General features: G+C 68.4%; 102 protein-coding genes and 1 pseudogene (2 of these 103 running past the window's edge). 59 read left to right on the top strand and 44 right to left on the bottom strand.

What is annotated here, in order from left to right:
* Positions 1-453, bottom strand: the 5' portion of a protein-coding gene (locus ACYVLV_RS02150) for a malate dehydrogenase (RefSeq protein ID WP_460807325.1). Its footprint begins 534 nt before the window's first position; 453 of the gene's 987 nt are visible here — the first part of the coding sequence; the start codon lies at positions 451-453; the stop codon falls past the left edge of the window.
* A gap of 75 nt (positions 454-528) precedes the next feature.
* Here ACYVLV_RS02150 and ACYVLV_RS02145 point away from each other — a divergent pair, with 75 nt between their 5' ends.
* Positions 529-1,227: a hypothetical protein gene (locus tag ACYVLV_RS02145; protein ID WP_460807323.1), complete on the top strand. Its 699-nt coding sequence runs from the start codon at positions 529-531 to the stop codon at positions 1,225-1,227.
* Between the two features lie 4 nt (positions 1,228-1,231).
* On the opposite strand, the gene ACYVLV_RS02140 is transcribed toward ACYVLV_RS02145, so the two are convergent.
* Entirely contained in the window at positions 1,232-2,212 is a 981-nt protein-coding gene (locus ACYVLV_RS02140; protein ID WP_460807321.1) for an aquaporin, read from the bottom strand.
* 227 nt (positions 2,213-2,439) lie between these two features.
* Between ACYVLV_RS02140 and ACYVLV_RS02135 the strand changes: the two genes are divergently transcribed.
* Positions 2,440-4,659: an NADP-dependent isocitrate dehydrogenase gene (locus ACYVLV_RS02135; protein WP_460807320.1), complete on the top strand. Its 2,220-nt coding sequence runs from the start codon at positions 2,440-2,442 to the stop codon at positions 4,657-4,659.
* Positions 4,660-4,764: 105 nt separating this feature from the next.
* Here ACYVLV_RS02135 and ACYVLV_RS02130 read toward each other — a convergent pair whose 3' ends face one another.
* A complete protein-coding gene (locus ACYVLV_RS02130) occupies positions 4,765-5,184 on the bottom strand; it encodes a hypothetical protein (protein ID WP_460807318.1) in 420 nt (139 codons plus the stop codon).
* A gap of 123 nt (positions 5,185-5,307) precedes the next feature.
* On the opposite strand from ACYVLV_RS02130, the gene ACYVLV_RS02125 reads away from it, so the two are divergent.
* The 3 genes from ACYVLV_RS02125 (at position 5,308) to ACYVLV_RS02115 (ending at position 10,504) form a co-directional block, all read left to right on the top strand.
* Positions 5,308-5,769, top strand: coding sequence for an SRPBCC family protein (locus ACYVLV_RS02125; RefSeq protein WP_460807316.1), 462 nt, complete (start codon positions 5,308-5,310; stop codon positions 5,767-5,769).
* 129 nt (positions 5,770-5,898) lie between these two features.
* Entirely contained in the window at positions 5,899-7,155 is a 1,257-nt protein-coding gene (locus tag ACYVLV_RS02120) for an MFS transporter (RefSeq protein WP_460807314.1), read from the top strand.
* 61 nt (positions 7,156-7,216) lie between these two features.
* Positions 7,217-10,504, top strand: coding sequence for a M14 family zinc carboxypeptidase (locus ACYVLV_RS02115; protein ID WP_460807312.1), 3,288 nt, complete (start codon positions 7,217-7,219; stop codon positions 10,502-10,504).
* Here ACYVLV_RS02115 and ACYVLV_RS02110 read toward each other — a convergent pair.
* The gene (locus ACYVLV_RS02110) at positions 10,464-11,075 is read right to left on the bottom strand and encodes a GNAT family N-acetyltransferase (protein WP_460807311.1); all 612 of its coding nucleotides are present in this window, start codon (positions 11,073-11,075) and stop codon (positions 10,464-10,466) included. The genes ACYVLV_RS02115 and ACYVLV_RS02110 overlap by 41 nt on opposite strands.
* Before the next feature lie 96 nt (positions 11,076-11,171).
* Here ACYVLV_RS02110 and trpS point away from each other — a divergent pair, with 96 nt between their 5' ends.
* From trpS to ACYVLV_RS02085, 5 genes are read left to right on the top strand one after another with little or no spacing between them, the layout of a single operon-like run.
* Positions 11,172-12,230, top strand: a complete 1,059-nt coding sequence (gene trpS, locus ACYVLV_RS02105) for a tryptophan--tRNA ligase (protein ID WP_460807310.1) — start codon at positions 11,172-11,174, stop codon at positions 12,228-12,230.
* Between the two features lie 30 nt (positions 12,231-12,260).
* On the top strand, positions 12,261-12,794 hold the full coding sequence (locus tag ACYVLV_RS02100; protein ID WP_460807308.1) for a 2'-5' RNA ligase family protein: 534 nt from the start codon (positions 12,261-12,263) through the stop codon (positions 12,792-12,794).
* Between the two features lies 1 nt (position 12,795).
* On the top strand, positions 12,796-13,851 hold the full coding sequence (locus tag ACYVLV_RS02095) for a YihY/virulence factor BrkB family protein (RefSeq protein ID WP_460807305.1): 1,056 nt from the start codon (positions 12,796-12,798) through the stop codon (positions 13,849-13,851).
* A complete protein-coding gene (locus ACYVLV_RS02090; RefSeq protein ID WP_460807304.1) occupies positions 13,848-14,099 on the top strand; it encodes an SCO4848 family membrane protein in 252 nt (83 codons plus the stop codon). The genes ACYVLV_RS02095 and ACYVLV_RS02090 overlap by 4 nt, the downstream gene beginning before the upstream one ends.
* Positions 14,096-14,668: a DUF998 domain-containing protein gene (locus ACYVLV_RS02085; RefSeq protein WP_460807302.1), complete on the top strand. Its 573-nt coding sequence runs from the start codon at positions 14,096-14,098 to the stop codon at positions 14,666-14,668. The genes ACYVLV_RS02090 and ACYVLV_RS02085 overlap by 4 nt, the downstream gene beginning before the upstream one ends.
* A 73-nt stretch (positions 14,669-14,741) precedes the next feature.
* Here the strand turns inward: ACYVLV_RS02085 and ACYVLV_RS02080 are convergent, their stop codons facing one another.
* The 4 genes from ACYVLV_RS02080 to ACYVLV_RS02065 all read right to left on the bottom strand — a co-directional run bounded on the left by ACYVLV_RS02080 (position 14,742) and on the right by ACYVLV_RS02065 (position 19,394).
* Positions 14,742-15,485 (bottom strand): succinate dehydrogenase/fumarate reductase iron-sulfur subunit, encoded by a 744-nt coding sequence (locus ACYVLV_RS02080; RefSeq protein ID WP_460807300.1) that lies wholly within the window; start codon positions 15,483-15,485, stop codon positions 14,742-14,744.
* A complete protein-coding gene (locus tag ACYVLV_RS02075) occupies positions 15,482-17,479 on the bottom strand; it encodes a fumarate reductase/succinate dehydrogenase flavoprotein subunit (RefSeq protein WP_460807299.1) in 1,998 nt (665 codons plus the stop codon). The genes ACYVLV_RS02080 and ACYVLV_RS02075 overlap by 4 nt, the downstream gene beginning before the upstream one ends.
* A 26-nt stretch (positions 17,480-17,505) precedes the next feature.
* Complete coding sequence (locus tag ACYVLV_RS02070; protein ID WP_460807298.1) at positions 17,506-18,228, bottom strand: succinate dehydrogenase cytochrome b subunit; 723 nt, start codon at positions 18,226-18,228, stop codon at positions 17,506-17,508.
* Positions 18,229-18,329: 101 nt separating this feature from the next.
* On the bottom strand, positions 18,330-19,394 hold the full coding sequence (locus ACYVLV_RS02065) for a glycosyltransferase (protein ID WP_460807297.1): 1,065 nt from the start codon (positions 19,392-19,394) through the stop codon (positions 18,330-18,332).
* A gap of 735 nt (positions 19,395-20,129) precedes the next feature.
* On the opposite strand from ACYVLV_RS02065, the gene ACYVLV_RS02060 reads away from it, so the two are divergent.
* The 4 genes from ACYVLV_RS02060 (at position 20,130) to ACYVLV_RS02045 (ending at position 26,349) form a co-directional block, all read left to right on the top strand.
* Positions 20,130-21,890: a methylmalonyl-CoA mutase family protein gene (locus ACYVLV_RS02060; protein ID WP_460807296.1), complete on the top strand. Its 1,761-nt coding sequence runs from the start codon at positions 20,130-20,132 to the stop codon at positions 21,888-21,890.
* Positions 21,887-24,076 carry a methylmalonyl-CoA mutase gene (gene scpA / locus ACYVLV_RS02055; protein WP_460807295.1) on the top strand — a complete coding sequence of 730 codons (2,190 nt, stop codon included), beginning with the start codon at positions 21,887-21,889 and terminating at the stop codon, positions 24,074-24,076. Before ACYVLV_RS02060 ends, scpA begins: the two co-directional genes overlap by 4 nt.
* Positions 24,077-25,051 carry a methylmalonyl Co-A mutase-associated GTPase MeaB gene (meaB, locus tag ACYVLV_RS02050; protein WP_460807294.1) on the top strand — a complete coding sequence of 325 codons (975 nt, stop codon included), beginning with the start codon at positions 24,077-24,079 and terminating at the stop codon, positions 25,049-25,051.
* Positions 25,052-25,149: 98 nt separating this feature from the next.
* Positions 25,150-26,349: an amidohydrolase gene (locus ACYVLV_RS02045; RefSeq protein WP_460807293.1), complete on the top strand. Its 1,200-nt coding sequence runs from the start codon at positions 25,150-25,152 to the stop codon at positions 26,347-26,349.
* Positions 26,350-26,371: 22 nt separating this feature from the next.
* On the opposite strand, the gene ACYVLV_RS02040 is transcribed toward ACYVLV_RS02045, so the two are convergent.
* The 4 genes from ACYVLV_RS02040 to ACYVLV_RS02025 all read right to left on the bottom strand — a co-directional run bounded on the left by ACYVLV_RS02040 (position 26,372) and on the right by ACYVLV_RS02025 (position 31,646).
* Complete coding sequence (locus tag ACYVLV_RS02040) at positions 26,372-27,673, bottom strand: ABC transporter permease (RefSeq protein WP_460807292.1); 1,302 nt, start codon at positions 27,671-27,673, stop codon at positions 26,372-26,374.
* Positions 27,670-28,902: an ABC transporter permease gene (locus tag ACYVLV_RS02035; protein WP_460807291.1), complete on the bottom strand. Its 1,233-nt coding sequence runs from the start codon at positions 28,900-28,902 to the stop codon at positions 27,670-27,672. Before ACYVLV_RS02035 ends, ACYVLV_RS02040 begins: the two co-directional genes overlap by 4 nt.
* Positions 28,899-30,413 (bottom strand): ABC transporter ATP-binding protein, encoded by a 1,515-nt coding sequence (locus ACYVLV_RS02030; protein ID WP_460807289.1) that lies wholly within the window; start codon positions 30,411-30,413, stop codon positions 28,899-28,901. The genes ACYVLV_RS02035 and ACYVLV_RS02030 overlap by 4 nt, the downstream gene beginning before the upstream one ends.
* A gap of 126 nt (positions 30,414-30,539) precedes the next feature.
* Positions 30,540-31,646: a BMP family lipoprotein gene (locus ACYVLV_RS02025; protein WP_460807288.1), complete on the bottom strand. Its 1,107-nt coding sequence runs from the start codon at positions 31,644-31,646 to the stop codon at positions 30,540-30,542.
* 248 nt (positions 31,647-31,894) lie between these two features.
* Between ACYVLV_RS02025 and ACYVLV_RS02020 the strand changes: the two genes are divergently transcribed.
* The 15 genes from ACYVLV_RS02020 (at position 31,895) to ACYVLV_RS01950 (ending at position 51,580) form a co-directional block, all read left to right on the top strand.
* Entirely contained in the window at positions 31,895-32,290 is a 396-nt protein-coding gene (locus ACYVLV_RS02020) for a cytidine deaminase (RefSeq protein ID WP_460807287.1), read from the top strand.
* A gap of 70 nt (positions 32,291-32,360) precedes the next feature.
* Positions 32,361-33,644, top strand: coding sequence for a thymidine phosphorylase (locus tag ACYVLV_RS02015; protein WP_460807286.1), 1,284 nt, complete (start codon positions 32,361-32,363; stop codon positions 33,642-33,644).
* 44 nt (positions 33,645-33,688) lie between these two features.
* Positions 33,689-34,555: an ATP-grasp domain-containing protein gene (locus ACYVLV_RS02010; protein WP_460807284.1), complete on the top strand. Its 867-nt coding sequence runs from the start codon at positions 33,689-33,691 to the stop codon at positions 34,553-34,555.
* A gap of 106 nt (positions 34,556-34,661) precedes the next feature.
* On the top strand, positions 34,662-35,510 hold the full coding sequence (locus ACYVLV_RS02005) for a nitrilase-related carbon-nitrogen hydrolase (RefSeq protein ID WP_460807283.1): 849 nt from the start codon (positions 34,662-34,664) through the stop codon (positions 35,508-35,510).
* A gap of 9 nt (positions 35,511-35,519) precedes the next feature.
* Positions 35,520-36,971, top strand: coding sequence for a dihydropyrimidinase (hydA, locus tag ACYVLV_RS02000; RefSeq protein WP_460807281.1), 1,452 nt, complete (start codon positions 35,520-35,522; stop codon positions 36,969-36,971).
* Between the two features lie 85 nt (positions 36,972-37,056).
* Entirely contained in the window at positions 37,057-38,094 is a 1,038-nt protein-coding gene (locus tag ACYVLV_RS01995; protein ID WP_460807280.1) for a TIGR03842 family LLM class F420-dependent oxidoreductase, read from the top strand.
* Positions 38,091-39,410, top strand: a complete 1,320-nt coding sequence (locus ACYVLV_RS01990; RefSeq protein ID WP_460807279.1) for an aminotransferase class III-fold pyridoxal phosphate-dependent enzyme — start codon at positions 38,091-38,093, stop codon at positions 39,408-39,410. Before ACYVLV_RS01995 ends, ACYVLV_RS01990 begins: the two co-directional genes overlap by 4 nt.
* 1 nt (position 39,411) lies before the next feature.
* Entirely contained in the window at positions 39,412-40,932 is a 1,521-nt protein-coding gene (locus ACYVLV_RS01985; RefSeq protein ID WP_460807278.1) for a CoA-acylating methylmalonate-semialdehyde dehydrogenase, read from the top strand.
* 45 nt (positions 40,933-40,977) lie between these two features.
* Positions 40,978-42,102: a cellulase family glycosylhydrolase gene (locus tag ACYVLV_RS01980; protein ID WP_460807277.1), complete on the top strand. Its 1,125-nt coding sequence runs from the start codon at positions 40,978-40,980 to the stop codon at positions 42,100-42,102.
* A gap of 31 nt (positions 42,103-42,133) precedes the next feature.
* On the top strand, positions 42,134-43,273 hold the full coding sequence (locus tag ACYVLV_RS01975; protein ID WP_460807275.1) for a glycosyltransferase family 4 protein: 1,140 nt from the start codon (positions 42,134-42,136) through the stop codon (positions 43,271-43,273).
* A gap of 83 nt (positions 43,274-43,356) precedes the next feature.
* Positions 43,357-45,402 (top strand): polysaccharide deacetylase family protein, encoded by a 2,046-nt coding sequence (locus ACYVLV_RS01970; RefSeq protein ID WP_460807274.1) that lies wholly within the window; start codon positions 43,357-43,359, stop codon positions 45,400-45,402.
* A complete protein-coding gene (locus ACYVLV_RS01965) occupies positions 45,399-46,832 on the top strand; it encodes an O-antigen ligase family protein (protein WP_460807273.1) in 1,434 nt (477 codons plus the stop codon). Before ACYVLV_RS01970 ends, ACYVLV_RS01965 begins: the two co-directional genes overlap by 4 nt.
* Positions 46,829-48,967, top strand: a complete 2,139-nt coding sequence (locus ACYVLV_RS01960; RefSeq protein WP_460807271.1) for a glycosyltransferase — start codon at positions 46,829-46,831, stop codon at positions 48,965-48,967. The genes ACYVLV_RS01965 and ACYVLV_RS01960 overlap by 4 nt, the downstream gene beginning before the upstream one ends.
* Positions 48,942-50,420, top strand: coding sequence for an oligosaccharide flippase family protein (locus ACYVLV_RS01955; RefSeq protein WP_460807269.1), 1,479 nt, complete (start codon positions 48,942-48,944; stop codon positions 50,418-50,420). The genes ACYVLV_RS01960 and ACYVLV_RS01955 overlap by 26 nt, the downstream gene beginning before the upstream one ends.
* Complete coding sequence (locus ACYVLV_RS01950) at positions 50,417-51,580, top strand: phosphotransferase (RefSeq protein WP_460807268.1); 1,164 nt, start codon at positions 50,417-50,419, stop codon at positions 51,578-51,580. Before ACYVLV_RS01955 ends, ACYVLV_RS01950 begins: the two co-directional genes overlap by 4 nt.
* Here the strand turns inward: ACYVLV_RS01950 and ACYVLV_RS01945 are convergent.
* The 5 genes from ACYVLV_RS01945 to ACYVLV_RS01925 form a co-directional block, all read right to left on the bottom strand.
* Positions 51,558-52,853: a hypothetical protein gene (locus ACYVLV_RS01945; protein WP_460807267.1), complete on the bottom strand. Its 1,296-nt coding sequence runs from the start codon at positions 52,851-52,853 to the stop codon at positions 51,558-51,560. The two genes, ACYVLV_RS01950 and ACYVLV_RS01945, sit on opposite strands and share 23 nt — an antisense overlap.
* The gene (locus ACYVLV_RS01940; protein ID WP_460807266.1) at positions 52,850-53,953 is read right to left on the bottom strand and encodes a GNAT family N-acetyltransferase; all 1,104 of its coding nucleotides are present in this window, start codon (positions 53,951-53,953) and stop codon (positions 52,850-52,852) included. Before ACYVLV_RS01940 ends, ACYVLV_RS01945 begins: the two co-directional genes overlap by 4 nt.
* 9 nt (positions 53,954-53,962) lie before the next feature.
* Positions 53,963-55,174 carry a carboxylate--amine ligase gene (locus tag ACYVLV_RS01935; RefSeq protein WP_460807264.1) on the bottom strand — a complete coding sequence of 404 codons (1,212 nt, stop codon included), beginning with the start codon at positions 55,172-55,174 and terminating at the stop codon, positions 53,963-53,965.
* Positions 55,175-55,179: 5 nt separating this feature from the next.
* On the bottom strand, positions 55,180-56,316 hold the full coding sequence (locus ACYVLV_RS01930) for a GNAT family N-acetyltransferase (RefSeq protein ID WP_460807263.1): 1,137 nt from the start codon (positions 56,314-56,316) through the stop codon (positions 55,180-55,182).
* A gap of 75 nt (positions 56,317-56,391) precedes the next feature.
* A complete protein-coding gene (locus ACYVLV_RS01925; RefSeq protein WP_460807261.1) occupies positions 56,392-56,844 on the bottom strand; it encodes a MaoC family dehydratase in 453 nt (150 codons plus the stop codon).
* Positions 56,845-56,956: 112 nt separating this feature from the next.
* On the opposite strand from ACYVLV_RS01925, the gene ACYVLV_RS01920 reads away from it, so the two are divergent.
* A complete protein-coding gene (locus ACYVLV_RS01920) occupies positions 56,957-58,015 on the top strand; it encodes an adenosine deaminase (RefSeq protein WP_460807259.1) in 1,059 nt (352 codons plus the stop codon).
* A gap of 23 nt (positions 58,016-58,038) precedes the next feature.
* Entirely contained in the window at positions 58,039-58,608 is a 570-nt protein-coding gene (locus ACYVLV_RS01915) for a hypothetical protein (RefSeq protein ID WP_460807257.1), read from the top strand.
* On the opposite strand, the gene ACYVLV_RS01910 is transcribed toward ACYVLV_RS01915, so the two are convergent.
* Genes ACYVLV_RS01910 through deoC form a run of 4 tightly spaced genes read right to left on the bottom strand, consistent with a single transcriptional unit; the run spans position 58,571 to position 62,427 of the window.
* On the bottom strand, positions 58,571-59,128 hold the full coding sequence (locus ACYVLV_RS01910) for a hypothetical protein (protein WP_460807256.1): 558 nt from the start codon (positions 59,126-59,128) through the stop codon (positions 58,571-58,573). The two genes, ACYVLV_RS01915 and ACYVLV_RS01910, sit on opposite strands and share 38 nt — an antisense overlap.
* A gap of 10 nt (positions 59,129-59,138) precedes the next feature.
* Positions 59,139-60,011: an aldehyde dehydrogenase family protein gene (locus tag ACYVLV_RS01905; RefSeq protein ID WP_460807255.1), complete on the bottom strand. Its 873-nt coding sequence runs from the start codon at positions 60,009-60,011 to the stop codon at positions 59,139-59,141.
* 1 nt (position 60,012) lies between these two features.
* A complete protein-coding gene (locus ACYVLV_RS01900; RefSeq protein WP_460807254.1) occupies positions 60,013-61,461 on the bottom strand; it encodes an aldehyde dehydrogenase family protein in 1,449 nt (482 codons plus the stop codon).
* A 6-nt stretch (positions 61,462-61,467) separates the two neighbouring features.
* Entirely contained in the window at positions 61,468-62,427 is a 960-nt protein-coding gene (gene deoC, locus ACYVLV_RS01895; RefSeq protein WP_460807252.1) for a deoxyribose-phosphate aldolase, read from the bottom strand.
* Positions 62,428-62,522: 95 nt separating this feature from the next.
* Here deoC and ACYVLV_RS01890 point away from each other — a divergent pair, with 95 nt between their 5' ends.
* Entirely contained in the window at positions 62,523-63,116 is a 594-nt protein-coding gene (locus ACYVLV_RS01890) for a hypothetical protein (protein WP_460807250.1), read from the top strand.
* A gap of 226 nt (positions 63,117-63,342) precedes the next feature.
* Here ACYVLV_RS01890 and trhA read toward each other — a convergent pair whose 3' ends face one another.
* Positions 63,343-64,056: a PAQR family membrane homeostasis protein TrhA gene (gene trhA / locus ACYVLV_RS01885; RefSeq protein ID WP_460807248.1), complete on the bottom strand. Its 714-nt coding sequence runs from the start codon at positions 64,054-64,056 to the stop codon at positions 63,343-63,345.
* 386 nt (positions 64,057-64,442) lie between these two features.
* Here trhA and ACYVLV_RS01880 point away from each other — a divergent pair, with 386 nt between their 5' ends.
* Both ACYVLV_RS01880 and ACYVLV_RS01875 read left to right on the top strand, forming a co-directional pair.
* On the top strand, positions 64,443-65,453 hold the full coding sequence (locus tag ACYVLV_RS01880; protein ID WP_460807246.1) for a S66 family peptidase: 1,011 nt from the start codon (positions 64,443-64,445) through the stop codon (positions 65,451-65,453).
* 255 nt (positions 65,454-65,708) lie between these two features.
* On the top strand, positions 65,709-67,085 hold the full coding sequence (locus ACYVLV_RS01875; RefSeq protein WP_460807244.1) for an HNH endonuclease signature motif containing protein: 1,377 nt from the start codon (positions 65,709-65,711) through the stop codon (positions 67,083-67,085).
* A 65-nt stretch (positions 67,086-67,150) separates the two neighbouring features.
* On the opposite strand, the gene ACYVLV_RS01870 is transcribed toward ACYVLV_RS01875, so the two are convergent.
* The 6 genes from ACYVLV_RS01870 to ACYVLV_RS01845 all read right to left on the bottom strand — a co-directional run bounded on the left by ACYVLV_RS01870 (position 67,151) and on the right by ACYVLV_RS01845 (position 72,198).
* Positions 67,151-68,803 (bottom strand): phospho-sugar mutase, encoded by a 1,653-nt coding sequence (locus ACYVLV_RS01870; protein WP_460807243.1) that lies wholly within the window; start codon positions 68,801-68,803, stop codon positions 67,151-67,153.
* Positions 68,804-68,863: 60 nt separating this feature from the next.
* Positions 68,864-69,295 carry a hypothetical protein gene (locus ACYVLV_RS01865; protein ID WP_460807242.1) on the bottom strand — a complete coding sequence of 144 codons (432 nt, stop codon included), beginning with the start codon at positions 69,293-69,295 and terminating at the stop codon, positions 68,864-68,866.
* 74 nt (positions 69,296-69,369) lie between these two features.
* The gene (locus tag ACYVLV_RS01860; RefSeq protein ID WP_460807240.1) at positions 69,370-70,179 is read right to left on the bottom strand and encodes an NAD-dependent epimerase/dehydratase family protein; all 810 of its coding nucleotides are present in this window, start codon (positions 70,177-70,179) and stop codon (positions 69,370-69,372) included.
* Positions 70,180-70,188: 9 nt separating this feature from the next.
* Entirely contained in the window at positions 70,189-70,878 is a 690-nt protein-coding gene (locus ACYVLV_RS01855; protein WP_460807239.1) for a TetR/AcrR family transcriptional regulator, read from the bottom strand.
* A 1-nt stretch (position 70,879) separates the two neighbouring features.
* Positions 70,880-71,680: a purine-nucleoside phosphorylase gene (locus ACYVLV_RS01850; protein WP_460807238.1), complete on the bottom strand. Its 801-nt coding sequence runs from the start codon at positions 71,678-71,680 to the stop codon at positions 70,880-70,882.
* Between the two features lie 65 nt (positions 71,681-71,745).
* The gene (locus ACYVLV_RS01845; protein WP_460807236.1) at positions 71,746-72,198 is read right to left on the bottom strand and encodes a gamma-glutamylcyclotransferase; all 453 of its coding nucleotides are present in this window, start codon (positions 72,196-72,198) and stop codon (positions 71,746-71,748) included.
* A 49-nt stretch (positions 72,199-72,247) separates the two neighbouring features.
* Here ACYVLV_RS01845 and lpdA point away from each other — a divergent pair, with 49 nt between their 5' ends.
* From lpdA to ACYVLV_RS01825, 4 genes are all read left to right on the top strand, one after another.
* A complete protein-coding gene (gene lpdA, locus ACYVLV_RS01840) occupies positions 72,248-73,636 on the top strand; it encodes a dihydrolipoyl dehydrogenase (RefSeq protein WP_460807234.1) in 1,389 nt (462 codons plus the stop codon).
* Between the two features lie 43 nt (positions 73,637-73,679).
* Positions 73,680-75,059 carry an NAD(P)H-quinone dehydrogenase gene (locus ACYVLV_RS01835; RefSeq protein ID WP_460807232.1) on the top strand — a complete coding sequence of 460 codons (1,380 nt, stop codon included), beginning with the start codon at positions 73,680-73,682 and terminating at the stop codon, positions 75,057-75,059.
* 117 nt (positions 75,060-75,176) lie between these two features.
* Complete coding sequence (locus tag ACYVLV_RS01830; protein WP_460807231.1) at positions 75,177-77,477, top strand: right-handed parallel beta-helix repeat-containing protein; 2,301 nt, start codon at positions 75,177-75,179, stop codon at positions 77,475-77,477.
* A 240-nt stretch (positions 77,478-77,717) separates the two neighbouring features.
* A complete protein-coding gene (locus ACYVLV_RS01825; RefSeq protein WP_460807229.1) occupies positions 77,718-78,863 on the top strand; it encodes a SpoIID/LytB domain-containing protein in 1,146 nt (381 codons plus the stop codon).
* A 2-nt stretch (positions 78,864-78,865) separates the two neighbouring features.
* On the opposite strand, the gene ACYVLV_RS01820 is transcribed toward ACYVLV_RS01825, so the two are convergent.
* On the bottom strand, positions 78,866-82,243 hold the full coding sequence (locus tag ACYVLV_RS01820) for a pyruvate carboxylase (protein WP_460807227.1): 3,378 nt from the start codon (positions 82,241-82,243) through the stop codon (positions 78,866-78,868).
* A 79-nt stretch (positions 82,244-82,322) separates the two neighbouring features.
* Between ACYVLV_RS01820 and ACYVLV_RS01815 the strand changes: the two are divergent.
* Positions 82,323-83,132 (top strand): annotated as a pseudogene (locus tag ACYVLV_RS01815) (SGNH/GDSL hydrolase family protein); the annotation flags it as partial.
* Positions 83,133-83,200: 68 nt separating this feature from the next.
* Here the strand turns inward: ACYVLV_RS01815 and ACYVLV_RS01810 are convergent.
* The gene (locus ACYVLV_RS01810; protein ID WP_460807226.1) at positions 83,201-84,760 is read right to left on the bottom strand and encodes a PH domain-containing protein; all 1,560 of its coding nucleotides are present in this window, start codon (positions 84,758-84,760) and stop codon (positions 83,201-83,203) included.
* Positions 84,757-85,290 carry a PH domain-containing protein gene (locus tag ACYVLV_RS01805; RefSeq protein ID WP_460807223.1) on the bottom strand — a complete coding sequence of 178 codons (534 nt, stop codon included), beginning with the start codon at positions 85,288-85,290 and terminating at the stop codon, positions 84,757-84,759. The genes ACYVLV_RS01810 and ACYVLV_RS01805 overlap by 4 nt, the downstream gene beginning before the upstream one ends.
* A 97-nt stretch (positions 85,291-85,387) precedes the next feature.
* On the opposite strand from ACYVLV_RS01805, the gene ACYVLV_RS01800 reads away from it, so the two are divergent.
* The gene (locus tag ACYVLV_RS01800) at positions 85,388-86,350 is read left to right on the top strand and encodes a calcium-binding protein (protein ID WP_460807221.1); all 963 of its coding nucleotides are present in this window, start codon (positions 85,388-85,390) and stop codon (positions 86,348-86,350) included.
* Between the two features lie 18 nt (positions 86,351-86,368).
* The gene (locus tag ACYVLV_RS01795) at positions 86,369-87,091 is read left to right on the top strand and encodes a phosphatase PAP2 family protein (RefSeq protein ID WP_460807219.1); all 723 of its coding nucleotides are present in this window, start codon (positions 86,369-86,371) and stop codon (positions 87,089-87,091) included.
* A gap of 4 nt (positions 87,092-87,095) precedes the next feature.
* Here ACYVLV_RS01795 and ACYVLV_RS01790 read toward each other — a convergent pair whose 3' ends face one another.
* Together ACYVLV_RS01790 and ACYVLV_RS01785 are read right to left on the bottom strand one after the other, a co-directional pair.
* Positions 87,096-87,761 (bottom strand): DUF7450 family protein, encoded by a 666-nt coding sequence (locus ACYVLV_RS01790; protein ID WP_460807218.1) that lies wholly within the window; start codon positions 87,759-87,761, stop codon positions 87,096-87,098.
* 124 nt (positions 87,762-87,885) lie between these two features.
* A complete protein-coding gene (locus ACYVLV_RS01785) occupies positions 87,886-89,673 on the bottom strand; it encodes an acetyl/propionyl/methylcrotonyl-CoA carboxylase subunit alpha (protein ID WP_460807216.1) in 1,788 nt (595 codons plus the stop codon).
* Between the two features lie 116 nt (positions 89,674-89,789).
* On the opposite strand from ACYVLV_RS01785, the gene ACYVLV_RS01780 reads away from it, so the two are divergent.
* The 4 genes from ACYVLV_RS01780 to ACYVLV_RS01765 all read left to right on the top strand — a co-directional run bounded on the left by ACYVLV_RS01780 (position 89,790) and on the right by ACYVLV_RS01765 (position 93,263).
* A complete protein-coding gene (locus tag ACYVLV_RS01780) occupies positions 89,790-90,467 on the top strand; it encodes a hypothetical protein (protein WP_460807215.1) in 678 nt (225 codons plus the stop codon).
* Entirely contained in the window at positions 90,467-91,477 is a 1,011-nt protein-coding gene (locus ACYVLV_RS01775; protein WP_460807214.1) for a DUF695 domain-containing protein, read from the top strand. The genes ACYVLV_RS01780 and ACYVLV_RS01775 overlap by 1 nt, the downstream gene beginning before the upstream one ends.
* A 62-nt stretch (positions 91,478-91,539) precedes the next feature.
* Positions 91,540-92,712, top strand: coding sequence for an acyl-CoA dehydrogenase family protein (locus tag ACYVLV_RS01770; protein WP_460807213.1), 1,173 nt, complete (start codon positions 91,540-91,542; stop codon positions 92,710-92,712).
* Positions 92,713-92,765: 53 nt separating this feature from the next.
* Positions 92,766-93,263 (top strand): GtrA family protein, encoded by a 498-nt coding sequence (locus ACYVLV_RS01765; protein ID WP_460807212.1) that lies wholly within the window; start codon positions 92,766-92,768, stop codon positions 93,261-93,263.
* Here ACYVLV_RS01765 and ACYVLV_RS01760 read toward each other — a convergent pair.
* From ACYVLV_RS01760 to ACYVLV_RS01745, 4 genes are read right to left on the bottom strand one after another with little or no spacing between them, the layout of a single operon-like run.
* Entirely contained in the window at positions 93,251-94,462 is a 1,212-nt protein-coding gene (locus ACYVLV_RS01760; protein ID WP_460807211.1) for an MFS transporter, read from the bottom strand. The genes ACYVLV_RS01765 and ACYVLV_RS01760 overlap by 13 nt on opposite strands.
* Positions 94,459-95,085: a Maf family protein gene (locus ACYVLV_RS01755; protein ID WP_460807209.1), complete on the bottom strand. Its 627-nt coding sequence runs from the start codon at positions 95,083-95,085 to the stop codon at positions 94,459-94,461. The genes ACYVLV_RS01760 and ACYVLV_RS01755 overlap by 4 nt, the downstream gene beginning before the upstream one ends.
* A 41-nt stretch (positions 95,086-95,126) precedes the next feature.
* The gene (locus ACYVLV_RS01750; RefSeq protein ID WP_460807208.1) at positions 95,127-95,393 is read right to left on the bottom strand and encodes a metal-sensitive transcriptional regulator; all 267 of its coding nucleotides are present in this window, start codon (positions 95,391-95,393) and stop codon (positions 95,127-95,129) included.
* Positions 95,390-95,809 carry a DUF302 domain-containing protein gene (locus ACYVLV_RS01745; protein WP_460807207.1) on the bottom strand — a complete coding sequence of 140 codons (420 nt, stop codon included), beginning with the start codon at positions 95,807-95,809 and terminating at the stop codon, positions 95,390-95,392. The genes ACYVLV_RS01750 and ACYVLV_RS01745 overlap by 4 nt, the downstream gene beginning before the upstream one ends.
* A gap of 144 nt (positions 95,810-95,953) precedes the next feature.
* Here ACYVLV_RS01745 and ACYVLV_RS01740 point away from each other — a divergent pair, with 144 nt between their 5' ends.
* From ACYVLV_RS01740 to ACYVLV_RS01730, 3 genes are all read left to right on the top strand, one after another.
* The gene (locus ACYVLV_RS01740; RefSeq protein ID WP_460807205.1) at positions 95,954-96,271 is read left to right on the top strand and encodes a rhodanese-like domain-containing protein; all 318 of its coding nucleotides are present in this window, start codon (positions 95,954-95,956) and stop codon (positions 96,269-96,271) included.
* Complete coding sequence (locus tag ACYVLV_RS01735) at positions 96,268-97,641, top strand: MBL fold metallo-hydrolase (RefSeq protein ID WP_460807204.1); 1,374 nt, start codon at positions 96,268-96,270, stop codon at positions 97,639-97,641. Before ACYVLV_RS01740 ends, ACYVLV_RS01735 begins: the two co-directional genes overlap by 4 nt.
* Before the next feature lie 112 nt (positions 97,642-97,753).
* Positions 97,754-99,937: an MMPL family transporter gene (locus tag ACYVLV_RS01730; protein WP_460807202.1), complete on the top strand. Its 2,184-nt coding sequence runs from the start codon at positions 97,754-97,756 to the stop codon at positions 99,935-99,937.
* Between the two features lie 17 nt (positions 99,938-99,954).
* Here the strand turns inward: ACYVLV_RS01730 and ACYVLV_RS01725 are convergent, their stop codons facing one another.
* On the bottom strand, positions 99,955-101,664 hold the full coding sequence (locus ACYVLV_RS01725; RefSeq protein WP_460807200.1) for a DUF885 domain-containing protein: 1,710 nt from the start codon (positions 101,662-101,664) through the stop codon (positions 99,955-99,957).
* A 90-nt stretch (positions 101,665-101,754) separates the two neighbouring features.
* Between ACYVLV_RS01725 and ACYVLV_RS01720 the strand changes: the two genes are divergently transcribed.
* Genes ACYVLV_RS01720 through ACYVLV_RS01710 form a run of 3 tightly spaced genes read left to right on the top strand, consistent with a single transcriptional unit; the run spans position 101,755 to position 104,337 of the window.
* Entirely contained in the window at positions 101,755-102,318 is a 564-nt protein-coding gene (locus tag ACYVLV_RS01720) for a sugar O-acetyltransferase (protein ID WP_460807199.1), read from the top strand.
* 19 nt (positions 102,319-102,337) lie between these two features.
* Positions 102,338-102,877: a hypothetical protein gene (locus ACYVLV_RS01715; protein ID WP_460807198.1), complete on the top strand. Its 540-nt coding sequence runs from the start codon at positions 102,338-102,340 to the stop codon at positions 102,875-102,877.
* A 5-nt stretch (positions 102,878-102,882) separates the two neighbouring features.
* Positions 102,883-104,337 carry a hypothetical protein gene (locus ACYVLV_RS01710; RefSeq protein WP_460807197.1) on the top strand — a complete coding sequence of 485 codons (1,455 nt, stop codon included), beginning with the start codon at positions 102,883-102,885 and terminating at the stop codon, positions 104,335-104,337.
* Here the strand turns inward: ACYVLV_RS01710 and ACYVLV_RS01705 are convergent.
* Both ACYVLV_RS01705 and ACYVLV_RS01700 read right to left on the bottom strand, forming a co-directional pair.
* Positions 104,334-104,579: an acyl-CoA carboxylase subunit epsilon gene (locus ACYVLV_RS01705; protein ID WP_460807195.1), complete on the bottom strand. Its 246-nt coding sequence runs from the start codon at positions 104,577-104,579 to the stop codon at positions 104,334-104,336. The two genes, ACYVLV_RS01710 and ACYVLV_RS01705, sit on opposite strands and share 4 nt — an antisense overlap.
* Positions 104,580-104,608: 29 nt before the next feature.
* The gene (locus tag ACYVLV_RS01700) at positions 104,609-106,228 is read right to left on the bottom strand and encodes an acyl-CoA carboxylase subunit beta (RefSeq protein ID WP_460807194.1); all 1,620 of its coding nucleotides are present in this window, start codon (positions 106,226-106,228) and stop codon (positions 104,609-104,611) included.
* 42 nt (positions 106,229-106,270) lie between these two features.
* Between ACYVLV_RS01700 and ACYVLV_RS01695 the strand changes: the two genes are divergently transcribed.
* The 7 genes from ACYVLV_RS01695 to ACYVLV_RS01665 all read left to right on the top strand — a co-directional run bounded on the left by ACYVLV_RS01695 (position 106,271) and on the right by ACYVLV_RS01665 (position 112,061).
* Entirely contained in the window at positions 106,271-107,125 is an 855-nt protein-coding gene (locus ACYVLV_RS01695; RefSeq protein ID WP_460807192.1) for a biotin--[acetyl-CoA-carboxylase] ligase, read from the top strand.
* Positions 107,126-107,137: 12 nt separating this feature from the next.
* Positions 107,138-107,644 (top strand): PH domain-containing protein, encoded by a 507-nt coding sequence (locus ACYVLV_RS01690; protein ID WP_460807190.1) that lies wholly within the window; start codon positions 107,138-107,140, stop codon positions 107,642-107,644.
* Positions 107,631-108,611: an adenylate/guanylate cyclase domain-containing protein gene (locus ACYVLV_RS01685; RefSeq protein ID WP_460807189.1), complete on the top strand. Its 981-nt coding sequence runs from the start codon at positions 107,631-107,633 to the stop codon at positions 108,609-108,611. The genes ACYVLV_RS01690 and ACYVLV_RS01685 overlap by 14 nt, the downstream gene beginning before the upstream one ends.
* A gap of 100 nt (positions 108,612-108,711) precedes the next feature.
* The gene (locus ACYVLV_RS01680) at positions 108,712-109,047 is read left to right on the top strand and encodes a winged helix-turn-helix domain-containing protein (protein WP_460807187.1); all 336 of its coding nucleotides are present in this window, start codon (positions 108,712-108,714) and stop codon (positions 109,045-109,047) included.
* A gap of 44 nt (positions 109,048-109,091) precedes the next feature.
* Complete coding sequence (locus tag ACYVLV_RS01675) at positions 109,092-110,327, top strand: 5-(carboxyamino)imidazole ribonucleotide synthase (protein ID WP_460807185.1); 1,236 nt, start codon at positions 109,092-109,094, stop codon at positions 110,325-110,327.
* Complete coding sequence (purE, locus tag ACYVLV_RS01670) at positions 110,324-110,866, top strand: 5-(carboxyamino)imidazole ribonucleotide mutase (RefSeq protein WP_460807182.1); 543 nt, start codon at positions 110,324-110,326, stop codon at positions 110,864-110,866. Before ACYVLV_RS01675 ends, purE begins: the two co-directional genes overlap by 4 nt.
* On the top strand, positions 110,838-112,061 hold the full coding sequence (locus tag ACYVLV_RS01665) for a heparan-alpha-glucosaminide N-acetyltransferase domain-containing protein (RefSeq protein WP_460807181.1): 1,224 nt from the start codon (positions 110,838-110,840) through the stop codon (positions 112,059-112,061). The genes purE and ACYVLV_RS01665 overlap by 29 nt, the downstream gene beginning before the upstream one ends.
* On the opposite strand, the gene arfB is transcribed toward ACYVLV_RS01665, so the two are convergent.
* Positions 112,019-112,462, bottom strand: a complete 444-nt coding sequence (gene arfB / locus ACYVLV_RS01660; protein ID WP_460807179.1) for an alternative ribosome rescue aminoacyl-tRNA hydrolase ArfB — start codon at positions 112,460-112,462, stop codon at positions 112,019-112,021. The two genes, ACYVLV_RS01665 and arfB, sit on opposite strands and share 43 nt — an antisense overlap.
* Before the next feature lie 6 nt (positions 112,463-112,468).
* Positions 112,469-112,879 (bottom strand): CoA-binding protein, encoded by a 411-nt coding sequence (locus ACYVLV_RS01655; RefSeq protein WP_460807178.1) that lies wholly within the window; start codon positions 112,877-112,879, stop codon positions 112,469-112,471.
* 291 nt (positions 112,880-113,170) lie between these two features.
* Between ACYVLV_RS01655 and ACYVLV_RS01650 the strand changes: the two genes are divergently transcribed.
* Positions 113,171-113,986 carry a sigma-70 family RNA polymerase sigma factor gene (locus tag ACYVLV_RS01650; protein WP_460807177.1) on the top strand — a complete coding sequence of 272 codons (816 nt, stop codon included), beginning with the start codon at positions 113,171-113,173 and terminating at the stop codon, positions 113,984-113,986.
* 22 nt (positions 113,987-114,008) lie between these two features.
* Here the strand turns inward: ACYVLV_RS01650 and ACYVLV_RS01645 are convergent, their stop codons facing one another.
* Positions 114,009-114,887 carry a crotonase/enoyl-CoA hydratase family protein gene (locus tag ACYVLV_RS01645; RefSeq protein WP_460807174.1) on the bottom strand — a complete coding sequence of 293 codons (879 nt, stop codon included), beginning with the start codon at positions 114,885-114,887 and terminating at the stop codon, positions 114,009-114,011.
* A 7-nt stretch (positions 114,888-114,894) separates the two neighbouring features.
* Positions 114,895-115,343: the 3' portion of an LCP family protein gene (locus tag ACYVLV_RS01640; protein WP_460807172.1), read on the bottom strand. It continues 763 nt past the right edge of the window; the window shows 449 of its 1,212 coding nt (coding positions 764-1,212); the start codon falls outside the window, past its right edge; the stop codon is at positions 114,895-114,897.

Below are 115,343 nucleotides of genomic sequence, written 5' to 3'. Positions count from 1 at the left end.
CCGCTCGTTGGGGATGTCGGGAGCGTTGGTCATCGCGATCAGCGCATTGGTGTTGGCCGGGTTGCCGGTGACCCCGATGCGGACGTCGTCGGCGGCCACGGCGTTGAGGGCCTTGCCCTGCGCGGTGAAGATCGCACCGTTGGCCGAGAGCAGGTCGCCGCGCTCCATGCCGGGACCGCGGGGACGGGCGCCGACGAGCAGGGCCAGGTTGACGCCGTCGAAGATGGTCTCGGCGTCGTCGCCGATCTCCACTCCGGCCAGGGTCGGGAAGGCGCAGTCGTCGAGTTCCATGACGACACCCTCGAGGGCCTTCAGGGCGGGAGTGATCTCCAGCAGGCGCAGCTCGATCGGGCGGTCGCCCAGCAGGGATCCGCTGGCGAGGCGGAAGAGCAGGCTGTAGCCGATCTGACCGGCGGCACCGGTGACGGCGATCTTCAACGGGGTAGTGCTCACTTCGGCTCCTCGAGGTTGCTGGCTGATATCCGGGCGAACTTAGCAGCGTGAGTGGGTGGGGGGACACTGGAGCCCATGATCCTTCGCCTCGCCATGATCACCTTGGCCCTCCTGCTCGGGGGATGCAGCGCGGCCGCACCGCCGATCAGCCCGACCGCTGGCGTCGACGAGTTGGTCATCCCCACCCCGAGCCCGACCGTCGCCGACTTCTCGGCGACCGTCGACAACCCGTGGTTTCCCCTTGCCCCGGGATCGCGATGGAACTATCGCGTGCTCGGGGAGCCCGCCGGCAACGAGTCCGGGACCACCGCCGAGGTCGTCGACGGAGTGGAGATCGCCGGAGTGCCGACGACCGGTCTCCGCATCGTTGACCGGCAGGACGGGGGTGCCGCGACCGAGACACTCGACTATTACGCCCAGGACGCGGCCGGCAACGTGTGGTGGTTCGGACGCGACGGGGAGTGGCAGGCCGGCGAGTCGGGCGCTCAGGCGGGACTCTTCCTGGCCGCCCGGAGCCGCCGCGGCGACGGGTACCCCCAGGCTCTTGCGCCCGGTGTGACCGAGCCCCGAGCCGAGGTGCTCCTCACCGAGCAGGAGTTCACCACCACCCTCACGACGTACGACGACGTCGTGATGCTCGAGACGGTCGACTCACTCGACGAAGCGGACGGTGCCACGTCGTACTACGCCGCCGGTGTGGGGTTGATCCGCAGCGAAGGCGACCGTCCTGCCGGGGAGACCTGGGAGCTCGAGAGCTTCGAACCCGGCCGTTGAGCGGTCAGTCGGTGCTGGGCCGGGCCTGAGTGCGATCGCTGGCCGGTTCGCCGGCCGGCGGCTGCTGGGCGGGGATCCACTGCTGCGCTGCGGGGTCCCACTGCCACCCGTCCTGGATGATCGGCTGGGCGGTCCCTGCCTGCCCGGCGGAGGCGTACCCGCCCTGGTCGGCACCGGTCGTCGAGGGCTTGACCTTCTTCGGGGGCCTCTTGGGCAGGATCAGGCCGGACCCTGCGACGAGGGCCCGGTCGCGACCGAAGACGGCCGGGTAGAGCAGTCCTGCGATCACGGCGCCGACCAGCGGTGCCAGCAGGAAGATGGGGAGTTGCTTCAGCGCGTCGCCCCCGGAGAACAGGGCCGGGCCCAGGGAGCGGGCGGGGTTGGCGGATCCGCCGTCGGCGGCGAGCGCGAAGAACACCAGTCCGGCGTAGGTGAGTCCGATGGCGGCCGGGGCGGAGACCGGGTGCTCAGCACGCCGGTCCGTGACCGCGAGCACCACGACGACGAACACGGCGGTGATCAGGATCTCCAACACGATCGTGGCCCACCAGGCATAGCCACCGCTGGCGTCGCCCCAGTAGTTCGCTCCCAGGGAGTCCTCGAAGGCGTCGAACCCGTCGAACCCGAGCGCGAGGATCAGCAGAGCCACCCCCGCCAGCACCGCACCGACGGCCTGGGCCGCCACATAGGTCCCGGCCTGGCGCCAACCGAGCCGTCCACCCATCGCGGCACCCACGCTCACGGCCGGGTTGAAGTGACCCCCGGAGATGCGACCGAAGGCGTAGATCAGCGCGATCAGGGTGAGCCCGAAGGCGAACGCCACATTGATCCCAGGTCCGCTGCCGAAGAACGCCAGGGTCCCGCAACCCACGAGAACCAGGATGAAGGTGCCGATCAGTTCGGCCGCCAGCTTTTGCAGGGCGGTCGCCTCGTGCGGGTCGACTACGCCCGCCTGGCCCGAGTCGTGGGCGGTTGCCTCTGTCATGGGGTTCGTTTCCTTCGGTCTTGATTGTGACGTCGATCAGGGGGACCGGCACAGATGTGACGGTAGGCGCACGGTAGCCGAGGCGAGCCGGTGATTCGAGCGCCCCTTCGGGTGAACTCGGCGCGTTGCCCCGACCCCGGGAGCCTGGGAAGGTGAGCGGAAACACGACGACGCGCTAAGATATCTTGACGTCAAGACAATCCACCCTCCAGGAGTGATATCCGCCCATGGCCGATCAGTCGAAGATCATCTACACCCACACCGACGAGGCGCCGCTGCTGGCGACGTACTCCTTCCTCCCGATCATCGCCGCGTACGCCGCGAAGACGGGCGTGACCGTCGAGACCCGCGACATCTCGCTGGCCGGTCGGGTCATCAGCCAGTTCCCCGAGCGCCTGAGCGCCGACCAGCGCGTCGAGGACCACCTCGCCGAGCTGGGTGAGCTCGCCACCAAGCCCGAGGCGAACATCATCAAGCTGCCTAACATCTCTGCCTCCACCCCGCAGCTCAAGGCTGTCATCAAGGAGCTGCAGGACAAGGGCTACGACCTGCCGGACTACCCCGAGAGCCCCTCGACCGACGAGGAGAAGGAGTCCCGGGCGAAGTACGACAAGGTCAAGGGCTCCGCGGTCAACCCGGTTCTGCGCGAGGGCAACTCCGACCGGCGTGCGCCGGCCTCGGTGAAGAACTACGCCAAGTCATTCCCTCACCGTATGGGGGCCTGGAGCACCGATTCGAAGACCAACGTGGCCACCATGGACGAGCACGACTTCCGGGCGAACGAGAAGTCGGTGATCATTCCCGCGGCCGACACCCTGAGCATCAAGCACGTCGGCGTCGACGGCACCGAGACCGTGCTGAAGGAATCCCTTCCCGTGCTCGAGGGCGAGGTCATCGACGGCACGTTCATGGACGTTGCCGCGTTGCGCCGCTTCCTGACCGAGCAGATCGCCCGTGCCAAGGCCGAAGACATCCTCTTCTCGGTGCACCTGAAGGCGACCATGATGAAGGTCTCCGACCCGATCATCTTCGGCCACGTCGTCCAGGCCTTCTTCCCGACGCTCTTCGAGCAGTACGGCGAACAGTTGGCCGCAGCGGGGCTCTCTCCGAACGACGGCCTGGCCGGTCTGCTCTCCGGTGTCGACTCGCTGCCCGAGGGCGAGGCCATCAAGGCCGCCGTCGCGCAGGGTCTCGCCGACGGTCCGGGAATGGCGATGGTCGATGACCGTAAGGGCATCACCAACCTGCACGTCCCCTCCGACGTCATCATCGACGCCTCGATGCCCGCCATGATCCGCACCTCGGGTCACATGTGGGACTCGAAGGGTGAGGAGGCCGACACCCTCGCGGTGATCCCGGACTCCTCCTACGCCGGCGTTTACCAGGCCGTCATCGACGACTGCCGGGCCAACGGCGCGTACGACCCCGCGACCATGGGCTCGGTTCCCAACGTCGGTCTGATGGCCAAGGCGGCCGAGGAGTACGGCTCGCACGACAAGACCTTCGAGATCCCGACCGCCGGAACCGTCCAGGTCCTCAACTCCGCCGGCGAGGTGCTCATGGAGCACGACGTCCAGCCCGGGGACATCTGGCGCGCCTGCCAGACCAAGGACGACCCGATCCGCGACTGGGTGAAGCTGGCAGTGACCCGGGCCCGCGCCTCCGGCACGCCCGCGATCTTCTGGCTCGACGACACCCGCGCCCACGACCGGAACCTGATCGGTCTGGTCAAGAAGTACCTCGCCGACCACGACACCGATGGCCTGACCATCGAGATCATGGACCCGGCCTCTGCCACGAAGTACTCCGTGGACCGCATCCGCAAGGGTGAGGACACCATCTCGGTCACCGGCAACGTGCTGCGCGACTACAACACCGACCTGTTCCCGATCCTCGAGGTCGGCACCTCGGCCAAGATGCTCTCCATCGTGCCGCTGATGAACGGTGGTGGCCTCTTCGAGACCGGCGCCGGAGGGTCGGCGCCCAAGCACGTGCAGCAGCTCATCGAGCAGAACTACCTGCGCTGGGACAGCCTGGGTGAGTTCTTCGCCCTGGCCGCGAGCCTGGACCACCTGGCCGACTTCGCGGACAACCCGGGCGCCAAGGTGCTGGGGGAGACCCTCGACAAGGCGACCGCCACGTTCTTGACCGAGGACAAGTCACCCACCCGCAAGCTCGGTGGCATCGACAACCGCGGCTCGCACTTCTACCTCGCCCTCTACTGGGCCGAGGAGTTGGCCGCTCAGACCAGCAACGCCGAACTGGCCGAGGTCTTCAAGCCGCTGGCCGAGAAGCTGCGCTCCGAGGAGGAGACCATCGTCTCCGAACTCAACGCGGTCCAGGGCTCGCCCGCCGACGTGGGCGGCTACTTCCGTCCCGACGACGCCAAGGCAGACGAGGTCATGCGCCCTTCGAAGACGCTGAACGACGCCCTCGCGGCTCTCTGACCGCGAAGCCGAGCAAGTGAGACGACCCGGGCCGGGAACCTTCGGCCCGGGTCGTCGCGTCTCATCGGTATGAAGCCCCGCTCCGGCCGGCGCCTCCAAGACTGATCAGCACAGGTCCCGTACGTCGCCGACCGCGTCGTCGAGTCGATCCTTGGCGTTGTCGACGGCTGAGGTGTCCACGTCCGCGCCCTGCGCGGCGTCCTGGGCTTCACCCGCCATCGTGTCGAGGGCTCGACGGGCCTCGGCGAGTTTCTCCTTGGTCTCACCGCTGAGCCCGGACTCCGCCGCCTTCACCGCGTCCCGCATGCCACCCAACTTGCGACGGGCCGCTTCCGGATCGGCATCGATCTCATCCAGTGCCTTCTCCGCCTCGGACTGCGCCTGGTTCAGGGCCTTTTGGGCGACGGCACACCCGGCCCGGTTCGCGGCACCTGTGGCTGCCTCCTCGGCTTGAGTGCAGCCCGTCAGGGTCAGGGCGAGGACGGCGGCGAGCAGGACGCGGGCGGGGGCGGGGCGATGCGGCATACCTCCAGCCTGCCCGATCCTCGGTTCGAGGGTCGAAACCACACCGCGCTCGCCGCGGAACCCTTGCGATGAACCGCCCCAACGGGTGAGGTGCGTTCACCACCCGCGTGTCACGGTGGAGTCATGACTGAGAAGCGACTCACCGTCCAGCGCACCATCGACGCCTCGACGACCGCTCTGTTCGACGTGCTCTCCAACCCCGAGCGGCACAAGGAGTTCGATGGGTCCGGGTTCGTCATCAGTGACGACCACACCGACCGCATCACCGCCAACGGCCAGGTCTTCCGCATGAACATGCAGGGGGACCACATGGGTGGCGAGTACCAAACCGACAACCACGTCACCGGCTACGACCCCAACAAGATGCTCGCCTGGAAGACGGCCCCCGCGGGCACGGAACCCCCGGGCTGGGAATGGGTCTGGGAACTCCACGACCAGGGAGCCGACTCGACCAACGTCAGCCTCACCTACGACTGGTCCAAGGTCACCGACCCCGCGATCCTGGAGAAGGTCAGCTTCCCGCTCGTTTCGGCCGAGCAGCTCGACGAGTCCCTCGCCGGACTGGCCTCGGTCGTCTCCAGCTGACCCAGCCCCAACAGATAGTCCCCAGCGTCGTGGTCGTTCCTCATCGAGGCGACCATGCCCTGGGGACTATCGCCGTCTAACGCGGCGTGGAATAGGAGACCAGGCGTCCGCGGTTGGACAATCGTGCCAGTGACGACCTCCACCTCCGCCGAACCCGGCACGATCAGGACGCCCCACGTCGGCGTCGCGATCTTCGCCCTCGCCGTGGGTGGGTTCACGATCGGCACGACCGAATTCGTCACCATGGGCCTGATCCGCGAGATCGCGGCGGGGGTCGACGTCTCGATCCCCTCGGCCGGTCACGTGATCAGTGCCTACGCCCTCGGGGTGGTCGTCGGCGCCCCGCTCATCGCCTACCTCGGCGCCTCCTGGCCGCGACGTGGGCTGCTGGTCGCGCTGATGGGTGCGTACGCCGTGTTCAACGCCCTCAGCGCCGTCGCCAGCGGCTTCGGGTTGCTGATGGTCGCGAGGTTCTTCGACGGGCTGCCGCACGGCGCCTACTTCGGGGTCGCCTCGCTGGTGGCCGCGAGCCTGGTGCCCGTGGCGCGCAAGGGCCGGGCGGTCGCGAGCGTGATGCTCGGGTTGTCGGTGGCCAACGTCGTCGGGGTGCCGGGTGTGACCTTCCTGGGGCAGCAGCTCGGCTGGCGGATGGCGTACGCCGCTGTGGCCGTCCTCGCGTTGCTCACCGCCGCCATGATCCTGGCCTTCGTCCCGTCCTCACCCGGCGATCCCGAGGCCACCGGCCGCCGTGAACTCCAGGCGCTCAAGAAGCCCGAGGTGTGGCTCACCCTCATCGCCGGGGCGATCGGCTTCGGCGGCATGTTCGCCGTGTTCTCCTACATCGCACCGACCGTGACCACGACCGGTGGTCTCGGCGACGGTGCGGTGCCGGTGTTCCTGCTCTTCTTCGGACTTGGCATGGTCGGCGGAACCATCGCAGCCGGACGCTTGGCTGATCGCTCGATCCCGCAGACCCTCATCGTCGGATCCGGCGGCATGACGCTCACCCTGATCGCGTTCTACCTGTTGTCTCCCTACGGCTACGCCCTGTTGCCGGCCGCCTTCGCCATCACCTTCCTCGGTTCACTGCTGGTCGTCGGCCTCCAACTCCGCCTGATGGACGTCGCCGGGGAGGCTGAGACTCTGGGCGCCGCGATGAACCATGCCGCCCTCAACGTCGCCAACGCCCTCGGGGCCTGGCTGGGTGGTCTCGTGATCGCTGCGGGCTACGGGTTCCGGGCCCCGGCCCTGATCGGGGTGGCCCTCAGCGTCGCTGGCCTGTTCGTGATCATCTACATGATCCGGGATGACCGGCCGGTGGGCAGTGAGGCCACCGCGCCCCGCGAATCGGAGCCTGAAGTGCAGCCGGAAGTAAAGAACATGTGACAAGACGGTTTCTGCGTCTGGTTTCGCAGACACCGTCGGGGGAGCCCCGGATACTGGTCCGATGCTCCCTCATCGACTACACGCACGCCATCGAATCGCCCTGCTCGGGGTCGCGGCCCTCGCCACCGGGGTTCTCGGGGTCGTGCCCCAGGCCTCAGCTGATCCTGCCGATCCGACCAGTCCGGTCAACCAGGGCGCCGCGGTCGGGGAAGCCCGGGAACAGGTGCCCGACACCCTCGCCACGGTGCGGGGGCTCGACACCGCACAGCGCGATGGTGCGGCCCGGGACTACGAGGGTGAGGGCACCGGGTTCGACACCCCGCTGGTGCTGCCCACGTCGTATCCCACCCAGCCGACGCTGACCGAGCCGGAGCCGGAACCCTTCGGAAGTGACGCCACGGTTCAGAGTGGGGTGCTGGCGCACAGTGACCTCGCGCCGCAGGTCAACGAGTGGATGGCCGCCAGCGACCTGGTCAGCGCTCAGGTCGTCGGGCAGTCCGTGCAGGGACGCGACCTCTACCTGGTCACCCTCACGGCCCCGGAGACCGAGGCCCAGACCTCGACCCAGGAGCAGTGGAAGAGCGAGATCCGCAACAACCCCGTCGGCGCGGCCGCCGACGCAGAGCTCGCGGCCGGCTACAAGACTCCCATCTGGTTCAGCGCCAACATCCACGGCAACGAGTGGGAGGGCACCGACGGCATCATGGGTTACATCGGCGACCTCCTCGACGCCGAGGACGCCGCCGCCACCCAGGCCCTGATGGCCGATCACCGGCTCTACTTCTACCTCACGATCAACCCCGACGGCCGCACCATCGGGCAGCGCCCCGGTGTGCTCGGTCTCGACATCAACCGGGACATGATCACCAGCACGACACCGGAGGGAGTCGCCTTCGCGAAGGTCGCCGGAGCTGTCCAGCCGCTCTACTCCGCCGATCTCCACGGCTACACGAACGTGCTCCAGATCGAGCCCTGCGGCCCTCCGCACGGCGACAACTACGAGTACGACCTCTTCATCGGCCACGGGTACGCCGCAGCCCTCCAGGTGGAGCGCGAGATGCTGAACGCGGTCATCCCCGGCAACCCGCTGCCCGGCGGGAAGATCACCATCCCGTACCGCGACACCCCCTCCGGCTGGGACGACTACCCGCCGGTGTTCACCGCGCAGTACACCGCCTACTACGGGGCGGTGACGACCACCGTCGAGTTACCGATCCCACGCTCAGGCACCACCCAGAACCCGGCCAGCGCGGCGATCAACACTGCTGTGGCGACCCAGACCATCGAGAGCCTGGTCGACTACGTCACCACCAACGACGAGGACATGCTCGACAACCAGATCGAGATCTTCCGGCGCGGAGTCGCCGGTGAGCCCAAGATCCAACTGACCGGCGACAACATCGCCGGCGTTCCCGGACCCGACGAGTGGAAGTCTCTGTGGGACGCGGCCGACGACCAGAACCCGGTCGAGTACCCCCGCGCCTACGTCATCCCCCGCGGGGAGGACCAGCGCTCCCAGACCGACGCCGACCGGATGATCAAGCACCTGTTGTTCAACCAGATCGAGGTCGGCACCCTCGACGCCGAGACGACGGTGGGCGGCACGTCGTACCCCGCCGGCTCCTACGTGGTCGACATGCACCAACCCCTGCGTGGCCTGGCCAATGCGCTGCTCGACGTCGGCTACGACATCTCCGAGAAGGTGCCGTCGATGTACGACGTCTCCGCGTGGAGTTACTCCTACCTGTTCGGGGCCACCGTCGATCCTGTCGGTCTGACCACCGACGCTCCCATCGGAGCCGCGACCCTGATCGAGGAGCCCACCGTGGCCCCCGACGCCCCGGTCGCGGGGAACGCCGTCTCGTTCGACCTCGCCGGAGTCCCCGACTACCGGGCCCTGAACGAGATGCTCGACGCGGGCGCCGATGTCCGGATGGCCCCCGACGGCTCAGTCGTCGTATCGCCCGCTTCGTACGACGCAGCCGTCGCAGCCGCCGCGGTCCACAACGTGATCCTGGGCGCCGCTACCCAAGCGGAGGTCGACGCCGCGGGAGGCGAGGGTGCGCGCACATTGGAGGACCTCACGGTCGGCTACACCGGCACCCAGGACGACACCCTGGCGTTGACCGAACTCGGTTTCGACGACCTCGTGGTGGTTTCGGCCGCCTCGATCACCGCCGACGCCACGAGCCTCGATGACCTCGACGTGCTCTGGATCGGCTCCACCCTCGGCCTCACCCCCGGCACTGCAGGTGGCGACGCCGTCCAGGCCTGGGTCGATGAGGGGAACTCCATCGTGGGCCGCGGGACCGCCGGCCTGAACGCCGCCGAGTCCTTCGGACTGCTCTCGGCCGACGCCGTCACCGGGGTCTCCTCCGGCAACGGGATCGTCGCTCTCGACACCCCGGCTGAGTCACCGCTGGCGCCGTACGCGCAGGACAGTGCCTTCATCTACCCGGCGGTGACCTTCACCGACCTGGGCGCGGAGACCGAGGTGGCACAGAGTTACGCCACCAACCCCTTCCTGGCAGGGCACTGGCTGGGTTCCAACGCCACCAACGGACCGGACTTCGCCTCGGGCAAGGCTGCGGTGATCAGCAACGAACTGGAATCCGGCTCACGCGGGCTGGTGTTCGGCACCACCCTGTTCTTCCGGACCCACCCGAAGGGAACCATGGGACAGGGCGGTCGCGCGCTGTTCTGGGCGGCCTCACCCGCCGCCACCCCGCTGCCGGACCCGAACCCGGTCAGTGAAGCCGCCCCGACGGCGACGACCATGAGCCAGGTCGGCTCGACCACGTATCCCGATCAGGCGCGGGTCGATGTCACCGTGACCTCGGTCGGCGGGGACGAGATCCCCACCGGACGGGTGGTCGTGGTCAAGGGCTCTGGTGCGAACGCCACCCAAGTGGGCTCGAGCTTGCTGAGCGCGGGGACCGCCACGATCGAGCTTCCGGGCGTGCGGCCCGGCACCCGGCGGCTGCGGGCCGGCTACGTTCCGCGGAGCGATGATGAGTTCCTCGGATCGGTCAGCGACCGGGTTTCCGTCCGGACGCTGCGCGAGGGGTCGCAGACGCGCGCCTCGGTCCGGAAGTTGAAGAACCGTCGGATCAAGTTCACGATCCGCACGGCCAGCCGCAATCCCGAGGTCCGGGTCCTGGGCAAGGTGCGGGTGCTCGTCGACGGAAACACCGTGCGGACCACCCGACTGCGTCGGCAAGACGACGGCAGCCGAGCGGTGATCTTCCGTCTGGAGCCCGGCCAGCACGTCGTACGCGCGTTCTACGCCGGCTCGAAGCTCCTCAAGGTCAGCCGGTCGGGTCCCCGGAAACTGCGGATCGGCGGCTAGCCCCGTCGAGGTTCCAGGGTCCGGCGGGCTCCCGGGGGTCGTCGCGGAGCAGCGTGCCGACCCAGGCGTCACGTAACTCACCGCGCTGAGGCAGCAGTTGCCGGACCGTCCCCTCCATCAGGAAGCCCACTCGCCAGGCGAGTTTGCGGGACGCCCAGTTGCCCTCGAAGGCGCGCCAGCCGATCGCGGTCAGTTCCTGTTCGGCGAAACCCCACTCGATGGCCAGACGTAGGGCGGCCTCCATCGCGCCCTGTCCACGGGCCCACGGGTGGGCGCCGTACCCCAGGTCCGCGCGACCGGTTCCCTCGTCGCGCAGATCGATCGAGCCTGCGAACCGGCCGTCCACCTCGATCGCAAACGACCAGGACGTGCCGTCCGCCCACACAGTGGGCACGACCTCTCGGACGTACCGCTCCGCGTCGGCCATCGAGTAGGGGACCGGCACGGACGTCCACTTCTGCGACTCCGGGTCCTGACACTGCTGAAGGGTCCCGAGGATGTCGCCGTCCCGGTGGGCGCGCAGGGTGACGCGGCCGTCGCTGAGGGTCGGGGCCGGGTTGTCGAGGCTCATGCCCGGAGCGTTCCAGGGCAGGTGGATCGAAGCAATCGGGTTTCCGGCTCGGGACCACCCCCGGGTCGGCGGGCGCGCTCTGGAACACTGTTCTTCATGTCTGCCACCGTCCAACCGCAGGTCTCGGTGCCCACCACGGCCGCCGGGGGAGCACGTCCGCGGGTCCTGTCGGGGATCCAGCCGACCGCCGACTCCTTCCACTTCGGCAACTACCTGGGTGCGTTGCGCCAGTGGGTGGACCTGCAGCGCGAGCACCAGCCCTTCTTCTTCATCGCCGACCAGCACGCGATCACCCTCGAGCAGAACCCCAAGGTGCTGCGCGAACGCACCCTGCGCGCGGCGGCTCAACTGCTCGCCATGGGCATCGATCCGGCCAAGTCCGCCATCTTCGTGCAGAGTCAGATCCCCGCCCACGCGCAGCTCAACTGGGTCCTCAACTGCTTGACCGGTTTCGGTGAGGCCCGCCGGATGACCCAGTTCAAGGACAAATCGGCCAAGGGGGGCGAAGGATCGGCCTCGGTCGGGTTGTTCACCTACCCGATCCTCCAGGCGGCCGACATCCTGCTCTACCGACCGCACTTCGTGCCGGTTGGCGAGGACCAGCGCCAGCACCTCGAACTGACCCGGGACCTCGCCCAACGCTTCAACCACCGCTACAAGAAGACCTTCCGTCTGCCGGAGCCCTACATCCTCAAGGCGACCGCGAAGATCGCCGACCTGTCCGACCCGACGTCGAAGATGTCGAAGTCCGGGTCGTCTCCCGCCGGGATCATCGACCTGCTCGACGAGCCGTCGGTGACGGCGAAGAAGATCCGCTCGGCGGTCACCGACTCCGACGGCGAGGTCCGCTTCGATCGCGACGAGAAGCCGGGTGTCAGCAACCTCCTGACCATCTACTCGGCACTGACCAGCGAACCGATCAGCGAACTCGTCGAGCAGTACGCCGGCCGCGGCTACGGCGACCTGAAGAAGGACCTCGCCGAGATCGCCGTCAACTTCGTGACCCCGTTCCGGGACAAGACGCTGGACCTGCTCAACGATCAGGCCTATCTCACCGAGGTGCTCAAGGCGGGTGCCCAGCAGGCCGGCGAGGTGGCTGAAGCGACGCTGCGCGACGTCTACCAGCAGGTCGGCTTCGTCGCTGCGGCGCGGTGAACACCAATCACATGGGGGTGAGCTGAACAGATGCCGACCATCGGAGTCGCCGTACCCATCCCGGAGCCGTGGGCATCCCAGCTCCAGGACTACCGCCGGTCCCTCGGGGACCCGCAGGCGGAGATGATCCCGACGCACATCACGCTGTTGCCACCCACCGAGGTCGAAGCCCTCGAGGTCGTGGAGGACCACCTTGAGGAGGCTGCCGCCACCGCGGACGGCTTCGGTGTCCACTTGCGCGGAACCGGCACGTTCCGACCCGTCTCCCCGGTCGTCTTCGTCACGCTGGCCGAGGGCATCTCCCAGTGCGAGCTACTTGCCGACGCGGTCCGACAGGGCCCCCTGGCCACCGAGTTGGACTTCCCGTACCACCCGCATGTCACCGTCGCGCACCACCTGGACGACCCGGAGTTGGACCAGGCCTTCGAGGAGCTGGCGGGCTTCGACTGCGAGTTCGAGGTGGATGAGTTCCACCTCTACGTGCACGATGACGTCGTGGGCTGGCAACCCGCGCGGACCTATTCACTTCAGGCGGATCGGCCGCACACGGACTCGGGAGACTGACATGACGGACATCAAGGAGAAGGTGACCGGCGGGGTCGACGAGGTGCGCGAGAGGGCACCCCTGATCGACCACCTGATCCGGATGGTCAAGCACTACGGGAACGTCAACGGCAACCGGCAGGCCGGCGCCGTGACCTACTTCGCCTTCCTGTCCTTCTTCCCCATCCTGGCCCTGGCCTTCTTCGTGGTGGGCATCGTCGCGCGCGTCTACAGCGGCGCCGAACGCGACCTCATCACAGCCCTCGACTCGGTCATCCCCAAGATGATCGGCAACGAACAGGGTCAGATCTCGCTGGACCAGATCCAGACCTTCTCCGGGGTGGCCGCCGTCGTCGGTGTTGCCGGTGTGCTCTTCGCCGGCCTGAACTGGCTCTCCGCGCTGCGCGATGCGTTGGAGGAGATGTTCGAACTCCCGAAGTTCGTGCAGCCGGGTTTCGTGAGCGGGAAACTCCGCGACCTGGTCTCGCTGGGATCCATCGGCCTGGTGCTGTTCGTCAGTGTGGGTGTGAGTGGCGCACTGACTGGCGCCACGGAGTACCTCCTGGGTCTGGTCGGACTGAGTGACGACCTGTCGCTCCTGGTCAAGGGCCTGGCCTTCGTGGTCGGCCTGCTGGCCAACGCCGTGCTGTTCTTCGCCCTCTTCCGGCTATTGGCCAACCCGCCGACGCCGAAGCCGTCCCTGCGCCGGGCCGCGCTCCTGGGGGCAATCCTGTTCGAGGGCCTCAAGCAGCTGGCCTTTCTGGTGCTGGGCAGCACCGAGGGCAAACCGGCCTTCCAGGCCTTCGGGATCGCCCTGACACTGCTGGTGTGGATCTACTACTTCTCCCGGATCGTGCTGTACGCCGCCGCGTTCGCCCACACCTCTCCCGAGGCGCGGGCGATGCGTCAGGACGGCCCGGCCCAGGTGCAGGGCCCGGGCCTGCCGTCCCTGGTCGAGCTCGGAGAGGCAGGCGGCCTTCGTCAGCCGGCCAAGAAGCGGGAGTGGGTGGCCCCCTTCGCCGGGGGAGCGGGCGCGATGCTCGGACTGATCGCCGTGATGAAGAAGAAGTCGTCGTGAGGTTCGAGCGCAAGCACGCGCTGTTGCTGCTCGCCGTCGCGGCCTGGACGGTGGTGTCGTTCAGCATGTTCGCCCGCCAGCTGTACGCCGCCTACTCCGGTGGCGAGGACCGCCCGGCCGGCTACTACGTCGCCCACACGGTGCTGATCGTCGTGAACTTCGCCATCGCCGCCGCGCTTGGGTCGCTGGGCTGGAAGGCCCTGCGTGCCGCCCGCGTCGAAGAGACCGAGTCGAGCCTGAACGCGTGACGCGGTCTCACCGCTCCGTCGCGCGCTACGCCCTGGTCTCGGCCAGCATCGCCCCCGTCGCCCTGATCGGCGGCTGGATGCTCGCCGCGACGCGGCAACCGACCTTCGACGCCACCGAGCAGACGATCAGCGCCCTGGCCGCGCAGGGCGCCACGGATCGCTGGATCATGACGACCGGTTTCGTCGTCCTCGGCATCTGCCACATGACGACCGCGTTCGGTCTGCGTTCGGCTCGTCCCGCTGGCCGGCTCGTGCTGGGCTTCGGAGGCTTCCTGGCCATCCTGGTCGCGGTCTTCGCGATCCCCTCCGACCTGCACAACCCCATCGCGACCGTCAGCTTCGTCGCGTTGACCGTGTGGCCGGTGCTGTCCGGCGTACCCACGACCAGGAGCGCCATCGCTGCGACCGTCGTGCTGTCCGCTCTGTTGCTGTGGTTCGGGTTGACCCTGAACTCCGACACCGTCGGACTCAGCGAACGCGCCATCGCCGGCGCCCAGGTCCTCTGGCCCCTCGCGGTCGTCGTCTGGCTCCTCGCGAGTCGGCGCAACTTGACGCCTGAAACGCACTGAGTCGGCGCTACTTCGAAAAGTAGCGCCGACTCAGCGTCGTACGAGCGTCAACTTGCGCCGACTCAGCGGCGGACTAGAAACCGTTCTTGATCGCGGTGCGCAGGTCCTTGTTGAGCTGGGAGATCACGTCGAGCGGGATCTCCTTAGGGCAGGAGGAGGTGCAGGAGCCGACGTTGGTGCAGCCACCGAACCCTTCGGCGTCGTGCTGGGCGACCATGTTGGTCACCCGGGTGTCGCGCTCCGGCTGTCCCTGGGGCATGAGACCCAGGGCGGTGACCTTGGCGCCGAGGAACAGCGAGGCCGACCCGTTGGGGCAGGCGGCCACACAGGCGCCGCAGCCGATACAGGTGGCCACGTTGAAGGAGCGCAGGGCGTCCTCCTGCGGGATCGGCACCGCGTGGGCGTCGGGAGCGGCGCCGGTGTTGACCGAGATGTAGCCGCCCGCCTGGATGATCCGGTCGAACGCGGATCGGTCGACGATGAGGTCCTTCACGATGGGGAAGGAATCGGCGCGCCACGGCTCGATGACGATCTCGTCGCCGTCGGAGAAGCTGCGCATGTGCAACTGGCAGGTCGTGGTGACCTCGGGACCGTGGGCCTCACCGTTGATCATGAGGTCGCAGGAACCACAGATGCCCTCACGGCAGTCGTGGTCGAAGGCGACGGGCTCCTCGTCCTTGAGGATCAGTTCCTCGTTGAGGACATCGAGCATCTCGAGGAACGACATGTCGCCGGTGATGCCGTCGAGGTCGTAGGTCTTGATGCCACCGGTGGCCTCGGGTGACTCCTGGCGCCAGATCTTGAGCTTGAGTTTCATTTGTAGCTCCGCTGCTTCATCTCGATGGCCGAGTAGACCAGGTCTTCCTTGTGCAGGACGGGGTCGCCTTCTTCGCCGCCGAACTCCCAGGCCGCGACGTAGGCGTAGTTGGCGTCATCGCGCAACGCCTCGCCCTCATCGGTCTGCGACTCCGAACGGAAGTGACCGCCGCAGGACTCGCGACGGTTCAGGGCGTCGATGCACATGAGTTCGCCGAGCTCGATGAAGTCGGCGACCCGGCCGGCCTTCTCGAGGCTCTGGTTGAGGGTGTCGGCTGCGCCGAGCACCTTCACGTCGGTCCAGAACTCACGCTTGAGTTCCCGGATCATGTCGATGGCCTTGCGCAGACCCTCCGCGTTGCGGTCCATGCCACAGAACTCCCACATGATGTGGCCGAGTTCCTTGTGGAAGCTGTCGACCGTGCGCTTGCCGTTGATGGCGAGCAACTTGTCGAGCCGCGCCTCCACGCCCGCACGGGCTTCGACGACGGCCGCGTGGGACTCATCGATCTTGTCGAACGGAGCGTCGGCGAGGTAGTCGCGGATCGTGTTCGGCAGCACGAAGTAGCCGTCGGCGAGTCCCTGCATCAGCGCCGAGGCGCCGAGGCGGTTGGCCCCGTGGTCGGAGAAGTTCGCTTCGCCGGTGACGAAGAGCCCCTTCAGGTTCGATTCGAGGTCGTAGTCGACCCACAGGCCGCCCATGACGTAGTGCACCGCCGGGTAGATGCGCATCGGGACCTCATAGGGGTCCTCGCCGGTGATGCGGGCATACATGTCGAAGAGGTTGTCGTACTTCGCCTCGATGCCCTTCTTGCCCATCCGGGCGATGGCGTCGGTGAAGTCGAGGTAGACCCCGCGGCGAAAGTCGCCCACCTGTGGGCCGACGCCGCGACCCTCGTCGCAGACGTTCTTGGCCTGACGCGACGCGATGTCGCGGGGGACCAGGTTGCCGAAGGCGGGGTAGATCCGCTCGAGGTAGTAGTCGCGGTCCTCTTCGGGGATGTCGCGCGGGTCCTTGTCGCAGTCCTCGGCCTTCTTGGGCACCCAGATCCGACCGTCGTTGCGCAGGCCCTCACTCATCAGGGTCAGCTTCGACTGGTGGTCACCGGAGACCGGGATACAGGTCGGGTGGATCTGCGTGTAGCAGGGGTTGGCCATGTAGGCGCCCTGACGGTGAGCCCGCCACGACGCGGTGACGTTGCAGCCCATCGCGTTGGTGGAGAGGAAGAAGACGTTGCCGTATCCACCGGAGGCGAGGACGACCACGTCGGCGAGGTGGGTCTGGATCTCACCGGAGACGAGGTCGCGGGCGATGATGCCGCGGGCCTTGCCGTCGATCTTGATGATCTCGAGCATCTCGTGGCGGGTGAACATCTCCACCGTGCCGCCCGCGATCTGTCGCTCGAGCGCCTGGTAGGCGCCGAGGAGGAGTTGCTGGCCGGTCTGGCCCCGGGCGTAGAAGGTGCGGGAGACCTGCACACCGCCGAAGGAACGGTTGTCGAGCAGGCCGCCGTACTCGCGGGCGAAGGGGACACCCTGAGCGACGCACTGGTCGATGATGTTCACCGACTCCTGGGCCAACCGGAACACGTTGGTCTCGCGGGAGCGGTAGTCGCCGCCCTTGACGGTGTCGTAGAAGAGTCGTTCGACCGAGTCGCCGTCGCCCTTGTAGTTCTTGGCGGCGTTGATTCCGCCCTGGGCGGCGATCGAGTGCGCACGGCGAGGGGAGTCCTGGTAGCAGAAGGACTTCACCGAGTAGCCAGCCTCACCCATGGTGGCCGCTGCGGAGGCTCCGGCCAGGCCGGTGCCGACGATGATCACCGACATCTTGCGGCGGTTGGCGGGGTTGACCATGCGGGCGCTGAACTTGCGCTTGTCCCACTTCTCGCTGATCGGCCCCTCGGGGGCCTTGGTGTCGGAGATCGGGTCCCCGGGGGTGAAGTAGTCGGCGGCGTCGGAACGCTCGCCGGTAAGGGTGTCGGACGGTTCGCTCATCAGATTTCCGATCTCTTCTTCGACGTTCAGTCGACGATGCCGACGATGACGGACAGCGGCACGAGGGCGAAGCCACCAGCGACTACGACCGCAAGGGCGTATCCGGCCACGTTGGCCCGCATCCGCGACTGCGCAGTGTTGGTCAGGCCGAGGGTCTGGGCGGCACTCCACACCCCGTGGCGCAGGTGCATGGCCAGCGCGCCCATGGCGAGTAGGTAGATCACCGAGACGTACCAGAACTCGGGCTGGAAGCCGGCGACCAAGCGGGTGTACGGCGACTCGACGTCGCTTCCCGGCGTGATCGTGCGGGTCGTGAGGTGCAGGATGTGGAAGACGATGAACAGCAACAGGGCGACCCCGCCCCAACGCATCATCCGCGAGGAGAGGGTGGCGCCCACCGCCTTCTTCACGACGTACTTCTGGGTGCGGGCCTTGTTGGCGCGGTCCCAGAGTTTGAAGGCGGCGTAGGCGTGACCGACCAGCGAGAGGATCAGCACGACGCGGATGATCCACAGCAGCCCGGCGTACGGAAGGATCGGCTCACCGAACTCACGCAGGTGCTCGGCGTAGCCGTCGAACGACTCCTGCCCGGCGAACACCTTGAGGTTGCCGTACATGTGCAGCAGCACATAGCCGATGAAGATCAGGCCGGTGATGGCCATCAACAACTTCAGAGCGATGGTGGATCGCGTAGCGCGAATTCCCTTGACGAGCTTCGGCTCGTTGTTCTGTCTGGTCGGAGTTGCCACAGTAGACAACGGTACCTTCACCGATTCCGATAGTGGTGAGAACCCCATGTGACATATCCCCGGTTGCGATTCCCGGGGTCAGTGTGGCGGCGTGCGACCCGTCATCGACTCCGGGTCAGAACTTCGACCCGTGCCGACCGGGTCGCGGACTCGAGGAGCACCGAGATCAGATCGTCCGCGGCGAAGGTCCAGGTACGGGTCGAGGCCAGTTCACGGGCCCGGTCCCCGAGCAGACAGCGGAAGCTGTCCGCCGCGATGGCGTCGACGGCTCGGACGAGCCCCCCACGGTCGGCTCGGTCGTAGAGCAGACCGGACTCCAGGTTGCGGACCACATCCGGTGCGCCCCCGGAGCGGGGCGCCACCACGGGTACGCCGCTGGCCGCCGCCTCGCGCAGGGAGTGGGCGCAGGTCTCGTGCTCGCCGGGGTGAACCAATACGTCCAGGGACGGCAATGCCACGGTGAGGTCCCCGGTCGCGAGGGTGCCGGTGAAGACAGCTCCAGGCAGGCGTGACTCCAGCCAGGCCCGCTGCGGGCCATCGCCGATGATGACCGGCCGAATTCCGCGGACCGAGCTCAACTGCGCCAGACGGCGTACGCCGTGACGTTTGTGGAGCCCGCCGACGTACCCCACGACAACCCGGCTGCCATGCCGCGACCAGGAGGTGTGCAACCACTCGTCGCGCAGACCGGGGGTGAAGGCGGCAGTGTCGACCCCGGGGTGCCACAGGTCGGCGGACACCCCGAGTTCGGCGGCCCGGTCCACCATCCACCGAGAGGTGACCAGCACCCGATCGGCGCGTTCGGCGACTCGGGTGCGCCAGTAGTCGGCCGCCTGATGGAGCAGTGGTGACTGCTCGACCACGACCGAGGGGATCGATCGACGGGTGGTGTGTTTCAGCGCCTTGCGGCCGACTGTGCCGGGGGAAAGGACCAGGGCGACGTCGGGCCTGAACTCGTCGATCGCTGCTCGCACCTGACCACCGATCGGATCCAGGGGTCGGGTGCGGGAGATGCTGGCCCCGCGGTACGTCGCCAACCCCGGTCCGGGGGTGACCACGCGCACCTCGTGGCCGACGTCGAGAAGACGATCGATCACCGCCTTGGCGGTCCGGGTGCTGCTGTCGACGGAGGGGCAGAAGGTCTCGGTCACCAGTGCTACGCGCATGACGTCAGCATCGACACCCCGGATGAACCGTCGGTGACGTGAGGTGAGGTGGCAGATGAACGGTGGCGGTCAGGATCGCGGAAGCTAGTTCGGCTGGTGAGTGCCCCGATGCCAGGCGGGAGGTCGAGCGGTCGTCGTCCGATCCGGGAGCCGGCCGTAGCTGATGTCGTCGATGAGTCGCTCGATGATCTCCCTGCCCGCGACGAAGGACGAGCCAACCTCCGAGCGCCACAGTTCTCCGGCCCTGCGGACCTCGACAGGCCAGGGTCGGCGCAAGAGAAGGCGGGTCAAGACCGCAAAGGGCCACAGAAGAGACAACGCGATCCAGGCCAACAGGGCGCCGATGAGTGGAACTGCCGAGGCTCGACCCAACGCCGCCGAGACGCCTCCCCAATGGTCGTCCAACTCATTTCCGAGCGGTCGGTTGAGCCGGTCCAGCGGTGCCTGGAAGTAATTGGCCCAAGGCGCCCAGCGGCGCCGAACAGTCCAACGGTTGCCGTGGGGGTCGCGTGTCTTCACCTCAGGACTCCTGCGGGATGTACTCCAACGCCGTCCACGTGGTTCCGTCAGGATCCTGCACCTTCATAGTTGCCGCCTTGGTCCGAGTTGGGGATACGACGCAGGCTACGTGAGGGGTTGCCCAGGACTGTTGGATCTGTGGCCCAGGCGGCTGTCCTGTCCCGAAAATGTCACAGTGTGTCGCCCGTAGACCAGAGGGCTTCTAGAGTTCGCCACATGAGTGACGCCGAAAGCGAGAGCCCCCAGGTCGACGGAGCAGTCGAGGGCGGACTGGATGACCCCACTGAGCTGGAGCCCGAACAAGGCTCGCTGGCATTGGCCGGACCCCAGGACGACCACACGCTCGCCGACTGGGAGACCGCCACCGCGGCGGTCCTGCGCAAGGCGAAGCGGATGACCGATGACGACCCCGACGATCTCGTCTGGGCCAAACTGACGAAGTCCACGCTGGACGGCATCGAGTTGCCTCCCCTGGGTAGCGCTGGGCTCCTGGAGGATCTGCGGACCACCGGACGCCCCACACGCACCGGCGAGTGGGACATCCGTGCCCACCTGGCGCAGGACACCGAGAAGGCGCTGAACGAGGCCGCTCTGGTCGATCTCGACGGGGGGGTCACCTCGCTGTGGATCGAGGCCGAACCGGACACCGACTTCGACGTACTCCTCAAAGACGTCCTGTTCGATCTTGCACCGGTCGTCCTGGACTCCACCCAGCCGCTGTCCACCGCCCAGGCGTTCCTGGACTTCGTCGACGCCCGCGAACTCCACCCAGAGACGAACCTCGGCGGCGGCTCGCGGGTAGGGGTCAACGAACTGGTCGAGGTCGCACGGCTGGCTGTGAAGGCCGAGGTCCGCGGAGTCGTGGTCGACGCCACCGTGGTCCACGACCAGGGGGCCTCTGACGCGCAGGAGCTCGGCTACAGCCTGGCGGTGGGTGCGGCGTACCTCCGCGCGCTGACCGACTCCGGGATGGACCTGGACAAGGCGCTGGGCCTCTTCGAGTTCCGGTACGCCGTCACCGACGAGCAGTTCGCCTCCATCGCCAAACTGCGGTCCGCACGCCGGTTGTGGGCACGTGTGGTCGAGCTGAGCGAGGGCACCGCGACGGTCCAGCGCCAGCACGCGGTGACCAGCCGTCCGATGATGAGCTCCTACGACCCGTACGTGAACATGCTGCGCACCACCGTCGCGGGCTTCGCCGCCGGCGCCGGGGGCGCTGACTCGGTCACCGTCCTGCCCTTCGACAGCCCGCTGGGCCAGCCGGAAACGCTGGGACGCCGCGTCGCTCGCAACACCAGCGCGCTTCTGATGTTCGAGTCCCACATCGCCCGGGTCGCCGACCCGGCCGGCGGCTCCTACGCCGTGGAGAAGCTCACCGACGACCTCGCCGTGGCCGCGTGGGCCGAGTTCGGTCGGATCGAGGAGACCGGATTCGATGATCTGGAGGACCGGATCGCCGCGGTCGTCACCGAGCGTGGCACGCAGATCGCCAAGCGCAAGCGTCCGATCACCGGACTCACCGAGTTCCCGAATCTCGCCGAGACCCTCCCCGAGCGCAGCGGCCGATCGAGCCGGGACGACGTACGTCCGTACGGCGCGGACTTCGAAGCGCTGCGCCGCCAGCCCGCATCCGCACCGGTCTTCCTGGCCACCCTGGGACCGATCGCCGCGCACACCGCCCGGGCGACCTTCGCGAGCAACCTGTTCGCCGCGGGGGGCGTCGGCGTCGACGTCGCCGGTGCGACGAGCAACGTCGAGGAGCTGCTCGCGGCCTACGACGGCCAGTCGGTGGCCTGCCTGGCCGGGGCGGACCCGGCGTACGCCGAATGGGGTGTCGAGGCCGCCGCCGCGCTGCGCGACGCCGGTGCCACCCACCTCATCATCGCCGGGAAGCCGGCCGATTACGCAGACGACTCCTGCGCCATGGGAGTCGATGCGTTGGACTTCCTGACCCGGACGAGAGAGGCCTTGGCATGACGGTTCCGAAGAGTTTCGCTGGGTTGCCGCTGAGCGAGGAGGTCTCGACAGACTCGACCACCGCAGACGCCGCCTCGACCACCGGATCCGGCGAGGCGTGGACGAGTCCCGAGGGGATCGACATCCTCCCCGTTTACGGCCCCGAGCACCTCGAGGGCCTCGACGCCCTGGACACCGTGCCCGGTCTGAGCCCGTTCCTGCGCGGGCCCTACCCCACGATGTACACCACCCAGCCCTGGACGGTGCGTCAGTACGCCGGGTTCTCCACCGCCGAGGAGTCCAACGCGTTCTACCGGCGCAACCTCGCTGCCGGTCAGAAGGGGCTCAGCGTCGCCTTCGACCTCGCGACCCACCGCGGCTACGACTCCGATCACCCGCGCGTGCGTGGTGACGTGGGGATGGCCGGAGTCGCGATCGACTCCATCTACGACACCCGCACGCTGTTCGACGGCATCCCGTTGGACCAGATGTCGGTCTCCATGACCATGAACGGCGCCGTCCTCCCGGTGCTCGCGCTCTACATCGCCGCGGCCGAGGAGCAGGGGGTGCAGCCCGAACAACTCGCGGGGACGATCCAGAACGACATCCTCAAGGAGTTCATGGTCCGCAACACCTACATCTACCCGCCGGCGCCGAGCATGCGGATCATCTCCGACATCTTCAGCTACACCGCCGCGAAGATGCCTCGCTTCAACTCCATCTCGATCTCCGGCTACCACATCCAGGAGGCCGGAGCCACGGCCGATCTGGAGCTGGCCTACACCCTCGCGGACGGCGTCGAATACATCCGCGCCGGCCTCGACACCGGGATGACGATCGACCAGTTCGCCCCACGGTTGAGTTTCTTCTGGGCCATCGGGATGAACTTCTACATGGAGATCGCCAAGATGCGCGCGGCTCGCGCGCTGTGGGCCCGACTGGTCCGCGACTTCAACCCGCAGAACCCGAAGTCGCTGTCGCTGCGAACGCACTCGCAGACCAGTGGATGGTCGCTGACCGCACAGGACGTCTACAACAACGTCGGGCGGACCTGCATCGAGGCGATGGCCGCGACTCAGGGACACACCCAGTCGCTGCACACCAACGCCCTGGACGAGGCGATCGCGCTGCCGACGGACTTCTCGGCCCGGATCGCCCGCAACACCCAACTCCTCCTCCAGCAGGAGAGCGGCACCACCGGCACCATCGACCCGTGGGCCGGCTCTTACTACGTCGAGCGGCTGACCCACGACCTCGCCGAGAAGGCCTGGGCCCACATCCAGGAGGCCGAGCAGGCCGGCGGGATGGCCAAGGCCATCGAGCAGGGCATCCCGAAGATGCGCATCGAGGAGGCCGCGGCCCGCACCCAGGCGCGGATCGACTCCGGCGCCCAGAAGGTCATCGGCATCAACACCTACCGCCTGGCCGCCGAGGACAAACTCGACGTGCTCCGCGTCGACAACGACGACGTCTACCGCCAGCAGATCGCCAAGTTGGAGCGGCTGCGTGCCGAACGCAACGACGACGACGTACGCCGCTCGCTCGAGGCGCTGACCAACAGTGCCGCCGGTGACGCACCGGCTACGGGCTCCCTGGACGGCAACCTGCTGGCCCTCGCCGTGGACGCAGCCCGGGCCAAGGCCACCGTCGGGGAGATCTCCGACGCGCTCGAGAAGGTCTACGGGCGTCACCAGGCGGTGATCCGTACGATCAGCGGCGTGTTCCGTGATGAGTCCGACGCTTCGGGCAGCACCCTGGTCTCCCAGGTGCGTGAGGCCACCGACGCCTTCGCCGAGACCGAAGGCCGCCGTCCCCGCATCCTGGTCGCCAAGATGGGCCAGGACGGTCACGACCGAGGCCAGAAGGTCGTCGTGTCCGCCTTCGCCGACATGGGCTTCGACGTCGACGTGGGTCCGCTGTTCTCGACTCCGGAAGAGGTTGCCCAGCAGGCCGTCGATGCCGACGTGCACCTGGTCGGTGTCTCGTCGCTGGCCGCCGGTCACCTCGCGCTGCTCCCTGCCCTGAAGAAGGCGTTGGAGGAGCAGGGGAGGCCCGACATCATGACCGTCATCGGCGGTGTGATTCCTCCTGACGACGTCCCCACGCTCAAGGAGATGGGCGCCGCCGCGGTCTTCCAGCCCGGCACGGTCATCGCCGAGTCGGCCTTGGATCTGCTGGCGCGGCTCCGGGAGCAGTTGGGCCACTGAGTGACCGACGTACCGACCCTGATCGAGGGCATCCGCGCCGGTCGCCGGGCGCAGGTGTCTCAGGCCATCACTCTGGTGGAGAGTTCCAAGCCGGAGCACCGTCAGATGGCCCGGGAACTGCTGACCGAGTTGAGCGAGGCCGGGCAGGGTGAATCGGTCCGGGTCGGCATCTCAGGGGTCCCCGGTGTCGGGAAGTCGACCTTCATCGAGTCCCTGGGCAGCCGGTTGACCGCGGCCGGACACCGGGTCGGCGTGTTGGCCGTCGACCCCTCCTCGGTCCGCACCGGGGGGTCGGTGTTGGGCGACAAGACCCGGATGGCGCGGTTGGGGGCCGACCCGAACGCCTACATCCGGCCCAGCCCGTCGGCCGGCACCCTGGGCGGGGTCGCTCGCGCCACCGTGCAGGCGATCCTCATCCTCGAGGCCGCCGGGTACGACGTGGTCCTGGTGGAGACCGTCGGGGTGGGCCAGTCCGAGGTCACGGTCGCCGGCATGGTCGACACCTTCCTCTTCCTGACCCTGGCCCGCACCGGTGACCAACTCCAGGGGATCAAGAAGGGGATATTGGAGATCGCCGACGTGATCGCGGTGAACAAGGCCGACGGTGACCGGGCTCAGGAGGCACGAGCGGCGGCGAGAGATCTGGCCGGTGCCCTGCGGATGGTGCACGGCAAGGGGGAGTGGGCCCCGCCGGTGGTGACTTGTTCAGGTCTCGAAGACACCGGAGTGGACGAGTTGTGGGAACGCATCGGCGCTCATCGCGACCACCTCGGCCCGGAGGGACTGGCGGCGAAACGAGCCGAGCAACAACTGGACTTCACCTGGGCGCTGGTCCGCGACGAACTCTCCGAACGACTCCGGCACTCATCGGGGGTCCGCGCGATTCGCGAGGAGATCCGTGCCGAGGTCCTGGCCGGGTCGCTGCCCGCCACCGTCGCGGCCGACCGCATCCTCGCGGCGTACGACCAGGACTGATTGCCGAGTCGGCGCTACTTGACGCAAGTAGCGCCGACTCGACCCTTTCCCGGTGTCAAGACGCGCCGACTCGACGGTCTGCGGATAACCTGAGGGGGATGTCTCCGACCACTGAACCCGATGCCGTTGCCGAGTTGATCGCCGCCGTCGTCGAGAAGTACGACGCCGACCTGATCGACCTGCGGCGAGACCTGCACGCCCACCCCGAGCTGGCGTGGACCGAACGCCGCACCGTCGAGATCGTGGGGCAGCGTCTCGAGCAGGCCGGATGGCGGGTGCGGGAGTTGCCGCGCAGTGGACTGGTGGCCGACCTGGGGGAGGGTCCGCCGTCCATCGCCCTGCGCGCCGACATCGACGCCCTTCCGGTGTCCGACGTCGCCGGTGAGCCCTGGGCCAGCACCGTGGACGGGGTCGCCCACGCCTGCGGGCACGACGTGCACACGGTCTGCCTGCTCGGGGCCGCTCTCGCTCTGAGCGAACTCGACGACCGGGGCCTGCTGGGCGGCGCCGTACGCCTGCTCTTCCAGCCCGCTGAGGAAGTCATGCCCGGTGGGGCCAAACACCTGATCGCCCACGGGGCGTTGGAGGGCGTGGGCCAGATCATCGCCCTGCACTGCGAGCCGGGGGTCGACGTCGGCCGGATCGGCATGCGCTCCGGTGCGCTCACGAGCGCTGCGGACTCGATCGAGGTGCTGCTGGAGGGGACCGGCGGGCACACCTCCCGACCGCACCTCACCGGAGACCTCACCTTCGCCCTGGCCAAGGTGACCAGTGAACTCCCCGCCGTGTTGAGTCGACGGATGGATCCGCGGTCCGGGGTCAGCGTGGTGTGGGGCATGGTCCAGGCCGGTTCGGCGATCAACGTGATCCCCGACCGCGGCCTGGCCGCCGGCACGGTGCGCATTCTCGACGCCGTCGCCTGGGCCAGTTGCGAGCCGATCATCCGAGAAGCGGTCCACGACATCGTTCGTCCCTACGGCGTCACCGCCACGGTGAACTACCTCCAGGGGGTGGCGCCCGTGGTGAACGACCCCAAGGTCAACGCGTTGATCGCTGTGGCGACCCGTTCGGTGCTCGGCGCGGACGGCCAGGTCGCCGTGCCGCAGAGCCTCGGGGGCGAGGACTTCGGGTGGTACACCGAGCAGATCCCCGGGGCGATGTTCCGCCTGGGCACACGCACCCCCGGTGGGGTCACCTACGACCTGCATCAGGGCAACCTCCGGGTCGACGAGCGTGCGATCGCCGTCGGCGCCCGGGTGCTCGCCCAGGCCGCGGCTCTCGGGAGCGAGCCGCGCTGAGGTTGGTGCGTCGTTCCTGACGCTAGGTTTTTCGGTAGGGCAGACCCACCGCCGCAGGTGCGCGGGACCGTCCCACCAGACCGGCGACGGCGAAGATCGTGACGAGGTAGGGCAGCATCAACATGAACTGACTGGGCACGGGCGAGCCGATAACGGACAAGACGCCCTGCAGATTCGAGGCGAAGCCGAACAGAAGCGCCGCGAGGGTGGCGCGGATGGGGTCCCACTTGCCGAAGATCACCGCAGCGAGGGCGATGTAACCGGCTCCGCCGGTCATCTCCCGGTTGAACTGTTGGACCGAGACCAGGGTGTAGAAGGCGCCACCCATGCCGGCGATCGCTCCCGCGAGCAGGATGGTTCGGTAGCGGGTGACGTTGACCTTGATGCCGACGGTGTCCGCGGCCTTCGGGTGTTCCCCGACCGCCCGAACACGCAGTCCCCACTTGGTGCGGTAGAGGGCGTAGGAGACCACGGCCACGGCGACGTAGAGCAGATAGACGATGGCTGTCTGACGGAAGAAGATCGGACCGACCAAGGGAATGTCCCCCAGGAGCGGGACGGGAAGGCGGGAGAACCGGGGTGGGGAGTTCAGGGACGCGGTGTTGGGTACGAGCACCTGGGTGAAGAAGAAACTCGTCACGCCGATCACCAGCACGTTGAGCACCACCCCGACGATCACCTGGTCCACGAAGTAGGTGATGGCGAACAGGCCCAGAACCAGGGCCACGAGCGCGCCTGCCACCATCGCGCCGACCAGCCCGCCCCACACGGACCCGGTGATCGACCCGACGACCGCTGCCGCGAAGGCGCCGGCCAAGAGCTGCCCGTCGATGGCGATGTTGACGACCCCGGCGCGTTCCCCGAGGACACCTCCGAGTGCACCAAAGACCAGGGGCACGGCCAGAGCCAACGAACCGCTGAGCAGCCCGACCAGGGGAATCGAGCCTCCGGCGGCGGCCCAGGACAGGAACCCGGTCATCGCGACGACGGAGAACACGATCGCCAACCAGATCGGTGTGCTGCGTTGGGCGAGAAGTCGGCGCGCCGAGTCGACCACGCACAGCGCCATGATGGCGATCATCACCCAGGCGGTGCCCACCGCCGGGACTGTGATCTCCGGCAACTGGAAGAAATCGCTGCGGGCGGCCAGCCGGAAGGTCGTGTCGCCCGACTGGGATCCCAGGCCGACGACCGCCGCAAGCCCGAGCGTGACCACCGCGAACAGCACGGTCGTCTTTCGGCTGACGATGGACACGATCTCCGGAGTGCCGGCGACACTCTCATCGGGCCTTGCGCCGGCGTCACGTTGGCTGGAGTTGCTCACGCCTCCTCCTTCACGGGTAGACGGAACAGTGCCTGAACCAACGGCGGAGCTGCGATGAAGAGCACGATGAGCGACTGGATCACCAACACGATGTCGACCGGGATGCCCTCTGAGGCCTGCATCGCGAAGCCGCCGGCCTTGAACGCCCCGAACAGAAGCCCGGCGGCGAGGATGCCGAGCGGACGGGAGCGACCCAACAACGCAACGGTGATCGCGTCGAAGCCGATCCCGGCATCCAGGTCGACCGACACGCCACTGGTCACGGTGCCGAGCACCTGGTTGACCCCGGCCAGCCCCACGAGGGCCCCGGCGATGAGCATCACCATCACGTAGGTGCGTCCGACGTCGATCCCGGCGGTACGCGCCGCGTGCGGGTTCTCGCCCACCGCCCGGAAGCGATATCCGAGGGCCGAGCGATTCAACAGCCACCAGACCACCGCGACGGCCACGAGAGCCAGCAGGAAGCCGAAGTGGAGGTTGTAGCGGTCTCCAGCGAGCTTGGGCAGTTGTGCGTCGGCCGGCATCGGAAGCGACTTGGGGTTCGCCGAGCCTGGCGCCTGCAGGATTCCCTGGCGCGAGAGGGCGAAGAAGATGAGGTAGAAACCGACGTAGTTGAGCATGATCGTGACGATCACCTCGTGAGCGCCGGTGCGTGCCTTGAGCAGCCCGACGATGCCTGCCCAGATCGCACCGGCCACCATCCCGGCGGCGACAGCGGCAACGAGCAGCAACGGGCCAGGCAGGTTGGCGTTGATCGCCACGTAGCCGGCTGCGGCACCGCCGAGCAGCATCTGACCTCGCCCGCCGATGTTGAACATTCCGGCGCGGAAGGCCAGTCCCACACCGAGTCCGGCGGTGATGAGCGGGCCGGCGAACTTCATCGTCTCGGTCAGGGGCCGGATGGCGGAGGCCGAGTCGTTCGCGCGGGTGTTGTAGATCGATCCCCGGAACAGGGCGCTGTAGGCGCCCTCAATGGCGTTCCATGAGTTCTGGAAGAAGTCCTGGGGCCGGGAGAAGACGTACTTCGAGGAGTCGCGGACCGCTTCGTCGGTGAACATGATCATCAACGAGCCGACCACCATTGCGAGGAACACCGCGAGGACGCCGACCAGTGCGCCGCCCGTGGTGATCGACCTGATCACGGTGTGCCAGTGGTTCTGCTGTGGGGGAGGCGGAACGTGGTCCTCCTCGGGGGGCGGTGAGTTCTGCGCCGCGACATCCTGAGTCATGCGACCAACCCGGCCGGACGCTCTCCGGCCATCATCAGGCCGAGCACCTCGCGGGGAGTGTCAGCCGGCACGATGCCGACGACGCGACCTCGGTACAACACCATGATCCTATCTGCGAGGGAGAACACCTCGTCGAGTTCGGTCGAGACAACGAGCACAGGTACGCCGTGATCGCGGGTGGCGATGATCTGCTGGTGGATGAACTCGATAGAGCCGACGTCCACACCACGGGTGGGTTGTGCCGCCACCAACAGCCTCAGGTCCTTGGAGAGCTCTCGCGCCACCACCACCTTCTGCTGGTTTCCGCCCGAGAGATTGCTGGCCGGTGTGGTCACGCCGGGTGCGCGGATGTCGTACTCCTGGAGCTTCTCGTGGGCGAAGGCATCGAGCTTGGACTTCTGGAGCGAACCGAGGCGGACGAAGGGTTTGCTGAAGCTTCGGTCGAGCATCAGGTTCTCGGCGATGGTGAACGACCCCACCAAACCGTCGACCTGACGATCCTCGGGGATGAAGCCGACTCCTTGTTCGAGAATTTTACGAACACCGAGACCCACGAGTTGTTTGCCCTCGAGGGTGATCGAGCCGCGGACGTGACCTTGGAGGCCGAGCAGGGCCTCGGTCAGCTCGGTCTGGCCGTTGCCCTGGACGCCGGCGACAGCGAGCACCTCGCCGGCGCGTACGGTGAAACTGACGTCGTTGACGTGCACGTGGCCAGTGGCATCGACCACGGTGAGCCCCTCCACGACCAAGGAGTCCTCGCCGAGTTTGGGCAGTTCTTTGTGGACCGTCAGCTCGACGGGGCGACCGACCATGAGCGAGGCGAGTTCGGCGTTGCTTGCCGAGGGTTCCGCCTCGTCGACGACCTTGCCGAGCCGAATGACGGTGATCCGGTCCGCGACCTCGCGAACCTCACGCAGTTTGTGGGTGATGAAGATGATGCCGACGCCGGATGCTTTGAGTTGACGCATGATCTGCATCAGTTCGTCGGTCTCCTGGGGCGTGAGGACCGCGGTCGGCTCGTCGAAGACCAGCACCTGCGCGTCACGCGAGAGTGCCTTGATGATCTCCACGCGTTGTTGAACCCCTACCGGCAGGTCCTCGACGATCGCGTCGGGGTCGACCTGGAAGCCGAAGCGTTGGGAGATCTCGCGCACCCGCTCTCGGGCCGCGTCGAGGTCCAGGGACCCGCCGAAGCCGGTGCTCTCGTTGCCCAGCATCACGTTCTCGGCGACGGTGAAGACGGGGACCAGCATGAAGTGCTGGTGAACCATTCCGATGCCCGCGGCGATCGCGTCGCCGGGGCCTGCGAAGTGCTGGACGTCACCGTCGAGGATGATCTCGCCCTCATCGGCCCGGTAGAGCCCGTAGAGAACGTTCATCAAGGTGGACTTACCGGCGCCGTTCTCACCGAGCAGGCAGTGAATCTCCCCGGATTCCACCGTCAGGGAGATGTGGTCGTTGGCGACCAGGGAGCCGAAGCGCTTGGTGATGTCGCGCAGAACGAGTTGCATGGGGCGATCCTAGGGGCCAGATGCGCCGCGGACGGGAAGAGGAGGCCGACCGTTGGGTCGGCCTCCCTCCCGTGGCTCGGTGCATCAGAGGTTGGGCATCAGAGGTTGGGCGTCAGGGGTTGAACCTCAGGGGTTGAGGTACGACGTGACCGGGATGCTCCCGTCGATGATGCCTGCCTTGACCTGCTCCAGTTCGTCGGCGAGCGTGTCGGAGATCTTGCTCTCGAAGTTGTGGAACGGAGCAATGCCGACGCCGTCGTTCTCCAGGGTGCCGATGTAGGGCGAGAAGTCGAACTCCTCGTTGCCGGCGGCAAGAACGGCTTCGTAGGTCGAGACGTCCATGCCCTTCAGGACCGAGGTGAGGATGACCTCTTGGGTGTTGGGGTCGGTCTCGAAGACGTCCGCGTCGGCACCGATGAGGGCGACGTCGCGACCGGAGTCGGCGATGGCGGTCAACGCGCCCTGGTAGATCGGGCCACCCACGGGAAGGATGACGTCGACCTTCTGATCGATGAGCTGCTTCGCGGTGTTGGTGGCGGTCTGGTTGGCCTCGAAGCCACCGGTGAAGCTGCCGTTCTCACCGTCCCAGCCGACGACCTTGACGTCCTTGCCCTTCTCCTTGGCGTAGTACTCGGCGCCCTGCTTGAAGCCGTCCATGAAGATGGTCACGGTCGGGAAGGGCTGCCCACCGTAGGTGCCGACGACGCCGGTCTCGGTGTAGTCGGCGGCTGCGTAGCCGGCCAGGAAAGCGGCCTGCGCGGTGTCGTAGAGGAGCGGCTTGATGTTCTCGACGTCGGCCTGCCCGTCGAAGGTCTGACCGTCTTCGCCACCGTCAGCCGAGTCGTCGATGAGCACGTACTCGATGTCGGGGTTGGCGGTCGCGGAGTCCTTGGTCGCCGAGGCAAGGGCGAAGCCGACGGTCACGATGACGTTGCAACCCTCGGCGGTGAGGCTCTCCAGGTTGGGGCCGTAGTCGTTCTCGCTGTTGGACTCGACGGCGTTGAGGGTGGCGCCCAGCTCCTCGGCGGCCTTGTTGGCACCTTCGAAGCTCAGCTGGTTGAACGACTTGTCGTCGAAGCCACCGGCATCAGAGACGATGCAGGGGAGGAAGTCGCTCGTCGCGCTCGATCCGCTGGGGTCGGTCGAGCTCTCCTCGTCGGGAGCACTCCCGCACGCGGACAGAGCCGTTGATACGGCCAGAGCGGCGACGCCGCCGATGGCGGCTCGTTTCATGTTGATCACTGGTGCCTCCAAGTCTTCGCCCCGCGGTGCCGGGGCAGCCGTTGCAAGATACACAAAGACAGCCGCTGGCGCCGCTCCGAAGGCGACGCACGTCACAACGGTTATCGAGTTGCGACCTTCGGCGTACTCAAAGGGCCGATTCGGTTCCGTTTGCCGGGTGATTGCGCCCGGTGAGCGCGTCGGCGAGAGTGAGGGCCGCGGCCGATCCGCCGCCGAGCACCCCCAACGAATGGAGCTACGTGAACGACACCTCTTCGCCCTGGGCCGAGCTGCAACAAGCCGCAGTGGAAGCGATGGGTCACGCCTACGCGCCGTACTCGAAGTTCGCGGTCGGTGCCGCTGCCCTGGTCGATGACGGCCGGATCGTGACGGGCTGCAACGTCGAGAATGCCTCCTACGGTTTGAGCCTGTGCGCCGAGTGCGGTTTGGTCAGCGACCTTCAGCGCAGCGGTGGGGGACGGTTGACCCACTTCGTCTGTGTCGACGCTGCCGGCGAGGTCCTGATGCCGTGCGGTCGCTGCCGACAGTTGCTCCTCGAGTTCGGCGGCGCTGATCTACTGCTGTCGACGGTCAGTGGCGTCAAGACCATGGACGAGGTCCTGCCGGACGCCTTCGGGCCCGACAACCTGACCTAAGCGCGTCGAGTCGAAACCTCCCGGCAATCCGTATGTCCGTCTGGTCGGACGAGACGGCTACAGTCCGCCCATGAACGACCAACATGACGCCGTCGAGGTCATCACCGCCAAGCGTGACGGCCACCAACTCACCGACAGCCAGATCGACTGGGTGATCGACGCCTACACCCGCGGGGACGTGGCGGACGAGCAGATGTCCGCCCTGGCCATGGCCATCCTTCTCAACGGGATGGAGCGCTCGGAGATCAGCCGCTGGACCGCCGCGATGATCGCCTCGGGGGAGCGGATGGACTTCTCATCGCTGTCCCGACCGACCGCCGACAAGCACTCCACCGGCGGGGTGGGGGACAAGATCACCCTGCCGTTGGCGCCACTGGTCGCTGCGTGTGGCGTGGCGGTGCCCCAGCTGTCCGGTCGAGGACTCGGCCACACCGGAGGCACGCTCGACAAGCTCGAGTCCATCCCCGGTTGGCGCGCGGACCTGACCAACGCCGAGATGATGCGCCAGCTCGAGGACGTCGGCGCCGTCATCTGTGCCGCCGGCGACGGACTGGCGCCCGCCGACAAGAAGCTCTACGCCCTGCGAGACGTGACCGGGACGGTCGAGGCGATCCCGCTGATCGCCAGCAGCATCATGAGCAAGAAGATCGCCGAGGGGACCGGCGCCCTGGTCCTCGACGTGAAGGTGGGCACGGGCGCGTTCATGAAGACCACCGAACGGGCCCGCGAACTGGCCGAGGTGATGGTCGCCCTCGGCACCGACGCCGGGGTCCGTACGACGGCCCTGCTGACCGACATGTCCGTCCCGCTCGGGCTGACCGCCGGCAACGCGATCGAGGTCGCCGAATCGGTCGAGGTGCTCGCCGGAGGCGGCCCGGCCGACGTCGTCGAGCTCACCCTCGCCCTGGCCCGCGAGATGCTCGCCGGAGCCGGACGCGACGACGTCGACCCGGCGGAGAAGCTGGCCGACGGTTCGGCCATGGATGCCTGGAAGGCGATGATCCGCGCCCAGGACGGCGACCCGGACGCCCCGATGGCCCAGGCCCGCGAGTCCCACGTCATCACCGCACCCACCAGCGGAGTCCTCTCGCGGCTCGACGCGATGGCGGTCGGGATGGCTGCCTGGCGCCTGGGTGCCGGGCGGGCCCGTCAGGGAGACTCGGTCCAGGACGGAGCCGGCGTCGTGTGGCACGCCCGACCAGGGGACAGCGTGAGCGCCGGAGCGCCGCTGTTCACCCTGCTGACCGACGAGCCTCAGCGTTTCGACCGCGCCCTGGCCTCATTGGAGGGTGGCTGGGAGATCTCGGAGTCCCCCGTGGAGGCGCCACCTCTGGTCATCGACCGGATCGGGTGACCAACCCTGTGACCAGCCCCGTGACCAGCCCCGTGACCAGCCCCGTGACCAGCCCCGCAAACAACAAGGTCCTGCTGGCCACCTTCTGCCTGTGCCCGGAGGGGGAACCGGGAGGCGGGGCACTTCTCCAGGCCCTGGCGGCACAAGGAGTCGACGCCGCCTGGGCGGTGTGGGACGACCCGTCGGTCGACTGGGCTGGCGCGGACCTCGTCGCGGTCCGGGCGACCTGGGACTACCACCGCCGATGGGCTCCCTTCCGTGCCTGGGTGGAGGCGGTGGAGGAACATACGAGCGTCCTCAACGGCGGTGCGGTCTTCGACTGGAACCACGACAAGGCCTACCTGCTCGAACTCGGGAAGCAGGTGCCCGTCGTACCCTCCCTCTCCGTGGCCGACGACGACCTGCTCGGTGGGGTCGTCGAGGCGCTCGGTCGCTGGGGAACGATCGTGGTCAAGCCCCGGGTCGGCGCCAGCGGGGTCGGCGTCGTGGTGGCGGAAGTGACCGATGATCTGCGCCTGGCGGGTCTCACCACCGGCCCGTGGTTGGCCCAGCCGCTGGTCGAGAGCGTCCGCACCCGCGGAGAGTCTTCGGTGGTGGTGATGGGCGGCCGACCGGTCGTGCAGGTCGACAAGCGACCGGCCGCAGGCGAGGTGCGGGTCCACGAGGAGTACGGCGGCACGATGGCTGCTGTTCCCGTCGACGGAGCAGCCGGTGAGCTGTCCCTCGCCGCGGTCAGCGCCGCCGAGGGGATTCTCGGCCAGCGCCTCGACTACGCCCGGGTCGATCTGATGGAGATCGACGGATCGCTGGTGGTGGGCGAACTCGAACTCATCGAGCCCGGCTTCTACCTCGACGTTGCGCCCTCGGCCGCCGAGGACTTCGCACGGATCGTGGTCGAGCGAGTCCGTTAGTACCGCTCGGCCGTGACAACCCTTGACAGCGCGTGATGGCTGGCGAACTGTGGTGCCCGCACAGTGTGTTCCACCTCACCCCATCGAGTTGGCCATCGGAGTACCCATGACGATCGTTCGTGCCGCTATTTCCCAGACCACGTGGACCGGCGACAAGGAGTCGATGCTCGACAAGCACGAGCAGTTCGCCCGCGACGCGCACGCACAAGGGGCGCAGGTCATCTGCTTCCAGGAGCTCTTCTACGGCCCCTACTTCGGGATCACCCAGGACCAGAAGTACTACCGGTACGCCGAGCCGGCCGACGGGCCGATCGTTCAGCGCTTCGCCGCGCTGGCGGCCGAGTTGAGCATGGTGATGATCCTCCCGATCTACGAGGAGGCGCAGACCGGCGTCTACTACAACACCGCCGTGGTCGTCGACGCCGACGGCACGATCCTCGGGTCCTACCGCAAGAACCACCTCCCGCACGTGGAGAAGTTCTGGGAGAAGTTCTACTTCCGCCCCGGCAACCTGGGCTACCCCGTGTTCGACACCGCGGTGGGCAAGGTCGGCGTCTACATCTGTTACGACCGGCACTTCCCCGAGGGGTGGCGCGAGCTGGGTTTGAACGGCGCCCACATGGTCTTCAACCCCAACGCCACCAAGCCGGGACTGTCCAACCGCCTGTGGGAGGTCGAGCAACCCTGCGCGGCGGTCGCGAACGGCTACTTCGTCCTGGCTCCGAACCGCGTCGGCCTCGAGGACAACGAGTACGGCGACGAGGCGGTGAACTTCTACGGAACCAGCCAGGTGGTGGACCCGCGCGGCAACTACGTGGGCGACCTCGGTTCCTCGAGTGAGGAGGAGTTGCTGGTGCGGGACCTGGATCTGGACATGGTCCGGGAGATGCGCGACGACTGGCAGTTCTACCGTGACCGTCGGCCCGACTCCTACACCGCGATCGCCCAGGCCTAGGGGGCCGACATGGGAACAGGATCGGGAACCCTGCTCATCTCCGGTGGCACCGTGGTCAGCTCCACCGGCCGCACCGAGGCCGACGTGCTGGTCGACGGTGAGCGGATCGTGGCCGTTCTCGCACCCGGCTCGACCCTGCTGGGCCACGACCTCACGAGCAGCGTCGACCGGGTCATCGACGCCAGGGGCAAGTACGTCATCCCCGGCGGCATCGACGCCCACACCCACATGCAACTGCCCTTCGGCGGCACCGAGGCCAGCGACACCTTCGAGTCCGGCACCACCGCCGCGGCCTGGGGCGGGACGACCTCGATCATCGACTTCGCCGTCCAGAAGACCGGCGAGGCGGTCGAGACCGCCCTGGCGACCTGGCACCAGAAGGCGGCCGGCAACTGCGCCATCGACTACGGCTTCCACCAGATCATCGGTGGTGTGGACGAGCAGTCGCTCAAGGCCATGGAGACCCTGGTCGACGAGGGGATCTCCTCCTACAAGCTGTTCATGGCCTACCCCGGTGTCTTCTACTCCGACGACGCCCAGGTCCTGCGGGCCATGCAGAAGGCCTCCGAGCTGGGGCTGATGACGATGATGCACGCCGAGAACGGCCCGGCCATCGACGTCCTGGCCGAACAGCTCTACAACGCCGGCAAGACCGCCCCCTACTTCCACGGCATCGCGCGGGCCTGGCAGATGGAGGAGGAGGCCACCCACCGGGCCATCATGTTGGCCGACCTGACCGAGGCCCCGTTGTACGTCGTTCACGTCAGCGCCAAGCAGGCCGTCGCCCAACTCGCCGCTGCCCGCGACCGCGGGAAGAACGTGTTCGGCGAGACCTGCCCGCAGTACCTCTACCTCTCGCTGGAGGAACAGTTGGGTGCCCAGGGGGACCCGACCTGGGGGGAGTTCGAGGGAGCCAAGTGGGTCTGCTCGACCCCGCTGCGTTCGCGCGAGGAGGGGCATCAGGAGGCCATGTGGCAGGGCCTGCGGACCAACGACCTTCAGATGGTCTCCACCGACCACTGCCCCTTCTGCATCAAGGACCAGAAAGAACTCGGCCGCGGCGACTTCCGGGCCATCCCCAACGGGATCGGCTCCATCGAGCACCGGATGGACCTGCTCTATCAGGGCGTCGTCACCGGGGAGATCAGCCTCGAGCGCTGGGTCGAACTCACCTCGACCACCCCCGCCAGGATGTTCGGCCTCTACGGCACCAAAGGCGTGATCGCCCCCGGTGCGGACGCCGACCTGGTCGTCTACGACCCGCGCGGCCACACCTCGATCGGCCTCGACAAGACGCACCACATGAACATGGACTACTCGGCCTGGGAGGGCTACGAGATCGACGGGCACGTCGACGTCGTGGTGTCCCGCGGGTCGGTGGTGGTGGCCGACGGAGCCTTCTACGGGCGCGCCGGTCACGGGAAGTACCTCCGGCGGGGTCTGTCGCAGTACCTGATCTGACTCCGCCGTCGCTGACGGGTTTCGAGGCTCGCTTCGCTCGCACCTCAACCAGCGTCAGCCTCAACCACCTAGTAGGGAGCACCTCATGGATTTCGGCGTCGTACTGCAGACCAACCCGCCCGCCTGGCGCACCGTGGCCCTGGCCAAGCAGGCTGAGGAGCACGGCTTCGACTACGCCTGGACCTTCGACTCCCACCTGCTGTGGCAGGAGCCGTACGTCATCTACTCCGCGATCCTGGCCCAGACCCAACGGATCACGGTCGGCACCATGGTCACCAACCCGGCGACGCGCGACTGGACGGTCACGGCCTCGACGTTCGCCACCCTCAACGAGATGTACGGCAACCGCACCGTGTGCGGCATCGGGCGCGGGGACTCCGCGGTGCGGGTCCTGAACGGGAAACCGACCACGCTGAAGGATGTGCGGGACGCCACCCACGTGATCCGCGAGCTAGCCAACTGTCGGTCGGTGGAGCACAACGGCACGACCCTGCGGTTCCCCTGGGCCCGGTCCTCGGCACTGGAGGTCTGGGTGGCGGCGTACGGACCCTTGGCGTTGAAGACGGCCGGTGAGGTCGGGGACGGTTTCATCCTGCAGTTGGCCGATGTGGACATCGCCGCCTGGATGATCGGCGCGGTCCGTCAGGCCGCTGCCGACGCCGGACGCGATCCGGAGGCGATCACGTTCTGCGTCGCGGCGCCGGCGTACGTCGGGGACGACTCACCGGAGTCGATGGCCCACATGCGCGAGCAGTGCCGGTGGTTCGGCGGGATGGTCGGCAACCACGTCGCCGACATCGTCGCCCGCTACGCAGGGACGGAGGAGGGAAGCCACATCCCGCAGGCCTTGACCGACTACATCGCCGGGCGCGAGGGCTACGACTACAACGAACACGGTCGGGCGGGCAACACCCACGCCGAGTTCGTGCCCGACGAGATCGTCGACCGCTTCTGCATCCTGGGGTCACCTGAGGCCCACCGCGCCAAACTGGAGGCGTTACGCGACATCGGGGTCGACCAGTTCGCGGTCTACCTCCAACACGACAACAAGGAGGAGACCATGCGGGTCTACGGTGAATCCATCATCCCGGCCCTGCGCGAGCACGTGCAGGCCAAGGTATGACGTCCCCCCAGGAGACCGGCCGCCGAACCGTCGAGCTGGACAGGGCACACGTCTTCCACTCCTGGTCGGCCCAGGGCGCTCTCGACCCGATGCCGATCGCCGGCGGACTCGGGTCCCACGTGTGGGACCACGACGGGCGCCGCTACCTCGACTTCTCCAGCCAACTGGTCAACGTCAACATCGGTCACCAGCACCCGGCCGTCGTACGGGCCATCCAGGAGCAGGCGGCCACGCTGGCCACCATCGGACCCCCGACGGCCAACCTGGCCCGGGGCGAGGCCGCACGCCGGATCACCGACCGGGCCCCCGAGGGGATGAACAAGGTCTTCTTCACCAACGGCGGCGCCGACGCGATCGAGAACGCCGTACGCATGGCGCGGGTGCACACCGGCCGCGACAAGGTCGTCTCGACCTACCGCAGCTACCACGGCAACACCGGCGCTGCGGTGGTGGCTACCGGGGACTGGCGTCGGGTGCCCAACGAGTTCGCGCGTGGCCACGTGCACGTCTTCGGGCCCTACCTCTACCGCTCGGAGTTCTGGGCCACTACGCCCGAAGAGGAGTCCGCGCGGGCGTTGCAGCACCTACGTCGGGTCATCGAGTGCGAGGGGCCTTCCGGGATCGCTGCGGTCCTCCTGGAGACGATCCCCGGCACCGCGGGGGTCCTGGTCCCACCGCCGGGCTACCTGCCCGGTGTTCGGGAGTTGTGCGATCAACACGGCATCGTGTTGATCCTCGACGAGGTGATGGCCGGTTTCGGCCGCACCGGTGAATGGTTCGCCTTCGACGGCTTCGACGTACGACCCGATCTGATCGCCTTCGCCAAGGGCGTCAACTCCGGCTACGTGCCGGTCGGTGGGGTGGTGATCTCCGACGAGATCGCGAGCAGCTTCGACGACGCCGTCTTCCCCGGCGGTCTGACCTACTCCGGACACCCGCTGGCGGCCGCCTCGATCGTGGGGGCGCTGGACGCCATGGAGTCAGAGGGCATCGTCGACCACGCCCGACACATCGGCAGCGACGTGCTGGGACCCGGTCTGCGTGACCTGGCCGACCGACACCCGATCGTGGGGGAGGTGCGGGGCCTCGGGGTGTTCTGGGCCATCGAACTGGTCCGCGACCCCGAAACCCGCGAACCCGTCGGCCCGGCGGTCATCGGACGGGCCAAGAAGGAGATGTTGGCTCGGGGTCTGCTGCCCTTCGCCGCCGACAACCGCATCCACGCGGTGCCCCCATGCGTGGTCACCGACGAGGAGGTCGCCGAGGCGCTGGCGATCTACGACGACGTACTCACCCTGCTGGACGAGGAGCTGTGACATGACTGATCTCTCCACTGATCTGCCCACGTTGGACCACTGGATCGGTGGCCGCACCCAGCCCGGGAGCTCCACCCGCACCGGACCGGTCTACGACCCCGCTCTGGGTGAGGTCACCAAGCAGGTGCGGTACGCCTCGGTCGAGGACGTCGACCTGGCCGTAGCCACCGCGCGCGCGGCGTTCGAGGGCCCCACCGGGTGGGGCAGTTCCTCGATCACCAAACGCCAACAGGTGATGTTCGGCTTCCGAGAACGCCTCAACGCCCGCAAGGACGAACTCGCCGCGATCCTGACCTCCGAGCACGGCAAGGTCCTCTCCGACGCCGCCGGTGAGGTGGCCCGCGGCCTGGAGGTCGTGGAGTTCGCCTGCGGGATGCCGCAGTTGACCAAGGGGTCCTACTCGGAGAACGTCTCCACCGACGTCGACGTCTACTCCCTGAAACAACCGATGGGTGTCGTGGGCATCATCAGCCCCTTCAACTTCCCGGCCATGGTCCCGCTCTGGTTCTTCCCGATCGCCATCGCGACGGGCAACGCGGTGGTCCTCAAGCCCAGCGAGAAGGACCCGAGCGTCGCCAACTGGATGGCCGAGGTCCTCGCCGAGTCCGGTCTGCCGGAGGGCGTGTTCAACGTCGTCCACGGCGACAAGGAGGCGGTCGACGCCCTGTTGGTCCACCCGGACGTCGCCTCGATCTCGTTCGTCGGATCGACACCGATCGCCCGCCACGTCTATGAGACCGCCACCAAGCACGGCAAACGGGTCCAGGCCCTGGGTGGGGCGAAGAACCACATGCTGGTGCTGCCCGATGCGGACCTCGACCTGGTCGCCGACGCCGCGGTCAACGCGGGCTTCGGTTCGGCCGGCGAGCGGTGCATGGCCGTCTCGGTGGTGCTGGCGATCGACTCGATCGCCGACGAGGTGGTCTCCCGGGTCCGCGACCGGATGGGCAAACTCGTCACCGGCGACGGCCGTGGCGGGGCGGACATGGGCCCGCTGATCACCCGGGAGCACCGCGACAAGGTGGCCGGCTATCTCGATGTTGCGGTGACCGACGGCGCGGACCTCGTGGTGGACGGGCGCGATGTCACTCCCGACGGGGCGGCCGACGGTTTTTGGCTCGGTCCGACCCTGGTGGACCGGGTGCCGACCGACTCGACGGTCTACACCGACGAGATCTTCGGTCCGGTGCTCTCGGTGGTGCGCGTCTCGACGTACGACGAGGGGATGGCCCTGATCAATGCCAGCCCCTACGGCAACGGGGTCGCCATCTTCACCAACGACGGTGGGGCGGCCCGACGCTTCCAGCGGGAGGTCCAGGTCGGCATGGTCGGCATCAATGTCCCGATCCCGGTCCCGGTGGCCTACCACTCCTTCGGAGGCTGGAAGGCGTCGTTGTTCGGTGACGCCAAGGCCTACGGCCCCCAGGGGGTCGACTTCTTCACCCGGGAGAAGGCCATCACCAGCCGTTGGCCGGACCCCAGCCATGGCGGGATCAACCTGGGGTTCCCCCAGAACGTCTGACCCGGGCCGCTCTGCCGCCTGCATAATGTCGGGGTGATGAGAGTGGTGTCGAGACCGGGAACGGGTCTGGTGGCGATGGTGGCCTGCTCCATCGTCCTGCTCCTGCTGATCGCTTCGGTGACCTCACCCGTGACCCGACACCCCGTGACCCGACACGTCGCCTCACCCACCGATCTGACGCCCGCCCAGGCTGCGGCCCGACCCGCAACCCGGGTCCCGGACCTGGGGGTCCAGTTCCACGGCCTGTGGTCGCACTACGACAGGGCCAAGCGTGCTGCGGTCCTGGACCGGATCTCCCAGTCCGGGGCACGGTGGGTGCGGTTGGACGTGAGTTGGGCGATGATCCAGCCGCGACGTGGCTCCTACGACCACCGGTGGGGAGTCCCCCTTGTCGACGAGGTCCTCGCGCAAGCGAAACAGCGTGGACTCCGGGTGCTCGTGACGTTCTGGCTGACCCCCTCCTGGGCGAACAAGGGCAAGGGGGAGCGCGTCGCGCCCGACCGCGCCTCCGATTACGCCAAGGCCATTGCGTGGGCGGCCCGGCGTTGGGATGACCGGGTTGGGGCCTGGGAGATCTGGAACGAGCCGAACTCCACTGACTTCCTGAGAGGGGCCGACCCGCGCGTCTACACACGCTTGCTGTGCGCGGCCTCCTCGAAGCTCCATCGCCAGGACCGCAAGGCGAAGGTCGTCTTCGGCGGTCTGATGTACAACGACGACGCGTGGTTGCGGCGCGCCTACGCCGTAGGGGCACGAGGATGCTTCGACATCTTGGGCGTGCACCCCTACATGGCTCCCGCCGATGCTGCTCCGGGCCTACCCGACAACGGGAAGGACTGGCGGATGCGCCACCTCGGTGCGGTTCGCCGGGTGATGGTGCAGCACCGCGACAAGCGACCCGTGTGGGTGACGGAGTTCGGGTGGAGCTCACACCGCAACAGCTTGGGCGACGCAGCCTGGGAACGAGGCGTGAGCCAGCGGCAACAGGCCAGGTACGCGGTCCGGGCGTTGAAGGTGCTCGGGCGCGACTACCCGTACGTCAAGAAGGCCTTCTGGTACAAGGACCTGGCCGAAAAGGGATCGGATCGACATCAGAACGGCTACGCGATGCTTCGGGGCAACCTATCTCCGAAACCTGTGTTCTGGGCGCTTCGTCGTCTGGTAAAATAAATGCCAATTTTCGCTTGATAGCATCGCGACGATGGGCACACGGGAGCCATCTGGATCGCCAATACTGCACGTCTCGCAAGCAGTGGAGGCAGGGGTTGCCCATGTGATCGCGGACCTCGTGAGGGCGCAGACCCAGGCCGGTCTCGACGTGGTGGTGACCTGTCCCCCAGGGGAACTGCAGGAGCTGTCCCGATGCGCCGGGGCCGAGGTCTTGGACTGGCCGGCGGCCAGGGGCCCGGGGCCCGGAACGCTCGGTGAACTACGTGTGCTGGCCACTCTGATCCAACGCGAGCACCCCGCCGTGGTGCACCTACACAGCTCGCAGGCCGGGATGGTCGGCCGGTTGGTGATCCGCGGCCGGGTGCCCACCGTGTTCAGCCCGCACGCCTGGTCCTGGCAGCCGGTGGTCGGGCCTGCCCGGACGGCGGCCGTCGCCTGGGAACGACTGGCGGCCCGCTGGTCACACGCAACGGTCTGCGTGAGCGAAGGCGAACGCAGGGGCGGCCTGCAGCACCACATCCCAGGACCCCTGCTGGTGATCCAGAACGGCGTCGAGCCCGACCTCGCTGCCCAGATCGACCACGCCACCCAGACGGCGACCAGGCGTGCACTGGGCTTACGTCCGACCGCAGAGATCGTGGTCTGCTGTGCGCGGTTGGCCCAACAGAAGGGACAGGACTTCCTCCTCAAGGCGTGGCCGCGCGTGCGCGACGAGCGTCCCGATTGCGAGTTGGTGTTCATCGGAGACGGCCCGCTCCGCGAAGAACTCGAACTGGCTGCGGAAGGCCTGTCCGGTGTGACATTCATGGGATGGCAATCGCGAGTGGAGTGCTTCCGGTGGATGCGAGCCGCCACGGTCGTGGTGTGCCCCTCACGCTACGAGGCGATGTCATTGGTGCCGCTCGAGGCGGCCGCGCTCGGGACGCCGGTGATCGCGACCCGGGTGGAGGGGATGACGGCGGGCTTGTCGCCGGCCGCCCGTCGCATCGTCGAACCCGGTGTTCCGGACGCGCTGGCGGACGCGTTGCTCGAAATCGTGGGGGACCGCGATGCCCTGGCTCGGGGGAGCCGTCAGGCTCTGGCGTGGGCCCGGACCCAGGCCGCACAGAACAGTCCCGGCCAGGCGTACCTCGACCTGTATCGCGAACTCCTGTCCGCCCACTCTGGATGAATCTCGTGCTCGATGGCCGCGACAGACGACTCCGGGCATGCCACGATGATTGCTCTTGTCGCGCGGGGAAAGGGAGCTGAGGGGTGACCGAAACTCTTCGACGGACGTTGCGATGGCGCTGGGCGCTGATCGTGGCCCTGTTCCTGCCCAGCGCCCTGCTAGCGGTGACGATGGTGGAGCGGCAACCGGAACGGCACCAGGCCGCCAGCGTGATCGCCGTGGTTCCGGAGAGCAGACAGATCGCCGACAACGACCTGATCCAGCTTGCCGTCGATCGCTACGTGGTGTCGCTGCAGTCGGACGACATGCTGTTGCGAGTAGCCGACCAGACGGGGACGGACTTCGACACCGTGCGCTCCGGAGTCAGCGTGATTGCAGCCCCGCCTTCGGCGAACCTGCGGATCGTCGCTGCGGCCCCGACGGCGCTCCAGGCTCGGGCCATCGTCGACGCCGTGGCACAGGAGGGAGTACTGCTGGCGCAGCGTGACCCAACGGTGGACGGCGAGGTCCTCGCCGAAGGTTCCGACCAGTCGATCGCTCTGGCCGCCTCGCCCCGGGTCCTGCAGGGGGTTCTCGTCCTGACCGCGTTGGCTGTGGCGCTGGGGTTGGCCTGCGCCCTCGAACTTGCTCGGCCCAGGATCCGTTCCAGCGAGGATGTCGAAGCCGTCGCTGGAGTGGCGCTCCTGGGCGTCGTACCCGACTTCGGGAAGCATGCCCCGCTCTCCGGAGGACACGACGGCGACGCCGTGGTGGCTGCAGAACGGGAGCTCAGGCAGGGGTTCCGGGCAGCTGAGCGGGACGGGCGCCGGGGGACGACGTACGTCCTGGGTCTCGGTCGGGGAGCGGGAGCCTCCTCGGTCGCCTGGATGCTGGCTCGGTCGGCGACCAGCCAGGGTGAGTCGGTGGTGCTGGTGGACGCCGAAGCAGAACGAGCCGGGTTGAGCACCCACCTCGGCCTCCCGGGTGATGTGGGGTTGCACGACGTCCTGGCTCGGCCGGAGTTGCTGGTCGACGCCGTCGATGAGGTCTACGGCGTCGAAGTGGTCGGGACACGGCCCTTCCCCGGAAACGGAAAGAGCCTTCGCGGCGACCAACTAGGAGAGGTGCTGAAGGCGGCGGTGAGCCGGTGGGATCGCGTGCTGGTCGATGTCTCGGCCACGCAGGTGTCGCTGGTGGCCGAGGCAGCCACAACCCAGGCAGCCGATGTGGTTCTCGTCGTGGGTCTGGGCACGCCGGCGACCGACGTTCGCAAGGAGATCGAGCGGTATCGGCGAATGGGCCTAACGATCCGTGGCGTGGTCCTGAACCGTCCGACCCCCGCGACTCCACGCCGCCGTAGTCGCGTGCGGTGGAGCAGGGCCCCGGTCGTGTTGATGTATCACGGTTTCTGCTCCACCCGTCGCGACGATGACCCGGAGAACTTGTTCGTGGAGGTCGCGCAGTTCGAGCAGCAACTGACGTGGTTGAGGGAGCACGATTGGACCCCCCTGGACCTCGATGGATACCTCGACGCTCGGGCGCTGCGGCGTACCCCGCGCAAGAGCTTCCTGGTCACCATCGATGACGGCTTCCCCTCCGTGGCGGAGTTGGCTGCCCCTGTCCTGCGCCGTCTCGGCGTCCCGGCTGTCCTCTTCGTGCCATCGGGACTCCTCGGCGAGTCTGCGCACTGGCTGCCCGAGCCGAGCGCCGAGCCGATCATCACCGCTGAAGAGTTGCGCCACCTGCAGGAGAACTTTGACATCGAGATCGGCGTGCACGGGCGCGATCACCGCGACTTCCGGGGTTTGGAGCGGGCTGAGCTGGACCGTCAGACGGTCGCGGCCACCTCGGAGCTATCCGACGTTGTGGGCCGTGAGGTGCGCTGCCTCGCCTATCCCTACGGCGGACACGACGCCGCCGCGAGAGCCGCTGCCGAAAGCACCGGGGTTCTCGTCGCCTTCTCGGTCTTCGAGGACGATGGACGGTTTGCCGTGTCCCGGGTGGACGTCAACGCCACCGACACCCATCGATCCTTCCGCGTCAAACACCTGCCGCACTATCGTCGGGTCTGGCTCATGCTCCAGCGCGCCCCGTGGGCGCGCCGGCTGGTGCGTCGGTTGACGACCCGCACGCCCCGGCTACGACCATGAGCACGATCCGTACTGAGCGCAGTCGGATGACGCCTGGCACGGCCACTATTCTGCTGGCGCTGGCGGCCTCCGCCGTTCTCGGCGTCGTCCTGGCCGAAATCGGGTTGCGGACCGGTCCCTGGTTGCTGGCAGGTTTGATGGTGCTCCCTGTCCTGGGGTGGGTCGCGATCTTCAAGCCCCACGCACTGGTAGGCGGGTTTGCGCTCGTGTTGCCCGTCGGGTTGCTCTCTCTGGGCCCGCTCGAAGTGGTCCAGCTCGCCATGGTGCTGGTGGTGATGTTCGCGCTCACCCAGGCGACGCTGCGTCGGACCGTCGTCCTTCCTCCCTGGCAGGTTGGTGTGCCGTTGCTCGCCATGTTGCTCGCTGCAGCCCTGGCCACCACCGGGGCGCGGGATCCTGACGCGGCGTTCCGGCTGGACATCCGCTTGCTCCTAGGGGTCCTGCTGGTGGTCACGATGACCACGGTGCTGCTCACCACCCGCCACGTGCACCAGGTCGTCGGGGCGCTGTCGATCGCCGGTGGTGTGATCTCTGCGTGGGCCCTGCTGACCTTGGGAGACGTGACGCCCTATCTCGACGGTGCGGTGGTGTCGAACCGAGCGCTGGGTCCCTTCGGCCAACCCAACGAGCTGGGGCTGGTGGCGGCGGCCCTGCTGGTCCTGACCGCCGGACTCGGTCTCGCCACCTCGAGCCTCGCCACTCGACTGCTGTGCGCCGTGTCGGCGGCCCTTCTCCTCGGTGCCCTCCTGCTCTCGTTCTCACGCGGAGGTTGGATCGGTGCGAGTGTCGGGCTGGTCTCGCTCGCCGTGCTCGATCCCTCCTCGCGCCGTACTCTCGCGCGCCTCGTCGGCTTCGGGGCCGGATCTCTAGTCCTGCTGACGGTGCTGGGGTCCTCGCTGTCGATGTCGCTGGCGGCCCGGTTGTCCAGCATCCGGGAGCCCTCGAGCAACCCCTACGACGATCGGCCGCTGATCTGGACCGAGGCCCTACGCCAGATCCAGGACCGTCCCCTGACCGGACAGGGGCCCGGTGCCTTCCCGACTGCGGCACAGTCGGCACCAGACAGCGTCGGGCTGCCGCCCGAGCACGCCCACCAGCTCCTGCTCACCGTGACTGCGGAGTACGGGCTGTTCGGTCTCGCCGCCCTGCTCGCCCTGGTCGGCGGTCTGGTCTTCCTGGGGACGGGCGTGCGGGTTGCTCGCGCGAGCGAGGGGAACGGCCGATTCGTCACCCTGCAGCCGGCCCTGGTTGCCTCCCTCGTGGCGATCGCAACGCACGGGGTGCTCGACTACCCGCTGCGTAACGCCGCGGGCAATGCCATGGTGTGGCTGCTCGTCGGCCTCCTCGTCGCGCAGCTTCGCATCGTCCGCCAGGGGTCTCGCCCTGAGTCCGCCGCCGATCTGACGCTGGCGAAGGATCTGCGAACGTGACCGGAGCGCTGCGAGCGTTGCGGTGCACCGTGGTCACTCCCTACGGATCGCTCGGGGGGTCCGAGCGCTGGTTGTTGGGTCTGCTCGACAACGGTCTCGCCCGCCTGAACGTGGACGTATGGCTTCTCCAGGACGGTCCGTTGCGGGGCGAACTGACCGCCCGCGGAATCGCGGTGGAGCTGCTGCCCACAGGGACCAGCCCATTGGCCCTGGGTAGGCGGACGCGTGACCTGGCCAAGCGGCTGCGCAACAGCGAGACGGAGGTGGTGCTCGCCAACGGAGTCAAGGCTGCCGCAGCCGTGGTGCCCGCCGCCCGGCTCAGCGGGGTTCCGGTCGCCTGGATGAAGCACGACTTCTCCTGGGACCGCGAATTGGCCCGCACCCTGGGCGGGCTCAGCGACCTCGTCATCGCCACGTCGGCCGCTGTCGGGGCAGCCGCCGGCCGCCGCGACTGCGTGCTGGTGCCTCCGCCGCGACCGACAACCCCCGCGGCGTCGTACGCCGACGCGCGGACGTTCTGGGCCGCGCGCGATGTGGCGCTCGATGAGGCACCCACTCTCGCGATGGTTGCTCGGCTGGTCCCCTACAAGGGCATCGACACCGCGATCCGTGCTCTGGCGGAGGATCCTGCCTCCGCCTGGCGGCTGGTGGTGATCGGACCGGAGGACTCTTCCGCGACCGCAGAGAAGTCACGGCTGCGGGAACTGGCTCGGACCCTGGACGTGGCGCACCGGGTGTCCCTGGTCGGCGAGGTGGCTGAGGTCGGGCGATGGTTGGCGGGGTTCGATGCCGTGGCCGTGCTCACGCGCGGCGAGGGCACCAGGTTCGGTCGTGAGGGGTATTCGATCGTCGCCCTCGAGGCACTCGAGGCGGGTGTCCCCCTGGTAGGGGCGCGCGGAAATCCCGAGGTGGAGCGGATGGCGTCCGTGGCGGGTCGGGTGGTGGACGGGTATGACCCAGCGTCGGTGGCCCAGGCCCTGCGGGAGCTGGGAACGCCCCAGGCACGCCCGACGTATCGCGCCGCGGCGCGGATGCTGATCGAGGACCACCCCGACGCTGCGGCGTGCACGGAGCAGCTCGTCGGGACGTTGGCCACGCTGGCCAGTCGTCCCGGGGCGGGTCTGACCGGCCCACCGGTCACCGTGCTCACCTGCTTCCGGAACGAGGCCGGGCACATCGACGACGTCGTCTCGGAGGTCCTCGGCCAGCTCGGACCGCAGGACGAATATCTCTTGCTCGACGACCGGTCCTCGGACGACACCGCCACCGAGCTGGCCCGTTGGGCGGCAGTCGACGCTCGGGTGCGTCTGCTCACGGGTCCCGGTGTGAACCTCTCCGCCGCCCGCAATCTCGGCTTCGCCGAGGCCTCCCGTGCGGTCGTGGCGTGCACCGACGCCGGGTGCGTGCCCGGGCCGGACTGGTTGTCGGCCCTGCGAGCCCCCTTCGCCGAGGCGGTGCCGGCCGACCTGGTCGTGGGGGTGTACGACGTCGACGACGGCGACCGCGTGCGCGAGGCCTGCAGACTGGCGCTGTTCCCCTCGATCGAGGAGTCCCGACGACGTACCCCCGCGGTGCGGGTCTCGGGCCTGCTGACCGGACGACGCTTCGACGCCCGTCGTCTTGACGGACGTTCGATGGCCTGCACGGTGGAAGCCTGGGAGCGGGCTGGTGGATTCGACACCGGGCTGGACAGTTCCGAGGACGCGGTGTTCGGTGCGGCTGTTCGGGCGAGCGGCGGAACCAGCGTGCTGGCTCTGGACGCGCAGGTCACCTGGGCCCAGGCCGACCGGATCCGCGACACCGCGCGGATGTACGCCAAGTACGGCGAATGGGGTGCCCGCGCCGGATCGTCGCCACTGGTCAGCCGCGACCTGGCCCGCGCCGGTGGCTACCTCTTCGCCACGACCGTGCTCGCCCGCGGCGGCCCCCGGTCCCGGGCCGCCATGATGGCGGCAGCGGGCGGCTACCTCGCCGTACCCCTCTCCCGGGCGCGCCGGGAGCGAAGTCGGCCCGCCACCATCGCGCTCATCCCCGTCGTGTTGGCGATGAAGGACTTCGCCAAGGCGGCCGGCTGCCTCAAGGGAGGCGTCGCCCGCTACACACGGTCCGATGATCGGGTCCGACATGACCGCTGAGAAGACGGCCGGCATCGGGGCGGTCACCTATCGAGCGGCGCGCAACGCATCGGTCCGCGGCATCGCCGAGATCCTCGGGAAGTTCGCCACCCTGGCGTGGACCGTCGTCGCGGCGCGGATGTTGTCCCAGGAGGACTTCGGCGCCGTCTCCTACGCCATGGCGTTGATGTATCTGCTCAGTTCGTTCGCGGCCTGGGGTTTCGACTCCGGGGTGGTCCGGCGGGGGAGCGCCGAGGTCGCATCCCTTCCGCGGGTCTATCTGGGTTCGCAGGTGTGGAAGACCGGGCTGGCGGCGCTGGTCTTCGTGGCGGCCGCACTGCTGGCCCTGGGCAGCAGACCGACGCTGGCCTCCTGGTTGGTGTTGGTGCTCATGTTGCTGGCCGGATTCCCCGAGCTCTGGAGCCACACCGCCCGAGCGGTGGCCTCGGTCCGCCAGTCACCAACGGGGGTCTCGACGGCGCTGGTCGTGCAGCGGTTGGTGACCGCAGTGATGATCGTGGCCGCGCTCGCGGCGGGGCTGGGGCCGCTCGGGCTGGCAGCGGGATTCCTCGCCGGCACCCTCGTCGGCTGGGCCGTGCACCACGTTGCGGTCCGACGACTCGACGTTCGTCCCGGTCTGCGCGGGCTCACTCGCGCCGACCTCAGGGCGGCGGCTTCCGGCACGTTCCTCATCGGGATCAGCGGACTCGTGCTGATGCTGCTCTTCCGGGTGGACATGGTGTTGCTGGCCCGGTTGCGTGGCGACGCGGAGGTGGCGGTCTACTCGGTGGCCTACCGGTTGCTGGAGACCGTGCTGTTCGTGTCCTACGCCGTGCACCAGGCGATCTTCCCGGTGGTGAGCGCAACTTCCTCGGGTCCGCGTCAGCGCTCGGCCTATGAGCGTGCCCTGGCCGTCGTGGGATTCATCTATCTGCCCTTCGCCGTGGTCAGTGTGCTGGAGGGCGGCGCGGTGATCGGTCTGTTGTTCGGCAGCGATTACGCCACGGATTCGGGACGGGCGTTGGCGTGGCTGGCACCCGCGCCGCTGCTGTTCGCCGCGGCGCTGTTCGGGACCGCGCTGATGATGGCCCGGCTTCGTACCCGGGCGATGTTGTTGGCCTCCTGCGTGGCGCTGCTGACCAACCTGGCGTTGAACCTGGTGCTCATTCCGCCGTACGGAAGCGCCGGAGCAGCGGCGGCCACGAGCGTGGCCTACGCGGTGCAGACGGTGGTCGTGCTCGTCGTCCTGCGCAGCCCGACGCCACGGCCCCGACTCCTGCCGCCCCTCCTGCCGGCCGCCGGTGCGTCGCTCGTGCTCGCTGCCGCTCTGTTGGCGATGCGGGCACCTGTCCTGATCGAGTTGCTGGTGGGAATGACCGCCTACTTCCTCGCGTGGGCGTTGGTGGTGCGTCGGTTCGCCCCCGAACAGCTCGCGGTCGTGCGGCACCTGCTCTCTCGCAAGGCGCGGCGATGAGTCGTCGTTTTGCGTTCGTACGCCGCCCTCGCCCGGCGTGGGTGGACGTCGGATCGCCCTATCCCGCACGGTTGTTGCTCGAACTCCACTCCCATGCGCTGAACCACGGCATGCCCGCCACGCGCAGCGGGGGAGCCGCGTTGGCGTGGGTGGGGCGGCGGGGACTCCCGGTGCGTCCTGCGGCCGCGGTCGCGCGTCGGCTACCGGCGCGACCGATCCCCGAGGTGGACCTTCTTCTCGAGGAGGTGACGCAGTCGTGGGGTGAGCTCGCCGCGAGTTCGGACCGTCTCCCGACTCACGCCCCGTCGCTGTCGGCGCTGGTCATCCAACGAGCATCCGGCCGGTACTTCTTCGTGTTCGGCGATTCCCGTCATCCGATGCTGCTGCTGAAGCCGGGGCCGTCGGACGGGGTACAGGATCCGGAGGAGGAGGCCCTCCGTGCGGCCGCCGACGCCGGCATCGCCCCACGACAGCTGCCTCCCGTGGCCACGATGAGCGTGCAGGAGGGTCTGCCGGGTCGTCCCCTGTGGGTGCTGGCGCCACGAGGTTCCGGTTGGTCGAGGGACTACGTCGCGGCGTACGACGCGCTCGGTGCCGGGCTCGTCCGCCTGACGGAGAGCACCGCCCACCGTGGACCGAATGACCTGGACCACTACCTCGCCCTGGCCGCGTCCCACGTCAGGTCGACCGCGACCGCCACGCTGGTGGACGCCGCGCGGCGGGACCTGCGGTCAATGCATGCGGTGAGCCTCCAGCATCGCGACCTCTCCGCGCAGAACTGGCTGGTGGACGGACCGTCGTTCGTCGGGTTGGTGGACTGGGAGACCGCCCACCCCGGGGGTGTTCCCGGCCATGACGCACTGCAGGCCGCGGTGGCGCTGCTCGAACACGGTGTCGCCCTGAACAGGTGGTCTCAGACCGAGGTGGTGCGATCCTTCCATCTGGCCTGGATCGACGAGCCGCTCTTCTCCGCGGCCCGTTCCTGGCACCGAGAGTGTGTGCTCGCCGCGACCGGTTCGGACCGGCTCGCCGAACCCCTGATGGTCGCGTTCTTCGCCCGCCGGCTGGGTCGACGGATCAGCGGCGGCGGACCCGAGACCCTCTCCGTGTCGACCCTCGCAGCGATGCTCGAGGTCGTCACCGGCTCAGCAGTATTCTGAGCCGGCCCAGGCGACCAGGTCGGCTCAGGGCTCGCCAGGTCTGCTCAGCCAACGCGGCCGCCAGCTCGGACTCGGGGCGCTCCCCGTCGACGACCGTGACGGCCTGCCGGGAGCTCTCCTCGAGGTAGAGACCGCGAAGCCGCGCGAGATCGCGGGTGGTGTACTGCTCGGGTTTCCTCGCCCGCGCTGCCGAGGGAGAGACATCGAGGAAGAACGCGGCACGTGGGGCGGGCGACAGCCGAACGATCAGCCGGCGCTGGAGGGCGAAGGTTCCAGCAGCGGGGTAGCGATAACGCAGGTGTGCAGCCGAGTCCAGGGCGTAGCGGTCGCAGATCAGCACGGTGCCGCGACGCACGCGCGCGTAGCGGCGGTGGGTGCGTGCGTTGGCCACCGCGACCACGCAGCTCCAACCCCAACTGAGAAGGGGGCTACGGGCCCGGGCCCGTGAGCCGCTGTCCGGTGCGGGGCGGGGTCCGCCGGGGTGGTTCCTGACCTCTCCCGACTCATCGGGCGGTTCGGGTTGCGGCTGGTCGGCTCCAGCATCGGGTCGTCCGCGCAGGCGAGCCAAAACGGTGAGCGTCGACTTGACGGGGGCGGAGACCCGGTCGAGGACCGGGTCACGACCGAGCTTGGTCCACGCCACCTCCGCGTCGTAGCCGAGAGCCATCAGGGCCCGGCAGAGGTGCTCGGCCTGCGTCGACTTGCCTGCACCGTCGAGGCCGGAGAGCGAGATCACCCGTGCCGGGCGTCGGGCCCTCCCGCGGGCTGACAGCCGCGACGGGACGTGGATGGGTTCACCGGCGGCCCGGTGTAGTCGTTCGAGCGATCCGGTCAGGCCCCACTGCGTCGCCTGGTCCCGCGCACGATTCCAATCGTCCGCGTCGTACGCCGCCAGTCGGGTGGCGCGCCGCTCGTCCACGATCATGCCCAGGTCGAAGCGGTGGGCGAGCAACAGCAGCCGGTGGGCGGGAGAGGGCGCCAACAGGTGGTGGTACCCCGGGAGGGTGGTGGCGTCGCGCAGCAGTTGTTGGCGTGCGGCGTCGCTGGGCAGCCATCGCTCGAGAGGGAACAGGTCCACGGCGTACGCCGTGTTGTCGGCGAACCGGACGAAAGCATCGCCGTTCGCGGACCATCCGTGCTCGCGCAGCGTCGCGCCGACCTGGGTCATCAGCGACACCGGGACCAAGAGATCCAGGTCGCGACCTTCGGGCGGCAGACTGCCGAGCACCACGACGGGTGCCGACAGCAGGGCGTCGACGTCGGTGGCGCTCATCGCAGCATGGTGGCGCGTTTGAGCCGCCGCCAGGCGGCATCCAGTCGTGGGTTGTCGTCCCGGTGTTGCTTCGCCCACTCCAACGACGCCCGCGCCGCCAACGTCGTCCGGGCCGTCCCTGCGGAGCTCCAGGCCTCGAGCACCGAGACCGGGCGCACGTCGCTGGCCAGCTGCATCTTGGCCACGGTGATCCCGCGCTGGTGATCGAGTTCGAGACATCCCAACTCCAGCGCCCGCTCGAGGTTCGCGTCGCGCAACACCCGGCCCGGTGACAGCTTCTCCGAGCCGGGCGCGAACCGCCCGTCCCAGATGCGATAGGCGTCCCCGTCGAGTAGTCCGACGTCGTACGCGAGCAGTTCGCCGTTCACCTCGGCCAGTGCCACCTCGAGCTCCGCGGACGACGCGAGGGCGACCACCAGGGACGACCAGAACCGGTGGTAGCGAGGGTCGTCGAGGTCGCTGCGCCGGTCCTGGGCATGGTCGCGAGCCCGCCGGAGCGCAGCCATGGTCGGCAGCAGGCGCACGATCTCGTCTGGGTCCTGCACCCGTCGCACGCTGCCGCCCTCCCGTTCGAAGGTGCGCCGGGCTCGTCGCATCTTGCTACGGCCCGACTTGGAGTAGTACTCCTCCGGCCCGCTGTTGGGCTCCAGTCGCAGGTACGGCGAAGCACGGTCCCAGGGGAGGGTCCACCGGCACCCCGGTAGCAGCCGGGCGAGGTGGAAGGCCGTCGGATCACCAGGTGGCAGGTGCTCGAGCCTCAGGTGCCAGGCTCCGCCGAGTTCGTCGAGTTCGGCCACGATCCGTTCGGCCAGCGCTTGCGAGGCGGCGCCGCCGCGGGCCGGCAGCCGGGCGAAGTCCGAGGTGCCGTGACCCAGGACGACCACCTCGGTGCGGTCGCGACGTCGGCGCCGCCGCACGAGCGGAGCCGCGGCGCTCAGGCCTGCGTCGGGACCCGGTTCGGTGAGGATCCAGGCCTCTTCGTCGAAGGCGGTGGTCCACGCCTCCCACCAGATCCGCCGAGCGCTGATCGGGGCCGCGGTGCGCAGCAACAGATCGTCTAACGCGCCCGGATCGGCGCCGTCGAGCGCGGTGGTCGGCACGGTGGCAGCCTAACGAGCGCGAGGCTTCGTGAGAAGGGCGATCGCGGCCCGCAGTCTGGCGGGGAGTGTCCGACCCAGAAGAGAGCGGATCTGATCGGCGGCGAGCAAAGGCAGGCGACGTCCCGGCCCGCGATCTGTCGGATCGGACACGGGGTGGGCGGCACCGGGCCAGGCGCGCACCGTATCGGCAAGGTCCCGGATCAGCCCACCGCGACGCTCGACCAGGGCTCGTCGTAGGTCGCCACCCAACCAGGAGTAACGCACCCCCGATGACCCGAAGCGGACCTCACCAGGTGAGTCCTCGGCGTCGGAGGCGTCCAGCCACAGAGCGGGCAACGGCAGCCCCGCAGCGAGCGCGAGCGACAGCGATCCGTAGGGGCGCCCGTTGAGATCGATCAGGTACGGCGGACCGTCGGGTGGGGCGAGGAACTGCAACTGCACCATCCCTACCCACCCCAGGCGATGTAGCAGCCGGCGTACAGCGTCGACCAACTCGGGATCGGGCTGCACCGTGTGTGCTCTCGTGCTGATCCCCACGCCGGGAGGCCAGGTGCGGGTCGCACGCTGTTGTTGCAGGGCGATCAGGTGGCCGGAGGCGTCGCAGACTGCCGCGACGGCGATGAGGTCCCCCTCGACCGGGCGTTGGAGGACTGGGGATCGTCCGGCGTCGAGGACCACCCGTACAGCGGCAGCGAGGTCGGCACCTTCGGGCACCTTCTGGACCGACGCCCAACCACCGGTGTCGCCCTGTTGTCCCGGCTCCCAGTGCAACCGGGCCTTGACCACGGCCGGTCCGCGCCACGCGGCGATCGCTCGGTCATCCGCGACCACGGTCTCCGGGACAGCGATGTCCACGGCTGCGGCCTCGGTGACCAGACTCAGCTTGTCGACGGCGCGGACGACGCGTTCGTGGGCCGCCAGCGGCACCCGGGCGGGGATCCGGTCGCGGTGCCGGGAGAGCGCCAGCAACTCGGGATCGCCGCAGCCCATCACCACCTCGGCCCGGCTCGTGTCGGCCGCGGCGGTCACGGCCTCGATGAACCGGTCGACATCGATGTCCGGAGCCGGAACCTGATACTCACCCCGCACGTGACGCGAGGCGCCGGCGAGACTGCGCCGTTCGTTGGTGGCGACGTAGACCTCGCGCCCGGCGTGCCCGAGGCAGCGAGCGGCAGCGAGCATCTCGCGGCTGGTGGCGTGACCGACGAGCAGGACCCGCATCGTCGTCAGCTCCCGCCGTCGGTGGATGGTTGGTCGTCGGTTCGCCGTACGCGGGTGCGCAACCAGTGAGCCGATCCGGCGACCTGATGAGAGCCCGCTCCCCGGGTCCAGGCGCGCGAGGTCACGACCCGTCGCCCCGGGAACAACGGATCGAGCACCGCGTGTCCTTCCACCGTGCAGCCGTCCAGCCGCTCCAGAGTCGACGCGGCGAAGCGCTCCAGCACGTGGGTCAACAGCAGGCGGCCCGGTGACATCCGTTGCCAGCGTTCGTCGTAGGCGGTCTTCCAATGGAAGTGGGTGTCCCCGCAGACTAGGTCGATCTGCGCGGCCAGCGGTCCATCTCGTCCGGTGAGCATCAGCAGGCGCAACGAGCCGGCATTCGCCGCGAGACGTACGACGTCACGCAGCATGTCGGCCTCGCCGGGGCGTCGCAGCATCGAGGTGCCCGCTCGTCCCTTCCAGCCGGCGTCCTCGAGCCGCAGGAATGTCTCTCCGGCGTCCGGGGCGTCGTTCGCAGCCGAGGCATCGATCACCCGCAACGGACCTGCCTCCCGCTCCAGGCGCCGTCGCTTGGAGCGCAGCCGGGAGGGCTCCGCCACCAGGTCCTGGAGACTCAGCGCGCTTCCCTCGAGGTGGTCGCCGGCGCGGACGAGCAGGGCGCGCTGGTAGGAGCCCCAGAGGGTGGGTGTCCACCCGGCTTTCTCGAGTGCACCCTCCAACGCAAGGTCGCCCGGCAGGCCGGCGGTCTGCTCGTCCAGTCCCAGCAGGCGCGCCCGTGGCGCGACGCGGGAGACCGCGGCGACCAGGCCGGACGCAGCGGCAGGCAAGTCGTCGCCGTCCGCGAGGAGAGGCGTTGCCAGACCCTGTTGGTCGTGCACCCAGGCCCCCACGGCGGGAAGCGGGACATGACGCCAGCGATTGCGTACCCACGGGAGAACGGCGAGTAACTCCTCACCGCGGGTGACGGTCAGAAGCCGGACCTCACCGTTCGTGGATTCGGTCGGCAGGTGTCGGGCGGCAGGCACCACGAATTCGGGGCGGAGGAAGGCGTTGGGGCTGGCCGACCGGTCGGCCAAGCGTCTCCAGGTGTCCACCTGGGCCTGCGTGAGTGAAGCAAGGCTCCACTCGGCCACGTCGCTCATACGGGTGACCGTACCAACGTTCAGGAGTGTTGTTCCTGCTTGATTTCTCCTGCTCGTCCGGCCCGGCCTCGTGCCTCAGCCCAGAAGCAGGACGACGGTCTCCGCGACGCAGGCCGGCTTCGACTCGCCCTCGATCTCGACGGTGTAGCCCAGCGTCAGTTGCTTGCCGGCGGGGACGTCGGTGATGCCGGCGATCTTCACGTGGGCCCGGACCCGCTTGCCGACCAGCAGGGGGTTGGGGAAGCGGACCTTGTTGACGCCGTAGTTCAGCTTCGCGCCGGGGGTGTTGAGTCCGAACACGCTCGTCCCGAGCCACGGGATGAGGGAGAGCGTGAGGTAGCCGTGGGCGATGGTGCCGCCGAACGGGCCCTCGGCCGACTTCTCGACGTCGACGTGGATCCACTGGTGGTCACCGGTGGCGTCCGCGAACTGGTTGACCCGCTCCTGGTCGATCTCGACCCAGTCACTGGCACCGAGGTCCTCTCCGACAGCGGACTCGATCTCCTCGACCGTGGTGAACTCGCGCATGGGGCACTCCAATCCTTGGGGGTGTTGTCCTGGTTCGCGGAAGACTTTGATTGGATGACGCATGGTCTCTCAATCAGCTTCTCCCAACGCCTCGGAACCTACCGTGCCCACGATGGATCAGATCCGACAGGCACCGAAGGTTCTCCTCCACGATCACCTCGACGGAGGGCTGCGTCCCTCGACGATCGTCGAGCTCGCCGCCGAGGTCGGACACGACCTGCCGGTGGAGGGTGCCGAGGCTCTCGGACAGTGGTTCGCCGACTCCGCGAACTCCGGGTCCCTGGTTCGTTACCTGGAGACCTTCGAGCACACCGTCGCGGTCATGCAGACCACGGCCGCACTGACCCGCGTTGCTCGTGAGGCCGTCGAGGACCTGGTCGCCGACGGCGTCGTGTACGCCGAGATTCGTTACGCCCCTGAGCAGCACGTCTCGAACGGGCTGAGCCTCGACGACGTCGTGGGTGCGGTCCAGCAGGGCTTCGACGAGGGGGTCGCCAACAGCGACGACGCGATCGTCGTACGCCAGTTGCTGACCGCGATGCGCCATCAGGCCCGTTCGAGAGAGATCGCCGAGCTGTCCATCGCCTGGCGTGACCGGGGCGTGGCCGGGTTCGACATCGCGGGGGCCGAGGCCGGCTACCCTCCGACCCGCCACCTGGACGCCTTCGAGTACCTCCAGCGCGAGAACTCGCACTTCACCATCCACGCCGGCGAAGCGTTCGGGCTGCCCTCCATCTGGGAGGCGCTGCAGTGGTGTGGCGCGGACCGGTTGGGTCACGGGGTCCGGATCATCGACGACGTCACCGTGGCCGACGACGGCACGGTCACCCTGGGCCGGTTGGCGGCCTACGTGCGCGATCAGCGCATCCCGCTGGAGTTGTGCCCGGCGTCCAACGTGCAGACCGGTGCGGCCGACTCGATAGCCGAGCACCCCATCGGACTGCTGACCCGCCTGCGTTTCCGGGTCACGGTCAACACCGACAACCGGTTGATGAGCCAGACCTCGATGACCGCCGAGATGTCGTCGCTGGTCGAGGCCTTCGGCTACGACCTCGACGACCTACGCTGGTTCACGGTGAACGCCATGAAGTCGGCGTTCCTGCCCTTCGACGAGCGTCTGCAGATCATCGACGAGGTCATCAAGCCCGGGTACGCCGCGCTGTCAGCCTGAGGCCAAGAGAAGAGGAGAGAGCTGTGATCCGCATGATCCGGACATGGCGGGTCTCATCGATCGCGATGGCGGTCCTGGTGATGATGATCGGATGCACGCCCGCGGACGAGGCGGTCGACGTGGAGCCCTCAGAACCGCCGATGAACGTGTGCGAATCCGTCCCGACCTCGGTGATCGAAGGATGGAGGTTGCGGGAGTCCGACCACGCAGCCACCCTGTTGAGGGCCGAGAATCGGGCCTCGTGTGCGATGACGGGGAGCTCCGCAGGTAGCCCGGTGGACCTCGACATCGATCTGGTGTTCTTCGGCGGAACCGACCGGGACAGCGCACGCGCCGCCGCGCAGGCGGAGTTGTCCCGCGAGTGTGACTCGGTCGCGTCGCAGGGGGGCGCGCCCGCACGCGATTCGGGATGCCGGTTGCGGCGCGAAGGAGAGGCCCTTGCGGTGGCGGCCGTGCCGCTCGCCGATGCGGTGCTCACCGTGCGGATGTCCTCCGCGAGCGAGCGCGGTGAGACCGCATTGGCGGCCGACGTCGAGGCGGTCATCGGCGCGCTGATCACGCTCGAACGGTGCAATGTGGGGTGCGTGCCGTGAACCACGGGTAGGACCACCCGGCGAGTTCCCAGTCGGGGCGGCCCAAGCCGGTGCTTGGCATCCGGACGATGTTGCCAATGCTCGGCTCGAAGATCGACAACGTCCCCTCGTCACTACCCACGATCAGTACCACGTGACGGGGTAGCCACCGGCTCCCTACGTAGAGCGCTGCTGGGGCGCGACCCACCGTGAGATCGAGTTGAATGAGGTGTCGCACCGCACGCACGGCGTACGGCGTGTCGAAGCGCGAACTGAGGTGACGGGCGACCGCCCACGGTGGCGTACCGAGGGCGGGGGGCCAGGGGACCTGCAGCCGCCCCGCCCCGTCGGCAGGTCCCGTGACCCGGGCGTGCATCGCAAGGGTCTCCTCGGCGAAGGACCCGCCCCGGATCCGTGCGGCGTACTCGGGGTTGCGGAGCATCTCGGCGAACACCAGGGTCGCCGCCCCACAGGAGCGGCGATCCGGTTGGCGCAGCGGCCCGCCTGCCAGAAGCGCGCGGGCCTGCTGCTCGAGCGTCATCCGTGTCGGGTCAGTGACCCAGGGGGTGCCACACGGTCTTGAGCTCCAAGAACGCCGTCATCGTGTCCAGGTCGGGCGTCTGGGTCCAGTCGGGCTCGGCGGCCGGGGCCCGGCGGACCCGCTTGAGGTTGTCGGCCGCGGCGACCTCGAGTGCGGTGGCGTGGTCGCGGTCGCCCGCGGCACCGGTGAGGTCGATGGCGTTGACGTCCATGTGCGAGGCCAGGGTCGGGGCCGTGTTGGCCAGCGAACCGGTCAGCAGGTTCACCACTCCTCCGGGCACGTCGGAGGTGGCCAACGCCTCGGCGAGGGTCACGGCCGGCAGGGGACGGTCGGCCGAGGAGGCGACGACCACCGTATTGCCGGTGACGATGACCGGGGCAATGACGCTGATCAGGCCGAGGAAGGACGACTCCTGGGGGGCCAGGACGGCGACCACGCCGGTCGGCTCCGGGGTGGAGATGTTGAAGTAGGGGCCCGCGACGGGGTTGGCGTTGCCGACGACCTGGGTGATCTTGTCGGCCCACCCGGCGTACCAGACCAAGCGGTCGACGGCGGCGTCGACGACGGACTCGGCCTTCGCTGCGGTGAGTCCCTCGGACTGGCGGACGGCCTGGACGAACTGAGGCCGACGGTCCTCGACGATCTCGGCGACGCGGTAGAGGATCTGCGCCCGGTTGTAGGCCGTCTTGCCCGACCAGCCGGGGAAGGCCTTGCGGGCGGCGACGACGGCGTCGCGGGCGTCCTTGCGGGAGGCGAGGGCGGCGTTGGCCACGAAGTTCCCTTTCGCGTCGTTCACGACGTAGGAGTAGCCCGACTCCGAGCGTGGGAACGCTCCGCCGATGAAGAGTTTGTAGGTCTTGCGCACATCGATGCGAGTGGCCATGTCAGTTGCCGCCCTTCAGGTAGGCCGCGAGTCCGTGGCGTCCGCCTTCGCGGCCGTAGCCGGATTCCTGGTACCCACCGAACGGGCTGGTCGGGTCGAACTTGTTGAACGTGTTGGCCCACACGACACCGGCGCGCAGGTCGTTGGCCATCTGCAGGATGCGGGACCCCTTGTCGGTCCAGACCCCTGCGGAGAGGCCGTACGGCGTGTTGTTGGCCTTGGCGACCGCTTCCGCGGGGGTGCGGAAGGTCAGGACCGACAGCACGGGCCCGAAAATCTCCTCGCGGGCGATGCGGTGGGCCTGGGTGACGCCGGTGAAGACGGTCGGCGGGAACCAGAAGCCGCGGTCGGGCAACGCGCAGTCCGGGGACCAGCGACCGGCACCCTCGCTCTCCCCGATGTCGGAGAGTTCGCGGATGCGGGTCAGTTGGGCGGAGGAGTTGATGGCCCCGATGTCGGTGTTCTTGTCGAGGGGGTCGCCCAGGCGCAGGGTGCTCATCCGACGCTTGAGGCGGTCCATGACCTCGTCGTTGACCGACTCCTGGACCAGCAGACGCGAGCCGGCGCAGCAGACGTGGCCCTGGTTGAAGAAGATGCCGTTGACGATGCCTTCGACGGCCTGGTCGAGAGGGGCGTCCTCGAAGACGATGTTCGCGGCCTTGCCGCCGAGTTCGAGCGTGGCTCGCTTCTCGGTGCCGGCGATGGCGCGGGCGATGCCCTTGCCGACGCCGGTGGAGCCGGTGAAGGCGACCTTGTTGATGTCGGGGTGCTCGACGAGGGCCTGTCCGGTCTCGCCGGCGCCGGTGATGATGTTGACGACCCCGGGCGGGAGGTCGGCCTGCTGGCAGATCTCGGCGAACAGCAGGGCCGTCAGGGGAGTGGTCTCGGCGGGCTTGAGGACCACGGTGTTGCCGGCCGCCAGGGCGGGCGCGATCTTCCACGACAGCATGAGAAGCGGGAAGTTCCACGGGATGATCTGACCGGCGACGCCGAGTGAGGTGCTGCCGTAGCCGCTGTGCTCGAGCTTGTCGGCCCAGCCGGCGTAGTAGAAGAAGTACGCCGCTGCGGTGGGCACGTCGACGTCGCGGGACTCGCGGATCGGCTTGCCGTTGTCGATCGACTCCAGGACGGCGATCTCGCGGCCGCGCTCCTGGATGATGCGAGCGATGCGGTAGAGGTACTTCGCGCGCTCCTGGCCCGACATCTTCGACCACACGCGGGTGTGGGCGCGACGGGCGGCCTTGACCGCGGTGTCGACGTCGGCGGCGTTGGCCTCCGCGACCTCCGCGAGGGTCTCCTCGGTGGCCGGGTTGATCGTCTTGAACGCGGCTCCGTGGCCGTCGACGAACTCGCCGTCGATGAACAGGCCGTAGGAGGAGCGGATGTCGACGATGCCGGTCGATTCGGGCGCCGGGGCGTATTCGAAGGGGTTGGTCGTGCTTGTCGTCACCATGTGTCAGTCCACCGTGAAGTAGTCGGGACCGGAGTAGCGTCCGGAGGCCATCTTGGTGCGCTGCATCAACAACTCGTTGAGCAGTGTGGAGGCTCCGAAGCGGAACCAGTGCGGGTCGAGCCAGTCGGGTCCGGCGACCTCGTTGACCATCACGAGGTACTTGATCGCGTCCTTGGCGGTGCGGATGCCGCCGGCAGGCTTGACCCCGACCTGCTGGCCGGTGGTCGCGCGGAAGTCGCGAACCGCCTCGAGCATCACCAGGGTCACCGGGAGGGTCGCGGCCGGCTGGATCTTGCCGGTGGAGGTCTTGATGAAGTGGGCGCCGGCCAGCATCGCCAACCAGCTGGCACGGCGTACGTTGTCGAGGGTCTGCAGTTCACCGGTCTCGAGGATCACCTTGAGGTGGGCCTCGGTGCCGTCGGGGCGGCGGCAGGCCTCCCGCACGGCGACGATCTCCTCGAAGACGTGCAGGAGGTTGCCGGAGAGGAAGGCGCCACGGTCGATGACCATGTCGATCTCGTCCGCGCCGGCTTCCACGGCGTCGCGGGTGTCGGCGAGCTTGATGTCACGCGCGGCGCGACCACTGGGGAACGCGGTGGCCACGGCGGCGATCTGGACGCCGGAGTCGCCCAGGGTCTCGCGGGCGGTCGCGACCAGGTCGGGGTAGACGCAGACGGCGGCGGCGGCCGGGCAGGTCGGGTCCGCCGGGTCGGGGCGCATCGCTTTGGCGGACAGAGCGCGCACCTTGCCCTGAGTGTCCTGGCCCTCCAGGGTGGTCAGGTCCACCATGCTGATGGCCAGATCGAGGGCGTAGGCCTTGGCGGTGGTCTTGATCGAGCGAGTGGCCAGGGTCGCGGCGCGTGCCTCCGCGCCCACCTGATCCACCGCGGGAAGACCGTGGAGGAAGCCGCGGAGCGACGCGTCATTGCGTGCGATCTCGGCGGCGTCGAGGGTTGCCGTCATAGGCCTCAGCATAGGGTCGTCGGGCGCCGCGAGGACAACCCACGTCGGCGTCCAACCGATCACTGGCCGATCACCGGGGCAGGACAGGAGCAACGATGGCCGAATCAGCCGAGGAACGCTTCCCACCGAGCGGCTCGAGTCGCCTCCTGGGCGTCCTCAGCCTGGTGGTTCTTGCGGCCTTTCTGGGCTGGTCGGTGGCGACGTCGGTGTCGCTGGTGGTGATCCTCGGGACAGTCGTCGTCGCGGCTCTCGTGTGGGCCTACAACGTGCGCCCGAGCCTGCGCATCACGGGGGAGAACCTGGTGCTGCGCAACCCGCTTCAGACGATCACCATCCCGGTGATCGCCATCGAGTACGTCCGGGTCACCTTCTACGTCGTCGTACGCATCGGGGATCAGCGCTTCACCTGCCCCGCCATCAGCCGCTCCCGGAGGAAGATGACGACCCCGACCGCCGGGATGATCTCCGGCGCCGAGGCCGGCCCGCTGGGTGGCGAGGTCTATCCCGACCTCGTGGAAGCCAAGATCACCCAACGCGCTCGCGAACTCCGCACCAGCCGGGGCGTGGAGCTCTTCACCCCCGAACACGAGACGTACGCCGCCCAGGTGGTCCGCACCTGGGCGTGGCCCGAGATCGCGGTGCTGGTGATCTCCGTCGTCGCCCTGGCCGTGGTCGTTCTCGCACGCTGAGGAGAACCGCGATGCGGGTTGAGGGGGACGCGGCGACGCTGGTTGAGGTGCGACGAGCCCCTGGGCGAGGAGCCTCGAAACCACCGTCGCAACAATCCGAAGCAGCCCCACACCGCAGCGACGTTCGTGATCCCAGCGGTCGCGGTGGGCATGCTCTTGCACGTCGTCCGCGGGAAGCCGATCGTGGCTGGACGGCGCGTGCCGCTTGTTCCGGGCCGATACTCGATCAGCGCAGGGCGTAGGTCGCTAAGGAAACACCCACGTAGTGCGCGATGAAGGCCAGAATCGTGAAGGAGTGAAACACCTCATGGAAGCCGAACCACTCGGGATTCGGATTCGGCTTCTTGAGGCCGTACACCACACCACCGAGGGTGTACAGCAACCCGCCTGTCACGACGAGGCTCAAGGTCGCGATCGCCATAGGAGTGCTCAATCGATGGGCGCCATCGATGAAGTCGGGGATGAAGAACACAGCAAACCATCCGAGCCCGATGTAGATCGGCGTATAGAACCATCGCGGGGCGCTGGTCCAGAAGACTCGGAAGAGCACTCCAAGAAGGGCGCCGCCCCAGATGCCCGCGAGCAGCCAGGCGCGCGCGTTGCCGTCCAGCAGCAACATCGCGAAAGCCGTGTACGTGCCTGCAATCAAGATGAAGATGTTCGAGTGATCGAGTCGGCGCAGCAGCGCCCAGACGGCTGGCTGCCACGTGCCGAGATGGTAGAGCGCCGAGATGCCGAACAGCAGCAGAGCGGCCGAGATGAAGACCCCCGATCCGACCTTTGTGCCGACCGACGGGGACAGCCAGACCAAGACGATTCCAGCAGCCGCCACGAGCGGTATAGACCCGGCGTGGAGCCATCCCCGAAGCCGTGGCTTGACCTCAGCCATCTTGTCGGCCATCACCAGCACGGCCGCATCATGGTCCAGAAACTTGGTCACCACGCCATCATGAGCCCCGAAAGAGCAGCAGGCGAACCGGCGGTCGCTTTGGCGTGCCTGCCGACTAATTCCAGGAGTGGGTGGACTCAACTGGTTGTTGCAGGGGTTTCGAGTCGACACGTGAGGTGCAGGTGCCACCTCGCCCACATCCAGGCTCTACGGCAACGCAGTCGGGTGTGGCCCAGCGCGCCGCGTGGAGCTCCGCCACTGCCGTTGGCATGATCGCGGCCGCCCTCCGAGGGCGTAAAGGCCGTATTGGAGGTCTCCCCCTGAGAGGACGTTAGACCGCGCCGACACGCGCCGGAATGACATACCCCTATAGCGCGGGGCGCGGCAATAGCGGATGGCGCAGCCAACAACTGCTCCAGCCTGGCACGATGCGGGCCATGGTTCAGTTTCCTGCGGCGCTCAAGCGTGGCGATCGCATCGGAGTGACGTCACCCTCGGCGGGAGTTGAGGGTCCGGCAGCCGACCGGATCGACTTCTGCGTCCAATGGCTGCGCGAGGCGGGCTTCGACGTTGTCGTCGGCGATTTGATGGGCGGATCAGGCATCACCTCGGGTCGCGCCGTCGACCGTGCGGCCGAGCTCACCGCCATGCTGTGTGACCCGGAGATCAAGTGCGTGATCCCACCCTGGGGCGGAGAGACCGCCATCGATCTGGTGGATCTGCTCGACTGGGACTCACTCGCTGACGCTGAGCCGACGTGGCTGGTGGGCTATTCCGACATCTCCACGATCCTGCTCCCCATCACCACCCGCCTGGGCTGGGCCACCCTGCACGGCGACAACCTGGCCGATACGCCCTACCGCGCACCGGATGGGCTGTTGAGCTGGCTGGACATCGCTTCCGGACCAGGCCCGCATCGCCAGCACGATTCCGGCCTAGTGGCCAACTGGTCGCGGTTCGAGGAGGACGCCCAGGCCACGGAGTGGAAGACATCCGGCGCAGGCCGATGGAATCTCTACGGCACCGACTCCCTCCACGTGAGCGGCCGGCTCATCGGGGGCTGCATCGAGACGATGTGCAACCTCGCCGGCACTCCCTACGGCGACGTCGCCATGTTTGGGCGCCAGTACGCCGACGAGGGGCTGATCATCTATCTCGAGGCATCCGAGGACGAGGCGGCCACGATCTGCCGCAACATGCACGGCCTGCGGATCGCTGGGTGGTTCGAGCACGCTCGAGCGATCTTGATCGGCCGGACCAAGGCGCCGGACAACCCTAAGATGTCCCAACGCGATGCGGTCCTCGACGCTCTCGGTCGGCTCGACCTGCCGATCGTTTTCGATCTCGAGATCGGTCACGTCCCGCCCCACCTACCCCTAGTCAATGGGGCACACACGACGCTCACTTTCAACGGAGAAACCCGCGAGATCGTCCAGCAACTCTGCTGACGCCAGCCCGTAACCGGATTTTCCGGATGTCATCAGGAATGGGCCTAGAGTCCCCGATCCAACGGCAACCGCCAACCAGCGCAGAGCGGGGTCGAGCGCGCTGTGCGTCAACAGTTGAGTGCGTCCGACTCGCGGCAGAATGACCCGCATCCCGGGGAGGGTTGGAGCGGCGACCTCGTCCCGATATCGACAAGAGCAATCGAGTCCTAGACTCGGTCGGCGAGGACTGTCGGTGGGTTGCTATTCAATGAATTCATGACTGATCAGCCGCTCGATTCGAGCCCCTCGGGGGCCGAGTCACCCGACGCCTCTGAGGAGGCACTCGCGGCGCTGCTCGGGACCAATCGGTCGATCGCGGACCTGGAGGTCATCAAGCTCCGGCAGATCGTGGAGTGGATCGTGATCAACGAGGTCGACCCCGTAACGCATGAGAAAGGGATCTTGTGTAACCGGGCGGTGCGGACCTCCGGTGAGGGTTCCCCGTTCGTCACGGAGTTCGACTTGATGGAGTTCTCAGCTGTTTTGGGGTTGACGACCGAGAGTGGTGAGTTCTACGTCGCCAAGGTCGCTGAGCTGCGCTACCGGTTGCCGCTGTTGTGGAACGCGGTGGAGGCCGGGAAGATCCCGGCCTGGAAGGCGATACGGGTAGCGGAGTGCACCTACTCCCTGCCCGAGGCCGGTGCCCATCACGTTGACCGGCACCTGGTCCTGACGGCTGGGTCGTGTTCGTGGGCACAGGTTGACCGACTCGTGGAGGAAGCGACCGCTCGGTTCGACCCCGAGAAGGCTGAGGAGCAACGCAAGCGGCGTGCGGACCGTCGTCGGTTCGACATCGGGTTGGGTCATGTCGGGATCGACGGGGTCGTCCAGGTCGACGCGTCGCTGGATCTGGCGGACGCGTTGGATCTCGAGGCCGCTATTGGGTCGGTCGCCCACCAGTTGCTGGGGTTGGGGTGTGAGGAGTCGTTGGACGTACGGCGTTCGATCGCGGCCGGCGAGATCGCCCGTGCTCAGGGGGCGCTCGACTTGGACCCAGGGGCCGGTGGTTTCGAGGCTCGTCGCCCAGGGGCTCCTCACACCTCAACCAACGGCGATGGTGACCAGCGGACCTCGAAACCAGCGCCCCGCACCGTCGTGCTGCACGTGCACCTGACCGACGCCGCGATCCGTGGGGAGGACAACGTCGCACGCTGTGCCAACACCCGCACCCCGATCACCGTGGAGCAGGTCAGGTCCTGGTGCGGGCAACCCGACACGCGGGTCATCGTGCGACCGATCCTCGATGTCGACCAGCACCACTTCGTCGAGGCCTACGAGATCCCGAGGCGGCTCGAGGAACAGGCCGAGATCACCGCCGGGACGTGTGTGTTTCCCTACTGCACCCGTGATGCGGTCAAGTGCGACAAGGACCACGTGATCGCCCACGCCGACGGCGGGCTCACTTGTTCGTGCAATCTGGCGCCTTTGTGCCGGAAGCATCATCGAGCCAAAACCCACTCCCGATGGTCCTACGTGGTGCTTGATCCTGGGGTCTACCTCTGGACGACCCCGACCGGGTTCGACCTCATCCGTGACCAACGCGGAACCCGGCGAGTGCTGACACCTGACCCGGGCGATCCAGCCGAACCCTGACCACCAAGCCCCGACAGCCCGGCCACCCACGTGGGGTCGGGCTACAGGCGCGTCACGACCAGGCGCTACAGACCTGCTGCGGCCCTGATCGAAGACCGTAGTGCGTCCAGGCGACCGGCCGCGGAGATCCGTGCGGCCTCGACGCCGTCCTCGGGGTTCACCGGGACGACGACCTCGAGGTAGCACTTGATCTTGGGCTCGGTGCCGCTCGGACGGACGATGACCCGTCCACCCTCGGCCAGCCGGTAGCGCAGACCGTCGGTCGGCGGGAGGCCGCCGACGCCGTCGGCCAAGTCCTCCGCGGCCTCGACGGCCAGACCACCCAACTCCACCGGCGGGTGCGCCCGCAGGCGCTCCATCGCCGAGGAGATGATCGTCAGGTCATCGACCCGCACCGACAACTGGTCAGTCGCGTGCACCCCGTGCCGGCTCGCAATGTCGTCGAGTACGTCGGAGAGGGTCCGGCCCTCCGCCTTGGCGTTCGCCGCCATCTCACACACCATCAGCAGGGCCGAGATGCCGTCCTTGTCGCGCACGTGCTCCGGGTCCACGCAGTACCCCAGCGCCTCCTCGTAGCCGAACGCCAGACCCTCCACGCGGGCAATCCACTTGAAGCCCGTCAGCGTCTCGGTGTAGTCCTGTCCGGCCGCGGCAGCCTGTTTGCCCAACAGGGAGGACGACACGATCGACGCTGCGTAGGTCCCCGTCTTGCCCTGGTCGAGAAGATGTTGCGCGAGAAGTGCGCCGACCTCGTCGCCCCGCAGCATCTGCCACCCGCCCGGCCCAGGAACCCCCACCGCACACCGGTCGGCGTCCGGGTCGTTGGCGATGACGATGTCGGCGTCGTGGGTCCGCGCCAGCGCCATCGCCAGATCCATCGCGCCCGGCTCCTCCGGATTCGGGAACGCGACGGTGGTGAAGTCGGGGTCCGGCTGCTCCTGCTCGGGTACGACGATGGGGGAGGTGAACCCCGCCGTCTCCAGCACGGCCATCGCCGAGATCGCACCCACCCCGTGCAGCGGGGTGTAGACGATCCGCAGGTCGCGCGGACCGTCCTGCGCCAACTCGGCCACGGTGTCGAGGTAGCGGTCGACGATCGCCTCGTCGAGCACTTTGCCGGCCTTCCCCCGGGGCACATCCGCGGCCCCAGGCGCCGCGTCGATGTGCGCCGAGATCTGTGCGTCGACCGGCGACACGATCTGGCTCCCGTCCCCGAGGTAGACCTTGTAGCCGTTGTCCTCCGGCGGGTTGTGACTCGCGGTCACCATCACCCCGGCCGAGCAGCCCAGCTCACGGATCGCGTAGGCCAGCACCGGCGTCGGCAGCGCCCGCGGAAGGATGTGGGCCCCCAGTCCTGCGCCGGTCATCACCTCGGCGGTGTCGCGCGCGAAGACCTCGGAGTTGTGGCGGGCGTCGTAGCCGATGACGACCGGGCCGGTGGTGCCCTGTTCGCGGAGGTACGCCGCCAAACCGGCGGCCGCCCGGGTCACCACGATGCGGTTCATCCGGTTGCTGCCGGGTCCGAGGGCGCCACGCAGCCCTGCGGTGCCGAAGGCCAGCGTGCCGTCGAAGCGGTCCGCCAGGTCGGCCTGTGCCGCGGCGTCACCGGACTGGGCGGTCGCGATCAACTCCCCGAGGACCGCGCGGGTCGCGGGGTCGGGGTCATCGGCGACCCAGGCGTGGGCGCGGGCGAGCAGGTCGGGGTCGACGTTGTCCATCAGAGAACCGTAGCCCCGAACACCGGCGGTCCGGAACGAGCCGGGTCGGTCAGTCGTCGGTTACGCGTCGGAGGAGTCGGAGGGGGAGGCAGGGGAGTCCCCGACGGTGTTGTCGATCACGGCACCCTCAGGCCGGTTCTCATCGGCCAGGCGCCGGGCCCGTTCCTCCTCGATCTCCTTGATCTCCTCCTCGGAGGGCGGGTTCTCGCGGAAGCTCTCCGCGGGATCTGACGTACCGGCGGCGGTGTCCCCCTGCTCGGCGTTGAACGCCTCGACGGTCGGCAGGGTGACGCCACTGTTGTCGATCTCGGCACCCTCGGGGCGGTTGGCCGGGTCCAGCCGACGCTCGCGCTCCTTCTCGATCTCCTCGATCACGTCCTCGGGAGGAGGCTCGGTGAGCCGCGCGTTCGCCGCGCCCTGCTTGACGGGCTCGTCGGTCGCCTCCGCGGTCTCGCCGTCGTGGAGGTCGCTGGTGTCGGTGTCATCAGCCATGAGATCGACTGTGCCACGCCTCACAGGTGAAGCAAGGGCCGTGAACCTGTTTCACCCGTCGGGGTGAGGGTTGCTCAGGTCAGGCGATCCATGGCGGGACGGTAGAACGACTCGCCCGCGAACGGACCACCGACGTACGCCGCCTCGGCCCCGTCCTCGGGGCGCTCGACCAACCGATCGGCGAACTCCTCGGCGTCGTCCAGCGGCTCGTACCCCAGCGCACGGCCGGGCTCGAGATCCCACCAGGCGCGGGTGTTCGCCGAGATTCCGTAGAACACTGCGTACCCCGGGGCGGGGGTGGTCAGAGCGGCGTCGACCATCCGGACCGCGTCGTCGTGGGAGAGCCAGGTCGACAGGTTGCGCTGGGTCTCCGGGGCCTCGAGGAACGACCCGATCCGACACGCGACAGCGTCGAGGTCGTACCGGTCGGCGTAGAGGGAAAGCACCGCTTCCGCGGCGACCTTCCCCACGCCGTAGAAGGTGTCCGGCCGGGGCCGGGTCTCGACGCCGACGGACTCGCCGTCCGTCGGGCGCGGCGTACGGCCGACGGCGTGGTTCGAGGAGGCGTAGACGAAGCGTGAGACCTCGTGCTCCACACAGGCGTCGAGCAGGGTGCCGGTGGTGACCACGTGGGAGGACAGGGACGCTTCCAGGCCAGCCTCTCCCGGATGGCCGGCGAGGTGGAGTACGGCGTCGAAGTGGGTGTGGGCGAACACGTCCGAGATGGCGTCCGGGTCGGCACAGTCGGCGACGTGCCACGCGATGGTCGACCCCTCGGGACGGGTCACCCGGTCCAGGCCGACGATGTCGTGGCCACGGTCAGCCAACCCGACACACAGGACGGCGCCCATGCTGCCCGCTGCGCCGGTGACGAGAACTCTCATGGGTGCCTCTCAGAGCTGTGGGATGGGAGCGGTGGCCATGCCGACCGCCATGGCGATGACGTTGTTGATGAACGGCTCTGTCGCCAACTGCACCCGCATGTGGCTGCCCTCGACCAACTCGGGCTCGAGGTTCATCGTGCGTGCCCGGTCGGCCACGGTCTTGAGGAGGAAGCCCATGATCAGCGCGGCGCGCTCGGTGCTGAGGATCTCCGGCATCTCCGGCATCCGGTCGACGATCAACTCGAAGACCTCGAATCCGCCGATGCGGGTGAGGATCTCCACGACCTCGGGGGGATGGGCGTCCGGGCCCTGATCGGCGAGGTCGGCCAGCACCGCGAGGTAGGCGCACCCGAGGCTCCCGGTGGCGCTCAACTCGATCGCGGGTCGCACGATCGTCTCGAAGCACGACGCGAGGTCGTCCGAGGGCTGGGCCAACGCGCGGGCGAACAACTCGGCCTCACGGGACGCGATGAAGTCCAGGTGCTCCTCGAGGACGGCCACGAGCATCCCGGTGCGGGAACCGAAGTGGTAGTGCACCGCGCCCCGGTTGCGTTGACCGGCCTGACGGGTGATCGCCAACAGCGACGCCCCGTGGACCCCCGCGGCCGCGAACTCCTGCGTGGCGGCCGCGATGAGCAGTTTGCGGGTCTCCTCGGAGGAGCCCGGGAGGGGGCCGGTGGTGCCGTCGAGGACAGTCATGTCAGATGGAGGGTACGACGCGGCTCAGGAGCGACCCCATGCGAGAGGCTGCTGCTCGGCCCGCTTCCAGAACCTCGTTGTGGTTGAGGGGTTCGCCGCTGATCCCGGCGGCAAGGTTGGTGACCAGGCTCAGTCCCAGCACCTCCATGCCTGCCTCGCGAGCGGCGATGGCCTCCAGGGTGGTGCTCATGCCGACCAGGTGACCGCCCATCGCGCGGACCATCCCGATCTCGGCCGGGGTCTCGTAGTGAGGTCCGGGGAACTGGACGTAGACGCCCTCGTCGAGCGTCGGGTCGACCTCGCGGCAGGCCTGACGCAGACGTGGGGAGTAGAGATCGGTCAGATCGACGAAGTTCGCCCCCACGATGGGCGAGGTCCCGGTGAGGTTGATGTGGTCACTGATCAGGACCGGGGTGCCGGGGGACCAGGTCTCCTTCAGGCCACCGCAGCCGTTGGTCAGGACGATCGCGCGGGCGCCCGCGGCCGCTGCGGTGCGCACACCGTGCACCACCGCGGCGACACCCTTGCCCTCGTAGAAGTGGGTACGGCTCAGGAACACCAGCAGTTGGCGATCGCCCGCCTTGATCGAGCGGATCTTGCCGGAGTGGCCGGCCACGGCGGCCGCGGAGAAACCCGGCAGGTCGGTGACGTCGATCTCGGCGGTGGCCTCGCCCAATCCGTCTACGGCGGGCAACCACCCACTACCGAGGACGAGGGCGACATCGTGTCTCTCGACGCCGGTCAACTCGGCTAGTCGTTCGGCCGCCTGTGCTGCCAGGTCATGGGGGCTGGTGTCACTCACCGACGCACTCTAACCGTCCCGGTGCCGGAATCCCCGGCCCACCGGGGATTCCGGACGTTGTAGAGCTACAGGCCGGTGGAACGGCAGTCACGTCGACGCAGGGCGTGGACGTAGTCGGCGGGGGCTCCGGCGGCATCGGCGGCCTCGGAGAGGACGCCGAGATAGGACGCGGAAGGCAGTCCGCCCTCGAAGGCGTCCAGCACGTAGGTCCACGCCACCACCTCACCGTTCATGGTGGACACCCGGACCTTGGTCTTGCGGTAGAGCCCCCGGTCGGCGCTCTCCCAGCCGTCGAGTTGGGCCATGTCCTCGGCGGTGATGTCGTAGACCGCCACGAAGACGTGCTCGAAGGAGTCCTGCACGATCGTCGCCAGCGAGCCGTCCCACCCGTGTTCCTCACCGCCGAAGGTGAGTCGCCAACCCTCCAACCACCCGGTCGTCTGCAGCGGGGAATAGGGGCAGCGGTCGCTCATCCGGGCCGGGTCGAGGTTGGTCCCGTAGGCGGCGTACAAGGTCACGGCCACAGGGTAGCGAGACCTTCAGCATCATTGGGCATAGGCTGAGGGGGTGACTGACTTCGATGTCCTTGTTCTCGGTGCCGGCCCCGGTGGGTACGTCGCCGCCATCCGTCTAGCCCAACTCGGCAAGTCCGTGGCCGTGGTGGAAGAGAAGTACTGGGGAGGTGTCTGCCTCAACGTCGGTTGTATCCCCTCGAAAGCGCTCCTGCGCAACGCTGAACTCGCCCACGTGCTCACGCACGAGAAGGAGAAGTTCGGCATCGAGGGCGATGCGACCATGAAGTTCGGGCCCACTCACGCCCGCTCCCGCAAGGTGAGCGACGGCATCGTGAAGGGTGTCCACTTCTTGATGAAGAAGAACAAGATCAAGGAGATCGACGGGTGGGGGACGCTGACCGGCGCCAACTCCATCGATGTCGCCAAGGACGGAGAAACGTCCTCCTACACCTTCGACAACCTCATCATCGCCACCGGCGCCACGACCCGACTGATCCCGGGCACCGAGCTGAGCGAACGCGTGGTGACCTACGAGGAGCAGATCCTCGACGAGAACCTCCCCGGCTCCATCGTCATCGCCGGATCCGGCGCCATCGGCGTCGAGTTCGCCTACGTGATGAAGAATTTCGGGGTCGACGTGACTATCGTGGAGTTCCTCGACCGGATGGTCCCCACCGAGGACGCCGATGTCTCCAAGGAACTGGCCAAGCACTACAAGAAGCTCGGCGTGAAGGTCATGCTCTCGACCAAGGTCGAGAAGATCGACGATTCCGGCGACAAGGTGAAGGTCACCGTCTCCAAGGACGGCAAGGAAGAGGTCCTGGAGACCGACAAGGTCATGCAGGCCATCGGCTTCGCCCCCCGCGTGGAGGGCTTCGGCCTCGACGCCCTCGGCGTGACCGTGTCCGACCGTGGCGCCATCGAGGTCGACGGACGCGGACGCACCAACATCGACAACGTCTACGCCATCGGTGATGTGACCGGGAAACTGATGCTGGCCCACACCGCCGAGATGATGGGGATCGTGGCCGCGGAGACCATCGCGGACGCGGAGACCATGGAGATCAACTTCGACATGATTCCGCGGGCGACGTACTGCCAGCCCCAGATCGCCTCCTTCGGCTACACCGAGGCTCAGGCCGAGGAGAAGGGGTACGACGTCAAGACGTCCTCCTTCCCGTTCTCCGCCAACGGCAAGGCCCAAGGCCTCGGCGAGGCGGTGGGCTTCGTGAAGATCGTGGCCGACGCCGAGCACAACGAGATCATCGGCGCCCACCTGATCGGTCCCGACGTGACCGAGCAGTTGCCGATGTTGACGCTGGCCCAGCAGTGGGACCTGACCGCGGACGAGATCGCCCGCAACGTCTTCGCCCACCCGACGCTCTCGGAAGCGGTCATGGAGGCGATCCACGGGATCGTCGGTCACCAGATCCACATGTGATCGCCGCTGGTGCAGTAGCCCTACCGACCAGCGAAGGAGAGCCATGAGCGAGAAGGTCGTCATCCTCGGTGGCGGACCCGGCGGATACGAATCCGCCCTGGTCGCCGCCCAACTGGGCGCCGAGGTCACCGTCGTCGACTCCGACGGCATCGGAGGGTCGGCCGTGATCACCGACTGTGTACCCAGCAAGACCCTGATCGCCACTGCCGAGTTGATGACCGACATGGCCGACGCCGCCGAACTCGGGGTCCGCTTCCGCGGTGCCGACGGTGACGACGCCACGAGCATCACCGTCGACCTGGCGCGCGTCAACGCACGGGTGAAGCGCCTGGCGCTGAGCCAGTCCGAGGACATCGTTCGGCGTCTCGAGAAGGAGAACGTCACCGTCGTCACCGGGCGCGGTCGCCTCGACGGGCCCGGGCGGGTCGTGGTGGGGGACCAGACCCTCGAGGCGGACGCCATCCTGATCGCCACCGGTGCGGCCCCCCGCACCCTGCCGACCGCTCAACCCGACGGCGAACGCATCCTGACCTGGGAGCAGGTCTACGACCTCACAGAGGTCCCCACCTCGGTCGTCGTGGTGGGTTCCGGCGTCACCGGGGCGGAGTTCGCCAGCGCCTACCTCGCCCTGGGCATCCCGGTCACCCTGATCTCTTCACGGGACCGGGTCCTGCCGGGCGAGGACGCCGACGCCTCCCTGGTCCTGGAGGAGGTCTCCAAGCGACGTGGGATGAATGTGCTGAGTCGGTCCCGGATGGAGTCGGTGGTCCGCAACGGCGACGTCGTGACCGTCACCCTGACCGACGGTCGGACCGTCGAGGCCTCGCACTGCGTGCTGGCTCTCGGATCGATCCCCAAGACCACCGACCTCGGCCTCGAGGAGGCCGGTGTGGAGGTCGACGATGGTGGGTTCGTCAAGGTCGACCGGGTCTCGCGGACCACCGCCCGTGGCGTGTACGCCGCCGGTGACTGCACCGGGGTGCTGATGCTGGCTTCGGTGGCCGCCATGCAGGGCCGGATCGCGATGTGGCACTTCCTGGGCGACAACGTGCGCGCGCTGGACCTGAAGAAGGTCTCCTCGAACGTGTTCACCGCCCCGGAGATCGCCACCGTCGGGTGGTCCCAACAGGCCGTCGACGCCGGCGAGATCCAGGCCGAGTCGGTCATCCTCCCGCTCTCGGGCAACCCCCGCGCCAAGATGCAGGGCGTCCGCGACGGCTTCGTCAAACTCTTCTGCCGCCCCGGAACGGGCATCGTGGTCGGGGGAGTGGTGGTCGGCCCGCGGGCCAGTGAACTCATCCACCCGGTCGCCATCGCGGTGGCCGAGTCGCTGACCGCTGATCAGTTGGCCCAGACCTTCACCGTCTACCCGTCGCTGACCGGTTCCATCGCCGAGGCGGCCCGGCGGTTGCACCGGGTCTGAACTTTCAGCGACCGACCTCTCAGGAAACTTTCAGGATGTGCGTAACGTCACGTTTTCCTGAGCGTTGAGCAGGTGATCGCGCCCGTACGGCGGGCGCCCCTCGCGAGAGGCACCCCTGTGCGCCGAATCCTCACCGCCACCCTGTCCGCTGCGGCCGTGCTCCTGGCTCTGCTGGTGCTACCGGCGCCCGGTGCCTCGGCTCACGTCGAGCGGCCGTCGTACTGGCCCGACCCGAAAGCCGACTGTCAGGTTTCGCCGTGCGCCGGGGGGAAGATCCCCAAGACGCGCTCCCTGGCCTCCGCGCTGGTGAACAAGAAGCCGGGCGAAACGCGGGTCGTGTGTCGGAAGGACTCGATGCGGCGCGTGAAGCGCGCGGTCCGGGTGGCCCGCGTCAAGGGGTACGACATCCGCCCCACGGTTCACAAGAAGTTCGGGCCGGCTCAGGCGAAGCGCCTGCTCCAGGTGAACCGGAAGCTGTTCAAGCGCTGCGACTACCGGCAGATCCAGCCCGCGGTCACCGACTCGAGCAACAACGACCGCGTCGTGGTCATGCCTGGGCTCTACCGCGAGACCCGTTCGCGGCGCCAACCCACGGGGGACAAGTCGTGTGCGAAGTACCGCACCGAGTCCGACAGCGGTGACCCCGGCGCGCTGTCTCACGACTTCCAACTGAACTGCCCCAACGACGCCAACCTGATCGCCGTCATCGGCCGGGGCCCGGACAACGGCACCGCACCGAGCCCGCCGCGGGAGGAACGCCACGGCATTCCCGCGCTGGGGAAGTGCATCCGGTGCAACTTCCAGCTCGAGGGCTCCGGGGTGAGCGCCGACGACGTGATCATCGAGGCCGGCAACGCCAAGGCCGGCAACGGCGGCCCCTCAGCCGTGGGACACAAGAAGGACGTCGGGGTCTTCGTCGATCGGGCCGACGGCTTCGTCCTGCGCAACGTCACCGTCCGGCACGCCCGCGAGCACGACATCTACGTCCTGGAGACCGACGGCTACCGCCTCGAACGCTTCAAGGTCTACTACGCCGGCGGCTACGGCGTCCTCACCTTCACCGGCGACCACGGTCTGATCCAGGACTGCGACGCCGCCGGGCACGGGGATTCGGGCCTCTACCCGGGCTCCGGCGCGGACTCGACCGACAACCGGTACAAGAAGTTCTACCCGAAGTTCCGCTACAGCCAGACGGTGCGTCGCTGCGACAGCCACCACAACGCCAGCGGCTTCTCCGGGACCAACAGCCACGGCACTCTCGTGACCCGCAACAACTTCTACGACAACGCCCTCGGCTTCACCACCGACGTGTTCACCGCCCCCGGACACCCGGGTTTCCCCCAGCACGGCAACACGGTCTCGCGCAACAACTTCTACTCGAACAACTTCAACCCGTTCGCGAAGAGTTCGGATGTGAAGCCCTTCATCGCCGCGCCCGTGGGAACCGGTCTGTGGCTGGCCGGTGGCAACAACAACCTGGTGCGCAACAACCGGTTCTACGACAACTGGCGGCGCGGCACGATGCTGTTCGCGGTGCCCGACGCCACGGTCTGTGGACCCCCACCGGTCGGTAGTGAGACTCCGGTGCCCGGGTGCGAACCGGCCGGTGTCTCGACCTCGTTCGGGAACCGCTTCTACGGCAACACGATGGGGGTCAGCCCCGCTGGCAAGAAGCTGCCCAACGGGACCGACTTCTGGTGGGACAGTTTCCCGGGCAACACCGGCAACTGCTGGTGGGGCAACAAGGCGGCCTCCGGCGCCCGCATCACCAGTGCCCCGCCGCGGCTTCCTGACTGTGCAGGAGGGACCCGGCCGGCAATGAGCGTCGGCACCGGCGATCTGATCAACGAGGGCGAGTTGGTCGCTTGCCTGGCGGGGTTCGAGGTCTCCGGCTACCCGGCCGGCAACCCCTACTCGTGCACCTGGTCCAAGACCCCCGCCAAGCCGAGCGGGAGCTCGACACCCCTGTTGCGTGCGAAGGCCGACCCCGAGCAGGGCGCACAGCTCGCCTCGGTCTGTGCGGCAGGGTTGTCGCCGAGACTGTGCGAGGCCGTGACGACCCTGCGGCCACCGATGGCGCTGCGCGACCTGTTCCGTCCCTCGCTGGTGGACAAGAACCTCCCAGCGGCCACGCTGCCGGCTCGGGTGAGCACCCAGCCCCTTGGCACGATCACCTGCAGCTGGTGGAGGCGAGCCGATCGCAGTGACCGCCTCGCGATGGTGCAGCGGATCCGCGACTACGCCACCGCGCCGATCAACGGCCGCGGCGGCGACGACGCCTACGGATACGGGGCCGGTCTCTCCGACACCCGTGCCATGCGGCTCCTGCAGGGCCGATGCAGCACCTTCGAGGCAGGTCCCTTCGCGTTGTACAAGATCTACGGCGCGGCGGCTCCATTCTCGGGCTACGTGGGCTGATCACCCCGGGTCCCCGGGGTGGCGGGCCGGAACTACAGGGGAGTAGTTCAGCCGAAGTCGTTGCGGCGCTCCGGGGAGCGTGATGACATCAGACGTCCCACTGGTGCACCCCAGTCACAACGCGCCGCCTTCTCACCCCCGGAGATTCCCCTCATGCGCCCGCTCGGAACCCCTCGGTCAGCACTGCGCCACCTGCCCATCGCCATTCTCACTACCGTTCTCGGAGCGACACTGATGGCGGTGTCTCCCGCGCCCTCCCAGGCGGCCGGCGACACCTGGTCGGTGCCGCGCTCGGCCACGGTGACCCTCACCGGACACGGCTACGGTCACGGACACGGTATGTCGCAGTACGGCGCCTACGGGGCGGCCAAACAGGGCCTCACCGCCCAGCAGATCACCGACTTCTACTACCCGGGGACCTCGCGGGGGACCAGTGGCGGCAAGGTCAGCGTGCTGATCAGCGCCGATCAGGGCAACAACGTGATCGTGCTGCCCCGCAAGCGGCTGATGGTCAAGGACAGCGCGGGCGGGGGCAAGGTCGTGCTGCCCACCCGCAAGAGGATCTCGAAGTGGCGGATCGCGGTCGCGGGCAACGGCAAGGACCGCGTGTCGTTCCGGGTGAACCGCAAGTGGCGCAAGTGGCGTGACCTGCGCGGCACCGGCGAGTTCGTCGCGGCCGGGCGCCCCATCACGCTGGTGACCCCGGCGGGGAAACGGGCCTACCGGGGCCGACTGCGCGCCGTACCCGCCCCGGGCGGAGCCCGCCAGCGGGACACCGTCAACGTCTTGTCGCTGGAGAACTACCTGCGAGGCGTCGTACCCCTCGAGATGCCGGCCAGTTGGCACCCCGAGGCCGTCGGGGCGCAGGCGATCGCCGCGCGCACCTACGCCTCCTTCGAACGGAACCACCCGCGCAGCAGCGGCTACCAGATCTGTGACACCACCTCCTGCCAGGTGTACGGCGGCGCGTGGGCCGAGCACCCGGCCTCCGACGCGGCGATCCGGGCCACAAGCAAGCAGATCCTCACCGCGGACGGGGAGCCGGCCTTCACCCAGTTCTCCTCATCCAGCGGCGGGTGGACCTCCGCGGGCTCCCGGCCCTACCTCGCGGCCCAGGAGGATCCCTACGACGGCTTCTCCGGCAACTCCGTGCACGACTGGACCGTCACCGTCTCCGACTCGACCATCGAGCGGGCCTTCCCGGGGATCGGCGACCTCACGAACATCGCGGTCGATCGTCGGGACGGCAACGGCCAGTGGGGTGGACGGATCCTGGCCATGACCCTGACCGGATCGAAGGGATCGCAGTCGCTCTCCGGTGACACCTGGCGCAGCGCGCTGGGCCTGCGGTCGACCTGGGTGAACTTCTCCGTTCGTTCCCGGTAGTTCTAGCCGACGACCAGCACCAGGTCGCCGCCGTCGACGGTCTGGGTGCCCGTGAGCGCCAGGCGCTGCACGGTGCCGGCCACCGCTGCGGTGATCGAGGCCTCCATCTTCATCGCCTCGATGGTGGCCACGGTGTCCCCGACCTCGACGGTGTCGCCCTCGGCGACGGTGATGGTGACGGCCCCCTGGAAGGGGGCGGCGACCTGTCCGGGCTTGCCGGGGTCGGCCTTCTCGGCGGCCGCGACCGCGGAGGCGACCGAGGTGTCGCGCACCGAGATCGGGCGCAACTGGCCGTTGATCAGCGCCATCACGGTCCGGTAGCCGCGCTCGTCGGGTTCGCTGATGGCCTGGACGCCCAGGATGAGCTTGACGCCCTCACCGAGGGAGACCTCATGCTCCTCGCCCTGCTGCAGTCCGTAGAGGTAGTCGAGGGTCGGCAGCACCGAGATGTCGCCGTAGCGTTGCCGGGCTTCGTTGAAGTCGCTGGTCGGTCCGGGGAAGAGCAACTCGTTCAAGGTCTGTCGCGGGGCCACGCGCAGGCCCTCGGACTGCTCCTCGGTGAGTTCGGGGGTGGCGGGTTTGAAGGTGCGTCCGGCCAGGGCCTTGGTGCGGAACGGCTCGGGCCACCCTCCCGGTGGGTCACCGAGCTCACCGTGGAGGAAGCCGATGACCGAGTCCGGGATGTCGAAGGAACCGGGGTCGTCGGCGAACTCGGCGGGGTCCGCGCCCGTCGCGACCAGGGCGAGGGCGAGGTCGCCGACCACCTTGGACGACGGGGTCACCTTCACGACGTTGCCGAGGATGTCGTTGGCGGCGGCGTACATGTCCTCGACCTGCTCGAACTTCTCACCGAGGCCCAGGGCGATCGCCTGCTGGCGCAGGTTGGACAGCTGCCCGCCGGGGATCTCGTGCCGGTAGACGCGACCGGTGGGGGCCGGCAACCCGGACTCGAAGGGGGCGTAGACCCGTCGGGTCGCCTCCCAGTAGGGCTCCAGCGCGTTCACCGCGGCCAGTGACAGTCCCGTCTCGCGATCGGAGTGGTCGGTCGCCGAGACCAGGGCGGAGAGCGGCGGTTGAGAGGTGGTTCCCGCCATCGCGGCGCAGGCGGCGTCGACAGCGTCGACCCCGGAGTCGATGGCCGCCAGGAGCGTCCCTAGTTGGCCACCCGGCGTGTCGTGGGTGTGCAGGTGGACGGGCAGATCGAAGTTCTCCCGCAATGCGGTGACCAGGCGGCGGGCGGCCGGGGCCCGCAGCAGACCGGCCATGTCCTTGATGGCCAGGACGTGGGCGCCGGCCTCCACGATCCGTTCGGCCAGTCGCAGGTAGTAGTCCAACGTGTAGAGCTTCTCGCCCGGATCCGACAGGTCGCCGGTGTAGCACAGCGCGACCTCGGCGACGGTGGTGTTGGTTTCGCGCACCGCCTCGATGGCCGGTCGCATCTGCTCCACGTCGTTGAGGGCGTCGAAGATGCGGAAGACGTCCATCCCGGTCCTGGCGGCCTCCTGGACGAAGGCGTTGGTCACCGCCGTGGGGTACGGCGTGTAGCCCACCGTATTGCGCCCGCGCAGCAGCATCTGCAGGCACACGTTGGGGACCGAGCGGCGCAGCGCGTCCAGGCGCTCCCAGGGGTCCTCGGTCAGGAACCGCAGCGCCACGTCGTACGTCGCCCCGCCCCAGGCCTCCAGGGACCACAGTTCCGGGGTGGTGCGGGCGACGTGACCGGCGACCGCGACGAGGTCGCGGGTCCGGACGCGGGTGGCCAACAGGGACTGGTGGGCGTCGCGGAAGGTCGTGTCGGTGACGGCGACCTGGTTCTGGGCACGCAACCGGCGGGCGAACTCCTCCGGACCGACCGAGAGGAGGAGTTGGCGGGTGCCGTCGGGGGCCGGGACGTCGAGGTCCACCGCGGGCAGTTTCGTCGCCGGGTCCAGGGTGACCGGGGCGGGACCGTGCGGCTGGTTGACCGTCACCTCGGCCAGGTAGCTCAAGAGTTTGGTGCCTCGGTCGCCCTGCCCGCGGGCCTGGATCAGCTCCGGGTGGGTCTCGATGAAGGAGGTCGTGATGTTGCCGGCCATGAAGTCTTCGTCGCGTAGCACCGCCTGGAGGAACGCGATGTTGGTGGAGACCCCACGGATCCGGAACTCGGCGATGGCCCGTTGCGCCTTCTGCACCGCGAGGTCGAAGGTGCGGCCCCGACAGGTCAGCTTCGCGAGCATCGAGTCGAAGTGGGCCGAGACCTCGGCGCCGGTGTAGGTCGTGCCGCCATCCAGCCGCACCCCCGCGCCCCCGGGGGAGCGGTAGGTGGTGATCATCCCGGTGTCGGGACGGAAGTTGTTGGCCGGGTCCTCGGTGGTGATCCGACATTGCAGGGCGGCCCCGCGGACCGTGATCGACTCCTGGGTGAGCCCGAGATCGTCCAGTGTCTCGCCGGCGGCGATGCGCATCTGTGACTGGACGAGGTCGACGTCGGTGATCTCCTCGGTGACCGTGTGCTCGACCTGGATCCGAGGGTTCATCTCGATGAAGACGTAGTTGCCGGCAGGGTCGAGGAGGAACTCCACGGTGCCGGCGTTGCGGTAGCCGATCTCCTTGGCGAAGCGGACGGCGTCGGCGCACATCGCGTCCCGGATCGCCGGATCGAGGTTCGGGGCGGGGGCGATCTCGACGACCTTCTGGTGGCGCCGCTGCACCGAGCAGTCCCGCTCGAAGAGGTGGATCACGTTGCCGACGCCGTCGGCCAGGATCTGGACCTCGATGTGCCGGGGTTCGGTGACCGCTTGTTCGATGAAGACCGTGGGGTCTCCGAAGGCTCCCTCGCCCTCCCGCATGCAGGTCTCGACGGCGTCGCGTAGGTCGGCCGGATCGTCCACCCGCCGCATGCCTCGCCCGCCGCCACCGGCCACGGCCTTGACGAAGAGGGGGAAGGTCAGGGCGGACGCCGCCTCGACCAGGGCGTCGACGTCGGTGGACGGCTCGACCGAGGCGAGGGTCGGCACCCCCGCAGCCTTCGCCGCGGCGATCGCGCGGGCCTTGTTGCCGGTCAGTGTCAACACCTCGGCCGTGGGGCCGATGAAGGTCAGACCGGCGTTGGCGCAGGCCTCGGCGAGGTCGGGGTTCTCGGACAGGAAACCGTAGCCGGGATAGACCGCATCCGCCCCGGACCGCAGCGCGGCCGCCACGATCGCCTCCGGGTCGAGGTAGGCCCGGACCGGGTGGCCACGTTCACCAATCTCGTAGGCCTCATCGGCACTCAGCCGGTGCTCGGACCACCGATCCTCATAGGGGAAGACCGCGACCGTGCGAGCCCCCACCTCGTAGGCCGCGCGAAAGGCACGGATAGCGATCTCGCCGCGGTTGGCCACCAACACCTTGGAGAACATGACCGCAGATTAACGTTCTTGTGGCGTAGTGTCGCCGTCGATCACACGCATATGGACAGATTTCGAGGCGAGGTCGGGCATGGGGACGTGGTGGCGTGGGGCTGTCGTGGTGATGGTGGCACTCGGTCTAGCGGTGCTGGTGCTTCCGCGCGCAGCCGTCCCGACGGCACCTCACTCGCCGGTAGTCTCGCCGCCGACGGAACAGATAGAGGCGGAACGGATCGAGTACGTCGCTCTCGGTGATTCCTACACCGCCGGACCAGGGCTGCCCGCACAGCACGGTCACCCGTCCGCCTGCCGCCGGTCTTCGCGCAACTATCCGGCGCGGGTCGCGGCCGCGCTGGATGCTCGCCTGATCGACGTCAGCTGTGGCGGGGCGCGCACCCGTGATCTGGTCCGGTCGCAGCGCCTCAACGACGGCTCCCGGGCCCGTCCCCAGCTCGAGGTGGTCGACCGGCGTACCGACCTGGTCACGCTCGGCGTAGGCGCGAACGAGTTCGGGATCTTCGCCCGCATCTTCGGGCGTTGCGCACGGCAGCCGACGCGTGACCGCGCGTGCGGTGACCTGGCCGACCTGCGGCGAGATGCGCGCAGGGTGGAGCGCACGACGCGCCGCGCGGTGCGTCAGATCCGGGACCGGGCGCCGGCGGCCAGGATCGTCGTGGTCGGGTACCCCCGGATGTTGCCCTCGGGTGCGGTCTGCGGCCAGGTGCCCTTCACCGTCGCCGAGACCCGTCGTCTACGCACGGTGTGGGCGCGGGTGAGCACCTCGCTGCGCCGTGCTGCGCGGAAGGCCGACGCGGAGTATGTCGACCCCTACCCGGCCAGCAACACCCACCACGCCTGCTCCCGACGCCCCTGGGTCAACGGCACCCGACCCGCGGCGAAAGCGGGGCACGGCCTTCCACCCGACCCCCAGGGGGATGGCCGGCATGTCACGCCTGGTGGTGCGGACGATCAGCGCGGGAGACTGACCAAAAACTGGGAGACGACCTCGGGCAACGTCTCCACCGCCAGGTCGATCGCCGGCCCGTCGGGTACGTCGAGCACGGTCACCGACTGGGGCCCACCGGCCATGGTGGCCACGGCGGTCGTCAGACCGACGCGACGTTGGAACCAGGTCGCCCGGAAGTTCCAGCCGATCACGTGGTCGGAGCCGAGCACGGTGCGGTGCCGGGCCAGGCTTCCTGAGCGCGAGACGACTCGCCCCAGCACGAACGCATGCCCCAGGGAGCGGACCCGATCGAAGGCCAGACCCAGGCCGACCGCGATCGGAACCAGGGCGAGGGGCAACAGGATGAGCCTGTCGTCGAGAACCATCCAGACCACGAGACCCGCGGTGATCAGCACCGCCGGGACCAACGCCCGCACGTAGCGTCGCGTCGCGGCGGCGGGCCCGTGGGGAATCAGGTCGGCCGTCAGGGGATCGGAGGTGCCCAGGATGGCTTCGGCAGCCGTGCAGGAGACCTGCAGGGGAGCGGGGGGCACCAGGGCTGATGCGGTGGCCTCGCTGCGATCCAGACCGGTGGCGATCGCATTGAGTCGGGCTCCGTGCAGGGGCCGCAGACCCAGGCCCTCGATCAACGTCACTCCGGCGATCCGATCCTGGTCCAGGCTGGTCTCCCGGGTGGTGAACAGTCCGCGGGACACCCGCCAGGACCCGCCGCTGCGACCGAGCGAGAAGTTCCAGTTGGCAACCAGGTAGCCCAGGACGGCCAGGGCGGCCACGGTCGCGACGAACCCCAGCACTCCCACGGTCAACAGCAGACCGAACGGGACCCCGATGGACCACGCATCGGACTCTAGGGTCAACGGGACGTCGAACATGGCGAGCAGTTGCGCCCCGCCACCGATCCCGGCGACGGCAATGACCACGCCGCTGCTGGTCAGGGGAGCGAAGCGGAGCCACGCGGGTTCGAAGCTGACCACGGGCGCCGGATCGGTCTCCATATCCACGGCCTGCGGCTCGAAGGAGGCGTCTGGTCCATCGGGGGTCGTAACGGTCGGTCGGGCCCGCTGCAACAGGTCCCGCCGCATCGCCTGGGCCCGCTCGCTGGGCAGGCCGTCGAGATCGAGGCGGTCGGCCTCGCCGCCGGTGCCGGTGCCGATCCGCACCGTGGTGAGGCCGAGACCCCGTTGGATCAAGGATGAGGTGAGATCGATGGTGCGCACCCGGTCCAGGGGGGTCGAGGTGATCCGACGACTCAGTAGCCCGGTGCGTAACTCCACCCGCGCCTGCGTGATGCGGTAGGTCGTGGTGAGGTACCGGGCCAGACCGAGCGCGACCGGGATGGTGAGCGCGAGCAGTTGCCAACCGGCTCCTCCGGAGGAGGAGCCCACGAACACGATCGCGATCAGCGCGGGCAGGAACCGGATGACCTCGCGCACGGGGAGGACCAACAGCATCCGGGGGTCCAACCGCTGCCACTCGACAGCCGGATCAGCAGTCGGGTCGGGCTGTGGAGGTCCGAACTCAGGGGGAGGCCCGTCGTACCGATGAGGGTCGTACTCGCTCACGTGGCGTCGCCCTCGACGGCGTCGGCCTTCAACGTCAGTTCGTCCACCAGGGCCCTCGCTCGGGTGGCGTCCAACCCCTCGATGCGCAGGGCGCCCGCGGCCGACGCGGTGGTCACGGTCACCGTGGCGAGGCCGAACAGACGGGCCACCGCCCCCTCGACGTAGTCGACCGTCTGGATCCGGGACATCGGAGCGATCCGGCGCTCGCGGGCCCACCACCCGGTCTGGGTGTAGACCGCGGTCTCGGTGACCTCCCAGCGGTGGACGAGATAGCGCCACTGGGGCACGGTCGCCGCATAGCCCGCGACAGCGAGTACGCCGAGGAGCACCATCCACCACGACAGGTCGATGCGATCCCACACCGCAGCCACGACGCTCAGGACCAGCACGCTGACGAGACCCTCGACGACGCTCCCGATCTGCCACATCAACCGGGCACGCGGGCTCACCCGCTGCTGGGGTTCCCGCAGGACGCGAGACGTCGGGAGCGCCGGCTGCGCAGGGGGCGGGTTGATCGGGTAGTCGGCCACAGTCCGAGGTTACGGCGCGGGGAGATGTGACCCACGTCTGGTCGCAAGTTAGCGTGGTGAGTTGTCCGAGGAACCGCGAACTCAGGAGCCCCGAACCATGACCAAGAAGCTATCCGCGAGTTGTGCTCTGCTCAGTGCGGCGGTGGTTCTGGCGGCGATGGCCGCAACGCCCCCCTCCACCGCGGCAACCGCCTCCCTGTCATCCGCTGCCCCGTCGGCAGCCAACGGTCCGAGGTGCGACGGGCTGAGGGCCACGATCGTGGGAACCTCCGGACGCGACACCCTGGTGGGAACCGCGCAACGCGACGTGATCGTGGGCCTCGGTGGGGACGACACCATCGACGGACTGGGCGGCAACGACGTCATCTGTGGCAACGCCGGGAGCGACACGCTGTACGGCGGCCGGGGAGCCGACCGTCTGTTCGGTCAACTGAACGGCGAACTCGAGACCGGGGGCCTGCGCGGTGACACCCTGAGCGGCGGCCCCGGCAACGACGTGCTGCACCCCGGCGGGGACCCTCGCGTCTTCACCGACCGCATCGTCCGTCGCGACACCATCACCTACCGCTCCTCGCCGCGGTGGGTGAACGCCAACCTGGCCCGACGCGTCGTCGTCGGCGAGGGCCGCGACCGCCTCGTCTTCGTTCCCCAGATGCGGTTCATCGGCAGCAACCATGCCGACAAGATCAAGGGCTCCCTGAAGGACGACCGGATCGTCGGATTGCGCGGCAACGACACCCTGATCACCTTCTCGGGGGACGACCGGGTGGTCGACTCCCTGCGACCGAACAGCGGCAACGACTCGATCCGCACCGGACCGGGCAACGACACCGTGACGATCACCAGCGGCCGGGACCGGGTCCGACTCGGTGCTGGTGACGACACCGCCAGCACGACCGGAGCGGACCCGGTCGTTCTCTCCGGTGGGGGAGGCGACGACGTCCTGCGCGGGTCACCGGCCAACGACTCTCTCAACGGTGGGTCCGGGGTCGATTTCGGGGACGGCCGAGGCGGTCGCGACAGCTGCTTGCGCATCGAGCGGGGACCCTGCGCGAACTGACCGCTAGGGTTTCGCCTCATGCGCGATCAACCAGCGACCAGGACGGCCGGCCTCTGGTCGGGACTCGATGTCAGGCGCGGTTTCTTCACCGCCACGGCTGGCCTCGCCATCGCGAATGTGATCGCGCTGGCCCTGGGTTTCCTGGCCAAGAGTCTTCAGAACTCCGTGGACACCCCGCTCTTCGAGCGCATCGACCGGGCCGGCACGAACGGACTCACCGACGTACTCGCCACGGTCACCAAGATGGGCAACGTGCCGCAGACCCAGGCGCTGACAGCGATCGCCGCCGTCGGGTTGGCGGTGTGGTTCGCTCAGCGGGGGACCCGGTGGTGGATGCCGCTGGTCGTTCTCCCGACGGCCTGGATCGGTGCGCGAGGTTTCCAGATGATCCAGGCGAAGGTCGTCGGCCGGGACCGTGAGGTGCTCGCTCTGATCGGCACCGAGATCGGCAGTTACCCCTCCGGCGGTGTCATGCGGATCATCCTGGTGACCGGGGTGGCGGCCTACCTGGTCGTCCACTACATCCGGACCTCGCGGCGTACGACGCAACTGATGTTCGCTGGGGTCGCGTTGGTCGGGCTCGTCGAAGCATTCGCCCGCACCCGACTCAACCAACACTGGTTCACCGATGTGGTGGGCGGGGTGATCTTCGGGGTGCTGTTCCTGCTGGTGGCGATCACGACGATCCGCGCCTTCGACCCCGACCCCCACCACACCTACACCGGTGGCGAGCGACCCTAGCTGCCTAGGACTTTTCCCAATGCCTCTTGAGGCAGGGGACGGCGAAGAGATGCGCCGTGTGGAGGGCGACCCGGAACCGGCCGAACTGATCCTTCATCTTGACGTAGTCCGGTTCCTTCGGGGTCGGGTCCACCAGGTAGAAGGTCAGGTGGGCCTCGGCGTTCATGATCGGAAAGTCGCGACCCTCGTGTGACTTGGCGGCGGGTGCCGCGAAGTAACGCTGGGCACGCACTGTCGTGTTCAGGTTCTGGAACTCACCCTTGACCTCGATCGGCTGATCCTGCGGAGCTTCCGGGTTGATGACCTCGAAGACCTTGTAGTGGTCCAGCTCTTTGGGTGCTTTGCGTCCCTGACACTTGGTGGGCACCAGCAGGGCGACGAGACGGCCGATCTGGATCTTGTGTTCCTTGCCGAACTGGTCGTCGTAGATCACCGTGCGATCGGGATCGGGAACTGGATCGAACAGGTCGTACCACGTCAATGCATGGGTGTCGTTGAAGATCGACTCGCCGTTCTTCTTGACCCGGTCACCGAACCGCCGACGACTCATGACCCCGGTCGGCTCGGGTTCATCGTCGAACTGGCACTGCAGTTCGACCTTGACTTCGATGCGCTCACGATCCACTTCGTAGAACACAAAATGATCGAGACTCAGTGATTGCGCGTCCATCAGCGCATCCTTTCCGCAATGGACGGCTCCGCCTCGGATCCGTCCCGAGGTAAGCCCGGACGGCTTCGTCCCTCGGACATTACGCTCGGGGGTGGGGTGCGTAAAGGTTCGCGAACCGCCTGGACTAGTCCTTCAACTCGCAGACCACGGCGCCGTTGTTGACCGTGACGCCGACCTCGGCGTCCAGGCCCGTCACGGTGCCGGACTTGTGCGCCTTGAGGGGCTGCTCCATCTTCATCGCCTCGAGAACCACGATGGTGTCGCCCTCGGCGACCTCCTGGCCCTCTTCGACCACGACCTTGACGATGGTGCCCTGCATCGGGCTGGTGACCGAGTCGCCGCTCGCCGCAGCGCCGGCCTTCTTCCCGCCGGCCCGCTTGGGCTTCTTGGCTCCACCACCCGCTGGGCCAGCGACCGCACCGAGACCACCGGGCAGCACGACCTCGAGTCGCTTGCCGCCGACCTCGACGACCACGCTGTGGCGTTCCTCGGGCTCGTCGGCCTCACCTGCGGCGCCGGAGTACGGCGTGATCTGGTTGTCGAAGTCGGTCTCGATCCAGGTGGTGTAGACGGTGAACTCGCCCTCGCCGGAGGGAGTGGAAGCACCGACGTACGCCGGGTCGTCGACGACCGTGCGGTGGAACGGGATGACCGTGGGCATGCCGTCGACCACGAACTCGTCCAGGGCGCGGCGCGAGCGTTCGAGCGCCTGGGTCCGGTCCCGGCCGGAGACGATGAGCTTCGCGATCAGCGAGTCGAATGCGCCCGGGATGGTCTCCCCGGACTCGTAGCCTCCGTCGACGCGGATCCCGGGGCCCTGCGGCGGGGCCCAGGCGGTCAGGGTGCCGGGGGCGGGCATGAAGTTCGCCCCGCCGTCCTCGGCGTTGATCCGGAACTCGATGGAGTGGCCGCGGACCTCGGGGTCGTCGTACCCCAGCTCCTCGCCGGCGGCGATGCGGAACATCTCGCGGACCAGGTCGATCCCGGTGACCTCCTCGGAGACACAGTGCTCGACCTGCAGGCGGGTGTTGACCTCCAGGAAGGAGATCGTCCCGTCCTGGCCGATGAGGAACTCACACGTGCCGGCACCGACGTAGTCCGCCTCGCGCAGGATCGCCTTGGAGCTCTCGTACAGGCGGGTGATCTGGTCCTCGGTCAGGAACGGCGCGGGCGCCTCCTCGACCAGCTTCTGGTGTCGACGCTGCAGCGAGCAGTCGCGGGTCGAGATGACGACCACGTTGCCGTGCTGGTCGGCCAGGCACTGGGTCTCCACGTGACGCGGTCGGTCCAGGAACTTCTCGACCAGGCACTCGCCCCGACCGAAGGCCGACACCGCTTCGCGGACGGCGGATTCGAAGGCGTCCGGGATCTCCTCCATGGTGCGGGCGACCTTCAGGCCACGACCGCCACCACCGAAGACCGCCTTGATCGCGACCGGCAGACCGTTGTCCTTCGCGAACGCGACGACCTCGTCGGCGTCCTTGACCGCTTCTTTGGTGCCCGGCGCAAGGGGAGCCTGCGCCTTCTGGGCGATCTGCTTGGCCTTGGCCTTGTCGCCCAGGGCCGTGATGGCCGCCGGGGGAGGCCCGATCCAGATCAGCCCGGCGTCGAGGACGGCCTGGGCGAAGTCGGCGTTCTCGGCGAGGAAGCCGTAGCCGGGGTGGATCGAGTCGGCGCCGGACTCCTGCGCGACGGTGATGATCTTCGCGATGTCGAGGTAGGAGTCGGCCGGAGTCGCTCCGCCCAGGGAGTGGGCCTCGTCGGCCAGACGCACGAAGAGCGCGTCACGGTCCGGTTCGGCGTACACCGCCACACTGGGGATTCCCGCGTCCTTGCATGCCCGGATGACCCGGACAGCGATCTCGCCTCGGTTGGCGATGAGGACCTTCTGCAGCGGCTTGACTTCGGGCACGTGGTGGCTCCTGATCGGCGTTGGTGGACTCCGCGGCAGGGTATCGCCCGCCGCGTGTGCGTCGTCGACAGCCTCGCCCCCGTGGACGTTGTGATGGCAGGTCCTATGCTCGGGGGGTGGGCGAGTACGACATGGAGCGCAAGGGGTTCTGGCGCGAACCCGACGGGCAACCGACGACGCGGGCGCTGGCCTTCGAGGCCTGGGTGATCGAGGCCCACGGGATCCTGCGGGACGCCGCCCACGAATATCACGGGGTCGTCCGCGACGATCACCTCGCCGAATGGGTGCAGGAGCGCAGCGGTATTCGCACCAGCCGTCCCCAACGACAGTGGATGCCCCAACTGCTGAACCCGGTCATCCAACTGTGCGAACACCACGACGAGCCCCCTCTGGTCGCCCTGGTGGTGACGGAGAAGGACGGCCGCGTGGGTGAGTGGTTCGACGAGGTCCGCCGGACCCGCGGCTTCGGGCCGATCGATGCTCCGCTGGAGCGGGAGCGGTACGCCGCCCGGGCGCGGTTGGAGTGTCACCAGTGGGCCGGCGTCGCCCCGGAGGGCGGGGGAGAGCCTGCGCCGGTCGGCCCCGTGCGGCGTACCCGTGCCCCACGCGCGGCCACCAGTCCTGCGACCGGTTCTGGGACCGGTTCTGGGACCGGTTCGGCCAAGAAGCGCACTCCGGCACCCAAGGCGGAGCCGAAACCCGGTCGCGTCGCCGCGAGCGATCGTCCGATCAACGTGTGTCCGCGCTGCTTCATGGCCATCCCGGCCACCGGACTCTGCGACAACTGCGACTGATGGGAACGACTGTGGACTTCTGGACGTGGTGGGCTGCGTCCGCCGAGCAGATCGACGCATCGATCGGCAACGGCACCGTTGAGGGATGGTCGGACCGCCTCACCGAGCACGTACGCGCCGTCGACGAGGCGCTGGTCTGGGAGTTGGCCCCAGGACTCGGGGCGCGGCACCAACTGGTGGTGACCGCCGAGGGCAATCCCGAGAAGCGCGCGATCGCCCGGCGCTGGCTCCTGGGCGCGCCGCCCACCACCGACACCTGGGAGTACGCCGATGCCCGGCAACGGGTGGGAAGTCTCGATGACCTCGCTCTGAGCATGAACGGTGAGGAGTTGTCGCTCGGCGACGTGGTCGTCGGTGCCACCCGCGTGGGCAACCACTACAACGTGACGGTGCATCACCGGTTGTTCTCCGATCCTGCGGCCGATTCCGACAAATCGGTGGCGTTCATCGCGTTGGACGCCGCGCTGGGGGAGCTCGAGGTCGAGACCTGGCTGTGGAGTGTCGAGGTCGCGCCCGACCGGCCCGAGGGCGGCGTGTCGCTGGAGGAGTTGCGCAGGTTGATCGATGAGTTGGCGCAGGAGAACCTGACCGACGGTCGCGCCTCGTGGGTGCTCCTGCGCCCGGAGACCGGGCCGGGCCCGGTGATGGCGGCGGCCAGCGTGCCGTTGGCCTCGGCCGTGGCACCGCACCTGGACCAGCACGTGTCGGTGCGGATCCCCTTTGCCGACCGCACGGACGCGGGTCTACCCGCCCCCGAGACGTTGGAGGCGTTGCGCGACCTGGAGGACCACCTCACCGAGCGGCTGGCCGCCTCCGGTCGACTCGTGGCCCACGAGACCACCGACGGGGTACGGGAGCTGCACTTCTACGTCGACGCTCAGACTCCGGCCACTCCGATGCTGGAGACCGCAGTCGCCGGGTGGTCGGGCGGCGACGGAGTGGGGGGCGGGGTCGAGGTGACAGCCCAGGCCGACCCGGCCTGGGCGGCCGTGCAACACCTGCGGACCTGACCCTGCGAATGACCCGCGATTTGGTGGTTAACAAACGCTAACCAACCGGCTATGGTGACTCCATGACCTATGAGCTGTCCCGAGAGCACGAAGAGTTCCGTCGCAGCGTCCGCGAGTTCGCGGAGGCAGAGATCGCGCCGCACGCCGCGCAGTGGGACCGGGACCATCACTTCCCGGTCGACGTCGTGCACAAGATGGGCCAGCTCGGGCTCTTCGGACTGACCTCGCCCGAGGAGTTCGGCGGCGCAGGAGAGGACGGCGACTTCACCAGCCTCTGCGTGGCCATCGAGGAGCTGGGCCGGGTCGACCAGTCCATGGGGATCACCCTGCAGGCCGGCGTCGGACTCGGGATCAACCCGATCCTGGCCTACGGCACCGAGGAGCAGAAGCAGACCTGGTTGCCTGACCTGGTGGCCGGCAAGAAGCTATCCGGTTTCGGTCTGACCGAGCCCGGCGCCGGCTCCGACGCGGGCGCCACCGCCACCAAGGCCGAACTCGTCAACGGCGAATGGGTCATCAACGGGGCCAAGCAGTTCATCACGAACTCCGGCTCAGACATCACCTCGTGCGTGTCGGTGACGGCCAAGACCGGCCAGCGCGACAACGGCAAGCCCGAGATCTCGGCCATCATCGTGCCGAGTGGGACGCCTGGCTTCACCGCCGAGAAGCCCTACGACAAGCTCGGCTGGCACGCCTCGGACACCCACGCCCTGACCTTCGAGGACTGTCACGTCCCCGCCGACCACCTACTCGGCGGCCAGGGTCGCGGCTACGCCCAGTTCTTGGCCACCCTCGACGACGGTCGGGTCGCCATCTCGGCACTCAGCACCGGCTGCATCCAGGCCTGCCTCGACCTCTCGGTGGCCTACGCCGGGGAGCGGCAGACCTTCGGCGGTCCCATCGGCCGCAAGCAGGGCGTGGCCTTCCAGATCGCCGACCTCGAGGTCATGCTGCACGCCTCGCGCCTGCTGACCTACCGGGCGGCGGCGATGAAGGACGCGGGAGCGCCCATGAAGGACTTCAAGCAGGCCGCCGCGGTGGCGAAGGTCTATACCACCGAGTCGGCGGTCACCGCGACCCGGATCGCCACCCAGGTCTTCGGCGGCTACGGCTTCATGGAGGAGTACCCCGTCACCCGGTTCTACCGCGACGCCAAGGTTCTCGAGATCGGCGAGGGCACCAGCGAGGTGCAGCGGATGCTCATCGCGCGTGGTCTCGGTCTCCCGGTCGAATAGCACCGATCGGGTGCGTCCCCACGCTGTCGCCGAGGGCCGGGTAGCCTCATAGGGTGGGTAGTAGATGGCGGCGGGTCCTCAGCGAGGCCGGCCGGTTCACCGCAGTCGGCGGTCTGGCGACCCTGATTGCGTTGATTCTCTTCAACCTGTTGGTCCATGGTTTCGCCGGGATGTACGACCCGTGGCTCTCGGATCACGTCATCACCGCCTACGTCCTGGCCAACACGGTGGGCATGGCGGTGAGCTATCGCGGCAGCCGGAGTTGGGCCTTTCGCGACCGGATCGCGGTGCACGCCGACGGTGGGCGCACGGCGTACCTGATCATCAACATCGCCACCATGTCCCTACCGGTGGCGTGTTTGATGTTCACCCGCGACGTCCTCATGCTCGAGGGTCCGGTGGCCGACAACATCGCCGCCAACGTCGTGGGTCTCTCGCTGGGCTTCGGGGCCCGGTTCTACCTGTTCCGCCGGTTCGTGTTCCGGTCGCCCCGCAGCGTGCTCGTGCTGGACGAGATGCTCAAGGCGCCTCGGCCCACTCACGTGGAATGAGGCTCTGCCACCACCAGGGTCTCCTCGGCCACCAGCCAGGGCAGTAGGGCCAACAGGCTCACCAGGGCCGTGGCGGCGAAGGCCCACCCGAATCCGACCTGGTCGGCGATCACCCCGATCAGGATCGGTCCGACGATCGCACCGGAGTCCTGAGCCATCTGGAAGGTCGCCAGGACGTGGCCACCGCTGCGTTCGGAGCCGATGACGTCGGCGACCGTCGCCTGCTGGGCGGGGTTGAGCAATCCCGCTCCCAACCCGGAGACCGCTGACAGCACCAGCAGCAGGACCAGGTTGCTGCTGAACCCCAGCAGGCCCAAACCGACGGCGGTCACGACCAGCCCGGCCAGGACCAGGGGTTTGCGCCCCACGGTGTCGGCCAGACGACCGGCGACCTGAAGTGAGAGGGCGGTGCCGACCGCGGCGACCGCGAGCGCCAGGCCGGCGACCCAGGTGCGGTCGTAGACGGTGATGGCGAACTGCGGGATGACCGCCACTCGCACCCCGAAGTTGCACCAGCCGTTGGCGAAGGCCGAAGCCAGGGCCGCCCGGTAGGCGGAGTGGTCCAGTGCCTCGCGCAGACGCATCGGCGTGGGGGGCTCGCGGTCCGTGGGCGGCCGCAGAGAGGCGCCGCTGAGCCTCATCGCCACACTGGCGGCAGCGATGACCAGGGCGACGGCGTACACGATGAACGGGACGCGCAGGCCCAGCGAGCCCAGGAGGCCACCCAGCACCGGGCCGATCATGCCGCCGATCAGAAAGGAACTGGCGTAGGCCGACGAGACGCGGCCGCGGATGGTGGGCGGAGCCAGCCGGACCAGTAGGGCCATCGCCGAGACGGTGAACATCGTCGATCCGATGCCGCCGAGTCCGCGAAAGATCAACAACTGCACGTAGGAGTCGGCGAACGCGGTGGCCAGCGAGGAGGCGGCCACGATCAGCAGCCCACCGAGGTAGACCGGGCGTTCACCGAGCCGGGAGACCAGCGCGCCCCCGGCGGGGGCGAAGACCAGCCGGAAGAAGGCGAAGGCGGACACGATGACCGAGGCTGCGGCGACGCCGACGTCGAAGCTGCGGGCGTAGGCCGGCAGTACGGGGGAGACCAGGCCGAATCCGATGGCGATGACGAAGGCGGCGGCGACCAACACCTTGATCTCCCCGGGGATGGGGATGGTGGCCGCCTGCGCGGTGCGGTTCCTCAACGAGGTGCCCAGAGGTCGGTCCAAGCGTGACCGAGGTCGGTGACCAAGCGCCGCAGGAGAGGGAGGCTGACCCCGACCACATTGTGGAAGTCACCCTCGATGCCGGTGATGAAGGCTCCGCCGAGACCGTCGACGGTGAAGGCCCCCGCTACGTGGAGGGGTTCCCCGGTGGCGACGTACGCCTCGATCTCGGCGTCGGTGACGTCGGCGAAGTGGACGGTGGTCGAGGCGGTTGCCGCCGCCTCGCGACCGCTGACCGCGTCGCGCAGAGAGTGTCCTGAGTGCAGGACCCCACTGCGCCCGCGCATCGACCGCCAGCGGCGGACGGCGTCCTGGCCGTCCTCGGGCTTGCCCAGGGCCTGGCCGTCCAACTCGAGAACGGAGTCGCAGCCGAGGACCAACCCGGTCCTCGGCGCGTCGTCCCTTGCGGCGACCGCAGCGCACTTCATCTGGGCCAGACGCAGGGCGAGGTCGGCGGGCGGCAGGTCCTCGACCTGGGACTCATCGACCCCCGACACGATCACGGTGGGCTCGATGCCCGCCGAGCGCAACGTCGCCAGGCGGGCGGGGGAGGCCGAGGCCAGAACGAGGGAGAGTGTGGATGGACCGGGCGCTGTGGACACCCGCCTATCCTCTCGTGCGGCCTGAAACGCTCACCGCAGGGTCAGGCCAGGGCCAGGAACAGCTTCTCCATCTTCTTGCGACGCTCGGAGTCGATCCCATCGCCCTCGGCGATGCAGTTCTCCATGCCCGTGGCCACGATCGCGTAGCCGGCCCGGGAGAGCGCCTTGTTGACGGCGGCCAGTTGGGTGAGCACGGCCTCGCAGTCCGAACCCTCCTCCATCATGCGGATGACGCTGGCGAGATGTCCGTTGGCGCGCTTCATGCGCGTGATGATCGCCTTCATCTCGGCGGGTTCCAGAGGCATCATGAGGATGCTCCTTCCGGTGCGGTGAGGGCGGCCAGGGCCGCGGTGAGTCGCTCGCGGGCGTCGTCGGCCACCGCTTGCACGGCATCGTTGGCTCCGCCCCCGAAGCTGACCAGCGCGGCGGGGTCGAAGGCCTCCACCATGGTGGTCGACTCGTCCAGGGAGCGTACGACGACGTTGCACGGCAGCAGGGCCGCGACCGACGGGTCGGCCAGCATGGCCTGGTGGGCAAGCTGCGGTCGGCAGGCGCCCAGGATGATCTGCGGGGCGATGTCCTCGTCGAGCTTCTCCTTCAGCGTGGCCTTCAGGTCGATCTCGGTCAGGACGCCGAAGCCGACTTCGCTGAGCTGGTTGCGCACGGCCTCGACCGTTTCCGCGTAGGGGAGTTGGACGGTGGTCTGGAGGGTGAAGTCGCTCATGGTCCCGCCTTCCGTTGGGTGCGCCGTCGCTTGCTGAGGGCGCTGTGCCGCGAACTATACAACCCCCCTGGGGGATGTGCTACGTTTCCGTCATATCCCCTAGGGGGGTTACGACATGCTCCGGAACGACGAAAGGATCTAGGAATGCCAGAGATCAGTATTGACCAATTGGCCACCAAGCTCCAGCAGGAAGAGACCTTTCTGGTCGACGTGCGTGAACCCAGCGAGTTCGCCGAGGCCCACGTGCCCGGCGCTCGCAGCGTCCCGATGGGTCGACTCCCCGACGCCCTGTCCGACGCCGACCGCGATGTCCCCGTCTACGTCATCTGCGCCTCGGGCAACCGCTCGTCCGCGATGACCGATGTCCTCATCGGCGCCGGCTTCGACGCCACCAACGTCGCTGGCGGCACCAAGGCCTGGATCAACGCCGGTCACCCGACCGAGAGCGGAGCCACGGCATGACGCACACCACCGACCTCACGATTCGCGTGATCGAGACCCCGAGCCTGGGCGACCGCACCTACCTCGTCCACGACGGAAGCGTCGCGTTCGTGATCGACCCCCAGCGCGACATCGATCGCATCCTGGAGGTGCTCGAAGCCGACGGGGTGAAGCTCACCCACGTGCTGGAGACCCACATCCACAACGACTACCTGACCGGGGGTCTGGCCTTGGCCGAGGCCACCGGCGCGGCGTACCTGGTCAACGGCGAGGACGAGGTTTCCTTCGAACGCACCCCGATCTCCGACGGTGAGACCCTCGAGATCGGTGAGCGGATGCGCCTGCGCGCGCTGCTGACCCCGGGTCACACCTTCACCCACCTCTCCTACGCCCTCAGCGACGGCGAGGAGTCCGTCGCGGTCTTCACCGGCGGCTCCCTGCTGTACGGCGCGACCGGTCGTCCCGACCTGCTCGGGGAGGAGAACACCGAGACCCTGGCCCGCAAGCAGCACGCGTCGGCCCACCGGTTGGCCGAGGAACTGCCCGACGCGACCGAGGTCTACCCCACCCACGGGTTCGGTTCCTTCTGTGCGGCGACCCAGTCCGATGCCACCGACTCCTCCATCGGTCAGGAGCGCAAGAACAACGCGGCACTGACCGACGACGAGGAGACCTACGTCCGCGACCTCCTCGAGGGTCTCGGCCCCTGGCCGACGTACTACGTGCACATGGGTGTCGGCAACGCTGCCGGCCCCACCGAGCCCGATCTGTCCCTTCCCCAGGAGGCGGACGCTGCGGAGCTTCGTCGCCGTATCGAGGCCGGGGAATGGGTCGTCGACCTGCGCAACCGGACCGCATTCGCAGCCGGCCACGCCCCGGGCAGCCTGAACTTCGGACTCGAGGGGCCCTTCGCGACCTACCTCGGTTGGTTGATCGAGTGGGGCACCCCGGTGACCCTGTTGGGCGAAACCGCCGACGAGGTGTCCACGGCTCAACGCGAACTGGTCCGGATCGGAATCGACCGTCCCGCGGCGCACGCCACGGGTGGTCCCGAGCAGTGGGCCGACGAGCAGTCCTCCTTCCCCGTCGCCACCTTCGCGGAACTGGCTCAGGTGCGTCACCACCGTGAGGTGGTGGTCCTCGACGTACGACGTGCCGACGAGCACGACTCGGCGCGGATCGACGGCGCGGTCAACGTGCCGTTGCACGAGTTGCCCCAACGGGTCTCCGAGGTTCCGGCCGGCGAGGTCTGGGTCCACTGCGCCAGCGGCTACCGCGCCTCGGTCGCCGCCTCGGTCCTCGACGCGGCCGGACGCAAACTCGTCGCGATCGACGACTCCTTCGAGAACGCCGAAAAGGTCGGCCTCAACCTCGTCGGACCCGACGCCTGAGACTCGCCCGACCTGACCGGTCCCACCCCTTAGCCAACCCCCAGACCGACGCTGCCCCCCGTCGTACTCGAGCGCGCTCGAGCGGCCTGAACCACGTCACAGGAGCTCCCACATGACCACGACCACCTCTCGTCCCGATCGGTTGCAGCCAGCCGACGAGACCCCTGATGAGACCCCCGAAGGACCGAAGGCCGGCCCATTGGGCCGGCTCGGCATGGCGGTGATCGATCACCGCAAACTGACCGCGATCTTCTGGGTCGTCCTGGTCGTCGGACTCGGCATCTTCGCCCCCCGGGTGGAGTCCGAGCTCTCCGGCGCCGGATGGCAGGCCGACGGGTCCGAGTCCGTCGCGGTGCGCGAGGCGGCCGAGAGCCGCTTCGGGGGCAACGCCTCTTCCGCGATCCAGGTCGTCGTGCGCAGCACCGACGGGTCGTTGGCCGAGGGTGAGGGCGCGCAGGTCCTGGCGAAGGCCACGGCGCTGCTCGAAGAGGACTCCCGCATCTCGCAGGTGATGCAACCTCAGCCCGGGATCACGCTGAGTGAGGACGGCACCACCGCGGTGCTGCTCGCGGGAGCAGGCGAGGACACCAACGAGATGGTGCGTGCTGCGGACGACCTCAAGGGTCCCTTGCAGGATCTGGCGACCGACGGGGTGGAGGTCAACCCCACCGGTGCCTCGCTGCTGTGGTCCGACTTCAACGAAGCCAACCTCGACGCCATGCTGAAGTCGGAGATGTTGTCCTGGCCGGTGACCATGCTGATCCTGGTGTTGGCCTTCGGTGCCCTGGTCGCCGCTGGTCTGCCCCTCTTGCTCACCCTGGCCGGGCTGGTTGCCTCCGCCGGTTCGCTGGTGCTGATCAACAGCCTGGTGCCGGTCTCGATCTGGGCGATGAACTTCGCCATGATGTTCGCCCTCGCGCTCGGGATCGACTACGCGCTCTTCTTGGTGGTGCGCTACCGGGCATCACGGATGGGACAGAAAGCCTCCGCTCGGGAGGCGATCGCCGAGACGATGGACACCGCGGGCAAGGCGGTGCTCCTGTCCGGAGTCACCGTGCTGATCTCGCTGTCCGCGGTGATGCTCGTCCCCTCGCCCTCCTTCCGGTCGATGGCCGGCGGCATCATGCTCGCGGTCGTGTTCATCCTGGCGGCGACACTGACGCTCCTGCCGCTCGTGTTGTTCAAACTCGACCACAAGATCAACAAGTTCGCGCTCCCGTGGGTCTCGACCTCCGACCACCGATCCGCCCGGTTCGCGGCCTGGGGTGAGCGGTTGTGGAAGCACCCGATCATCTTCGGTACCGCCTCCACGGTCGTGCTCGTGGTCCTGGCCATCCCCGTTCTGGGACTGAGCACCGCGATGCCCTCGATCAAGGTCCTCCCCGAGGACGCCAGCGCCCGGGTCGGCTACAACCAGGTCCAGGACGCCTTCGGTGAGGGCGCCCCGGGCACACTCCAGATCGTGGTCTCCGAGCAGGACGCGCCCATGACCGCCGTACTACTGGGAGCCGACTCCGGGATCGCCGGTTCCACGCCGCCCCAGCCGGCCTCCGACGGTTCCGGTGATGTCCTGATCCAGGCCACACCGACCGTCGACCCCTCGGATCCCGAGTTGTCGGCCACCGTCGATCGCCTGCGCGATGACCTACCCACCTCCGCGCTCGTCGGTGGTGCCGCGGTGGAGAACCTCGACCTCAAGACCCAGCTGGACGACTCGACCCCACTGGTCATCGGCGTGATCCTGATCCTCGGGTTCGTGTTGCTGTTGGTCGCCCTGCAGGCCCCGCTCATCTCGCTGCTGGGGACGCTGGCCAGCCTGCTGTCCACCGCCGCGGCGTTCGGTGTAGCGCGTCTGGTCTTCCAGGAGGGTTACGGCTCCGGGTTCTTCCGTTTCGAGTCCCAGGGCTTCCTCGACGCGTGGGCCCCGGTGTTCTTCTTCGCGATGATCTTCGCCATCGCGATGGACTACACGGTGTTCCTGTTGGCCTCGGCCAAGGAGCACTACGAGCGCACCGGTGACGCCCACGAGGCGATGGTCGGCGCCCTGGCTCACTCCGGTCGGGTGATCTTCGCCGCCGGCGCGGTGATGGTGGCGGTGTTCTTCACCTTCGCCCTCTCCGGCCCGCTGCCGCCCAAGGAGATGGGCATCATCCTCGGGATCGCGGTCCTGCTGGACGCCTTCCTGGTCCGCCTGATCCTGCTGCCGGTCATCTTGCGATTGACTGGCGACGCAGCCTGGTGGAGCCCTGCCTGGCTCAAGCGGGTGCTTCCCAACATCACCTTCGCTCACGGGTAGGTGACGAGCAGGACCGGTTAGACCTCGGCCAGCGCCACGCGCAACGGGTCGAGACCCAGTGAACCGAGATCGAGCGCGGCACGGTGGAACGCCTTGAGGTCGAAGGCCGAACCGTGTCGCGCTCGAGCTGCGTCCCGGGCCTCCAGCCAGATCCGCTCGCCCACCTTGTAGGAGGGAGCCTGGCCCGGCCAGCCGAGGTAGCGCTTGACCTCGAAGTCGATGAACGAGTCGTCCATCTGGCAGTGCTGGCCCATGAACTCGCGTCCCAGCGCCGGTGTCCACCTCTGACCGGGGGCGAAACCGAACGGGTTGTCGGTGGGGATCTCCAGCTCGAGGTGCATGCCGATGTCGACGATGACCCGGGCGGCGCGGAACGACTGGGCGTCCAGCATGCCGAGCCGGTCCGCGGGGTCCTCGAGGTAGCCCAGATCGTCCATCAGGCGCTCGGCGTACAACGCCCACCCCTCACCGTGACCACTGACCCAGCACGCCAGCCGCTGCCACCGGTTCAGGCTCTCCGAGCGCACCGCGGTCTGACCGACCTGCAGGTGATGGCCGGGGACTCCCTCGTGGAAGACCGTGGTGACCTCGCGCCAAGGGCTGAACGTGGTGACGTCGTCGGGCACCGACCACCACATCCGGCCCGGCCGGGTGAAGTCCTCCGAGGGGCCGGTGTAGTAGATGCCTCCGTCGTTGGTGGGCGCCAGACAGCACTCGATGCGCCGGATCTCCTCGGGAATGTCGAAGTGGACGTCGGCGAGTTCGGCCAGCGTGCGGTCGGCGAGTTCCTGCATCCAGTCGCGGAACGATTCCTTGTCGGGCAGGCTCCGCGCGGGGTCGGCGTCGAGATGAGCGACCGCCTCGGACACCGTGGACAGCGGCAGGATCCGGTGGGCGGTGAGCTTCATGTCCGCCGCTATCCGGTGCAACTCCTCCCACCCCCAGGCGTAGGTCTCCTCCAGGTCGATGGTCGCGCCGAGGAACTGGCGTGAGGCCAGGACATAGTGCTCGCGGCCGACCGCCTCCACCTCCCGGCCACGAGGCGCGAGATCGGTGGCCAGGAAGGTGCCGAACTCGGCGTACGCCGCGCTCGCGGCCTCGGCATGCTGCGCCAGGCTGGTGCGCAGGGACGCCGGTAACCCACCGGGCCCCCCGGCGGCGAGTCGGGTGAAGAAGTTGCCGCCCCGGCCGACCTGCCCGGTCCAGTTCCGAACCTGCTCGGCGACCTCGGCGTACTGCCGGCGGGCCACGACCCGTCCGGCCGTGGCTTCCTCGTCCAGGGTGATGCGGTAGCCGGCCAGTCCACGCGGGATGGCTGCGAGTCGGGCGTCGATCGCGGCCCAGTCCTCCTCGGTGTCGGTCGCCATCAGGTCGAACACCTCGCGGTACTCGTGCAGCCCGCTCCCGATGACGCTCAGCTGGCTGCGACCCAGACCGGCCTGGGTGGTCTCCAGGTCGAGGCCGATGCGTTCGAGGAAGGCGTCCTGGGCGACCCGCTCGCGGTCGTCGACGGGCGTGGCCGCCCTGACCGCGTCGTACGCCGAGCGCGCGAGTTCCTCCCGGGCCGCGAAACCGTCGGGGGAGTAGTCGGTGATCTCGTTCTCGTGGCCCGCGATGCCGTAGTACGTCGCGGCGATCGGGTCCAGTGCGCACGAGCGGACGAGGTAGTCCTCGCTGGCGGCGTCGACGGGCCGCGGGGCGCCCGCGGGGAGGGGATTGGTGGTCACGCCACCAGCCTAGATGTTTCCTGGCGCCCTCCCGGTGCCCGCCAGACCTCCTTCCTGTTGATCCGCTCGATACGGGGATACCGTCGAGGGATGCCTGACGAGACGACCATGCGAGACAAGATGTTGGCGGGGGAGCTCTACCTGGCGGACGATCCCGAGATCGCTGAGGACTCCGACCGGGCGCAGCAGCTCACGCACCGGCTGAACTCCCTGGATCCGACTCACCACGACGCCCGTCGCCTGCTCCTGCTGGAGCTCCTGGGCGCCTTCGGGGAGGGCAGCGAGATCCGTCCCCCGCTGAGGTGTGACTACGGGTACCAGACGACCGTCGGGGCCCGGTGCTTCGTGAACTGGGGGCTGATCCTCGTCGACGTCGCACGGGTGCGGATCGGGGACGACGTGCAGATCGGTCCCGGGGTGCAACTGCTCACCGCGACCCACCCGCTGGAGCCCGAGCCGCGCCGGGCCAAGTGGGAGGCGGCGGAGCCGATCACCATCGGCGACAACGTCTGGCTGGGCGGCGGTGTGATCGTGTGTCCGGGGGTCAGCATCGGTTCCGACACGGTGGTGGGCGCCGGCGCGGTGGTGACTCGTGATCTGCCCGCCGGGGTCCTGGCGGTCGGTTCTCCGGCTCGGGTGATCCGCCAGCTCTGATCCCGACTACCCTCGGCCCGTGTCCCGAGCCAACCCGCTGCGTCGCTGGGCCCTCGCCGTGCTGTTCCTCGGCCTCGTCGCCGCCCTGGTCGCGGTGAGCACGCAGACCGGGCGCGCCGTCCCCGTCGGGTCCTATCGGCCGGTGATTCCCTCGGCCGCGCTCGCCGGAGCCTGCAATCCGCTGCCCCCTGAGGTCGAGTTGATCTTCGACCACCAACTGCGGGCGGATCGGATGATCACCGACCCGGGCGGACGAGAGATCCGTCGCCTCGACCTGCACTTCGACCTCACCGACGCCGCGAACGTGCTGCGGGCCCTGGAGTTGACCCTCTTCGAGGCAGGCTTCGTCGACGTACCGCCTCCGTCGGGTGCGGACCAGGCGGTGACCCAGTGGTTCGAACGCGACGACTACGGCCTCCTCGGTGTGGCGGCGACGGACTTCGAGGGTTCCGAGGGCCAGGTGGTTCGTGGGTCTTGGCTGGTGGATCTCCCTGCGGACACCTTGACCCCCGAGATGCGCACCGCCTGTGACAACCCCGTGCAGACCAAACGATGGTGAGGGCGATGGTGAGGTCGGCGATGCGATGGGTGCGTCACCACCCGTTCGCAGCCCTCTTCGCCGGGCACATCCTGATGACGCTCGCCCTCCTGCCCCGGATCGTCGGGGTGGGACCGATCGGGGACGAGGCGCAGTACGTCGACGGGGCCCGGGCCCTGTCGAACCTCGTGCGCGATCTCGCGACGCTGCAGACCCCTGACGCCGTTGAGCTCCAACGCAACGTGGTCGCCAGCGGTTGGTTCATGCCCGGGACCTCGCTCCTGCTCACCCCCCTGTTCCTGGTCGTTCCCGACGCGGGAGACACCCTGGTCCGGGTCTATCTGTCGGTCCTCTCCTCGCTGCTCCTGCTCTGGGCGGCCCGATCGGTGGGTCGGCTGCTGGGGGAGCGGTACGCCCTCGCGTTGCTCGTCTTCCCCGGTCTGGTGCCCATGTGGGTGCTCTTCTCGTTCGGCTCCTGGGGCGACCTCCCGGCCGGCCTCTTGGCGGCAGTGCTCATCGCTCACGTGGTCGTGCACGGTCGGGCCTTCCTGGATGGTCGGGCCCTGACCATCCGGGACGGCGTGGTCGTCGGGCTGCTTTTGATCGGGACCCTGTACTTCCGCTCCAGCGCCAAGCCGTTGGTCGCCGGACTGTTCGTCCTGTTGATCCTCGGGGCCGTGATCCTGCTGTCCGGTCGGGCCAGGAAGCGATCCCTGGTGTCCCTGGCTGTGGCCGCAGCCGTGGTGGTCGGCGTCCTCGCGCCCTGGTCGATCGCGGCCTCACGGACCCTGGAGACGCGGGTGCTGACGACCACGACACTGCCGGTGTCGTTGGCCAACACCTTCGGTGACCGGGAGCGGCTCTGCTACGGCCCCTGCGACCGGGGCTCGTCGATCTGGTTCGCGCCCCTCCGTTACTCCCGTGAGGTCGCTCGAGCGACCGGGCGCAGCGAGGTCGAGATCCAGGCCGAGATGGCTGACTACGCCCTGGCCGGCCCCGTCACCCCGCGCAGCTACGCTGACGACGTATCGATGAATCTCAACCGCTACCTGCTGCGGGCTCCGGGGTACGAACAACAGTTCCGCGGGGTCGACTCCGACCTGGACGCCGGTGCACTGGCCATCGATGCGGGTACGGCGGCGCTGTACTACCCGTTGCTGATGCTGACGCTGGTCTTCATGCTCACGGTCAGCCGCCGCGACGCCGGACTGGACCGCCGACTGCGGTCGGTGTTGTTCAAACTGGCCGCCCTGGCGTTCCTCGTCCAGCCGTTCGTGCACGTCGGATCATCGCGCTACTGGCCGATCTTCGCCCCGGTGATGGCCTTCGCCGCCGTGTGGTGGTGGGAGGGTCGCCAAGATCCGGATCCCGCGCCCTCGTGGGACGGGAGGTCCACCGCGTTCCGAGGCATCGAGATCGCCCTCGCCGTCGGTTTCGGCGTGGTGCTCGTGAGCGTCCTGGGCCTCGGGCTGGCGCCCTAGCGGGGTAGGCCGCTACCGCGCCAGCCGCCGGGGCCCTGGGCATGCGTTGCCCGCATCCGGCGCTCGGGCCGCGACCATTCGGGAGTACGCCGCGGGGTGGTGTCCTCGCCGCCACCCAACGAGGCGACTACGGCCACCAGGGCCGCGATCTCCTCGGGGGTGGCGTCGCCCTTGACGACCCGCAGTAGCGGCGCGGACGGCTCCGTGCTCGCTTCGCTCGCGCTGTTATTCGTTCCGACCATCGAGGTCTCCTTCGTCGACCGATGGTCGGTTAGAGAGGAATGTTTCCATGCTTCTTGGCCGGCAGGGTCTCCCGCTTGGAGCGGAGCAGGCGCAAGGAGCGAACAATCTCGGCGCGGGTCTCGTGCGGCGGGATCACCGCGTCGAGGTAGCCGCGCTCGGCTGCGAGGTAGGGGTTGGCGAGGTGGTCGTCGTACTCGGTGATGAGTTCGGCGCGCTTCTCCTCGAGGTTCCCGGCCTCCTCGGCCTCGGCGATCTCCTTGCGGTAGAGGATGTTCACCGCACCCTGGGCACCCATGACGGCGACCGAGGCGGTGGGCCAGGCGACGTTGATGTCCGCGCCGAGGTGCTTGGACCCCATCACGACGTAGGCGCCGCCGTAGCCCTTGCGGGTGATGCAGGTGATCAGCGGGACGGTGGCCTCGGCGTAGGCATAGATGAGCTTTGCACCGCGACGGATGATGCCGTTCCACTCCTGGTCGGTGCCGGGCAGGAAGCCGGGCACGTCGACGAAGGTGATGACCGGGATGTTGAAGGCGTCGCAGGTCCGCACGAAGCGGGCGGCCTTCTCCGAGGCGTCGATGTCCAACGTGCCGGCGAACTGCATCGGCTGGTTGGCCACGATGCCGACCGAGCGACCCTCGACCCGGCCGTAGCCGATGATGATGTTCGGCGCGAACATCTCCATGACCTCGAGGAACTCCTCGTCGTCGAGGACCGCGGTGATCACGTCGTGCATGTCGTAGGGCTGGTTCGGCGAGTCCGGGATGATGGTGTCCAGCGCCCGGTCGAGGTCGGTGACGTCCAGGTCGGCCACCTCGTCGTAGGAGGGGACCTCGTCGAGGTTGTTCTGCGGCAGGTAGGACAGCAGCGCCTTGACGTACTCGATCGCGTCGTCCTCGTCGGTGCCCATGTAGTGGGCGTTACCGGACTTGGTGTTGTGGGTGCGCGCGCCACCCAACTCCTCCATCGAGACGTCCTCGCCGGTGACCGTCTTGATGACGTCGGGTCCGGTGATGAACATGTGGGAGGTCTGGTCGACCATGATCGTGAAGTCGGTGACCGCGGGGGAGTAGACGTGCCCGCCGGCGCAGGAGCCCATGATCATGGAGATCTGCGGGATGACCCCGGAGGCGTGCACGTTGCGCTTGAAGATCTCACCGTAGAGACCCAGCGACACCACACCCTCTTGGATCCGGGCGCCGGCGCCCTCGTTGATCCCGATGATGGGACAACCGGTCTTGATCGCGAGGTCCATCACCTTGGTGATCTTCTCGCCGTAGACCTCGCCGAGCGATCCACCGAAGACGGTGAAGTCCTGGCTGAACACGCAGGTCATCCGGCCGTCGATCTCGCCGTAACCGGTGATCACGCCGTCGCCGTAGGGGCGCTTGTCCGCTAATCCGAAGGAGGTGGACCGGTGGCGGGCCAACTCGTCGAGTTCCACGAACGTGCCGTCGTCGAAGAGCTGCTCGATCCGCTCCCGCGCGGTCTGGCGACCCTTCGCGTGCTGCTTCTCGATCGCCTTCTCCGAGCCCGCATGCACGGCCTCGTCGATGCGTCGGTCGAGGTCGGCGAGCTTGCCGGCGGTCGTGTGGATGTCGATGTCCGAAGGGACTTCGGTGCCCTCGGGGATACTCGCTGCCGTCACTGGTGGTGGCCTCCTAAGCGTTCGTAGGACAATCTAGTGCCCGTGAACTCGGACCCGACCCTGCGCCCACCCCTCGACAACGACCGACTGCTGACACTGCTGACCGGAACGCCCGACCTCGCGGTGGAGATCGTGGCCGAAGCGGCCTCCACGAACGCCCTACTCGCCCAGCGTGCGCGCGACGGTGTGGCCGAGGGTTCGGTCGTCGTGGCCGAGCACCAGACCGCGGGACGCGGCCGGTTGGACCGACGCTGGGAGACCCCGGCGGCCAGCGGCCTGACCTTCTCCCTGCTGCTCCGGCCGTCCGTGTCCGCGTCGGCCTGGCCCTGGCTGCCCCTTCTCGCCGGGTACGCCGTGGACCGGGCCCTGCAGGCCGCGGGCTACGCCTCCGGCGTGAAGTGGCCCAACGACGTCCTGATCGAGGGTCGCAAGGTCGCCGGCATCCTGGTGGAACGGATCGACACCCCTCAGGGTCCGGCCGCGGTCGTCGGGGTCGGACTGAATGTCCACCTGACCCCCGAGGAACTGCCGGTCGAGACCGCGACGGCGCTGTCCTTGGAGTCTTGTTCGCGGGGTGGTGCACCGGACCGTACCGACGTTCTGGCCGCGCTCCTGACCCAGATCCTGCGGACGTACGCCGACTGGCAGGCCGGCGGGGAGACCGGGGCCGCGGGCTTCGCGTCGACCTACGCGCAGGCCTGCGTCACCGTCGGTCAGGACGTCCGGGTCGACCTACCCGACGGATCGGTGCTGACGGGTCGGGCCACCGCCGTGGATCCCACCGGGGCCCTGGTGGTCCGCAGCCCGGGGCCGGGGGCAGGGCCGAGTGGCGAGACCGAACACCGGGTCGGCGCCGGCGACGTGGTCCACGTCCGCCCGCGTCGTACCGATCAGTGACATGATTGATTCGTGGCGATCTCACCGAAGGTGCTGAACGAGGGCGAACACCTCGTGGTCAACACCCGCACCCACCCCAAGGCCCTGATCGGGCCGTTCCTGGTCCTGCTGTTGCTACTGGCGATCGGGGTGTTCCTCCAGACCCGCATCGACAACGGGACCGCGGTCCTGGTGATCTGGGGCGTCCTGGCGGTCGGCGTCCTGTGGTTCTCCCTCTGGCCGTTCCTGGAGTGGCTGACCTCGAGTTACGCCTTCACCAACCGACGGTTGATCACGCGCAACGGCATCATCACCCGCCGCGGGCACGACATCCCGTTGAGCCGGATCAGCGATGTGGCCTACGAACTGGGGCTGATCGACCGGATGCTCGGGTGCGGAACCCTGGTCATCAGTGACGCCAGCACCCACGGGCAGGTGTTCCTCCACGACATTCCCCGGGTCGAGGAGACCCAGCGGAAGCTGAACGTCCTGCTTCACGAACTCCACGGTGGGGCGTCCAACCTCGATGAAGGACACTGACCCGCCCAGCGAATCGCTCTCCCAAGCCATCTTGGGGGAGTCGATGGCGCATACCGCCGCAGAGGTGGCTGCCGAGGCCGGGGTGACTCTCGCGGAGACCCGCCGTCTCTGGCGAGCCCTCGGATTCCCCGAGCACGACACCGAGAGGGCCTTCACCGACGGTGACCTGCAGGCGCTCTCGACGCTCGTGCAATCCGTCGACGGGGGTCTGCTCGACTTCGACACGGCGGTCAACGTGACCCGGGCGATGGGCCAGACGATGGCGCGGCTCGCCGACTGGGAGGTCGGCGAACTGGTTCACCGGGTGGAGCGGGTGGCGGCGGAGGACCCCGACGGTCCCGGGCGGGTCGAGCTCGGTCGGCAGCTCATCCGGGAGCTCGAGACGCCGTTCCAGGAGTTGCTCCTGTACGTCTGGCGGCGCCACCTGGCGGCTGCGGTGGCCCGCATCGAGGTGCTGGGAGACACCGAGGAGGGTCTGCTGACCAGCCAGGTCAGCATCGGCTTCGCCGACATCGTCGGTTTCACCGCGTTGTCCAACGAGATGACCCGCGACCGGATCGGGGACATGGTCGAGATCTTCGAGTCCCGGTGTGCCGATGTGGTCGCCGCGCACCGCGGCCGGGTGATCAAGAGCATCGGGGATTCGGTGCTCTTCGTGAACGAGGACGCGGTGGCGGCCTACGACACCGCCGAGGGCATCATCAAGGTCATCGGTCGCGACCAGCGGATGCCGGACGTACGCCTGGGACTGGCGACCGGATCGGTGGCGACGCGTCTGGGTGACGTCTTCGGCCCTCCGGTGAACATGGCGGCCAGACTCACCGCGGTGGCCCGACGCAACCGGATCATCATCGACCAGACGACCGCGGATCTGCTGCCCGCCGACCAGTTCGAGACCAGGCGGCTCCCCGCGCGTCCCGTGCGCGGGTTCGGGCTCGTCGAGCCGGTCGCCGTACGCCGGCACTGACCCCTTACCGGCGTCCTTCCGGTCTAGCCCGATCGGGCCAGTTCGAGGGTTGCGGAAGAAATCTGACTGTGACCCCGGGTTCGTTGCCTACGGTGAGACGGTGCTGCAGGCCCAAGACGTGTTCCTTGACCCAAAAATTCGTCGCGTATGGCGAGCCGACAAGGAGGTCGTCCTGTCCCGCAAGGAGTTCGACCTGCTCCACGTGTTGGTGGCCAACGCGGGAGAGGTCGTGACCCGGGACCGGTTGATGGCGGAGGTGTGGAAGACCACCTTCTTCACCTCGTCGAAGACCATCGACGTGCACCTGGGATGGGTACGCCGCAAGTTGGGTGACGACCCACGCCACCCTGCGCTGATCACCACGATCCGTGGTCAGGGCCTCCGGTTCGAGCGGAGTACCGCCGGAGCCCGCATCGAGCGGGCCATCTCGGAGTAGCCGCCGACGCCCGACCGCGCCCGAGGAGTCACTACTCTTCGCGTGTGTCGTCTACGCCGCCGTCGCCCCATCCCACGCATCCGCATGCCCCTGCCCTCGCCGTCATCGGTGGGGGCCAACTGGCCCGGATGATGGCGCAACCCGCCATCGCCCTGGGAGTGCCGCTGCGCCTGCTGGCCGAGGGCCCCGGGGTCAGTGCGGCCCAGGTGATCGTGGATCAGATCGTCGGGGACCACACCCGGTTGGAGGATCTGCGCTCGATCACGGCCGGGTGCGTGGCGGTCACCTTCGATCACGAGCACGTGCCGACCGAGCACCTGCACGCCCTGGCCGGTGATGGGGTGGCCGTGCGGCCGGGACCCGAGGCGCTGATCTTCGCCCAGGACAAGGGGCGGATGCGTCAACGGCTCACCGAGCTCGGGCTGCCCTGCCCCCGTCACGCCCTGGTGGAGTCGGTGGAAGAGGTAGAGCAGTTCGGACTGCCGTGCGTGCTGAAGACCACCCGTGGTGGCTACGACGGCAAGGGGGTGTGGTTCGTTGCGACCGCGGCCGAGGCCGCCGACGCGCTGGCAGCGGCACGCGAGACCGGGGTGGCGCTGCTGGCCGAGGAACGTGTCGCCTTCACCCGTGAGCTGTCGGCGTTGGTGGCGCGCTCGCCCAGCGGCCAGGCCGCGGCGTACCCCGTGGTGGCCTCGACCCAGCTGGACGGGATCTGTCACGAGGTCGTGGCCCCCGCGCCCGACCTGGATCCCGAACTGGCCAACCGGGCCCAGGAGATCGCGCTGCGGATCGCGGGAGAGCTCGACGTTGTCGGGATCCTGGCGGTGGAGCTGTTCGAGACCACAGGGCCGCACGGCAGCGACATCCTGATCAACGAGTTGGCCATGCGCCCGCACAACACCGGCCACTGGACCCAGGACGGGGCGGTGACCTCGCAGTTCGAGAACCACCTGCGGGCCGTCCTCGACCTGCCCCTGGGCGACCCGACCGCGCGAGCGCCGTGGACGGTGATGGTCAATATTCTCGGCGGCCCCGACGGGTCGGGCGGGCCGGACGGGCCGGACGGGCCGGACGGGGAGGTCGGACGGTTGTACGACGGCTACCCTCATGCCCTGGCCCGCGACCCCCGATTGCGGGTGCACCTCTACGGCAAGGAACCGCGTCCGGGTCGCAAGGTCGGACACGTCAACACCTACGGGGACGACCTCGAGGACTGCCTCGAACGAGCCCGCCACGCCGCTGCCTGGTTCCGCGGCGACCTAGGAAACGAGAGCGAATGAGCAACCCAGCCACCAGTTCAGCCACGGCTCAGCCCCGCGTAGGCATCGTCATGGGGTCGGACTCGGACTGGCCGGTCATGAAGGATGCTGCGACCGCGCTGGAGGAGTTCGACATCGCCTACGAGGCCGACGTGGTATCCGCCCACCGGATGCCCCACGAGATGCTGGCCTACGGCGAGGAGGCTGCGGGCCGGGGGTTGTCGGTGATCATCGCCGGTGCCGGTGGCGCCGCTCATCTTCCCGGGATGCTGGCCGCGGTCACCCCGTTGCCCGTGATCGGCGTACCGGTGCCGTTGAAGTACCTCGACGGAATGGACTCCTTGCTGTCCATCGTGCAGATGCCGGCCGGAGTGCCGGTCGCGACGGTCTCGATCGGCAACGCCCGCAACGCGGGCCTGCTGGCCGTGCGGATCCTCGCCGCGACCGACCCCGACCTGCAGCGCAGGATCGTGGACTTCCAGACCGAGCTCAAGCGCACCGCCCACGCCAAGGGAGCGGCAGTCCGCAGCGATGCCGGAACGCAGCGCCTCGGCTTCTGAGCCGACCACAGGTCGGGCCCCTGGCCGCCTGGTCGGGATCGACGTCGCCCGGGCCATCGCCCTGCTCGGGATGGTGGCCACCCACACCTTGGCCGAACGCACCAGCGACGGTTCGCTGAGCCTGTCGCACATGATTGCCAGTGGACGGGCCTCGGCCCTGTTCGCCGTGCTCGCGGGGGTGAGTCTGGCCCTGCTGACCGGGCGTCGACACCCGTTCCACGGCAGCGAACGAGTGGCACGGAGCGTGGGGTTGGCCACCCGGGCGTTGTTCATCGCCGCGATCGGTCTGACTCTGGGACTGCTGGACTCGGGGCTGGCGGTGATCCTGACGTACTACGGGTTGTTGTTCCTGCTGGCCCTGCCTTTCGTGGGGCTCGGCTCCCGAGGGTTGTTCATCGCCGCGGGGGTGTGGGCGCTGGCCGCGCCCGTGCTCTCCCAGGTGGTCCGGCCCGGGCTGCCCGAACGCGGCTTCGACAGTCCGGCCTGGACCCAGCTCGTCGATCCCGCGCGGCTGCTCAGCGAGCTCGCGTTCACCGGCTACTACCCGGTCGTGCCGTGGCTGACCTACGTGCTCGTGGGGATGGGCATCGGACGGCTGCCCCTGCACCGACGGTCGACGCAGGGGGCGCTGATCCTGATCGGGACGGGTCTCGCCGTCGTCGCCACGGCCGCCTCACGTCTGCTCACCGCACCGGACGACGTACGCCGCGCCCTCGGGCTGGAGCTGGGGATCCCGCCGGGAGACGTCCTGGACGAGATCTCCGGTGGACTCTTCGGGGTCACCCCTGAGGGGTCGTGGTCCTGGCTGCTGGTGGTAGCGCCGCACAGCGCCACGCCGTTCGACCTCGTGCAGACCGGTGGCTGCGCCTTGGCCGTGATCGGCGCGTGTCTGCTGGTGGTCGGAGCACTGCGCGGTTTCGGGGAACGGTTCGTCGCGGTGGTGTTCGGTGCCGGGACCATGACGTTGACGCTCTACTCACTGCACGTGGTGATGCGCACGGAGGAGGTGTGGCCCTCGGACAACGGTCCGGCGGCGTTCCGCTCCCACGTGCTGGTCGTCTTCGCCCTCGGAGCGCTGTTCGTCGCGGCGCGGCTGAGGGGCCCGATGGAGGTGGCCGCCGGCTGGTTCGCCGACCGGGTTCGGGGATGGGTTCAGCTCGAGGCGTCGGGCCGGGACCGCAACGACTTGGTCTGACCCCGTTCCTTCTTCGCCTTCAGCCGCCGTTCCTTGGCCCCGCGGCTGGGCCTTGTTGCGCGACGGGTCGGCGGGGGAGGCGCCAGTCCCTCGCGGATGCGAGCGGCCAGGCGTTCGCGGGCCGCGACGCGGTTGCGGTGCTGGGAGCGGTGCTCGGAGGCGACCATCACGATGGGGGAACCGGCGGCCCCGGTGAGCCTGGCCCGTTGGGTGTCGGTCAGGGCGGTGCTGGTGGACACGTCGTACTCGAGTTCGACCCGACTGTCGGTGGTGTTGACCGACTGCCCGCCTGGGCCGGAGGAGCGGGAGAAGCGTTCGGTGAGCTCGCCCGCGGGGATCGTGAGACCTCCGGGGAGTCCCGGTCCGGAGTTGACGCTGAGGTCTGTCCCTGGTCCGCCCACCTCAGGTCACGATCGCTTGCGCCATTCGATCGCGGGACACGTGTCCATCACCATCGGCAGGCCGGTGGACGTGACGCGTTCGAAGGCGGCCTCATCGATGACACCGAGCTGGAGCCAGACCCCCCGCGCGCCGATGGACACCGCCTGATCGGCGAACTCCCCGGCGGCATCGGAGCGGCGGAACACGTCGACCACGTCGACAGGGAAGGGGACCTCGGCCAACGTGGCGTATCCCTGCTCGCCCAGCACCACGGGCGCCGAGGGGTGGATGGGCACGATGCGCTTGCCGCGGGACTGCAGCAGCGAGGCGATGGAGTACGCCGTCTTGGACGGATCCCCGGAGAGACCGACCACCGCCCAGGTCTCGCAGTCGTCGAGCATGAGGCGCACGGCCTCGGGGTCCTGCCAGGAAGTCATGGTCGCATCCTAGAACGGGGTCGGCGGAAAACTTTCGGGGAGACCGGCGCATACCTGCCTCTGCTCGCGGGTACGGCCTCTACGTCGTGACCGCCGAATACCCCCCACTTCGGCGGTCACGACCTCGTCTGAGGCCCTGACGCCCCGGGATCGGTTGCCAAGGGCACCCTCTTCTTGTCGACAGAGAATCTCCGATTCTGTTGTCGCGCGTGATAAAGGTCTGCAATTATCGCGGTGCAGACCGGTCTCGGTCTCCAGATGATTGGTTTCCCAGGGGGGAGAGTGCGAGCGATGTCCATTTCGCTATCGCCCGACGCGCGCTTCCCCACGGCCGAGGAGAAATCGTCCACTCGGCCCCTCAGTGATTCGCGGCGTAGGACCGAGACCGCGCGACTTCTTTCCCGCGCCCGAGCCAGTCGTGGTGCGTCCCGGACCAAGTACGAGGACGAGGTCATCCGGATCAACATGACGGTCGCCTCCGACGTGGCGCGTCGCTACCACGGCCGTGGCATCGCGGCTGACGACCTCGATCAGGTGGCCTACCTCGGTCTGGTCAAGGCCGTGCGCGGCTTCGACCCCACCCTGGGCGACGACTTCCTCAGCTACGCCGTACCCACCCTGCGCGGGGAGATCCGCCGCTACTTCCGCGACGCCGGTTGGACGGTGCGCCCGCCTCGCTCGGTGCAGGAGGTGCAGTCGAAGGTGTCCGCTGCCGAGGCCGAACTCGTGCAGCGCCTCGGACGCACCCCGCGTCCCTCGGAGATCGCGGTCCATCTCGACGTACCGTTGACCCTGGTCATCGATGCCCTCAGTGCCGGAGGCTGCTTCTCGCCGATGTCACTCGACGTACCCGCTGTGGCCGGCGAACAGGCGCCGGCCGAACAACTCGGTGGGTGGGATCCCGCTTTCGACAGTTCCGAGGCGCGGCTGGCTCTGCAGCCGCTGATGAGTTCGCTGAGTGAGCGCGATCGGATGATCATCCACCTGCGTTTCTTCGAGAACCGCACCCAGGCGCAGATCGGCGCCGAGGTGGGGGTCACCCAGGAGCAGGTGTCGCGCTTGCTGTCGGGGATCCTGATCAAGATGCGACGCACCCTCGCCGCCTGACCCCGTCAGGACCAGCCCGCGGTCACTCGAAGATCGTCGGGAGGTCGCCGGTGTCGCTGGTGAAGTGAGCGTCTCGCTTCTCGAGGAAGGCGGCGACGCCCTCCTTGCCGTCTCCGATGGAGGTGTAGAACATGGCCAGCGAGTCCGACAGGTGCGCCTCGAGCGGGTCGGCGGCTGCTCCGTTGCGGTAGAGCATCTGCTTGGCCAGACCCAGCGCCACCGGTGAGCGGTTGACGACGAAGGAGCGGGCCAGGGCGACGGCCGCGGGCAGCAGGTCGTCGGGCTCGTGGACGCTGCGCAGCAGTCGGCCGTCAAGGGCCTGTTCGGCGGTGAGGATGTCGGCGCTGTAGACCCATTCGAGGGCCTGCTGAATGCCGACGATGCGCGGCAGGAACCAGGAGGAGCAGGCTTCGGGGACGATCCCGAGCCGGCCGAAGACGAAGCCGATGCGCGCCTTGGTCGAGGCCAACCGCAGGTCCATGGCCAGGGTCATCGTGGCGCCGATGCCCACCGCGGGGCCGTTGATGGCGGCGATGACCGGCTTGGGCAGGGCGTGGATGGCCAGGGTCACGCGGCCACCGGTGTCCCGGATCCCGTCGTGATACGGCGCCTCGGTCAGGTGCTCGCGCAGTTCGGCCGGGGTCGGACGCAGGGTCTCGTCGAGGCCGAACACGTTGCCGGAGGCGGACAGATCCATGCCCGCACAGAACGCGCGTCCGCTGCCCGTGACGACCACCGCGCGGACCTCGGGCGCGTGTGCCTCGTGGAGGAACACCTGCTCGAGCTCACGGGCCATGGTGAGGTTGAAGGCGTTCATCGCGTCCGGCCGGTTCAGGCTGAGGATCGCCACCCCGTCCTCGTCGACGGTCCAGGTGAGGGTTTCGAACGCGGCGGTGCTCATCAGGGGGTCACTTCTCCATTCCGGTGGCGGTGCAGAGTTTTTTGGGCAGGTTCTCGGTGTCGTCCTTGATGATCGCCTGGAACATCTGCTCGGAGCGCTCGGGATCCCAGTTGACGGCCAGGTCGGCAATCGGGACTCCGCAGGTCAGGCCGCTCTCACCGTCGACGTTCGTCATCGCCGAGGCCCAGGCCAGGGCGGTGATCGGGCTGCTGCCCTCGCCGAAACCCACGGCTTGGGTGGCGGCCATGTTGAGGTTCCAGTAGCGGAACGGGTTGATCACCGAAACGGGGCTGGCCACCTTGCTGCCGATGGCGGAGATGACTTCGCGTTGACGCCGGGCGCGGTCGATGTCGCCGAGCTTGGCCAGCTTGCGCGAACGGGCGTAGCCCAGGGCGACACTGCCCTCGGCCTCCTGGCAGCCCTTCTTGATGTCGAGTTTGGCCAGGGGGTCCTTCA

This window comes from Nocardioides salsibiostraticola, assembly GCF_054783655.1.
This window is presented reverse-complemented; position numbering and strand designations above follow the sequence as displayed.

Excerpts from the sequence above, each read along its gene's own strand:
- ACYVLV_RS01720 (WP_460807199.1), top strand. The coding sequence starts at position 101,755 with ATGCCTGACGAGACGACCATGCGAGACAAGATGTTGGCGGGGGAGCTC.
- ACYVLV_RS01750 (WP_460807208.1), bottom strand. The coding sequence starts at position 95,393 with ATGATGCCTCTGGAACCCGCCGAGATGAAGGCGATCATCACGCGCATG.
- ACYVLV_RS02110 (WP_460807311.1), bottom strand. The coding sequence starts at position 11,075 with ATGAGCCTCGACAACCCGGCCCCGACCCTCAGCGACGGCCGCGTCACC.
- ACYVLV_RS02130 (WP_460807318.1), bottom strand. The coding sequence starts at position 5,184 with ATGCCGCATCGCCCCGCCCCCGCCCGCGTCCTGCTCGCCGCCGTCCTC.
- hydA (WP_460807281.1), top strand. The coding sequence starts at position 35,520 with ATGGGAACAGGATCGGGAACCCTGCTCATCTCCGGTGGCACCGTGGTC.
- ACYVLV_RS02035 (WP_460807291.1), bottom strand. The coding sequence starts at position 28,902 with ATGACTCAGGATGTCGCGGCGCAGAACTCACCGCCCCCCGAGGAGGAC.
- ACYVLV_RS01935 (WP_460807264.1), bottom strand. The coding sequence starts at position 55,174 with ATGCGGGTCCTGCTCGTCGGTCACGCCACCAGCCGCGAGATGCTCGCT.
- ACYVLV_RS01890 (WP_460807250.1), top strand. The coding sequence starts at position 62,523 with ATGGCCGAATCAGCCGAGGAACGCTTCCCACCGAGCGGCTCGAGTCGC.
- ACYVLV_RS02140 (WP_460807321.1), bottom strand. The coding sequence starts at position 2,212 with ATGACAGAGGCAACCGCCCACGACTCGGGCCAGGCGGGCGTAGTCGAC.
- ACYVLV_RS01930 (WP_460807263.1), bottom strand. The coding sequence starts at position 56,316 with ATGAGCGACGTGGCCGAGTGGAGCCTTGCTTCACTCACGCAGGCCCAG.
- ACYVLV_RS02005 (WP_460807283.1), top strand. The coding sequence starts at position 34,662 with ATGACGATCGTTCGTGCCGCTATTTCCCAGACCACGTGGACCGGCGAC.
- ACYVLV_RS01945 (WP_460807267.1), bottom strand. The coding sequence starts at position 52,853 with ATGAGCGCCACCGACGTCGACGCCCTGCTGTCGGCACCCGTCGTGGTG.
- ACYVLV_RS01975 (WP_460807275.1), top strand. The coding sequence starts at position 42,134 with ATGGGCACACGGGAGCCATCTGGATCGCCAATACTGCACGTCTCGCAA.
- ACYVLV_RS02060 (WP_460807296.1), top strand. The coding sequence starts at position 20,130 with ATGAGTGACGCCGAAAGCGAGAGCCCCCAGGTCGACGGAGCAGTCGAG.
- ACYVLV_RS02025 (WP_460807288.1), bottom strand. The coding sequence starts at position 31,646 with ATGAAACGAGCCGCCATCGGCGGCGTCGCCGCTCTGGCCGTATCAACG.
- ACYVLV_RS02045 (WP_460807293.1), top strand. The coding sequence starts at position 25,150 with ATGTCTCCGACCACTGAACCCGATGCCGTTGCCGAGTTGATCGCCGCC.
- ACYVLV_RS01740 (WP_460807205.1), top strand. The coding sequence starts at position 95,954 with ATGCCAGAGATCAGTATTGACCAATTGGCCACCAAGCTCCAGCAGGAA.
- scpA (WP_460807295.1), top strand. The coding sequence starts at position 21,887 with ATGACGGTTCCGAAGAGTTTCGCTGGGTTGCCGCTGAGCGAGGAGGTC.
- ACYVLV_RS01965 (WP_460807273.1), top strand. The coding sequence starts at position 45,399 with ATGAGCACGATCCGTACTGAGCGCAGTCGGATGACGCCTGGCACGGCC.
- ACYVLV_RS01770 (WP_460807213.1), top strand. The coding sequence starts at position 91,540 with ATGACCTATGAGCTGTCCCGAGAGCACGAAGAGTTCCGTCGCAGCGTC.
- ACYVLV_RS02135 (WP_460807320.1), top strand. The coding sequence starts at position 2,440 with ATGGCCGATCAGTCGAAGATCATCTACACCCACACCGACGAGGCGCCG.
- ACYVLV_RS01775 (WP_460807214.1), top strand. The coding sequence starts at position 90,467 with ATGGGAACGACTGTGGACTTCTGGACGTGGTGGGCTGCGTCCGCCGAG.
- ACYVLV_RS01665 (WP_460807181.1), top strand. The coding sequence starts at position 110,838 with ATGCCGGAACGCAGCGCCTCGGCTTCTGAGCCGACCACAGGTCGGGCC.
- ACYVLV_RS01925 (WP_460807261.1), bottom strand. The coding sequence starts at position 56,844 with ATGCGCGAGTTCACCACGGTCGAGGAGATCGAGTCCGCTGTCGGAGAG.
- ACYVLV_RS01905 (WP_460807255.1), bottom strand. The coding sequence starts at position 60,011 with ATGGCCACTCGCATCGATGTGCGCAAGACCTACAAACTCTTCATCGGC.
- ACYVLV_RS01950 (WP_460807268.1), top strand. The coding sequence starts at position 50,417 with ATGAGTCGTCGTTTTGCGTTCGTACGCCGCCCTCGCCCGGCGTGGGTG.
- ACYVLV_RS02080 (WP_460807300.1), bottom strand. The coding sequence starts at position 15,485 with ATGAAACTCAAGCTCAAGATCTGGCGCCAGGAGTCACCCGAGGCCACC.
- ACYVLV_RS01880 (WP_460807246.1), top strand. The coding sequence starts at position 64,443 with ATGGTTCAGTTTCCTGCGGCGCTCAAGCGTGGCGATCGCATCGGAGTG.
- deoC (WP_460807252.1), bottom strand. The coding sequence starts at position 62,427 with ATGACGGCAACCCTCGACGCCGCCGAGATCGCACGCAATGACGCGTCG.
- ACYVLV_RS01745 (WP_460807207.1), bottom strand. The coding sequence starts at position 95,809 with ATGAGCGACTTCACCCTCCAGACCACCGTCCAACTCCCCTACGCGGAA.
- ACYVLV_RS02095 (WP_460807305.1), top strand. The coding sequence starts at position 12,796 with ATGACGGACATCAAGGAGAAGGTGACCGGCGGGGTCGACGAGGTGCGC.
- ACYVLV_RS02015 (WP_460807286.1), top strand. The coding sequence starts at position 32,361 with ATGAACGACCAACATGACGCCGTCGAGGTCATCACCGCCAAGCGTGAC.
- ACYVLV_RS01735 (WP_460807204.1), top strand. The coding sequence starts at position 96,268 with ATGACGCACACCACCGACCTCACGATTCGCGTGATCGAGACCCCGAGC.
- ACYVLV_RS01870 (WP_460807243.1), bottom strand. The coding sequence starts at position 68,803 with ATGGACAACGTCGACCCCGACCTGCTCGCCCGCGCCCACGCCTGGGTC.
- ACYVLV_RS01820 (WP_460807227.1), bottom strand. The coding sequence starts at position 82,243 with ATGTTCTCCAAGGTGTTGGTGGCCAACCGCGGCGAGATCGCTATCCGT.
- ACYVLV_RS01650 (WP_460807177.1), top strand. The coding sequence starts at position 113,171 with ATGTCCATTTCGCTATCGCCCGACGCGCGCTTCCCCACGGCCGAGGAG.
- ACYVLV_RS01875 (WP_460807244.1), top strand. The coding sequence starts at position 65,709 with ATGACTGATCAGCCGCTCGATTCGAGCCCCTCGGGGGCCGAGTCACCC.
- ACYVLV_RS01795 (WP_460807219.1), top strand. The coding sequence starts at position 86,369 with ATGCGCGATCAACCAGCGACCAGGACGGCCGGCCTCTGGTCGGGACTC.
- ACYVLV_RS01855 (WP_460807239.1), bottom strand. The coding sequence starts at position 70,878 with ATGACTGTCCTCGACGGCACCACCGGCCCCCTCCCGGGCTCCTCCGAG.
- ACYVLV_RS01860 (WP_460807240.1), bottom strand. The coding sequence starts at position 70,179 with ATGAGAGTTCTCGTCACCGGCGCAGCGGGCAGCATGGGCGCCGTCCTG.
- ACYVLV_RS01990 (WP_460807279.1), top strand. The coding sequence starts at position 38,091 with ATGACGTCCCCCCAGGAGACCGGCCGCCGAACCGTCGAGCTGGACAGG.
- ACYVLV_RS01655 (WP_460807178.1), bottom strand. The coding sequence starts at position 112,879 with ATGACTTCCTGGCAGGACCCCGAGGCCGTGCGCCTCATGCTCGACGAC.
- ACYVLV_RS02125 (WP_460807316.1), top strand. The coding sequence starts at position 5,308 with ATGACTGAGAAGCGACTCACCGTCCAGCGCACCATCGACGCCTCGACG.
- ACYVLV_RS01835 (WP_460807232.1), top strand. The coding sequence starts at position 73,680 with ATGAGCGAGAAGGTCGTCATCCTCGGTGGCGGACCCGGCGGATACGAA.
- ACYVLV_RS02075 (WP_460807299.1), bottom strand. The coding sequence starts at position 17,479 with ATGAGCGAACCGTCCGACACCCTTACCGGCGAGCGTTCCGACGCCGCC.
- ACYVLV_RS02065 (WP_460807297.1), bottom strand. The coding sequence starts at position 19,394 with ATGCGCGTAGCACTGGTGACCGAGACCTTCTGCCCCTCCGTCGACAGC.
- ACYVLV_RS01985 (WP_460807278.1), top strand. The coding sequence starts at position 39,412 with ATGACTGATCTCTCCACTGATCTGCCCACGTTGGACCACTGGATCGGT.
- ACYVLV_RS01910 (WP_460807256.1), bottom strand. The coding sequence starts at position 59,128 with ATGACGCTCGAGCAGCAGGCCCGCGCGCTTCTGGCAGGCGGGCCGCTG.
- ACYVLV_RS01955 (WP_460807269.1), top strand. The coding sequence starts at position 48,942 with ATGATCGGGTCCGACATGACCGCTGAGAAGACGGCCGGCATCGGGGCG.
- ACYVLV_RS01800 (WP_460807221.1), top strand. The coding sequence starts at position 85,388 with ATGACCAAGAAGCTATCCGCGAGTTGTGCTCTGCTCAGTGCGGCGGTG.
- ACYVLV_RS01995 (WP_460807280.1), top strand. The coding sequence starts at position 37,057 with ATGGATTTCGGCGTCGTACTGCAGACCAACCCGCCCGCCTGGCGCACC.
- purE (WP_460807182.1), top strand. The coding sequence starts at position 110,324 with ATGAGCAACCCAGCCACCAGTTCAGCCACGGCTCAGCCCCGCGTAGGC.
- ACYVLV_RS01710 (WP_460807197.1), top strand. The coding sequence starts at position 102,883 with ATGGTGAGGTCGGCGATGCGATGGGTGCGTCACCACCCGTTCGCAGCC.
- ACYVLV_RS02115 (WP_460807312.1), top strand. The coding sequence starts at position 7,217 with ATGCTCCCTCATCGACTACACGCACGCCATCGAATCGCCCTGCTCGGG.
- ACYVLV_RS02100 (WP_460807308.1), top strand. The coding sequence starts at position 12,261 with ATGCCGACCATCGGAGTCGCCGTACCCATCCCGGAGCCGTGGGCATCC.
- ACYVLV_RS01705 (WP_460807195.1), bottom strand. The coding sequence starts at position 104,579 with ATGGTCGGAACGAATAACAGCGCGAGCGAAGCGAGCACGGAGCCGTCC.
- ACYVLV_RS01730 (WP_460807202.1), top strand. The coding sequence starts at position 97,754 with ATGACCACGACCACCTCTCGTCCCGATCGGTTGCAGCCAGCCGACGAG.
- ACYVLV_RS02145 (WP_460807323.1), top strand. The coding sequence starts at position 529 with ATGATCCTTCGCCTCGCCATGATCACCTTGGCCCTCCTGCTCGGGGGA.
- ACYVLV_RS02030 (WP_460807289.1), bottom strand. The coding sequence starts at position 30,413 with ATGCAACTCGTTCTGCGCGACATCACCAAGCGCTTCGGCTCCCTGGTC.
- ACYVLV_RS01645 (WP_460807174.1), bottom strand. The coding sequence starts at position 114,887 with ATGAGCACCGCCGCGTTCGAAACCCTCACCTGGACCGTCGACGAGGAC.
- trpS (WP_460807310.1), top strand. The coding sequence starts at position 11,172 with ATGTCTGCCACCGTCCAACCGCAGGTCTCGGTGCCCACCACGGCCGCC.
- ACYVLV_RS01685 (WP_460807189.1), top strand. The coding sequence starts at position 107,631 with ATGAAGGACACTGACCCGCCCAGCGAATCGCTCTCCCAAGCCATCTTG.
- ACYVLV_RS01920 (WP_460807259.1), top strand. The coding sequence starts at position 56,957 with ATGGATCAGATCCGACAGGCACCGAAGGTTCTCCTCCACGATCACCTC.
- ACYVLV_RS01790 (WP_460807218.1), bottom strand. The coding sequence starts at position 87,761 with ATGGACGCGCAATCACTGAGTCTCGATCATTTTGTGTTCTACGAAGTG.
- ACYVLV_RS01865 (WP_460807242.1), bottom strand. The coding sequence starts at position 69,295 with ATGGCTGATGACACCGACACCAGCGACCTCCACGACGGCGAGACCGCG.